Consider the following 112970-nt stretch of genomic DNA (forward strand, 5'->3'; position numbering starts at 1 on the left):
GTCGACGGCGGCACCGATCCCGGGCGCCGGCGCGGTTCCCGCCGCCTCACCGGCATCCCCCGCGTCGGATGCCGTCTCGCGCGCCTGCTGCCGGGCGCGGTAGCGCGCCGCCTGCTCGCGGGGGTCCGTCATGATGCTCCGTTCTGCCGCATCCGGGGTCTTCCAGCGTACGACGGCGCCACCGGAGCGGCTCCGGGTCCCGCGCGGTGTCGGCGGCAGCCCATAGGCTCGGAGGATGGCGACGCGCTCCCTCAACCGAGAGATCCTGCGTCTCGCCGTCCCCGCACTCGGGGCCCTCATCGCCGAGCCCGCGTTCCTCATCGTCGACGCGGCGCTGGTCGGGCACCTCGGCACGACGCCTCTGGCCGGCCTCGGCATCGCCGGCGCCGTGCTGCAGACGATCGTCGGCCTCATGGTGTTCCTCGCCTACTCCACCACCCCCGCCGTCGCGCGCCGTTTCGGGGCCGGGCGCCCCGGCGAAGCGGTGTCGGTGGGTATCAACGGCATGTGGTTGGCTCTCGCCCTCGGCTCCGTGCTCGCGGTGCTCGGCGCGGTGTCGTCGCCGTGGCTGGTGTCGCTGTTCGGTGCGGGCGATGCCGTCGCCGCGCAGGCGAACGACTACCTCGTCATCTCGATGTGGGGTCTTCCCGCCATGCTGATCGTCTTCGCCGCGACCGGCCTGCTGCGCGGCATGCAAGACACGGTGACGCCGCTGTGGATCGCCGGCCTCGGCTTCGGCGCCAACGCTCTGCTGAACGTGCTGTTCATCTACGGTTTCGGCTGGGGCATCGCGGGATCGGCGGCCGGCACCGTCACGGCCCAGTGGGGCATGGTCGGCGCATACGCCCTGGTGGTCCGCCGTCTCGCCACACGGCACAGCGCCTCGCTGCGCGCGCAGCGCGAGGGACTGCGCTCGACCGCGCGATCGGGCGGCTGGCTGTTCCTGCGTACCGTGAGCCTTCGCGTCGCCCTGCTCGCGACCGTCGCGGTCGCCACGGGTGTCGGCACCGCCGAACTCGCGGGGTGGCAGATCGTGTTCACGATCTTCTCGGCGGCGGCCTTCGCGCTCGACGCGCTCGCGATCGCCGCCCAGGCCCTCATCGGCAAGGAGATCGGCGCCGGCGACCCGCAGCAGGTGCGGCGGGTGCTCGCGCGCACCGTGGCGTGGGGCGTCTGGTTCGGCGTACTGGTGGGAGCGGTGATCGCCGCGCTCTCCGGTGTCCTGGGCATCGTGTTCACGGGCGATCCGGAGGTGGCCGCCCTGGTGCAGCCCGCCCTGCTCGTGCTCGCCGTCGGGCAGCCGGTGGCCGGCGTGGTGTTCGTGCTCGACGGGGTGCTGATGGGGGCCGACGACGCCCGCTATCTCGCGATCGCCGGGGGCCTCAACCTCGTGCCGTTCCTCCCCTGTCTCTGGATCATCGCGGCCCTGGGTCTCGACGGCACCGCCGGACTCATCTGGCTCGCGGTGGCGTTCTTCGGGGTCTACCTGCTGGCGCGCCTCGCGACGCTCGGGTGGCGCGTGCGCTCGGGCCGCTGGACCACGCTCGACGCGTGAGCGCGCGCCGCACCACATTCACTCGGCGCGCGTCGCGCCACATTCACTCCGCGTAGCGCCGGCACCACTCGTACATGATCACCGCGGCGGCGGCGCTGGCGTTGATCGATCGCGTCGAGCCGTACTGGGTGATCTCGACATGGGCGGATGCCGCGGCGAGCGCCTCCTCCGACAGCCCCGGCCCTTCCTGACCGAACAGCAGCACGCATCGTTCCGGCAGCTCGGCGCGATTCACCGGGACCGACCCGTCGACGTTGTCGACGGCGACGATCGGCATCCGCTCGCCGGCGGCCCAGGCGGAGAATGCCGCGATGTCCTCGTGGTGCACGACGTGCTGGTACCGGTCGGTGACCATTGCGCCGCGCTTGTTCCACCGTCGACGCCCGATGATGTGCACGGTGTCGGCGAGGAAGGCATTGGCGCTGCGCACGATCGAGCCGATGTTCATGTCGTGCTGCCAGTTCTCGATGGCGACGTGGAACGGATGCCGTCGCGTGTCGAGGTCGGCGACGATCGCCTCCATGCGCCAGTAGCGGTAGCGGTCGATGACGTTGCGCGTGTCTCCGTGTGCGAGCAGTTCGGGGTCGTACTCCTCGCCGTCCGGCCAGTTGGTGGGCCCGCCGGGGAACGGTCCGACACCGTGCGTGGTGCGCTCCGGAGTCTCCTCCGGGGTCTCGGCCGTCGACTGCTCTTCCATCCCGCCAGGCTAGCCGCCTGGTCCACAGCGGGTATTTCGGCGCACCGAAAAGTTGGCTAGGGTTTCGGTGTGCCGAAAAATCCCCGTGTGATCGAGAAGCCCCGCCCGGCGGCCGCGCCGCCGCGCAGCCTCTGGCTGCTCGGGCCCGCACTCGTGGCCGGAGTCGCGTACCTCGATCCCGGCAACGTCGCGAGCAACATGACGGCGGGGGCGCAATACGGCTACCTGCTGGTGTGGGTCGTGGTCGTCGGCAACGTGATGGCGTGGCTGATCCAGTACCTCTCGGCGAAGCTCGGCGTCGTGACCGGTCAGAGCCTCCCCGAGGTGCTCGGGTCCCGACTGCGCAACCGCTGGGCTCGTCGCGCGTACTGGCTGCAGGCCGAGCTGGTGGCGATGGCGACCGATCTCGCCGAGGTCATCGGCGGTGCCGTCGCGTTGAATCTGCTCTTCGACGTGCCGCTGCTGCTCGGCGGGCTCATCACCGGCGCCGTCTCGATGGTCCTCCTCGCGGTGCAGGCGCGCCGCGGCGCCCGACCGTTCGAGTTCGTCATCGTCGGCCTCATGGTCATCATCACGGTCGGCTTCGTCGCCGGCGTCTTCATCGCACCCCCCGACCCCGCGGGGGTGGCGGGCGGCCTGGTACCGCGCTTCGACGACACGGGGTCGGTGCTGCTCGCGGCATCCATCCTCGGCGCGACGATCATGCCTCACGCCATCTACGCGCATTCCGCACTCACCCGCGATCGGTTCGGCGCACGCGGCCGACAGCCGGCGGATGCCGAGGCCGAGACCGCCCGCACCGAGGCCGGCCGCATCCGCCGCCTGCTCGCGGCGACCCGGTGGGACGTGACGATCGCGATGATCATCGCGGGGTCGGTGAACCTCGGCATCCTTCTGCTCGCCGCCGCGAACCTCGCCGGCGTCGCGGGAACCGATTCGCTCGAGGGCGCCCACGCCGCCCTCGCCGCCGGCCTCGGACCGGTCGTGGCGACGTTCTTCGCGGTGGGACTGCTGGCCTCCGGCCTCGCCTCGACCTCCGTCGGGGCCTACGCCGGCGCCGAGATCATGCAGGGCCTCCTGCAGGTGCGCATCCCGCTGCTCGCCCGACGCATCATCACCCTCCTCCCCGCCCTCGCGATCCTCGGATTCGGCGTCGACCCGACCCTCGCGCTCGTGCTCAGCCAGGTGGTGCTGTCGTTCGGCATCCCGTTCGCGTTGATTCCTCTCGTGGCGCTGACCGCCCAAAAGCGCACTTTAGGCGTCTGGGCGAACCGGGGATTCACGACCGCCGCGGGTGTCATCGCCTCGGTGCTGCTCATCGCCCTCAACGCCGCCCTGCTCTGGCTCGTGCTCACCGGCGCGTGACGACGGCCGATCCGTGCGCGGATAGGCTCGACGTCATGTCCGCCGAGTCCGCCGATCACCGCGTCCGCCTCCTCACCTGGTTCGCCCTCGCGACCGGCGCGCTCGGGGCGGTGCTCGTCGCCGTGCCCTCGCTGCTCCCGATCGGCGGCCCGTGGGCGCAGCTCGCCCTCGGCATCGTCACCCTGGTGCTCGCGTTCCGCGCCCGACGCATCGGCATCGCCGAGGTCGAGGACTACGACGGACGCCTGTCGCTGCTCGCCGCGATCCTCGGCTTCATCGTGGTCTTCTTCGCCGGGCAGGTCGCGTTCGGGCTGCTCGTCGCCCTCGCGAACTGACGCCAGGGTCGCGCAGGCCCGCCCGTTTAGACTGGGGCGGTGGCATCTCCGGCGGCAGACGACTATCTGAAGACGGTGTACGCGCACACCGAGTGGCAGGACGCTCCGATCACCCCGTCGGTCCTCGCGGGCAAGCTGGGCATCGCCCCGTCGTCGGTGACCGAGATGGTCAAGAAGCTCGCCGCAGCGGGTCTCGTCTCGCACGTTCCCTACGGGGCCGTGCGCCTCACGGATGCCGGAACCCGGCGCGCGCTGGCCATGGTGCGGCGCCACCGCCTGATCGAGACCTGGCTCGTGCAGGAGTTCGGCTACGGCTGGCACGAGGTGCACGACGAGGCCGAGGTGCTCGAGCACACGATCAGCGATCGCCTGCTGGAGGGCATCGATGCGCGTCTCGGACGACCGCGCTTCGACCCCCACGGCGATGCCATCCCCGACGCCGATGGCAACGTCGAGCGGGTGCCGTTCGTCCTGCTGGCGGATGCTCCGGCAGGCCACGCCGGCACCGTTCTGCGGGTCGACGACCGCGACCCCGAGCTGCTGCGCACCCTGGAGGCACTCGGCGTCGACGTCTCGTCGCGGGTGCGCGTGACGGCATCCGGCCTCGAGGTGGACGGTACCGAAGTGGGGCTGCCCGACGGCGCCGCCCAGGTCGTCTGGCTCACCGCCTGACACCCTCTCACCTGCGGGAAACCCGCTCCCTCTAGGCTGAGCACATGGGACAACACCGCGATGACATCGAATGCTGGCTCACCGACATGGACGGCGTCCTCGTGCACGAGAACACCGCCATCCCCGGGGCATCCGAGCTGCTCGCCGGCTGGGAGCGCAACGACATCCCCTACCTCGTCCTGACGAACAACTCGATCTTCACCGCTCGCGACCTCTCCGCCCGCCTGCGAGCCAGCGGCCTCATCGTGCCCGAGGAGCGCATCTGGACCTCGGCGCTCGCCACGGCCGACTTCCTCGCGCAGCAGCTCCCGGGCGGATCCGCCTTCGTGATCGGTGAGGCGGGCATCCTCACCGCCCTGCACGAGGCCGGCTTCATCATGACCGAGACGGCGCCCGACTTCGTCGTCGTGGGCGAGACCCGCAACTACTCGTTCGAGGCGATCACCAAGGCGATCCGACACATCAACAAGGGTTCGCGCTTCATCGTCACCAACCCCGACGCCACCGGACCGAGCGCCGACGGCGTGCTGCCGGCCACCGGGGCGATCGCCGCGCTCATCACGAAGGCCACGGGCAAGGAACCCTACGTCGTCGGCAAGCCCAACCCGATGATGTTCCGTTCCGCGCTCAACAAGATCGGCGCGCACTCGAAGAAGACCGGTATGATCGGCGACCGCATGGACACCGACATCGTCGCGGGGATCGAGGCCGGCCTGCACACGGTGCTCGTCATGACGGGTATCAGCGACCAGGCCGAGATAGAGAAGTACCCGTTCCGCCCGGACGAGGTCGTCGACTCGGTCGCCGACCTGCTGCCAACCGTCACCGAGTCGATCCCCACGCTCGACGAGGACTGACATGGGCGTGCTCGACGACGGCGAGCGCGTCACGGCCGCGGATGCCGGGGCCTGGCGTGCGTGGCTCGAGGAGAACCACACCCGCCCGCACGGCGTCTGGCTGATGCGTGCTCGCGGAGCCGCGAGCGACGGCATCTCCTACGACGACGCCGTGCGCCAGGCCCTGTGCTTCGGTTGGATCGACGGACCGGTGCGCGTGATCGCCGGTGACAACGCCCAATGGTTCTCGCCCCGTCGGAGGGGGAGCGGCTGGGCGGCGACGAACAAGGCCCGGCTCATCGAGCTCGAGGCGGCCGGGATGCTCGCGCCCGCGGGCATCCGCATGGTCGAGGCCGCGAAGGCCGACGGGTCGTGGACCCTGCTCGACGGCCCCGAGGCCGGGATCGAGCCGCCGGAACTCACCGCGGCCCTCGACGCCGTTCCCGCCGCGCGGACGAACTGGGATGCATTCCCGCCGTCGGTGAAGAAGTTCGGCCTCACGCAGATCGCGACGGCGAGACGACCGGCGACGCGCGAGGCCCGCATCGCGAAGATCGTGGCGGATGCCGCGGAGGGAAGGCGACCATGACCCAGAGCGACATGCTCTTCCTCGTGCTGATCCTGATCGGACTCAGCTCGATCACCCTGTTCATCGTGCAGTTCGTGCGCTCGCGGCGCCGCGGACCCGGAGACGACCGCGGCGGCAACTGGTGGGAGGGCCCGTGGGACGAGGACGGCCGGCGCTAGTTCGACCGGCGCGCTCCCGCCCCCGCTAGGAGCCCGTGGTCAACGTCAGACCCGAGACGGCCTCGACCGGCTCGGGCAGGCGCAGCGGGCCCGCCCCCGGGGTGATGGTGCCGAGGACGCGCGGCGCGCGAGCACCGGTACCGCCCGGAACGATCGCGGGGACGCCGTGCAGTGTGCACCAGCCGATCAGCGCGAAGAGGATCGCCTCCTTGCTGTCGACCGGGGCGCCGAGCTCGTCGGCGAGCACGACGTCGACGTCGGGCAGGGCCGACCGCAGCCCGTCGAGGATCACCGGGTTGTGGCATCCGCCGCCCGAGACCGCGAGGTAGCGGATGCCGGCGGCGCGCACGTCATCCGCCACGGTGCGCACGGTCAGCTCGGTGAGGGTGCGCACGAGGTCGGCGTCGGAGATGTCGCGCCCCGCGGTGTGGGCCCGCACATAGTCGAGGTGGAAGTGCTCCTTGCCCGTGCTCTTCGGCGCGGCGAGGGCGTAGTAGGGGTCGGCGAGGAGCGCGTCGAGGAGCGCGTCGTCGACGGTGCCCGCCCGGGCGATCGCTGCGTCGTCGTCGTACCCCTTGTGGTTCAGCCCCCGGTCGACGACGACGGCGTCGACGAGCGCGTTCGCCGGTCCGATGTCGTAGGCGGTGATCTTCCCGTCGGCCACGACGGTCATGTTGGAGATGCCCCCGAGGTTGAGGGCGGCAGCGGTCCCGCCGCGACCGCGCAGCAGCAGCTCGTCGAGGAACGACACCAGCGGAGCGCCGTGTCCGCCGGCGGTGATGTCGCGGATGCGCACGTCCGAGACCACGGGCACCCCGACGGCCTCGGCGATCCACGCCGGTTGGCCGATCTGCAGGGTGCCGCGGGCGTGGTCGCCCTCGACCCAGTGGAAGACGGTCTGCCCGTGCGAGCAGACCGCGTCGACTCCCCCGACGGCGGAGGCGGCGTTGGCGGCGACCTCGGCGAACGCCTGACCGATGAGCGTGTCGAGCTCGCAAACCTCGGCGAGCGTCGTCTGCGCCGGCGGCAGCGCCGCGATCAGACGCGCGCGCAGGTCGTCGGCGTAGGGCACGCTGTCGTCGTGCAGCACCGCGCCCGTCAGGGCCCCTCCCTCGATAGCGAAGTCGACCACCGCCACGTCGATCCCGTCGTGCGAGGTGCCGGAGATGAGGCCGAGTACGCGCATGGTGCATCCTTCCGTCGTCGTCCTCCGACCCTACGCGGTATTTGTTAGGACTGTGAACGGATGCATCGCTCGCCGAGACGCGATTCGTCGCGAGACACCAGATTCGGCGCGAGACATCACCGCGCACGTGGGGCCTCGCGCGGCGCGTGGTGTCTCGCACACGCCCTCTGGCGTGGAGGCGACTCGTCCTGCACGGCGCCCCAAAAATTCGTGTTCTCCACAGTTCAGCGGCATGTCCGGGCGCGCGCAGCGGCACGCCGGGGCGGCACGTATCGTCCGTCACGGAACCGGAGTTCAGGTCGCACAATAGGAGGATGTTCGTGTCCGCAGAGACTTTCGCCGTCGTGCTCAGTGCCGTCGGGATCGTGCTGAGCCTCGGAACCGCCATGCTCGCCGGATTCGCGTGGTGCGTGCGGCGCATCGACGCGGTCGAGACGAAACTCACCACGCGCATCGACACGGTCGAGACGAAACTCACCACGCGCATCGACACTGTCGACACGAAGCTCACCGCGCGTATCGACGCGGTCGAGACGAAGCTCACCAATCGCATCGACGCGGTCGAGACGAATCTCACCGCCTGCATCGACGCGGTCGCGGAGGATGTAACGGAACTCACGGTCTCCGTCGCCCGCATCGAGGGCCCCGCTCGACACCTGTTCGTGCCGGGTCATTGAACGGCCCGAAGAACTAGCGGAGCACGAGGGCCGCGGCGCCGATGAGCGGCCCCTCGTCACCGAGACCCGACCGCACCACCCGCGCACGACGGGAGTACTCGTGCACGGCGCTCGCCGTGAGAGCCTCCTGCACCAGGTCGATGTAGTCCGACGACACCCGCGAGAAGCCTCCGCCGATCGCCACCATGTCGAGGTCGACCAGGGTCGCGGCATCCGCCAGAGCCTCGCCGACCGCCTTCGCCGATCGCTCGATCGCCGCCCGCGCGGTGACATCGCCCGCAGCGGAGTCCCGAGCCAGGTCCTCACCGGTCGATCCGACCCAGCCCTGCGCCTGCGCCCAGGCGACACTGGCCGGCCCGGAGGCGATCTCCTCGAGGGTGAGCCCACCCTCCCGGCGGATCTGCCCGAGGTGGCCGGCGTTTCCGGATGCTCCGGGGATGTACGCCCCGGCGACCACGAACCCCCCGCCGACGCCGGTCGAGACGACGATCGACAGCGAGGCCCGGGCATCCTGCGTTGCGCCGCGCCAGGCCTCGGCGAGCGCGAGAGCACCGCCGTCGTGACCCAGGACCGCGCTCACCTCGCGCCCGAGCACCGCCGAGGCCTCGCGGCGCACGGCCTCGGCGAGGCCGTATCCGTGCGCTCCGGGCATGTTCACGGGCACGATGCTGCCGGTGCGCCGGTCGACGGGCCCCGCGCTCCCCGCGCCCGCGCCGACGAGCTCGGCCCCGTCGGGCAGCGCCGCGAGAGCGTGACGCACGATCTCGGCGACGGCGGCGTCGAGCGAGGCGGCCGTGGCGTCGCGGCCGGTGGCTTGGCGACTGCGGCTGCCCTCGACGAGGGTGCCGTCTTCGGCCACCAGAGCGGCTTCCATCTTCGTACCGCCGACGTCGACGGCGAGGGCGTAGCGGGTCACTGCGGGTCGAGCCCGAGGTCGTCGAGGTCGAATGCCGCACGCCACTCGAGGCCCTCGGCTTCGATGGCGGCCCGCGCACCGGTCTTGCGGTCGACGATCACCGCGACCGCGACGACCTCTGCGCCTTCCTTGCGCAGCGCTTCGACGGCTTTCAGCGCGGACTGCCCGGTCGTGGAGGTGTCTTCGAGCACCACCACGCGCTTGCCGGCGACGTCTGCGCCCTCGATCTGGCGACCGCGGCCGTGGTCCTTCGGCTCCTTGCGCACCACGAACGCGTCGAGGGGGCGATCGGTCGCGACCGACGCGTGCATGACCGAGTTCGCGATCGGGTCGGCACCCAGGGTGAGACCGCCGACGGCGGCGACGTCGAGGTCGCCGATGAGGTCGAGCATGATGCGGCCGATGGCGGGGGCGGCGCGATGGTCGAGCGTCAGTTTGCGCATGTCGACGTAGTACGTCGCCTTCTTGCCGCTGGAGAGGGTGAAGTCGCCGTGGAACACCGCCTCGTCCGTGATGAGGGCGAGGAGGTTCTGACGGTCTGCGTCGAGTGCGGTCACGGCGTCCAGTGTAGAGCGCTCTTGCTATGACTGCGCTGTCATGCTCGGGTGGGTCGTCGTCGCGGCTACTGTCCGACCCCGCAACTAGGCTGGACGCATGCGCTTGGCCACCTGGAACGTCAACTCCATCCGCACTCGTGTCGCCCGCACCGTCGAGTTCGCGGTTCGCGAAGACATCGATGTGCTCGCCATGCAGGAGATCAAGTGCAAGCCGGAGCAGTTCCCGTACGCGGCCTTCGAAGAGGCCGGGTATCAGGTCGAGGTGCACGGCCTGAATCAGTGGAACGGTGTCGCGATCGCCAGCCGCCTGCCCATGAGCGACGTGCGCACCTCTTTCGACGGCATGCCGGGGTTCGCAAAGGGCCATGAGGGTCCGGATGCGCCGCTCGAGGCGCGCGCGCTCGGAGTCATGGTCGACGGCGTGCGGGTGTGGAGCCTGTACGTGCCCAACGGACGCTCGCTGAACGACCCCCACTACACGTACAAGCTGCACTGGCTCGAAGCCCTCAAGACCTCGACCGCCGCCGAGCTCGCCGCGACGCCCGGTCTTCCCCTCGCGCTCGTCGGCGACTTCAACATCATCCCGTTCGACTCCGACAACGGTGACCCCGACATCGTCGAGGGTGTCTCCACCCACGTCTCGCCCCCCGAGCGTGCGGCGTTCTTCGCGCTCGCCGATGCGGGCGTCACCGATGTCGTGCGCCCCCTGCTGCCCGAGGGGTACACCTACTGGGACTACCAGCGGCTCAAGTTCCCCCGCAACGAGGGCATCCGCATCGACTTCATCCTCGGCTCGTCGTCCTTCGCCGACGCCGTCACGGGTGCATCGATCCACCGCGAGGAGCGCAAGGGCGAGCAGCCCAGCGATCACGTGCCCGTCGTCGCCGAAATCGACCTCGGCGGCGCCGACGACGACGGCGACCTGCCCATGATCTTCTCGTGAGCATCCACCCATGCGGCTGATCGCGACCGACCTCGACGGCACGCTCCTCGATTCGTCCTCGTCGGTGACCCCGCGCACCCGGCGTGCGCTCGACGCCGCGCGTGAACGCGGCGTCCACGTGGTGCCGGTGACCGCCCGGCAGCCGATCGGTCTGCGGGCGATCGCCGCGGAGGCCGATTTCCGCGGTTGGGCGCTGTGCAGCAACGGCGCCTACGCCACCCACCTGGCCGACGGGCGCCTGCTGTTCGCCGAAGAGCTGCCCGCAGAGACCCTGCGCTCGCTGGCGCAGGCCCTGAGCGCGAGCATCCCCGACCTTCTCTTCGCGAGCGTGCGCGACGCCGGCGAGACCTTCGTGGCGCAGCAGGGCTACGCGGCGATCGCCGACCACTCCGACCACAAGCGCGACCCGGAGTCGATGGGCGGTGTGCCGCTCGACGCGGTTCTCGACGCCCCGAGCGTGAAGTTCGTGATCCGGCATCCCGAGCTCGCGCCTCCCGCCGTGTTCGAGGCGCTACGGGCCCTCGAACTCAGCGGTTTCGAGGCCACCCTCTCGGGGGCGCCCTTCGTCGAGGTGATGGCCGAGGGCGTCACGAAGGCGAGCGGTCTCGCCCGATTGTGCGCGCACCTCGACATCGACCGCGCCGACGTCGTCGCGTTCGGTGACGCGTTGAACGATGTCGAGATGCTGCGCTGGGCGGGTCGAGGCGTGGCGATGGGCGGGGCCAACGAGGCCGTGCGCGACGCGGCCGACGAGCAGACCGTGTCGAACGACGACGACGGAGTCGCGCGGGTGATCGAGCGGATGCTCGCCGAGCACTGACCGGCCGGAGTCAGAACCCCGGCGACGTCGACTCGGGCGCGGTCATCGACCCTCGGGGGAAGAGCCGCCGCCGGAAGAGCCGCCGACGGAAGAGCCGCCGACGGATGAAGCCGGAGCTCCGCCGCGCAGACCGAGCGCCGCCCCCACCCCCGCGGCCGCGACGAGAACGGCGACGGCCCCGATCCCGAGCGCCGGTACGGTCGCGGTGGCCACGGCTCCCGCAACCAGCGGGCCGCCGGCGTCGCCGAGCTCGCGCCCGAGTTCCGCGCTGCCCATGGTGCGCCCCATGCGCTCCGGGGGCGTCGTCGCAGCGAGGTGCGAGAAGGCCACGGGCGTCGCGATTCCCACGCCCGCGCCGACGAGCACCGCCGTCACCACGAGCGCCACGGGATGGGGCAGGAGGGCGGCGAGCGCGATGCCGACCGAGATCAGCAGAAGACCGAAGAACATCGCGGCGCGCACCGAGACCCGCCCGCGGTCGTGGGCGGCACCGGTGAGCGGTTGGAGGATGCTCGACACCACCGCGAGCACGGTCACGATCGCCATGCTCCCGACCGTGCCCAGCCCGATCTGCCGCCCCAGCAGAGGGAGGAAGCCGACGGCCACGGCGAGCGCGCCGGTCGTCGCGGCGAGCACCAGCGTCGGGACGAGGAAGCCCGGGGCGGTGAGCTCGCGCCCGAGGTCGGCCAGCGTCACACGCTTGCGGGGAAGGACGGGCACGGCGGGCACGGCGACCGCCACCCACACGGCGGCAGCGAGACCGATCACCGCGAGGGCCCAGAACAGCAGCGGGAGGCCGCCCCACACGACGAGCACGGCGCCGAGCAGGGGTCCCAGCGCGTAACCGAGGCTCTTCCACGAGCCGTACCGGCCGAAGTACCGTCCCCGCGTGCTCTCGTCGGTCAGCCGGGCGACCGCCGCCGAGGAGGCGGGCGAGAAGGCGGATGCGGCGGCACCCTGGCCGAACCGGGCGACGACGAGGCCGACCATGCCGGGGACCGTCGCCCCGACGACCGAGAAGGCGGCGAAGGCGAGCAGCCCGCCGACGACGACGGGGCGCACCCCCACCCGGTCGCTCACCGCGCCGAACAGCGGCTTGAGCAGCACCTCGGCGAGGTCGTACAGCGCCAGAGTCAGGCCGAACGCGAGCAGCGTCCATCCGATGTCCTCGGTCTCGGCGCCGAGCGCCGCGGCGATGCCGTGCGCACCGAAGGCGGTCGTGAAGCCGGCGAGGTACAGGGGGGCGAGGCGAGGGCGCGGCGCTATGGTCACGCTCGATTCTGTCATCCGCCGTGCGGGGGATGCCGCACCGCGCCTCCGCCCCTACGGTGGAATCATGCCCGCCGAGTTCACGCGCACCCCGACCGCGCGCGACCACCGCAACGACCTGCTGCTGGCCGCCGTGCTGTTCGTCGGCGCGGTGCTCAGCGCCGCCCTCTCGTCGATCTCGCAGATCTACGGCGACGAGCAGGCCGAGCTGTGGACCGCGCTGGTCTACGCGGTCGTCGTCACCGCTCCCCTCGCGGTACGCCGCCGGTGGCCTGCCGCCGTCGCGATCGTCGTCTCGGTGGCGTACTTCGTCGCCGTCACGATCCGCGTGCCCGAGATCTATGTGGGCAATATCGCCATGTTCATCGGCCTGTACTCGGTCGGCGCCTGGATGAGCAACCGTCGCGCCGCCCTCCTCGTGCGCGTCGGCATCATCGTGGGCATGTTCGCCTGGCTGATCGTCACCTCGTACCGCGACGCGATCGGTCAGGCCGACGAGGCCGAGGTGGTCGCGGGTGCGATGTCGCCGTACGTGGCGTTCATGCTCATCCAGATCCTCCTCAACATGCTCTACTTCGGTGGCGCGTACTACTTCGGCGACCGCTCCTGGCAGGCGGCGCAGCAGCGCGCGGTGCTCGAGGAGCGCACCCGCGACCTGGAGCGCGAGCGCGAGGTCACCGCCGCGCAGGCCGTGGCCCTCGACCGCGTGCGCATCGCCCGCGAGCTGCACGACGTCGTGGCGCACCACGTGTCGGTGATGGGCGTGCAGGCCGGGGCGGCCCGACTGGTGATCGACCACGACGCGGCCCGCGCCAAAGGCATCCTCGCCGGTATCGAGGGGTCGGCCCGCGACGCGATCGGCGAGCTGCGGCAACTGCTCGAGACCTTGCGCACCCCGGGGGGCGAGACGACCGATGCCGGCTCGACCGTCGGCCTCGACGACGTCGGCGACCTCGTGGAGTCGTCGGTGGAGGCCGGACTCCCGACCACGTTCCAGGTGATCGGCGAGGCGGCGGATGTGCCGCCCCTCGTCGCGGTCAACCTCTACCGCATCGTGCAGGAGTCGCTCACGAACGCCCGCCGGCATGCCGGCCCCGGCGCGACAGCCGACGTGCGCGTGCGCTACGACGACGAGGGCGTCGAGGTCGAGATCGTGAACTCGGGCCGTCGGGTGAGCCAATTGCGCCCCGGTCTCGGGCAGCTCGGCATGCGCGAACGCGCCGTCGCCTCCGGGGGCACGATCGAGGTGGCGCCGCGTCCGCAGGGCGGGGTGCGGGTGCGCGCCCGGGTACCGTTGTCGACGACTCCCACCCCGCAGAGGACCTCCGCATGACCGATGCCCCGATCCGCGTTCTCCTGGTCGACGACCACGCCATGCTGCGCGCCGGGTTCCGCACGATCCTCGAGACGCAGCCCGACATCTCGGTCGTCGGCGAGGCGTCGACCGGGCGCGAGGCGATGGCGCAGGCCGCCGCGCTGCGCCCGGACGTGATCACGATGGACGTGCAGATGCCCGATATGGACGGCATCGAGGCCACCCGCCGGCTGGTCGCCGACCCCGATCTCACCGCCTCCATCGCCATCGTCACCACCTTCGACCGCGACGACTACCTGTATCAGGCGCTCGACGCCGGTGCGAGCGGGTTCCTGCTCAAGAACGCGGGAGCTGACGACCTCATCGCCGCAGTGCGCGCACTGGCCGTCGGCGACGGGATGCTCGCACCGGAGGTGACCCGGCGCGTCCTGGCGCGGTTCGCCGGGGCGGGCGATGGAGGGCGCACGGCGACGACCACCCCCGCCGGCGGCACCGAGCGACCCGCCGATGCCTCCACCGGTGCGGCCGCGGCGATCCCGAGCGCGAACACGTCCGACGAGCCGGCCGCAGGCCCACGCGCGGGCCACACGGCCCCCACCGCCGCCGACGGGTCCGCCGGCATTCCCACGCTCGTCGAGCCATTCACCGATCGCGAGGCCGAGGTGCTCGCCCTGCTCGCCGATGCCCGCAGCAACGCCGAGATCGCGACGGCGCTGTACATCGGCGAGGCGACCGTGAAGACGCACGTGTCGCGCATCCTGCAGAAGCTCGGCGCCCGCGACCGCGTGCAGGCCGTGGTGCTCGCGCACCGGCACGGTCTCGCATGACGTCACCCGACGCTCGACCGGGCATCTCCCGCCCCCTCGTCGCCGGCGTCGTGACGGCGCTGGTCGGCTTCACCAGCTCGTTCGCCGTCGTGCTCACCGGCCTGTCGGCGGTCGGGGCCTCGGCCGCTCAGGCCGCCAGCGGCCTCCTCGCGGCGAGCATCACGATGGGGCTCGCGTGCATCGTGCTCGCGTGGCGGTACCGCATGCCGATCACCGTGGCGTGGTCGACGCCCGGGGCGGCTCTGCTCGCGTCGACCGGCGCGGCATCCGGCGCGATCGAGGGCGGGTGGCCCGCGGCCGTCGGCGCGTTCCTCGTCACGGCGGCGCTGATCCTGCTCGCGGCGCTCTGGCCGGCCCTCGGAGCGGTGATCGCCCGCATCCCGCGCTCGATCGCGCAGGCGATGCTCGCCGGTGTGCTGCTCCCCCTGTGCCTCGCGCCCGTGACCGGGATCGTCGAGAATCCCTGGGGTGTCGTGCCGGTCGTCGTGACCTGGCTGATCGCCGCGCGCTTCGCGCCGCGCTGGGCGGTACCTCTCGCGTTCGTCACCGCGGCCATCGTCGTGGCGGTCGCGCTCGTCCAGGCGGGCGCGCCGATCGATCCGAGCATCCTGCTGCCCCGCGTCGAGCTGACCGCACCGACCTTCACCCTCGGCGCGCTCGTCGGCCTCGCCCTGCCCCTGTTCATCGTGACGATGGCGTCGCAGAACGTTCCGGGCGTCGCGATCATGCGCAGCTTCGGCTACGAGGTGCCGTGGCGGCCGGCGATGCTCGTCACCGGCCTCGGCACGGCGCTCGGCGCCCCGGCGGGCGGGCACGCGATCAACCTCGCCGCGATCAGCGCCGCTCTCGCCGCCTCGCCCGACGCCGACCCCGACCCGCAGCGGCGGTGGATCGCCGGCGTCTCGACCGGGGTGTCGTATCTCGTGCTCGGCGCCGCCTCGGCCGCCTTCGCCGCCCTGGTCGTGCTCGCCCCGGCGGCCGTCATCCCGACCGTCGCGGGACTGGCGTTGTTCGCCGCCTTCGGCGCGGCCGTGCAACAGGCTATCGAGGATGCGGGCGAGCGCCTGCCGGCCGTCGTCACGTTCCTCGTCGCCGCGTCCGGTATCCAGGTGCTCGGTGTGAGTGCGGCTTTCTGGGCTCTCGTCGCCGGTCTGGCCGTGCGCGTCGTGCTGCACCCGCGGCGGTAGGTCCGCCGCGGGGCGGACCCCGATGACGCCCGGCCCGGCGACGGCATCCGCTCGCAATCCCCCGTACGGGGGATGCCCGCGCCCCGCCCTGCTCCCTAGCGTGGAGGCATGACCTCAGGAACGCTCCACCTCCACGGCATCACCAAGAGCTACGGCTCGCGGCGCGTGCTCGACGACGTCACCTTCGACGTCGCACCGGGCCGCCTCACGGGCTTCGTCGGCGGCAACGGCGCCGGCAAGACCACGACCATGCGCATCGTGCTCGGACTCCTCTCGTCGGACTCGGGCACGGTCACCCTCGACAACGCGCCCGTCACCGGCGTCGACCGCCGCACGTTCGGCTACATGCCGGAGGAGCGGGGTCTGTACCCCAAGATGAAGGTGCTCGAGCAGATCGTGTATCTCGCCCGGTTGCATGGCATCGGCAAGGCGGATGCCGTCGACCGCGCGACCGACATCCTCACCGAGCTGGGACTCGGCGAGCGCCTGGGCGACACCATCGAGTCGCTCTCGCTCGGCAACCAGCAGCGCGCGCAGATCGCCGCCGCGCTCGTGCACGACCCGAAGGTCATGATCCTCGACGAGCCTTTCTCGGGACTCGACCCGCTCGCGGTCGACGTGGTCGCCTCGACGCTGCAGGCCACGGCCGCACGCGGCGCGGCGATCCTGTTCTCGTCGCATCAGCTCGATGTGGTCGAGCGGCTGTGCGACGACCTCGTCATCCTCGCCGGCGGCACGATCCGCGCGGCCGGGTCGCGTGACGGGCTGCGCGCCGAGCACGCCGGCAGCCGCTACGAACTCGTCTCGGCCGGCGACGCCGGCTGGCTGCGCACCGAGCCGGGCGTCACGGTGGTCGACTTCGAAGGCGGATACGCCCTGTTCGACGCCGACGACGCCGAGACCGCGCAGCGCGTGCTGCGCACCGCCGTCGACCGCGGCGACGTCGCCAGCTTCGCCCCCAAGCATCCCTCTCTCGCCCAGATCTTCAAGGAGGTCATCCAGTGACCGCGCAGACCCCCGGGGGTTCCCCCCTCCGCAGTTCGAACGGCATCTGGCTCGTCGCCGAGCGCGAGATCGGGTCGAAGCTGCGCAGCAAGGCCTTCCTGATCTCGACGGTCATCCTGATGGTCGTCGCCCTCGCGGGAATCGTCATCGGCGGTTTCGCGAGCAAGAGCGCGGCCGACGACAAGACTCCCGTCGCCGTGACATCCGAGACGTCGGCCGCGGTGTCGGCGCTGCCGGGCGTCGAGGTGACCGAGGTCCCCGACGATGCCGCCGCCGAGGCGCTCGTGCGGGAGGAGAAGGTCGACGCCGCCGTCGTGTCGAGCGACGGCCCGACGGGAGTCACCGTCGTCGCACTGACCGATGCGCCGAGCTCGTTGGTGTCGGCCCTGTCGCAGACCCCCGACGTGCAGATCCTCGAGCCCGCCGGCACGAATCCGCTGCTGCGCTACTTCATCGCCCTCGCGTTCGGCCTGGTCTTCCTCATGGCGGCGTCCACGTTCGGCGGCACGATCGCGCAGAGCGTGGTCGAGGAGAAGCAGACCAGGGTGGTCGAGCTTCTGCTGTCGGCGATGCCCGCCCGCGTGCTGCTCGCCGGCAAGGTGATCGGCAACACCATCCTCGCGATGGCGCAGATCCTCCTGCTGGCGGCGGTCGCCACGGTCGGCCTCATCGCGACCGGGCAGAACGACGTGCTCACCATGCTCGGCTCCCCGATCATCTGGTTCGCCGTGTTCTTCCTCTTCGGGTTCGTGCTGCTGGCGTCGCTGTTCGCCGCCGCGGCGTCGATGGTGTCGCGTCAGGAGGACATCGGCGCGACGACGACGCCCATCACGATGCTCATCATGGCGCCGTACATCCTCGTCATCGTCTTCAACGACAACCCGCTGGTGCTGACGATCATGTCGTACGTGCCGTTCTCGGCCCCGGTCGGCATGCCGATGCGGCTGTTCGTCGGCGAGGCGCAGTGGTGGGAGCCGCTCGTGTCGCTCGTGATCCTGCTGCTCAGCTGCGTGGCCGCGATCCTCGTGGGGGCGAAGATCTACGAGAACTCGCTGCTGCGCATGGGCAGCCGGGTGAAGCTGCGCGAGGCTCTGCGCGGCTGACCCCGCAGGCGACGGAACCCCCGGTGGCGGATGCCCGCACCGGGGGTTCCGTCATGCCTGCGCGGAATATCCATGCGGACACATGCGTTCGCACACGCGTAGGCGGACGACGAGGTCCGATCGGCATCCGTCTGAAAGGCACGACCATGAGCACTCCCACCCTCGACCGCACCGCCCCGACCGAGCATCCGGTGCTCGACGTGCTCGCCGCCCGCTGGAGCCCGCGCGCGTTCGACGCCACCGCCCCCATCGACGAGGCCAAGCTCGCCGCCTCGCTCGAGGCCGCGCGCTGGACGCCGTCGGCCAACAACTCCCAGCCGTGGCGCTTCATCGTCGCCCGCCGCGGCACCGCGCTGCACGCGCAGATCGTCGACTCGCTCGTCGGCTTCAACCAGACCTGGGCCGTGAACGCGGCCGTGCTCGTCGTCGCCATCGCCGAGACCGCGACCGAAGAGGGCACCCCGATCACCCACGCCCTCTACGACCTCGGTCAGGCCGTCGCGCACTTCTCGGTGCAGGCCCACCACGAGGGGCTGCTCGTGCACCAGATGAGCGGCTTCGACCCCGAGGTCGTGCGCGAGTTCGCCGACCTCGACCCCCGCTTCGCGGCCGTGACCGTCTTCGCCGTCGGCGAGTTCGGCGACGTCGAGGCGCTGCCCGAGGTGCTGCAGCAGCGCGAGACCGCACCGCGCGTGCGCCGCCCCGTCTCCGAGTCGGTCATCCTCAGCGCCTGACCCGCTCGTCTTCCTCCGCTCCCGTCGCACTTTCTGTCGCCTGCGCCCGCCCGCAGCGACAGAATGTGCGACGGGAGCGTTCTGATTTGTGAGGGGTACGGCGCGACCACCCCGCCCTACAATCGTCCAATGGCCATTCAGCGCAGGGTGAAGTCCGTCGAGCAGTCGATCGCCGAGACGCACGACGAGAAACGCTCCCTGCGCCGCTCGCTCGCGGTGTGGGACCTCGCCGTCATGGGCGTCGCCGTCGCCGTCGGCGCGGGCATCTTCTCGGTCGGTGCCGAGGCATCCGCCCGCCACGCCGGTCCGGCGGTCATCATCTCGTTCCTCATCGCCGCCGTCGTCTGCGGACTCGCGATCCTCTGCTACGCCGAGTTCGCGTCGTCGATCCCCGTCGCGGGTTCTGCCTACACCTTCACCTACTCGACCCTGGGCGAGTTCCTCGCCTGGATCATCGGATGGGACCTCATCCTCGAGATGCTCATGGCGTCGGCGGTGATCGCGAAGTACTGGGGCGTGTACCTCGGCGACGCGGTCTCGCTGTTCGACCTGCAGATCCCCATGACCCTCCACCTCGGACCGTTGAGCTTCGACTGGGGCCCCGTCGTGATCGTGGCGGTCTTCACCACCCTGCTCGCCCTCGGCACCCGCCTGTCGAGCCGCGTCAACAGCGTGTTCACCATCATCAAGGTGGCGATCGTGCTCTTCGTCATCGTCGTCGGGCTGTTCTTCGTCAACGGCGCCAACTACTCCCCCTTCGTTCCCCCGGCGCAGGAGGGCGTCGCCTCCGAGAGCGCATGGACGCAGTCGCTCTTCTCGTTCCTCACCGGGGCCGACCCGTCGATCTACGGCGTCTTCGGCATCCTCAGCGGCGCCGCGCTGGTCTTCTTCGCGTTCATCGGGTTCGATGTCGTCGCGACCAGCGCCGAGGAGACCAAGGACCCGAAGCGCACCGTCCCCCGGGGCATCCTGCTCGGTCTGGTGATCGTCACCGTGCTCTACGTGCTCGTGGCCGTCGTCATCACGGGCATGGTCTCGTACACCGAACTGGCGAAGCTCGACGAGCCCTCGCTCGCCAGCGCCTTCGAGCTCGTCGGGGCCACCTGGGCCGCGCAGGTCATCGCGATCGGCAGCCTGGTCGGCCTCACCACCGTGGTGATGGTGCTGCTCATGGGCCTGGCGCGGGTGGTCTTCGCGATGAGCCGCGACGGCCTGCTCCCCCGCTCGCTCAGCGTCACCGACGCGAAGCGGGGCACGCCCATCCGCATCCAGCTCATCGTCGGCGTGGTCATCGCGATCATCGCCGGTTTCACCGACGTGCAGGTGCTGGGCGACATGATCAACATCGGCACGCTGTCGGCGTTCGTCCTCGTCAGCATCGGGGTGCCGATCCTGCGCAAGACCCGACCCGACCTCGAGCGCCCCTTCACCGTTCCGCTGTCGCCGTGGCTGCCCTGGATCTCGGCGCTCGCCTGCTTCTGGCTGATGCTGAACCTGAGCACCGAGACGTGGCTGCGCTTCGGCATCTGGCTCGCGCTCGGCATGATCATCTACTTCGGCTACTCGCGCCGTCATTCGCTGATCGGCCAGGGGCTCGAGAAGGACGCGATCGGCGGCCTCCGGCGCCCGCCCCTCTCCTGACCCCGGCGCCGAGCCACGACGCACGAACGCTCCCGTCGCACTTTCTGTCGCCCCGCCGAGGCGGAAACGACAGATAGTGCGACGGGAGCGTTGTCGTGGGGAGGGTCAGACCTCCGGGGACGACGACGTCAGGGCAAGACCCGTGCCGTCGGCAGCGACGTCGACGCGCACCGTGTCGCCGTCGCGCACGCCGCCCGAGAGCAGCGCCGTCGCCAGCTTGTTCTGCACCTCGGTCTGGATGAGGCGGCGCAGCGGCCGGGCACCGAACACCGGGTCGTAGCCGCGCTCGGCCAGCCACGACCGCGCATCCGGGGTGACGGCGAGCGTGAGCCGACGGTCGCGCAACCGCGTGTGCAGTTGGTCGATCGACAGCTCGACGATCTGCGCGAGGTCGTCTTCGCTGAGCGCCTGGAACATCACGATGTCGTCGAGCCGGTTGAGGAACTCCGGCCGGAACGCCTGACGCACGAGCGCCATCACCTGCTCGCGCTTCTCGTCGACCGACAGCACGGGATCGATGAGGATGGGCGAACCGAGGTTGGACGTCAGGATCAGGATGACGTTCGAGAAGTCGACCGTGCGCCCCTGACCGTCGGTCAGCCGACCGTCGTCGAGCACCTGCAGCAGCACGTCGAACACCTCGGGATGCGCCTTCTCGACCTCGTCGAGCAGGATGACGCTGTACGGGCGACGACGCACGGCCTCGGTGAGCTGACCGCCCTGCTCGTAGCCGACGTATCCCGGAGGGGCGCCGACGAGACGCGACACCGAGTGCTTCTCGCCGTACTCCGACATGTCGATGCGCACCATGGCGTGCTCGTCGTCGAAGAGGAACTGCGCGAGCGCCTTCGCGAGCTCCGTCTTGCCGACACCGGTCGAACCCAGGAACAGGAACGATCCGGTGGGGCGACCGGGGTCGCTGATGCCGGCGCGCGAGCGGCGCACCGCATCCGACACGGCCTTCACCGCATCCTTCTGGCCGATCAGGCGCTTGCCCAGCTCCGACTCGAGGTGCAGCAGCTTCTCGGTCTCGCCCTGCAGCAGTCGTCCGACGGGGATGCCCGTCCACGCCGCGATGACGCCGGCGATGTCTTCGTCCGTGACCTGCTCGTTGACCATCCGCCCCTCGTCGCCGTCGGCACCCTCGGAGCGCTCGGCCTCCATGAGCTCGCGCTCCAGGGCGGGGATCTCGGCGTACAGCAGCCGGGACGCGCGTTCGAGGTTGCCTTCGCGCTGCGCCCGCTCGGCGTCGATGCGCGCCGCGTCGAGGCGGGTCTTGAGATCACCGACGCGGTTGAGCGATGCACGCTCCCGCTCCCAGCGGGCCTGCAGTTCGGCGAGCTTCGCCTCTTCGGTGGCGAGGTCGTCGCGCAGCGCGGCCAGCCGCTCCTTCGACGCCGGGTCCTTCTCCTTCTTGAGGGCGAGCTCTTCGAGCTTCAGACGGTCGACGTGCCGGCGCAGCTCGTCGATCTCGACCGGAGCCGAGTCGATCTCCATGCGCAGCCGCGACGCGGCCTCGTCGATGAGGTCGATGGCCTTGTCTGGCAGCTGCCGGGCCGGCAGGTAGCGGTTCGACAGGGATGCGGCGGCGACGAGCGCGCCGTCGGCGATGGCGACCTTGTGGTGAGCCTCGTACCGTTCCTTGAGGCCGCGCAGGATCGCGATCGTGTCTTCGACCGTGGGCTCGCCGACGTACACCTGCTGGAAGCGTCGCTCGAGAGCGGCATCCTTCTCGATGAACTCGCGGTACTCGTTGAGTGTGGTGGCGCCGATGAGCCGCAGCTCGCCCCGGGCGAGCATGGGCTTGAGCATGTTGGATGCCGCGACCGACCCCTCGCCGCCGCCTGCGCCCATGAGCACGTGCAGCTCGTCGATGAACGTGATGACGCGTCCGTCGGACTCGGTGATCTCCTTGAGCACGCTCTTCAGCCGTTCCTCGAACTGGCCGCGGTACATCGCGCCGGCGACGAGGGCCGAGATGTCGAGGGTGACGAGCTCTTTGTCTTTGAGCGACTCGGCGACGTCGCCCGCGACGATGCGCTGCGCGAGGCCCTCGACGACGGCGGTCTTGCCGACGCCGGGCTCGCCGATCAGCACCGGGTTGTTCTTGGTGCGTCGGGTGAGAACCTGGCTCACCCGACGGATCTCGCTGTCGCGCCCGATGACGGGGTCGAGCTTGCCCTGGCGTGCGCGGTCGGTGAGGTTGATGCCGAACTGCTCGAGCGCGGTCTGCTGCTCGTTGGGGGATCCGGTCTGGGGGTTGCTCATCTGTCCCTCCTGGGAGACTCCTTCTGGTCGATGGTCACTCAAACTTGAGTTGGCTTGACTCAAGTTTAGCAGGAGGTGGCGTCGGCGACAACGGGCCGACGGTCAGCGGATGCCGAGCACCGCATTCCAGATCGCGCCTGCGACCTGGCGTTTCGTTCCCGCCGCCTCGGCGACGACCGCTCCGCCCTCGCCGATCACCTCGACGGCGTTGTGCGGCTTCTCGAACCCGTGCTCCGCATCCGCGAGGTTCACCGCGAGCAGATCGACGCCCTTGCGCTCGCGCTTGCCGCGCGCACGCTCTCGGCGATCCTCGGCATCCGGCAGCGTCTCGGCAGCGAATGCGACGATCGTCTGCCCGGCGGGGGCGCGCCCCTCGGAGCGCGCCGCCGCGAGGGCCGCCACCACGTCTTCGTTCTCGACGAGCTCGATGCGTCCGAGCCCGCCCTCGGCCTTCGTGAGCTTGTGATCGGCGGCCTCGCGCGGCCGGTAGTCGGCGACCGCCGCGGCCATCACCACCACGTCGGCCGAGGCGGCGGCATCCTTCATCGCGGCGGACAGTCCGGAGGCCGTGCCGACGTGCACGACGTCGATCGACGGATGCTCCGCCGCATCGAGCACCGCGGCATCGACGTGCGCGGCCACCAGGGTGACGAGGGCGCCGCGGGCCGCAGCCTCCGCCGCGAGCGCGGCGCCCTGTCGGCCGCTCGACCGGTTGCCGAGGAACCGCACGGGATCGATCGGCTCTCGTGTGCCACCGGCCGAGATCGCGACACGGAGGCCGCTGAGGTCGCCGGGGGCGAGGAGCGCCTGCACCGCGGCGAGGATCTCCTCCGGCTCGGACATGCGCCCCGGGCCCGCATCACCACCGGCGAGCTCGCCATCGGCGGGACCGACGAGGTGCACTCCGCGGGAGCGCAGGGTCGCGATGTTCGCCTGCGTCGCCGCGTGCCGCCACATCTCGGCGTGCATCGCGGGGGCGATGAGCACCGGCGCCTCGGTCGCCAGCAGCGTCGTGCCGAGCAGGTCGCCCGCGAGACCGGCCGCCATCGACGCGATCGTGTTCGCGGTGGCCGGAGCGACGACGACGAGGTCGGCATTCTGCCCCAGCGCGACGTGCCGCACGCGCGCGACATCGTCGTGCACGCTGGTCGTCACGGGATGACGGCTGATCGCCTCCCACGTCGGCAGACCGACGAAGCGCAGCGCGCCCTCGGTGGGCACCACCGTGACGTCGTGCCCCTCCTTGATGAGCAGGCGCACGAGGTGCACCGCCTTGTATGCGGCGATGCCGCCGGTGACTCCCACGACGATGTTCACGCCTCCGATTCTGCCCCAGCATCCGTCCGCCCGGGCCGTGCCGGCGACGCGGGGCGCGCCTAGACTCGGAAGGGTGTGCACGGTCGTGATCGATGTCGAGAGCGCAGGCGCGGCGCGGCTGCTGGCCGTGCGCGACGAAGACCCGCAGCGCGAATGGGATGCCCTCGGCCCCTGGTGGCCGGAGCGGTACCCGGGCGTGATCGGCATCCGTGATCGCCGCGCCGGCGGCGCGTGGCTCGCGGTCGACCCGGCACGGGGCCGCCTCGCCGTGCTGCTCAACCGCGCCGACCTGCAGGAGCTGCCCGCTGAGCGCGCGGTGTCCCGCGGCACACTCGCGCTCGAGTCGGTAGCCGGGCACTCCCCCGCAGGCACCCCGCCCATGCACGGGTTCAACCTTCTGGAGGTCGGACCGGAGGGCGCCCGCGTGCTCTCGTGGGACGGCGTCGAGGTGCGCGAGACCCCGGTCGCGCCGGGGACGCACATGATCGCGCACGACGACCTCGACGACCCGGCGACACCGCGCATCGACATGTGGCTCCCCCGCTTCCGCGCCTTGGGTCCGGCCGCGGAGAGCGAAGACTGGGCAGCCGACTGGACCGGGCTGCTCGCCGAATCGGCGGAGCTGTCGCCCGATGACGACCGCGCGATCATCCGCGACAACCGCCCGCACGGCTACCCCACCCAGTCGCTGCTGTACGCGACAGCATCGCTCACCCCGACCGGCGTCGAGGTGCGCGACCACACGCTTCCCACCCCGGCGCACTGGGGCTGACCGCATCGGGCATCCGTCCGGCGCCGCCCGTCCACGCGGCGCATCCACCCCGCGCCACCACCGCACCACGTCGCGCATCCACCCGCCACGCCGGACGACTGCGTAGTCATCGGCCGGCCCCGCCGGTCTAGCATGGAATCCCCGGCACGGAAGAGGAGGGGCCATGCCGTCGAGAACCCGCGGGGTCACGAGCATCGATGTCGCCAAGGCGGCGGGCGTCTCGCAGACCACCGTCTCGCGCATCGTCAACGGTCGCGAAGGCGTCTCCGACGAGATCCGCACCCGGGTCGAGGCCGCCATCGAACGGCTCGGCTACCGCCCGAACCTCAGCGCCCGCAGCCTCGTCACCAGCCGGACACAGACGATCGGCGTCGTGCTGGGCGACCCGCGCAACAGCTACTACGCCGAGCTGCTGCACACCATCAGCGGCGAACTCACCCGCGCCGGCTACCGCACCCTCATCCTCTCGGGCCGCGCCGACACCACGGAAGACCTCGCCCGCACACTGTGGGAGACGAACGTCGACGGCGTCATCCTCACCACCACCCTGCTGTCGGCCGACGACGAGGGTCGCATCGTCTCGCTCGGCGTGCCGGCCGTGACGATGGGCCCGGGCGCCGTGACCGACAACGACTCGATCTCGCCCGACAACCTCGACGGCGGCCGCATCGCCGGCCGTCATCTCACGTCACTCGGGCACCGCCGCATCGGCGTCATCGCCGGTCCGCTCACCACCGCCTCCGTGCGCGAGCGCCACGAGGGCTTCCTCGCCGCACTGGCCGACGCCGGCGTCGAGTTCCACGACGAGCTGTTCGAGTCGGCGAACCTCGACTACACCCGCGCCTTCGACGCCGCGACGCGCCTGCTGCGCCTGCCCGAACCGCCGACGGCGCTGTTCTGCCACAACGACCTCACCGCGTTCGGCGCCCTCAACGCCGCGAAGGCCCTCGGCATCGGCGTTCCCGAGGATGTGTCGATCCTCGGCTTCGACGACGTCGCGATGTCGTCGTGGCAGGCGTTCGACCTCACGACGGTGCGCCAGCCGATCCTCGACATGGCGCATGGCGCGGTCGAGCTGCTGCTCGCCCGCCTCGCGTCGCCCGGGCAGGATGCCGCGCATGTGCTGCTCCCCTGCTCGCTCGTGGAGCGCTCCACCACCCGCGCCCTCTGAGCCCGCTCCCGCACCTCCCCACCCCCGTACCCCGGGCCCCGCCCCTGCTCACCCCGCCCTCGCCCCCCTCTACCCCGGTTGCGGGATCGAAATCGCACGCCCAAGCGCCGGGGAGCGTGCGATTTTGATCCCGCATCGTTGGTGAGGCGGGACGGGGGGCGGGGCGGGGACCGCGGGTCAGGAGGCGAGGGCGGGGGCGGATGCCGGGACCGCGCACGAGAAGCGGGCCCGGTAGGCCGTGGGCGTCGTACCGAGCACGCGGGCGAAGTTCTGCCGCAGCACCGCGGCCGATCCGAAGCCGCACTCCTCAGCGATGCGGTCGAGGGCGAGGTCGGTGCGTTCGAGCATCCGCTGCGCGTGGATGATGCGCTGCCGGGCGAGCCAGGCCGCGGGCGTCGCCCCGTACTCGGCCTTGAACCGCCGCGCGAAGGTGCGCGGCGACATGAGCGCTCGGGCGGCGAGTTGATCGACGCCGAGGTCGTCGCGGAGGTGCTCGACGGCCCAGTCGGCCACGGCCGCGAGCGAGTCGCTCGGCACGACGGGGATGGGGCGATCGATGAACTGCGCCTGGCCGCCGTCGCGCTGCGGCGGCACGACCATGCGGCGGGCGATGCGGTTGGCGAGTTCGGCTCCGAGCTCGACGCGCAGCAGGTGCAGGCAGGCATCGATGCCTGCGGCCGTGCCGGCGCTCGTGATGACCCGGCCGTCCTGCACGAACAGCACATCGGGGTCGATCTCGACCTCGGGGTACATCGCCGCGAGCGTCTCGGAGTACATCCAGTGGGTGGTCGCCCGTCGCCCGTCGAGCACCCCGGCTGCACCGAGGATGAAAGAGCCGCTGCAGATCGTGAGCACCCAGGCCTCGCGCTCGACGGCGTGCCGAGCGACGTCGATCAGCAGCGGGTCGATATTCGTCCAGTACTCGCGCGGGATCGGGCAGAACACCACGAGGTCGGCCTCGTACGCGAATGCGAGATCGTGCTCGACGTTGATCGAGAACCCGAGCTTCGAGGTGACGACCCCCGGATGCGGCGCGACGACGCGGAAGTCGAAGTTGGGCACACCGTCGGCCGACCGATCCAATCCGAACGCCTCGCAGGCGAGCCCGAACTCGAACGGGGCGAAACCGTCTTGGACGATGCAGGCGACGGTCTTCACAGGGCCTCCGAGGCTTGGCAGGATTCCTACGGATACCGTCCGTGCTGCCACTCGTGGCAGTTACGGCGCTTCCGTAGCGTTTCTGCCATGGTACTCCTCCTTCTCCTCCTCGCCTCCGTCACCTGGGCCGGCGTCGCCACGGCCGTCGAACTGCGCCGCGACGGATACCGCCCGACCCCGACCGACTGGAACCGCGTGCCGCCGGGCGACCCCCTGCAGCGCGCCGAGACCGCGCACGGCTACCGCTGACCCGCGGGACTGCGGCGCGGCATCCCGCACGCACCGATGCCCGGAATCCCGGCGCCCGCCCATCGCGCCGAGAACACCCGGGGGTCTACGCTCGGGGCATGAGCGACCCGCAGCAGCCGTCCTTCCCGCCGTCCCCGTCCCCGCACTTCGGCCAGCAGCAGCCCGGCGCGCAGCCCGGTCAGCAGTACGGCCAGCAGCCCGGCCAGCAGCAGTACGGCCAGCAGCAGCCGGGCGCGCACCAGGCCGGCGCCCCGCAGCCCGCCTCGCCGTACGGCCAGCAGCAGGGCCAGCAGCCGTACGGCCAGCAGCCCGGCCAGCAGCAGCCCGGCACGCAGCAGCCGTTCGGACAGGCCGCCCCGCAGCATCCGGGCTCCTACGGCGCCCCGCAGGCCCAGCCCGCATACGGCCAGCAGCCGTACCCGCAGAACGCGGGCGGCACGGGCGGCGGACTCGCGCGTCTGGCGTTCATCCTCGCGCTCGTCGGCTTCGCGATCTCGACCCTCTACTCGCTGATCTACCCGTTCATCTTCCTGGCGCAGCCGATGGACTACGAGGGCCTGGGCGTGCTCGGGTTCGTGGTCAACCTGCTGGGCTTCCTCGCCGCCGCAGCCGCACTCACCCTGGGGCTCATTTCGCTGCGACGCACCGACTCGCGTCTGCTCGCCGGCATCGCGATCGGCGTCGGCGGCGCTCAGGTCGTCGGCGTGCTGGTGGGCTGGGTGAGTTCGCTCTTCTACGCGCTGGGCTGACGACGCGCTCCCGCATGCCGGCCGCGAGACCTCACGTGTGCCCTGAGACACCACGGCACACGTGCGGCCTCACGGCAGAAGTGGTGTCTCACCGCGCGCCGAGCACCCGCTCGTACACCTCGACCATCGCGGCCGTGCGACTCGACTGACGGAACGCCTCGGCGACCTCGGGAGAGGGGGTCGGTGCGCGGCCGTCGGAGATGTCGGATACGGCGATCCGCAGCGTCTCGGCGAGCGCGTCGACGCGGCGCGGCTCGTCGGCTCCGGCATCCGGAACTGCCCAGAACCCGCTGCCCAGCTCGGCGGCAATGTCGGGGTCGCTGATGATCGACGGCGTCCCCAGGGTGGCTGCCTCGAACGGGGTCATGCCCTGCGTCTCGAAGCCGATCGACGTCTGCACGAGAGCATCCGCCGCCGCGATGCGGGCCAGCGTCTCGGGGTAGGTGAGGCGCCCGGCGAAGCGCACGCCGTCGCGACCGGCGACGATGCGCTCGGCGGCCGCGCGCTGCCCTCCGCCGCCGATCACCTCGAGCTCGGCATCGACACCCGAGGCCACCCACGACTCCAGGAACGGCAGCAGGCGCTTCTCGGGACTCATGCGGCCGAGCCACACGAAGCGCGGACGTCCGGGCGGGCGGGTCGACGGAGCATCCGCCAGTGTCTGGGCGCGCACATCGTCGTCGATGCCGTTCCAGACGACGTCGACGTGGTCGAAAACTCCGTGCTGCTCGAGCCGTCGCGCGAAGTGGGTCGACGGGGCGGTGACGGCGGATGCCTCGGCCGCGAGCCCCCGCAGGAACGCCCATCCGTCGCTCCCGCCGACCCGCTCGCCCACGCCGCGCAGGGCGGCTCGACGCCAGGCGTTCAGCACCGCGAGGGCCGGGCGGTGCAGCGGGGTCACCGCGGCCATGCCGACGTCGACGCGGTTGTGCATGGTGTGCACCACGGGGATGCCGTGGCGGTGGGCGTAACGGTGTCCGATGAACGCGCCCCAGAAGTCGGCCTGCACGTGCACCAGGTCGACCGCGGGACGAGCGGCCATCGCCCGGTCGAGCACCCGGTCGGTCGCGCGCCCCGGCCAGCTCATCGCGTACTCGCGGTCGAGTGTGATCGGCATCGAGGGCAGGTCGAGGTTCCCCGGGTGCGGGGCCGTGTGCTGCGCGCGAGCGCCGTGCATGCGCGGTGCCACGACCGTGACCGTGTGCCCGGCGCGTTCGAGGAAATCCCGCTGCAGCCGCATCGACACCTGCGCACCGCCGAGCGAGTCGAGGTGCTGGTCGCCGAAGAACACGACGTGCATCGGCGTCACTCGGGTAGCGGGGCGTCGCGGTACAGCGCCTCGAACGTGTCGAGCGTGCGGTTGATGTCGTGGATGACGACACCGTCGAGCGAGGCCTGCTGCATCCGCTCGTACTCAGCCGGGTCGGCCGTGAGCACGTCGGTGAGACGGGCGGCGAGTTCGTCGGCGTTGCCCGGCTCGAACAGGTAGCCGTTCTCGCCGTCGTGCACGAGGTGCGGCAGGGCGACGGCATCCGCCGCGACGATCGGCAGCGCCGACGCCATCGCCTCCATGGTCGCGATCGACTGCAGTTCGGCGATCGACGCGATCACGAACAGGCTGGCGCGCGAGAGCAGCGCCCGCAGCTCCTCGTCTGTGGTGCGGCCGTGGAACGTGACCCGCTCGGCGAGGCCGAGCTGCGCGGCGAGGTTCTCGAGCTGCTTGCGCTGGTCGCCACCGCCGACGATGTCGAACGTGGTGTCGAGCGCCGGGTCGAGCTTCGTCATCGCCTGCAGGATGACCTCGATCTGCTTCTCGGCGGTGAGGCGTCCGACGAAGACGATGCGGTTCTGCTCGCGCGTGCCCAGCACGGGCGTGTACTGGGTGCGGTCGATGCCGCAGCTCACCGGGATGACGCCCTTCACCGCGACGGTCTTCTCGAGGAAGTCGGCGGCACGGCGGGTGGGCGTCGTCACGGCCCGCGCGAGATCGAACGTGCGCTTGGCGTCGGCCCACGCGTGCCTCAGGATGAACCGGTTGACCGCATCCGGCATCTTCGTGTGCTCGAGGATGTTCTCAGCCATCACATGGTTCGTGGCGACCACCGGGATGCCCCGCTGACGCGCGATGCGCGCGAGACCGCGACCAATCACGATGTGCGACTGGATGTGCACGACATCGGGGTTCACCCGGTCGAGCACCGTGCGGGCGTAGTGCTTCGAGCGCCACGGCCACACGAAACGCAGCCAGTCGTGCGGCGCCCAGCGCACCGAGGGCAGTCGGTGCAGGGTCATGCGCTCGCCCTCGATGATCTCGGTGTGCGGGCGCGCACGGCGATACGCCTGGTTCGGCGCCGAGACGTGCACGTCGTGTCCGCGCTGCACGAGACCGGCGGCGAGCCGCTCGGCGAAGCGGGCGGCTCCGTTGATGTCGGGCGCGAACGTGTCGGCGCCGATCAGGATGCGCAGCGGCCGCTCACCGGCGGATGCGCTCGTCGGGTCGGAGGGAGAATCAGACATGCTGCCTTACGGTAAGCGGTCGAGGAGTGCCCGGCGGGGCGGCCCGTGAGGGCGCTGGCCACTCTACCGGAGGGCCCTGCGCGGGCTGCAGAGGCCCACCGGCATCCTCTCGGGTCGACCGTCTACCGTGGGGTCATGCGACTGATTGCGGATGCCGACCCCGCGCTGTGGATCCCCGTGACCGACTCCCTCGGCTGGAGGGGGCGGCGTCACCGCAAGGCCGCGATCCGCATGCTGCTGGGTCAGGCGAACCAGACGCTGGGCGCGACGGGGCGCCCGGGCTCGAAGCTCGGCGCCTGGGCGATGAACCAGGCGGCGCCGATGCTCATGAAGCGCGCCGACGGCCGAGTGCTCGTGTGGACGTGGAAGGCCGAGCCCGACCTCGTCGTCGCGATGGCGACCGTGCAGCAGCTCACCCCCGAGCTGCGCATCGCGCGGGCGTCGATGCCGATGGAGTACGACGACACGGTGACGTTCCGCACGGCCCTCGGCGCCGGCGAGAAGCTGATCGTGCCGGTGCCGCCGTCGCCGAATGCGCCGCCGTTCGCGACCTACACGTGGGACGCGGGGTCGCACCTCATCACCCTCACCGCGATCTGCAGCGACCGCGAGCGCTTCGGCACGGTCGAGAGCGCACTCGACGACCTCGCGCGGAGCATCCGCATCGCCGACGACCTCACCGGCGGCGAGTCGGGCGACGTGCTCCGCCTCCCTCCCGCCTGACCCGCGCCCTCCTCCCCTCTTCCCCCCGGTCCACATCCGCTCCCGTCGCATTTTCTGTCGCCTGGAGCGTGTAGAAGCGACAGAAAATGCGACGGGAGCGGTGGGGGGTGGGTGTGGGACGGACGGGGTCAGGGGTGCAGGCGCATGCAAACGAGCGAGGGGCGAGCATCCCACGACGGCACGGGGGTGAAGCCGCGCGATTCGTACAGACGGATGGCGTCGGTACGCCACTGCCAGACGGAGAGGCGCACACGACCCCCGGCGGCGACCACGGCGGCGTCGAGGAGCGCGGAGCCCACGCCCCGCCCGCGCACGTCCGGCGCGGCCCACAGCCGCTTGATCTCCCACTCGCCCTCGACCTCGCGCAGCACGACGACGCCGACGACCTCGCCCGCGATCTCGGCGCCCCATACCGAGCAGTCCGCGTAGGCGATCAGCGGGTCGTTGACCTCGGCCGCGTACGCCGCGGGGAGCCCGACGGTGGGAGCGGCGACTCCGCGGGCGACCTTCTCCTTCTCCGTCTGCCGGAGATACTCCGCGACGAGCCGCGCCACCGCCCCCGCATCCGTCCCCGCGAGTTCCGCCCGTCGAATCATCCCCCCAGTCTCCCCCCTCTCCCCCACCTCCTGCTCTCCCCCTCTCCCCTCCCTCCTGCTCCCGTCGCATTTTCTGTCGCCTGGAGTGCGGAGAAGCGACAGAAAATGCGACGGGAGCAGAAGGGGAGGGAGGGAGGGTCAGCCGGCGGTGGCCTTGTCGTAGGCGCGCATCGCGGCCTGCTGGGCGTCGGCCAGAGCATCCTCGGGGCTCTTGTCGCCGAGCAGCGCCGCGGTGATGGCGTTGTTCAGCTCGTTCTGGATCTCCTGCCCCGCGGGCGACGACCCGAACGACTGGCCGTAGTCGACCACGTCGTAGTAGGTCGAGATCACCTGGTCGAAGCCGGCGTTGCCGCTCTCGACCACGTACTCGTCGCGCAGGCGCTGATCGGCCGCGGGCGAGCCGGTGAACAGGCCCGTGTTGATGCCGCCGTCGGCCTTGCGGGTCTCGGCCCGCGCCGCACCGGCCTCGTCCCACGCCTCGTCCGAGGTGAGGTCGAGCATCCAGGCGCACGCGGCGGAGGGGTTCTTCGCCCCGGCCGGGATGACGAACGCGGTGCCGGAGGCGACCGAGAACGGCTCGCCGTCGGCGTCGCGGAACGGCACCGCCTCGAGCTGCACCTGGTCGACGTACGGCGAGAGCACGTTCGGGTACCACTGGGCGTTGACCTGTGCGCCGACCTGACCGGCGACGTACTGGTTGTTGTCGCCGAACGTGTCGAACGAGTCGGTGAAGCTCTTCACCGCGGCGAAGCCGCCCTGGGCATCCGTGATCTGCTTCAGCATCTCGATGCCGGCGACGTTGCTCGGGTCGTCGAGGGTGGGCTTGCCGTCCTCGTCGTTGAGCTGGCCGCCGAGGGCGAGCACCCACAGGCCGCTCTGCCCCGTGGCGACGGGGTCGAAGCCGAGCCGGGTGGGCACGCCGTTCGACTCCTGGTACATCTTCTCGATCGCGGCGAGCAGCACGTCGGGCTTCGACGTGTCGATCTCCTCGGCCGTGACACCCGCCTCGTCGAGCACGGTCTTGTTCAGCAGGATCGCGGGCGGCTGGTAGAACTGCGGCACGCCCCACACGGCGTCGTCGTAGGTGACGTCGTCGACGACGGCCTCGTACCAGTACGAGCGCGGGTCGACGTCGTGCGCGTCGAAGCAGGCGTCGAGCGGCATGATCAGGTCTTGCGCGGCGTAGGTCGTGACGTAGCGGCGGTCCATCTGCACCACATCGGGCACGTCGCCCGAGGCCAGGCGCGTCGTGAACTTCTGCGCATCGAATGCGGTCGCGTCGAGGTCGACCTCGACCCCGTCGAGTTGCGCGGCGGCGTAGTCGAGGCGCGAGGTTCCGACGTCGTCGGCGTTCTCGAAGCCCCAGGCCGAGAGGGTTCCCTCGGGTTCGGCGTCGAAGTCGGCGTCGGCGGCCTGGCCGCCACCTCCCGACCCGCATCCGGCGAGGACCACGACGGATGCCGTGACGAGAGCTGCGGCAGCGGCTGTTCTGCGCATCATGTTCATTTCCTTTCTCGGCGGCGGCGGATGCCGCTCATCCCTTGCGTCCCTGGGTGGCCACGCCCTCGATGAAGTACCGCTGCCCGAAGGCGAACAGCACGAGCATCGGGAGGGTGACCAGCAGGGCCGCGACCATGACGTACTGGTAGTCCCCGTGGCCGCCCGCGGTGGGGCTGTACTTCGTCATCGCGTAGGCGATGCCGAGCGGGGCGGTGAAGTCCTCCGGAGAGCCGGCGTTGAGGTAGATGAGCGCCGACTGCAGGTTGTTCCAGCTCGCCTGGAACTCGAACAGGAAGACGATGACGAATGACGGGATCGACAGGGGCATCGCGATGCGCCAGAACATCTTCCAGTAGCTCGCGCCGTCGAGTCGGGCGGCCTCGAACAGGTCGCGCGGCAGCCCGAGGAAGAACTGCCGCTGCAGGAAGATGTAGAACGCCGACCCGAAGAGGTTCATGCCCCACAGCGGCACCCAGGTGCCGAGCATCCCGGTCTGCTTCCAGATCAGGTAGATCGGGATCATGGTGACCGCGCCGGGGAGCATCATCGTCGCCAGCACGAGGCCGAACAGCAGCCCGCGCCCCGGGAACCGGAAGTACGCGAACCCGAACGCCACGACCGAGCTCGAGATCGACACGGCCGCGGCGGCGAGCAGCGCGATCATGACGCTGTTGAACATCCAGTTCGTCAGCGGCAGCTGGTTCCAGACCTCGACGTAGTTCTCGGGGGTCGGCGTCTTCGGGATGAGCGAGTTGTCGAACACCTCGCCGCGCGGCTTGAGGCTCGCCGCGAGCAGCCACACGAACGGGTACAGGAACAGGGCCGCGAACCCGATGAGCAGCACGAGACGCAGGATGCGCCCCACGACACTGCTCTCGCGGGCGGCGGCGGTGTTGCGTCGGCGCCGGCGCTTCTCGGGAACCGTGACGACCGTGGTCGACGGCTCGCGCGGCGGCTCGACCGACGAGGGCAGGGGGCGGTAGGACGTGGACATCAACGATCCGCCTCGTAGTAGACGAACTTGTTGCTGAACTTCACCTGGATGACCGTGATGATCATGATGATGACGAAGAGCAGCCAGGCCATGGCGGCGGCGAATCCGAAGTCGAACTGGCGGAACGCCTGCTGGAACAGGTAGATCGCGTAGAACAGCGACGCTTCGGGCGACGAGTTGCTCTGGTCGCGCCAGAACAGCACGTAGGCCTGATCGAACACCTGGAAGGCGGCGATCGAGAGCACGATGACGTTGAAGAACATCGCCCCGGAGATCATCGGCAGGGTGATCGAGAAGAACCGGCGCACCGGGCCCGCGCCGTCGAGCGAGGCCACCTCGTAGAGCTCGGTCGGCACGTTCTTGAGGGCCGCGAGGAAGATCACCATGGTGCCCGCCACGGTCCACAGCGTCATGAGCACGATGCTGGGTTTGATCCAGGCGGGGTCGACGAGCCACTGGGGTCCGTCGATGCCGAAGAGCCGCAAGAACTGGTTGACGGCCCCGGAGTTGCCGTTGAGCAGCAGGAAGAACATGGCCGCCGTCGCGACCGCCGGGGTCATCCTGGGCAGGTAGTAGAGGGTGCGGAACACGCCGGAACCCCGACGCACCCCGGCGAGCAGCATGGCGAGCACGAGCGCGACGATGATCTCGAGCGGCACCGCCATCACGGCGTAGAAGAGGGTGTTGCCGAGCGAGACGGCCACGCGCGGATCCTCGAAGAGGTTGGCGTAGTTCGCGAGCCCGATGGGCTTGGCGGAGTTCGTCGCGAGGTTGTACGAGCTGAACGAGATGACGAGGCTGTAGATCATCGCCCCGGCGGTGAAGATGGCGAAGCCGATGATCCAGGGCGAGATGAACAGATATCCCGCGATCGCTTCCCGCCGGTTGTAGGTGACCTTGCCCCGCCGCGCGCGTTCGAGCCGCTTCTCGGCTCGCCGCTCCGTCACGGACTGGTCTGACATGAGCGTGACAGTAGAAGCGCTTCTCCACTTCCGCGCGGGGGTTGCAACTTCTCTGGAGATGTGATTCCGCTGTGAATCGCTTCTCTCCGGCGAAACGACCTGGTAGTGGAGACGGAAGAGGGGGCGGATGCCGCAGCATCCGCCCCCTCTCGACCCTCCGGGCCTCAGACCGCGACGTCTCCGACGAGGTTGACCTTGATGCCCATGCCGTCCAGCATCGCCGCCTTGGCAATGAGGGCCTTGTCGGCCGTCTCGGCGTCGGGCGCGTAGACGAGCTGCGCGTGGTTGGCCTTGTGGCGGGCCATGAACTGGTCGCGCGAGACTCCGTGCAGCACGACGTGAGCGATCGGCCACTCCGGGTTGGTCGCGTCCTTGCGGCGCTGGGTCTCCTCCTCCGGCAGCTCGATCACCGACGCGCGGAAGATGTCGGCCTGCAGGATGCCGTCGGCGATGAACACCCGCGACAGCACGATCTCGCCCGGCTTCGAGACGCCGTTGATCGTGGCGCCGCCCGCCGGGAAGAACACGTGACCCTGGCGCCAGCCCTCGGCGTTCTGCCATCCGCCCAGGTGCGAGGCCGGAACGGAGCCCGAGATCTCGTACACCCACACGAACTGCCCGTCATAGTCCTCGCCCCAGCGCACGTCGTGCAGGGTGTTGTCGGGCACGAGGCCCATCGCCCGCCACACGCGGTCGGTGACGAGCGCGTCGACCGCGACGCCCTCGTCGGCCTCGTTGAAGTGGGGGAAGGCGCGACCCTCGTGCAGCACGCGCGAACCGTCGCGCGAGGTCACCGGCGGACGCTCGGTCGAGTTGAGGATGCCCTCGGCCAGGTCCGAGGCCGGAACCAGGTCCTTCAGGCCCTGCTGGTACTGGATACCGACCGCGTCGAGGCCGAAGTCGTCGGCGATGCGGAGGGCGGCGATGTACATCTTCAGCTGCCACTGCACCTGGTCGCGGGTGAGCTCGGTGGCGGCGTCCTCGCCGTAGCGGAAGGTCATGCCCGCGTCGATCAGCCAGTCGTATGCGGCATCCGCCTCGGCATCGGTGACCTCGAGCATCTCGGCGTACAGCGCCGACTGCGACAGGCGCTCCTTGTAGATGCCGGTGGCGTTGAGCAGCTCGTCGTCGAAGATGGCGTTGTACATGCCCATGCAGCCCTCGTCGAAGACGCCGATGATGGCCTTCTCGGCGAGCAGCTCGGCGGCGAGCGCCTCGCCCAGCTCCTTCTCGGGGCTGTCGGGCAGGGCGGGCAGAGCGCGCACGTGCGAGGCATCGTGCGTGATCGAGCCGGTCTCGGTCCATTCGCGGATGCCGGACTGGAACCACTCGTCGGTGAAGTCGACCGACCAGATCGTGGCGTACGGCTTGTCCATCTTCGTCAGGCCGGCGTTGAGGCCGAGCAGACCGACGAGTCCGGGCCAGTCGCCCGCGAAGTTCGCGACGGTCAGGATCGGGCCCTCGTGCGTGCGGAGACCGGCGAGCACGTGGTGCGAGTACTGCCAGACGGCCTCGGCGACGATGAGCGGAGCATCCGTCGGGATGTTCTTGAACACCTCGAGGCCCATGCGCTGGCTCGAGATGAAGCCGTGACCGGTCTCGGGGTCGACGTCGTTGGCGCGCACGACCGTCCAGCCGAGGTCGTTCAGCACGCCGGTCACGCCGGCTTCGAGCTCGACCTGGGTGGGCCAGCCGGCCGTGTTGGCCGACTCGCGCAGGTCGCCCGAGGCGATGAGGTAGGCGGTCTTGGGGGCGGATGCCGGGCGCGATGCCGGCGTCGGGAGCGTGTAGCTCATGGTTCCTCCGTTGCTGGTGGGCCGGTTCGAGGGTCAGGGGCGGGCGGCGCCGCGCTGGTCGGCGGCGAGTTCGTGCACCACGTCCTTCGTGCCGGCGTAGAGGCGCACGTACCGGTCGAAGAGGGTGTCGTACGTCGCCCGCAGGTCGGCGTTCGGGGTGATCGTCTCGGTCACCGGGTTCCAGTCGGTGATGAGCGGGGCGTCGCCGTCGGGCGCGATGGCGACGGCCGCGAGGAAGGCGGCGCCGTAGCTCGCACCGATCGTGGTCGCGGGCACCTCCTGCACGAGACCGGTGACGTCCGAGACCACCTGCAGCCAGAGGCGACCCTGAGTGCCGCCGCCGACGGCGACGATGCGGCGGATGTCGGCGCCCGCCGCGCGCATGGTCTCGACGTTGTGCCGCACACCGAGGGCGGTGGCCTCGAGAGCCGCACGGTACAGATCGCCGCGGGAGTGCTCCAGGGTGAGGCCGACGATCGCGCCACGGGCATCCGGATCCTGGATCGGGGTGCGCTCACCCGCGAAATACGGCAGCACGAGCAGACCGCGGGCACCGGGCCCGGACGCCTCGGCCTCGGCGAGCAACTGCGGGTAGTCGGCGTCGGTGAGGTCTTTCAACCAGGCGGTGAGCGCGCCCGAGGTCGAGAGGCCGCCGGCGAGGTTGCGGGTGCCGGGGAACGCGCCCGCCGTGGTCCACATCGACGGGGTGCGGAGGGTCGCGTCACCGGTCGCGACGAGGAACATCGTCGTGCCGTACATGAGCATGAGATCGCCGACCTCGTGGGCGCCGACGCTGACGGCCTCGGTCCAGGCGTCGATCGTGCCGGTGATGACGGGGGTGCCGGCGGGGATGCCGGTGAGCGTGGCTGCGGCGGGCGTCACGGTGCCGGCGACATCACCCGCCCAGGCCAGCCGGGGCTGCACGATGGCCGTGGCGTAACGGCCCCAGAACGGCGCGTGCCAGCGCTCGTGCTCGATGTCGTAGAGGGGTGAGACCTGGCTGGCCGACTGGTGGTCGAGCACGTAGGCGCCGGTGAGCTTGCGGGCGAGCCACGACGCCGGCATGAAGAGGCGGCGGGCGCGGGCCCAGGCATCCGGCTCCTCCTCGGCGACCCACGCGATCTTCGGACCGCCGGCCTGCGAGGTGAGCACCGATCCGCCGACGCGCGTGATCTCGTCGACGCCGAGGTCGGCCGTCATGCGCTCGATCTGGGTCGTGGCCCGGGTGTCGACACCGTAGAGGATGGCGGGGCGCACGGGCTCGTCGTTCTCGTCGGCGAGCAGCACGCACGGCCCCATGCCGCTGACGCCGACCGCGGCGATCTCGGCATCGGGATGCGCGGCGAGCAGTTCCTGGGCGAGCGAGACGAACTCGTCCCACCAGATCGCGGCATCCATCTCGACCCAGCCGGTGCGCGGCCGCGACACGTCGTGGCTCCGCGTCGCCGACGCGACGATGGTTCCGTCGTCGGCGACCAGCACACCCTTCGTGCTCGACGTCCCGACATCCACCCCGAGGGTGCAGCGCATGGTGTCCTCCTCGATCATGCTCGGGACGAGCGTAACTGAAATCGATTTCACAGTGCAAGCGGAAAGTCTGGTTGCGTAGTCAGCATGGGGATGTCGACCGCGTCGACCCGTAGCCGAGAACCGTTAGCGGGACGCGCTCGCGCGCTGCACCTCGCCGCGCAGCACCACCGTGCGGGCGGGCTGCGCGTCGCCCGCGATGCGCTCGAGCAGCAGTCGCGCGGCGGTCGTGCCCATGTGCCGCGCGGGCAGTCGCACCATCGTCACCGCGGTCGGCGACAACGTCGTGAAGGGCAGCGAACCCACGACAGCCACCCCGAACGCCGGCGGGGTGAGCCCGCGCTCGGTGAGCACCTGGATCGCACCCACACCGATGAGGTTGTTACCGGCGACCACGGCATCCGGCGGCTCGGGCAGCGCGAGCAGCTCTTCCATCGCGGCGCGCGCCCCCTCCACCCGATACGTACTGAAGCGCTGCAGCGTCTCGATGTCGTCTTGCGTGCCGGCGAGCGCTTCGCGCCAGCCCGCGGCACGGTCGGCCGCGGTGTCGATGTCTTCCGGACCGCCGATGTAGGCGATGCGGCGATACCCGGCCTCGATGAGCGACGAGGTCGCGGCGATCGCCGCCTCGCGGTTGGCCATCACCACTCCGTCGAGGTCGTAGCGGGTGGCGCGGTCGACCGCCACGACGGGACGCCCGGTCGCGAGGATGCCGTCGAGCTCGGTCGTCGGTGAGGCCGTGGCGATGATGACGCCCGCCATGTTCTCGGCGACCGCGATCTGCAGGTAGGTCTGCTCCTTCTCGGGCTGCGAGTCGGAGTTGCACAGCACGACCGAGTACCCCGCCTCGGACGCCACGTCTTCGACGCCGCGCGCCATCTCGGTGAAGTACGGGTTCTCGATGTCGGGGATCACGAGCGCGATCACCTCGGCGCTGCGCCGCCGCAGCGTGCGGGCGGCGCGGTTGGGGGTGAAGTCGAGTTCGGCGGCCGCGCGGCGCACCGCCTCGACCTTCTCGGGCGACACCTTGGTGCCGTTGAAGACCCGCGAGACGGTGGCCGGCGAGACTCCGGCGCGCGACGCGACGTCGTAGATCGTGGTCATGTGCCGCCCTTTACCGATCGGGCCCGTGCCCGGATGCTTCACCCTACCGGCCCTCCCGGCACCGCCCTCCGTCGGATCACCCGAGGCGACGGTCAGGCCGCATCCTCCTCAGCGGTGGTCGCGATGTGCTCCTGCAGCTGCGTGAAGACCTCGTCGAGGCGCGCTCGTCCGGCGTCGTCGAGGCGCGGCAGCGGCGACCGGCACTCCCCCAGCGGCGCCGACAGCTTGCCGCCGAGGTACTTCGCGGCACCGAACACGCCGACCTCGACCATGCCCTCGACCGTGTCGTCGATGCGCACCTGCACGGCGCGCGCACCGGCGAGGTCGCCCGCGGCGAACCGTCGCCGCAACGACCGGAACAGCTCGATCTGCAGGCTCACCGTCGTGCCGATCGCCCCACGCGCGCCGATCGAGAGCGCGGGCAGGTAGAACTCGTCGAAGCCGTTCACCACGGTCTGATGCGGATGCCGTCGCAGGATGCGCTCGGCCCCGTAGAGGTTGCGCGAGGTGTGCTTCACCCCGATCACCTGCGGCAGCGCGAGCAGCTCGTCGAACCCGCCCTCCGAGATGTCGCGCCCGGTGAACTGGGGGATGTTGTAGAGCACGAAGGGCAGGTCGACCTCATCGATCACCGTGCGGAAGTGCCGCACGACGTCGGGCGTCGAATACCCGTAGTACAGCGGCGGGATCATCGAGATCGCGGCGACTCCGGCATCCTTCGCGGCCTGCGCGATGCGTACGGCCTCGCGGGTCGACATCGCGCCGACGTGCGACAGCACGGGCACGCGTCCGGCGACGGCGTCGACCGCGGTCGCCGCGACGGCGATGCGCTCGTCTTCCGAGAGCAGCACGCCCTCGCCCGACGACCCGCACACGTACACGCCCTCGACGCCGCGGCGCACGTCGCTGTCGAGCATGGCGGCGAGCGCCTCGTGGTCGACGCTCTCGTCTGCGCGCATCGGCGTGACCGCGGCGGTGAACAGCCGCTCGCCCAGCACCTCGCTCACCATGCGGTCCACCCGCCGTCGACCACGACGTTCGAGCCGGTCATGTAGGTCGAGGCATCCGATGCGAGGAAGACGAGCGCGCCGTTGAACTCGTTCGCCTCGGCCATGCGCCCGATGGGCATGCGGGCGGTGTAGTTCGCCTGGAACGTCGCATCCTGCGTGTCGCGCCGCACGCCCGACGGCGTGAGCGTGTTGACGCGGATGCCGGCACGGCCCCAGTACGTCGCGCAGTAGCGGGTGAGGTTGTAGAGCCCCGACTTCGCCGCCGAGTACGCGACCGGCTTGATGAACGGCACTCCGGTGAGCTCGGCCTTGTAGGCGTAGATGTCCTGCACCGGCGAGACCATGCCGTAGATCGACCCCACGTTCACGATCGATCCGCCGACCCCGGCATCGCGCATCCGCCGGCCCGCCGCCTGGGTGACGAGGAAGGTGCCGACGAGATTCGTGTCGACCACCTCGCGGAACACCTCGACGGGGAACTCCTCGAACGGCCCCGACACCTCCGGCGGCGCACTGGGCTGCGTGTCGAGGCCCGCGTTGTTGACGACGACGGTGGGCACGCCCCACGCCTCGGCGACCCGGTCGAAACCGGCATCCACACTGGCCTGATCGGTGATGTCCATCGCCACCGCGAGCAGTCGGCCCTCGGGGTCGTCGATGCCGAGGCGCGCGGCGGGGTCGGCCACCTCGCTGCGCGACGTCACCGCCACGCGTGCGCCGCGGCCGTGCAGCTCGCGCACGAACTCCGCGCCGATCTGGCCGAAGCCGCCGGTCACGACGACCACCTTGTCCCGCACCGAGAAGAGCGGGTCCGTTCCTTCAGACATAGATGAGTACTCCAGATCGCAGGGCGGTCAGCCCTTGACGGATCCCGCGGTGAGGCCCGACACGATGCCGCGCTGCGCCCACAGGAAGAAGATGATGGCCGGCAGCGCGAACAGCAGCGCGCACAGCATGACCACGTTCATCGGCGTGTAGAACTGGCCGAGGAACGACGACAGCCCCACGGATGCCGGCCACAGATCGCTCGACGAGATGAAGGTGTTCGCGAACATGAACTCGTTCCAGCCGTCGAAGAACGCGATGACCGCGGCCGCCGCGATGCTCGGCATGATCAGCGGCAGCACGATGGTGGTGAGGATGCGCAGGCGGGAGCATCCGTCGATGCGCGCCGACTCCTCGATCTCGTACGGGATCTTGTCGATGCCGCTCTTGATGATGAACATGCTCACCGGCATGACGAACGCGGTGTCGGCGAGCACCAGGCCCCAGTGGCTGTTGAGCAGCCCGGCTCCCGCGAAGATCGCGTACAGCGGCACGATGATGAGCGCCTCGGGGAGCATCTGCGTGCTGAAGAACACGAACCCCGCGACGCCGCGGCCATGGAAGCGGTAGCGGCTCAGTGCGTAGGCGGCCATCGTCGCCAGCACCAGGCTGAGGATCGTGGTGCCCGCGGCGATCACGAACGAGTTGCCGAGCCAGCGGAGGATCGGGATGTCGGCGAGGAAGCCGCCCCACTGGCCGATGTTCTGCACCTCGGGGAGCAGCGGCTGTCCGTCGCGGTACAGCGACGTCTCGGTGGCGAGCGAGGTCGACAGCATCCAGTAGATCGGGAAGCCGGCGAACACCACGAGGAGGGTGATCAGCACGGCCTTGCCGAGGCTGCCGAACTTGGCACCCACGCCGCGACGACGCGGGAGGTCGGTGGGGATGCGCACGGTGGTCATCGCTGGTTCTCCTGACGCTCCTGCAGCTGCTCCACGACGAAGTAGACGACCGTGACGAGCAGCGAGAGCACGAGGCCGAGGGCGCCGATCGCGGCGGCCCGACCGAGGTTCTGATCCTGGAAGGCGGTGCGGTACACGTTCACGACGAGCGTGTTCGTGACGTCGAGCGGCCCGCCGCCGGTGATGAGGAAGATGATCTCGAAACGCCGGATCGACCAGATCGTCATGAGCAGCGTGATGATGCGGATCGTCGGCATGATGTGCGGCAGCGTCACCGCGCGGAACGACTGGAACCGCGTCGCGCCGTCGACCCACGTCGCCTCGCGCAGCTCGTGCGGCACGCTCTGTAACGCGCTGAGCATGACGAGCATGACGAGCGGGGTGAGCTTCCAGACCGTGGCGAGCGTGACGGCGAAGAGGCCGTACTGCGGGTCGACCAGCCAGCCGTGCTGGCCCATGCCGAGCGCGCTGCTCGTGCGGTTGAGGATGCCCTGCTCGTTGTTGTAGATCCACACGAAGATGAGCGCGGCGGCGACCGTCGGCACGGCCCACGGGATGGTGGCGATGGCACGCACGATGCCACGGCCCTTGAACGCCGTGTTCAGCAGGAGAGCGCCCGCCGTGCCGATGCCGACCGAGAAGATCACCGTGAAGAACGTGTAGAGCAGGGTCGTGATCACCGACGACCAGAAGCGGTCACTCGACAGCAGGTAGTCGTAGTTCTCCAGGCCGACGCCGCGGCCGCCCGCCGGGTTGACCAGCTTCGTGGCCGTGAACGACAGCAGAACCCCGCGGATCAGCGGGAAGACCGTGAACACCGCGAGATACGCGATCGCGGGAAGGAGGAAGAGGTACGCGCCGTAGCGTTCGACGAAACGTCCGACCGCGCCGCCGCCACGCTTCCGGCGCGTCTTCGGGGGCGAGGCGGGAGGAGCCGAACGGGGCGCCTCGAGCGTGGGGATGGCCATGGCCGGGGTCCTTTCGGGAAAGCCGGGGGGGTCGAGGGGCGGGGGATGCGGCATCCGCCCGCCCCTCGCGATGCTCAGCCGAGCTCGGCTTCGAGCGTCTCCTGCACCTCGGCGAGCTTCTGCTTCACGTCGCCGCCGTTGACCCGCAGGTCTTCGACCGCGGTGAGCACCTCGCGCCAGACGACCTTGCTCTCGGTCTCGAAGCCCTCGACGAGCGTCGACTTCGAGGTCTTCGCGGCCTCGAGGAACTGCGTGGCCCACGGGTTGGCCTCGAGGAACGCGGCGTCGGGCTCGACATCGGTCGCCATGGCGGATGCTCCGAGGCCGGCGCGGATCGCGGTCTGCCCCTGTTCGCCGAGCACCCAGCGCACGAAGTCCTTCGCGGCCTCCTTGTTGTCGCTGTTCGCGTTCACGGCGATGATGAGCTGCGAGTTCGAGCCGGGGTTGGCGAGCGGCAGCGGGGCGGCACCGAGCGTCATGCCGTCGACGACGTTGTCGGGGTTGCTCGTGATCGTCGTCGCGACGCCCGAGTTCTCGAACAGCATGCCGACCTGGCCCTGACCGAACTTGGCGCGGAAGGTCGACGCGTCGTCGCCGATCGGGGCGACGCCCGAGGCGAAGGTCTCGAGGAACGCCTCGACGGCCTCGACGTTCTCGGCCTTGTCGATCGTGAGCTTCTCACCGTCACTCAGCTCGCCGCCGAAGCCGTAGATCCAGTTCGCCATCTCGAGGGTCCAGCCGTCGATCTCGGCCGTCTGGTGACGCCCGGCCCAGCCCGCGATGCCCAGCTCGGACTTGATCGTCTGCGCCGTCGTGAGGAACTCGTCGAACGTCGTCGGCACCTCGAGGCCGAGCTGGTCGAAGATCTCCTTGTTGTAGATGACGGTGCTGTACGTCGGGCGCTCCCAGTTGAAGCCGTACTGACCGCCGTCGAACACCCCGGCCTCGTTGGTGTTGTTGAGGTCGTCGCCGAGCTCGTCGGCGATGTCGTCGAGGGGCTCGAGCACGCCGGCATCCACGAGGGAGGCGAACTGGCTGTCCTGCAGCACCATGACGTCGGGGCCGCCCCCGGCGCCGAGCTCGGTGCTGAGCTTGTCGGCGTAGTTCGCGAACGGGATCTCGACCTTGGTGAGCTCGATGTTGTCATCGGGGCCGGTGTAGCCCTTCACGGCATCCCAGATGATCGGGCCCTTGCCGTCTTCGAGGAACTGCCAGTTCGAGAAGGTCAGCTCGCCGCCCGCGCTCCCGCCGCCGCCGTCACCGGCGCCACCCGAGGCGCAGCCGGCGAGGGCGAGGACGGAGACGGCGGCGAGGCCGGTGAGGCGCAGCGCGCGGGGGCGGTGCGACGGGGGTACGGGGGAAGACTTCACTGTTCACTCCTTTGGGCAGCAAGCTCTGTGCGTCATTGCATCCGATCTCGCGGCGGGACGTGAAATCGGTTTCATCACCATAACTTCGCAGTCATGAGGGTGTCAAGGTGCAAATGGTTACGCAACCTTTTTGCGTCGTTCGTGGGCCCCCGCTTCTCGCGTGAAGGGTCACGAAGCGCCGCCTCCCCGGCATCCGACACGGCGTGTCTTGACCCCTCACGCTGTGGAGGACGGGAGGGCGGGGCGGGCGGCATACGCTGGAGGGCGTGCACCGCGTCTTCTCCTACGGCACCCTGCGTCAGCCCGAGGTGCAGCGTGCGCTGTACGGGCGCGAAGTCCCCACCACCGCAGATGCGCTGCCGGGCCATCGCCTCGACTGGGTGACGATCACCGACGCCGCGGTCATCGCGACGAGCGGGTCCGACCGGCATCCGATCCTGCACCCCGGCGAGCCGACGGATGCGGTCGACGGCGCATACCTCGACCTCACCGACGCGGAGCTCGCCGCGACCGACGCGTACGAGGTCGCCGACTACGCGCGCCGCGAGGTCACCCTCGCCTCCGGCGTCACGGCCTGGGTGTATCTCGCCGCCTGATCGCTCACGGCATGGGCGCCACGCGAGGCGAGCCCCCGAGCGCCCGCGCTTCCGCGCGAGGGGTCAGGAAACGCCGGGTGCGGGGGCTGCGATACGGCGTGTCTTGACCCCTCACGCGGGGTAGGCACGGGCTGAGCGGGGGGGTCAGGCGAGCCAGGCGGGGGCGCGGCCGCGCAGCACCCCACGATCGACCGAGAACCGACCCGCACCGGCGAACGCGAGGGCCAGAGCGGCGGCACCGAGCAGGGCGACGAACTCGTAGCCGCCCTCCGCGACCCAGAGACCGGCGGGCAGGTGCACCAGCACGAGCGCCACGACCATGTCGACGGCGAGCAGGATGCCGGCGAGCCGGGTGAAGAGGCCGACCACGAGCATCCCTCCCCCGATCAGCTCGACGAAAGCGACCACGGGAGCGGCGATCTCGGGCAGCGGCACGCCCATGCCCGCGAAGCTCTGCGTGGTGCCGGGCAGGGTGTACTCGAAAATCTTCTGCGCGCCGTGGGCGACGAAGATCGCGCCGACGACGACGCGGAGCACGAGAAGCCCCCAGGAGGTGGCGGCGGACGGGGCGGAGGTCTTCGGCATGAGGGGGCTTCCTTCGTGTCAGGACACGCGCCGGGCGCGGTGGGGGTTCCCACCTTCGACGCTAGGAAGCCCACCTATCCGTTCCCTGTGCGCGCCTCGCCCGCACAACTTCGGAGTGGCGACGCGACACGCCGGCGCATCCGCCTCATCGACGGCGCGTCGGATGCCGACTCCGAAGTTGCGCCGGGCGAACGGCGCGTCGGGGGCCGACTCCGAAGTTGCGCCGGGCGGACGGACGAACGGCGCGCCGAGGGCCGAGTCAGCGGTTCGCGGCCACCACCTGCGCCACGGCCTCGCGCTGCGCGGGCGTCGGCTCGGCGATCGCCATGCGGCAGTAGGCGTCGACCACCTCGAGCACGCGGTACGCCTCTTTCATGCGGGCCATATCGCCGCCGATGAGCGACACCACGTCGTCGACCGCGGTCTGCGCGGCGGCGATCGCCTCGGCATCACCCGAACGGCCGGCATCCGCCAGCGCGCGGAAGGGCTTCGGCGTCACCGACGAGACACCCGAGACCACACCCTGCGCTCCGGCCTCGACGGCGGCGATCAGGTCACGGTCGGCACCGGTGTACAGGTCGAAGTCGGCGGGCACGACCGCGCGGTACGCGGCGATCTCGTCGAGCGACAGTTCGCTGACCTTCGCGCCGACGATGTTCGGCAGCGCGGCCAGGCGCACGAGCAGCTCGGGCGACACCGTGTTGCCGCTGCGGGCGGGGTAGATGTAGACGTACAGGCGCCCGTCGCCGACGGCATCCGACACGGCCTGGAAGTAGTCGAAGATCGCGTCATCGGTCGACTTGAGGTAGTACGGCGTGAGCGCCGCGAACTCGGTCGCCCCCAGGCCGCGGGCGATCTCGACCAGCCGAACGGCCTCGAAGGTGCTGGGCTGTCCGACGTGCACGATCACGCGCATGCGATCGGCGAGCTCGTCGATCGCGGCCGAGACCAGCGCCCGGAACTCGTCGGCGTCGACGGCGGGGAACTCCCCCGTGGTGCCGAGGATGAAGGCGCCCTCGTTGCCCGACTCGCCCACGAACCGGAAGATCGCGCGCGATCCCTCCAGGTCGAGGCTGCCGTCACGGTGGAACGCGGTCGGAACGGCGGTCAGGATGTCGTAGCGGGTCACTTCTCGTTCTCCTCGGAGTTCTTGCGGGCCTTGCGCCGCGCACGGGGGGATGTGTCGACGTTGCGCACGGTCGACGTGAGCAGGTCGGGGGTGGCGGCGAGCTCGTCGTGGGCCTTCGCGATCTGGGCGCGGCTCTCGTCGTCGAGGATGGAGTCCTCGAGCGAGGCGCGCTCGCCCCGCGGCTTACGTGCCGCGCGGATCGCCGGCATGACGATCGACAGCGCCGCGAGGGCGAGCAGCACGATCGCGATCGGGCTGACGACCTCGAAGAACGGCCGGGTCGGCAGGATGGCGAGGGTACGGGCGAGGTTCTCCTCGGCGAGGGGGCCGAGGAGCAGGCCGAGCACGACCGGCCCCGCGGGCACCTGCAGGCGCTTCAGCAGCACGCCCACCACACCGAACACGAGCATGGTGACGACGGTCGACAGGCTGTTCGACGTCGCGTACGTGCCGATGATGCAGAAGATCAGGATGCCGCTCCACAGGTACGGCTGCGGCACGTCGAGCAGCTTCACCATGCCCTTCATGCGCACCAGGCTGAGGATCAGCGACAGGATCGTCGCGATGAGCATGATGCCGACGATCGAGACGACGAGGTCGGGGCGGTTGGTGAAGAGGGTCGGGCCAGGGGTGATGCCCCAGATGATCATCGAGCCGATCATCACCGCCATGACGGAGTCGCCGGGGATGCCGAGCGCCATCGTGGTCGTGAGCGATCCGCCGAGCGTGGCGCTGGAGGCGGTGTCGCTCGCGGCGACTCCCTCGATCGAGCCCTTGCCGAACATCTCGGGCTTCTTCGAGACCTTGCGGGCCCGCTCCCAGCCGATGAGTCCGGCGATGTCGCCGCCCGCCGCGGGGATGAGGCCGACGCCGAGGCCGACCGCACCACCGACTGCGGTCGCGCGTCCGGACTGCTTCAGCTCCGACCGGTTCGGGAACCAGCGGCCGAGGCTCGAGATGGGTCGCACATTCGACTTCCGGTACGTCAGCAGCTGGTCGAACAGTTCGGCGATGCCGAAGAGACCGATGATGACGGCGATGAAGTTGACGCCCTCGACGAGCTCGAGAACGCCGAACGTGAAGCGCTGGTCGGCGGTCGCGGCGTAGGTGCCGACGCTGCCGAGCATGAGACCGAAGAGCCCGGCGAGGATGCCCTTGAGCATCGACTTCGACGAGATGCCGATCATGATGGCGATGCCGAACACGACGAGGGCGAAGAGCTCGGGCGACTTGAAGTAGTCGCGGGCGAAGCTGGCGATCGGCACGGCGGCGACGGCGAACAGCACGAGCGACGCGAGGATGCCGACGGCCGACACGATCGCCGAGATCGTGAGCGCGAGGCCCGCCCTGCCCTGCTTCGCCATGGGGTACCCGTCGAGGGTCGTGGCGATGGAGGCCGGGGTGCCGGGGGTGTTGATGAGGATCGACGGCACCCGGTCGCCGAAGTTCGCGGCGACGTAGATGGTCAGCAGCACGGCGAGGCCCTGCACGGGCTCGAGGGTCATCGTGAACCCGGCGGCGAGCGCGACGGCCATCGTCGCGGTGATGCCGGGGAAGGCGCCGACCATGAAGCCGAGCACGAGGCCGACGAGCATGTACAGCAGGATCGAGATGTCGAGGAGCGAGTTCAGCCCCTCCATGAGTGCGTTCACAGCGGAATCCTCAGGAGCATGCCGAACACGACGTAGACGAACGCCGTGACGAGGACGGAGTAGATGACGAGGCTCAGCCAGCGGCGGTGACCGTAGAGGAGCATGAGGGCGGCCATCAGGAGGGCCGCCGCGATCGGGAACACCTCGATGCGGTACCCGAAGAGGATGACGGTGCCGAGCGACCAGAGTGCGATGAAGGCGCCGGTGATCGCGAGCGTGGCGAGCACGCGCACGTAGCCGCCGGGCTGGATGCGCTCGAGGTCCTCCCGGCCCGGGGCGGGGCGGGTGAGGGCCATGGCGAGGATCGCGATCGCGATCACCACGGCGGTCACGCCGATGACGGTCGGCCAGAACCGGGCGTCGATCTGCCCGGGGGCGGCTTCGCGGCGCAACGGGATCTGCGTGGCGAGGAAGAGGTAGCCGGCCGAGAAGGCGAGGGCGACGACGCCGAAGACGATCTCGAGGGGCCGGGATGCCGGGGCGCCCACGTACTCGTCGGGGGCCGCGGCCTCAGCCGCGATGTCGGGACTCGACATGGTTCTCCTTCGTTGGAGGGGAGCGCTGCGGGGCCGGAACGCGTCCGACCCCGCAGAAAGTGCTCAGCCCAGGAGGTCCTGGAAGAGCGCAAACTGGTCGTCGACGAACGTCGTCCACTCGGCCGAGTCGCGGTAGACGACGAGGTTGCCGGCATCCGCCTGGAACTGCTGGTAGCTGTCGGACTCGACGGCCTCCTTGACGGCCTGCTCCAGGGTCGACTTCACGTCGTCGGGCAGGCCCTTCGGGGCGTAGATGCCACCCCAGCCGCCGAACACGACGTCTTCGCCGATGGCCTCTTCGACCGTCTCGACGTCTTCGGCGTCGGGGTGGCGTTCGTCGTTCATGACGGCGAGGATGCGCACGGCCTCGCCCTGCGCGAGGGCCTCGCCGAGACCCGAGACGGCGGCGACGGTCTCACCGGATGCCGCGGCCGCGACGGCGGTGGCACCGCCGTCGTAGGGCACCGGGGTGAAGTCGGCGTCGGTGGCGTTGCCGAGCCCGATCGTCGCGGCTTCCCAGATGGAGCCGGCGCCCGAGTTGGCGACGGTGACGGCGCCCGACTCGGCCTGGGCGACGAGGTCGTCGAGGGTCTCGATACCGCTGTTCGCACCGACGGTGATGACTCCGGGGGCGAGCATGATCTGGCCGAGGAGGTCGAAGTCGGAGGGCTCCACGTTGGCGCCCTGGGTGGTGTTGAGCATCGCGATCTCGACGGGGGCGAAGCCGATGACGTAGCCGTCGGCGTCCTGCGAGCCGACGTACTCCATGGCGAGCGCGCCGGCGGCACCGGGCATGTTCTCGGGGATGACGCTGACGCCGAGGATCTTCTCGAGCTCGGTCGCGAGGGCGCGCGACGACAGGTCGGATCCGCCGCCGGGGTTGGCCTGGATGATGAGGCGGATGTCCTTCTCGGGGAATGCCGACGCGGCATCCTCGCCCTCCTCGACCTTCGTGCAGGCCGAGACGACGAGGGCGGTCGCTGTGAGGGCGGCGAGTGCGGCGGCCGCCCGGGTGATGCGCTTGCGGGGCATCTTTGCTCCTCTACGTGGGTCGACCGTGTTGTCGACGCTGCGAGAATACCAGTGTTGACTGTTAACAGTCAACACTTTGAGAGGAGGGTGGCGACGGCGAGCACGACCTCGAGGAGACGTGCGCGGGTCCCCATCCGATGGGAGGATGTCTCCGAACCAAATCCGTAGGAGGGACGGCCGTGTTCGACGAACGACAGCGCCAGGACGCTCTGGATGCGCTCGGCATCCTCGACACCCCACGCGATGAGCGGGTCGACCGCGTCGCCCGCCTTGCGAAGGAGATGTTCGGCGTGCCGATGGTGGCCGTCTCGCTCATCGACCGCGACCGTCAGTGGCGCAAGACCGAGATCGGTCTCGGCGGCAACGAGGCCCCGCGGCAGGACTCCTTCTGCGACTACACGGTTCGTCAGGACCGCCCCGTCGTGATCGAGGATGCCGCGCTCACCGACCTCTTCGGCGACAACCCGTTCGTCGTCGGCGATCCCCACCTGCGCTTCTACGCCGGGCATCCGCTGCACGCCCCCGGCGGGGAGCCGATCGGCACCCTCTGCGTGCTCGACACCGAGCCGCACACGCTCGACGACGCCCAGCTCGACCTGCTGCGCGACCTCGCCCTCTGGGTGCAGTCCGAGCTGGCCTACGACGCCGAGCTCGACCAGGCGGCCGTCATCCAGAGCGCCCTGCGCCCACACACGCATCCCGAGGTCGCCGGCTACACGATCGCCGGCGGTTCGGTCTCGCGCGGCGCTCTCGCCGGCGACTTCTACGACCTCGGCATCCAGAACGGATCACTGCGCATCACCCTCGCCGACGCGATGGGCAAGGGCACCGGCCCCGCCCTCGTGGCCGCCAGCGTGCGCGCCTCGCTGCGCACCGCACCCGAGCGCGGACTGACCGAGTCGATCGCCGAGATCGACCGCCTGCTCGAAGAAGACCTCGGCGACACCTCGATGTTCGTCACCGCCGTGCACGCCGAGCTGTCCCCCGAGACGGGCGATCTCGAGATCATCGACGCCGGGCACAGCCTCGCGTTCATCCTGCGGGCGGACGGCTCGTGGGAGCACCTGCGCTCGACGAGCCTGCCCCTCGGCATGGGCATGGGGCTGCAGCCGCCCGAGGTGCGCGAACCGCGCCACGCCCGCCTCGAACGGGGCGACGCCTTCGTCTGCTGCAGCGACGGGCTTCTCGATGTGCTCGACCCCGACGACCCCTACGGGCACGTCTACCGCGTGCTGACCGAACTGGGCCCCGACGGGGCCATCCGCGAGGCCATGGGGCTGGCGACCGCCGAGACGGCCACCGACGACATCACGGTCGTCGTCGTGCGGAGGGACAGATGACCGCCCGGTTCGCCACCATCCGGGTGCTCGCACTGCTGTCGGTGCTGCTGGGCGTGAACTACGTCGCCTGGCGGTGGCTCGAATCGGTGAACTGGTCGGCCTGGTGGATCGCCGTGCCGCTCGTGATCGCCGAGACCTACAGCCTCATCGACACGTTCCTCTTCTGCCTCACCATGTGGCGCGCGAAGGAACGCCCCGGCCCGACCTCGCCGCCGCAGGGCACCGTCGACGTGTTCATCACCACCTACGACGAACCGATCGCGATGGTCATGGAGACCGCTCGCGCTGCGAAGCGCATCGCCTACCCGCACACCACCTGGATCCTCGACGACGGCTCCCGCCCCGACCTCGAGGCCGCGGCCCGCGACGCGGGGGTCGGCTATCTCACCCGTTCCGAGGACTGGACCGGCAAGCCCCGGCACGCGAAGGCCGGCAACCTGAACAGCGCCCTGCTGCAGACCGACGGCGAGTTCCTCCTCATCCTAGACACCGATCAGGTGCCGGACCCGCTCATCCTGCACCGCACCCTCGGCTACTTCGCCGACGACCCCGAGGTCGCGCTCGTGCAGACGCCGCAGTGGTTCATCAACGTCGACGAGGCCGACCCGCTCGGCAGCCAGGCGCCCCTCTTCTACGGCCCCATCCAGCAGGGCAAGGACGGCTGGAACGCGGCGTTCTTCTGCGGCTCCAACGCCGTGCTGCGCCGAGAGGCGCTGATGCGCCTCGGCATCACCGGCTACGTGCGCGAGGTGACCGACTCGGCCGCCCGCGCCCTGCGCACCTCGGAGCAGATGGTCGAGAAGGAGGCGCGGGCCGCCGCCGACCCCGACCTCGCCCGCGAGCTGGGCGCGCTGCAGATCGCGATCCGGCAGGGTCGCCGCGACCTCGGCGACGGCACCGCGGTGGCCGAGGTGGCCGACCGCGTGCGCGCCGCCGTCGACGCCGCCTCCCGCATCATCGTCGCGAAGGACCTCGCCGGCATCCGCGCCGACCTCGACGAGCTCGGCGCACTGCCGATCGCCCACGACTCCGAGCTCGACGCGATCGTCGTCGATGAGGCGGGGCTCGCGGCGCTCGCGGCATCCGACCTCTCCCCCATCACCGCGCTCGACACGGTGCGCGCCCTGCTCGACGCCCTACGGCTCGACCGCGGCGACGAGGCCCAGCCCATCCTGCCGATGGCCACGATCTCCGTCACCGAAGACATGGCGACGGCGATGCAGCTGCACTCGCAGGGATGGCGCAGCGTGTACCACCACGAGATCCTCGCGAAGGGCCTCGCCCCCGAAGACCTGCGCACGATGCTCACCCAGCGGCTGCGCTGGGCCCAGGGCACCATGCAGGTGCTACTGCGCGACAACCCGCTCGCCAAGCGCGGGCTCTCGATCGGGCAGCGCCTCATGTACTTCGCCACCATGTGGAGCTACCTCTCGGGCTTCGCCGCGATCGTGTACCTCACGGCACCCGTCGTCTATCTGGTGTTCGGCATCCTGCCCGTCACCGCCTGGTCGGTCGATTTCTTCGCGCGCTTCCTGCCGTACTTCCTCGTCAACCAGCTGCTGTTCCTGGTGGTCGCGAAGGGCGTCAAGACCTGGCGGGGGCAGCAGTACTCCCTCGCCCTCTTCCCGGTGTGGATCCGCGCGTGCTGGACGGCGTTCGCGAACGTGGCGCTGGGCCGACCGCTGTCGTTCGCCGTGACCCGCAAGGACGGCCGCGATCCGCGCGGGGTGCCGTGGCGTGAGATCTGGCCCCAGCTGACCGCCATGATCGTGCTCACCATCGCGCTCATCATCGGCGTCACGCGCGTCTTCATCGGCACCGCCGACGGAACCGGCACACTGGTGAACACCGCATGGGTGCTCTACGACCTCGTCGTGCTGAGCGTCATCATCCAGGCGGCCCGCTACCGCGGCCCCGCAGCCCGAGTCCTCGAGAAGGAGACCCATGGATCTGAGCACTGACCGGCGCGACGGCTACGCCGTCATCGGCCTCACCGGACGACTCACCGCAACGGGTGCGCCGCTGCTGCGCAACGCCGTGGGCGACCTCATCGCCGCGGGCGAGTCGAACATCGTCATCGATATGTCGGGCTTGCAGTTCGTCGACTCCTCCGGACTCGGCGCCCTCGTGGGCGGGTTGAAGAGCGCACGCGTCGCGGGCGGCGACCTGCGCATCGCGGCGGTCCCCGACGCGGTGCAGACCGTGCTGCACCTCACCAACCTCGACCGCGTGCTGCGCGACCACCCCACGCCGGAATCGGCGTTCGATGGACGCTGAGACCCGCGCGGTGCACGTCGACGGGCCGGCCCGGCTCGAGCTCGTCGACCACGTGCTGGATGCGCTCGACAGCCTGTGGGCGGATGCCTCGCACGTCGCCGACCAGGACCGCACGCTCTTCACCCTCGCGGTGAGCGAGGTGGTGACCAACATGGTGCAGCACGCCGAGAACCCCGACGAGGTGACGCTGACCGTCGACATCCGGGTTTCGGCGGACGACCTCCTCGCGACCCTCACCGACACCGCCCCGCCGGCGGAGATCGATTGGGACGGCGTCGAGATGCCGGATGCCGACAGCGAGAGCGGCCGAGGGCTGGCACTGTCGACCGCCGCGCTCGACGAGCTGCGGCACTACTCCGACACCCGCGGCAACACCTGGCGGCTGCGTCGGATGCTCGGGCAGCCCGCCTAGGGCGTCGCCGATACGCATAGCAGCGCAGGGCGGAGCCGCAAGCCCCTGGCGGCATTCCGCGCGCCCCGGCACGGTGGAACCATGCAGATGCGATCCACCGCCCCCAGCCCCCTGCACGAAGACTCGATCGGCCTGCTCACCCGCGGGTACCGACTCGGCGAACACCTCTGGCGGCGCACCCGACCCGACGCCCGGGCCGTGGGCATGCGCCTGCTCGCGCGCGACGCGCTGTTCGTGCGCGGCGCGGAGGGCGTCGCGCTGTTCTACGACGGTGAGCGCACCGCCCGCCACGGGGCGATGCCCGCCCTGGTGCAGGAGACGCTGTTCGGCCACGGATCGGTGCACAGCCTCGACGGGTCGGCGCACCGGCACCGCAAGGCGACCTTCATCGACGTGGCGTACGAAGACGAGCAGGTCGAACGACTGACCCCGCACTTCGAGCGCGAATGGCGCGCCGAGGTGGATGCCTGGACATCGGGCATCAGCACGCGCACCGCCTACGACGCCGCCGTGCTGGCCTTCGGACGCGCGGTCATGCGCTGGGCGGGTCTGCCCGGCACGGCCAAGGCGAAGAACCGCTGGTCGCGGCGACTCGCGCAGATCGTCGACGGCTTCGGCGCCCCGTACTCCCCCTCGTTCGTGAGCGCGATCCTCAACCGGCGGTGGTCGGACGGGCACGCGGAGAACCTGATCGTGGCCGTCCGGCTCGGCGAGCTGCAGCCGGCCGAGGGCACGGCGCTGTTCGAGTGGGCGTGGCACCGCGACGAGGCCGGGGTGCTGCTCGCGCCCCGCACCGCGGGCATCGAGCTGCAGAACGTCATCCGTCCGATGATCGCCGTGGCGCGGTTCGTGGCGTATGCCGCGAAACAGCTGCACGAGCATCCGGAGTGGCGGGCGCGCATCGCGACCGAGGCCGACGAGCGCGGATCGCTGACCGGCGGACCGCTCGCGACGGCCTTCGCGCAGGAGATCCGCCGCACGTCGCCGTTCGTGCCGATGCTCCCGGCCTGGGCCACGCAGGACGTCGAGCTCGACGGCGAGCGCGTGCCCGCCGGCAGCCGGGTGGTGCTCGACATCCTGGGCACGAACACCGACCCCGAGTCGTGGGATCGCCCCGGCGACTTCGTTCCCGATCGCTTCGTGGGGGTCGACGACTACGAAACGATCGAGGCGTTCGTGCCGCACGGTGGGGCCGACCCCCGCACGGGTCACCGCTGCCCCGGCGAGAAACTGGCGATCGCCGGACTCGCCGCCGCGGTCTCGGCCCTCAGCGATCGCCGCCTGGAGGTGCTCGACGAGGGCCTCGAGGTGAACCTGCGGCGCCTTCCGACCATGCCCGCCTCCGGCGGCAAGGTGCGCAGCTGCCCCTTCCACCGCAAGCCCTGACCCCCTCCCCTACCTTTCCGGTTCCCGTCGCATTTTCTGTCGCCTGGCGCGTGCGCAGGCGACAGAAAATGCGACGGGAGCGGTGGTTGAGGGGGGCGACCGGCGGCGGGTCAGCGGGCGGAGATCTCGCTCAGCATCCGGTCGCGGGCGCCGTCGAGGTGGGCGGCGAGCACCGCGGCGGCCTCGTCGGGAGCACCCGAGCGCATGACCTGCATGAGCGTCACGTGGTCGCCCGACGACTCGTGCAGGTCTTCGTCGTGGTTGATCGTGACCTCGAGCAGCGCCGCGAACGTCGGCAGGTACTGGCTCCACGCGCCCTCGAGGCGCGGGTGGTCGGCGAGGGCGTAGATCTGCGAGTGGAAGTCGAGGTCGGCGGTGACGAACGCGGCATGATCTCCCGCGTCGGCCGCCGCTGCCATGCGTTCGACCGCGGCCTGCATCGCCGCCCACCGCTCGTCGTCGTCGACGCGCATCGCGCGCGAGAGAGCGAGCTGTTCGAGCGCTCCCCGCAGGCTGTACAGCTGGTCGACGTCGTCTTGCGTGAGGCCGACGATGTACACGCCGCGCGGGCGCTGGATCTCGACGAGGTTCTCGAACGACAGCTGGGTGAGTGCATCGCGGATCGGACCGCGGCTCACCTCGAACTCCTCGGCGAGCGCCTCTTCGGTCAGGCGGGTGCCTGGAGCGAGGTCGCCGCGCACGATGCGCTGGCGCAGCACACGGGCGACCTGGGTTCCGAGCGACTCCGCTCGTTTGACGATCTGTGGCACGCCGACCTCCTGTTAACAGTCAACAGAATACACACGGAGATCGGCCTGCGGGAGGGCGACGCGGATGCTCAGCCGCGGTGCTCGCGCGGGTTCCACAGCACGAGCTCGGTGGAACGGCGGATGCGCCGACCCTGCGGCACCGGCACCACACCGGCCGACCCGGCGGCGAACACCCGCACGCCCGGGCGGTTCTCGCGCTCGGCGCGCAGCGCCCCTTCGAGGTCGGCGACCCGGCGGCGGAGCATCCGGTTCTCGTCTTCCAGATCGAGGAGCTTCGCGATGGCCGGAAGACTCATGCCCTCGGAGGAGAGCTGGGCCACCTCGCGCAGCTGCTCGATGTTGCGGTGCGAGTAGCGACGCGAGCCGCCTCGCGTGCGACCCGGCACGACGAGCCCGATGCGGTCGTACTGACGCAGGGTCTGCGGGTGCATGCCGGCCAGCTCGGCGGCGACGGCGATCGCGAAGACCGGGGTGTCAGCATCCATCGCGTTCTCCTTCCGCTGTTGCGACGACGAGCGCGCCCGCCAAGGCGAGCCGGTTCCCGCAGGAACGGCCCGCCCCGGCGGACGCGCGACGGATGCTCGTCATCGCCGAGCCTTCGCCATGAGCTCGGCACGGGGGTTCTCGGTCGGCTCCAACTCCTGGAACCGCTCGAGCGCCTCGCGCGCCGCCTCGTCGAGGTGCGTCGGCACCGCGACCTGCAGCTCGGCGAGGAGGTCGCCGGTGCCCTTCGAGGTCGTGACGCCGCGGCCCTTGACCCGCAGCACCCGCCCGGAGGGAGTGCCCGGCGCGACGCGCAGCTTCACCACGTCGCCGCTCAGCGTCGGGACCTCGATGGTCGCCCCGAGCGTCGCCTCGGTGAAGGTGACCGGCACCACGAGGCGCAGGTTCAGCCCATCGCGCGTGAACACCGGGTGCGGCCGCACCGTGATCTGCACCACGATGTCGCCGCTTTCGCCGCCGTCGGGCGACGGACGCCCCCGGCCGCGCAGACGGATCTTCTGCCCGTCGGCGACCCCGGCCGGGATCTTCACCTTGAACGGCTTGCCGTCGTCACCCTGCAGGGTGATCGTCTCGCCCTGCACCGCCGTGGCGAAGTCGAGGGTCGTCCGCGCGGTCACGTCGGCGCCGCGCTGCGGTCCGCCGAAGCCGCGGAACCCCCCGCTCGGCTGACCGAAGCGCCCACCGCCGAAGCCGCCGCCTCCGCCGCCGCCCTGGTTGAACATGGCGAAGATGTCTTCGAAGTCCGCGGACTGCCCGCGGCCCCCCTGCCCGAAGCGGCTGAAGACGTCTTCGAACCCGCCGGCGCTCGAGCCACCCGCTGTGAAGCGGGCGCCCGAGCCCATGGCGCGGATCTCGTCGTACTCCTTGCGCTGCTCGGCGTCGGAGAGCACCGAGTACGCCTCGCTGATCTCCTTGAACCGCGCCTCGGCCGTGGCATCACCGGCGTTCGAGTCGGGGTGGTACTTCCGCGCCAGCTTGCGATACGCCTTCTTGAGGTCGGCCTCGCTGACGTCCTTCGAGACCCCGAGGGTCTTGTAGAAGTCCTTGTCGAACCAATCCTGGCTAGCCATCCATCACCTACTCTGCGGGAACGGCGACGACGACCTTCGCAGGACGCAGCTCGACGTCACCGAGGCGGTACCCCACCTCGACGACCTCGAGGATCGTGGCCTTGTCGACGCCGGGGGTCGGCTGCTGGAAGATCGCCTCGTGGCGCTGCGGGTCGAACTCCTCGCCCTTCTCGCCGTACGAGACGACGCCGAGGCGCTCCACCACCGCGCGCACCTTTTCGGCGATCACGGCGAACGGCGTGCCGTCGACGAGATCTCCGTGCTGACGGGCGCGGTCGAGGTCGTCGAGCACCGGGATGAGGCCCTTCACGGCCTCGCCCTTCGCGCGCTCGATCTCGATCTGCCGCTGCTCCTCGGTGCGCCGACGGTAGTTGGCGTACTCGGCCTGCAGGCGCTTGAGGTCGCTCAGCAGCGTCGACTCGAGGTCGGCGAGCACAGCATCCTCCGCCGCGGCCTCGCCGGTCTGCGCCGTGCCGAGGATGTCGTCGACCGTGAGGTCGTCGGGGGCGTCGTCGATCGGGGTCTCGTCCGAGCCCTCGGCGGCGGCCGCCTCGCGGGAGTCGGGGTTCTGCGGCGCGGGGCCGGATGCCTGAGCATCCGACCCCTCGCCTGCGACTCCGTTGTTCTCTTCGAAGTCCTTGTCAGCCATGGTTACTTCTTCTCGTCCTCGTCGTCGACGACCTCGGCGTCGATGACGTCCTCCTCGGACGACGCCTCACCCTGGGGCGCGTCGCCCTCGGGGGCGCCGGCCGCGGCATCCGCCTGCGACTGCGCGTAGATCGCCTCACCCAGCTTGGTCTGCGACTCGTTCAGCTTGTCGAACGCGGTCTTCACGGCCTCGTCGTCGTCTCCGGCGAGCGCCGTCTTGAGCGCGTCGACGTCGGCCTGGACCGACTCCTTCACGTCGGCGGGAAGCTTGTCCTCGTTGTCCTTGATGAGCTTGTCGATCGAGTACGCGAGCGTCTCGGCCTGGTTGCGGACCTCGGCGGCCTCACGGCGCTTCTTGTCTTCCGCGGCGTGCTCCTCGGCCTCGCGCACCATGCGGTCGATGTCGTCCTTCGACAGCGACGAACCGCCGGTGATCGTCATCGACTGCTCCTTGCCCGTGCCCTTGTCCTTCGCGGACACGTGCACGATGCCGTTCGCGTCGATGTCGAACGTGACCTCGATCTGCGGGATACCGCGGGGCGCCGGCGCGATGCCGGTGAGCTCGAACGTGCCGAGCGGCTTGTTGTCGCGGGTGAAGTCGCGCTCGCCCTGGAAGACCTGGATCGCGACGGACGGCTGGTTGTCGTCAGCCGTGGTGAAGGTCTCGCTGCGCTTGGTCGGGATGGCCGTGTTGCGCTCGATGAGCTTGGTCATCATGCCGCCCTTGGTCTCGATACCGAGGCTCAGCGGGGTGACGTCGATGAGCAGCACGTCCTTGCGCTCACCCTTGAGGACACCGGCCTGCAGGGCGGCGCCCACGGCGACGACCTCGTCCGGGTTGACGCCCTTGTTCGCTTCCTTGCCGGTCTCGCGCTTGACGAGCTCGGCGACGGCGGGCATACGGGTCGATCCACCCACGAGCACGATGTGCGCGATGTCGGCGACCTTGATGCCGGCCTCGCGGATGACGTCTTCAAAGGGCTTCTTGGTGCGGTCGAGGAGGTCCTTGGTGAGGTCCTCGAACTTCGCACGCGTGAGCGTCTCGCTGAGCGACACGGGGCCCGAGTCGGTGAGCGAGAGGTACGGGAGGTTGATCGAGGTGCTGGTCGAGGACGACAGCTCCTTCTTCGCCTGCTCCGCGGCCTCCTTGAGGCGCTGCAGCGCGATCTTGTCGCCCGAGACGTCGACACCGGTGGTCGACTTGAACTGCGAGATCAGGTAGTCGACGACGCGCTGGTCCCAGTCGTCTCCGCCGAGGCGGTTGTCACCGGCGGTGGCGCGCACCTGGATGGTCGAGAAGTCGTCGTCCTTGCCCACTTCGAGGAGGGAGACGTCGAAGGTTCCGCCACCGAGGTCGAAGACGAGGATGAGCTCGTCTTCCTTGCCCTTGTCGAGGCCGTAGGCGAGGGCGGCGGCGGTGGGCTCGTTGATGATGCGGAGCACGTTGAGGCCCGCGATCTCACCGGCCTCCTTCGTGGCCTGACGCTCGGCGTCGTTGAAGTAGGCGGGAACGGTGATGACGGCGTCGGTCACCGTGTCGCCGAGGTAGGACTCGGCGTCGCGCTTGAGCTTCATGAGGATGCGCGCGGAGATCTCCTGCGGCGTCCACTTCTTGCCGTCGACGTCGAACGTCCAGTCGGTGCCGACGTGGCGCTTGACCGACGCGATGGTGCGGTCGACGTTGGTGACGGCCTGGCGCTTCGCGGTCTCACCGACGAGCACCTCGCCGTCCTTCGTGAAGGCGACCACCGACGGGGTGGTGCGGAAGCCCTCGGCGTTGGCGATGACCTTCGGCTCGCCGCCCTCGAGGACGCTGACGACGGAGTTCGTCGTACCGAGGTCGATTCCCACAGCACGTGCCATGTTGTTCTCCTTTGCTGACGTTGTTTCGGTTCGGAAGTCTGCGGCGGTCAGGAAAACCTGAGTCGCGATGGCTCAAGTGTAACGCGGGCCCCGAGCGCTGTCAAACGAACTTGATATGAGGTGGCTCAACTTTGTCCCTGTCGGCCGCGGCGCGGACAAGTGCGCCCACTTCCCGTGCATATCGATCACGGGCAGGGCTACCCCTGGGTGCGGGGCCCGGGGCTGGCTAGGCTGACGGGCATGTCGAGCATCCGCCTCCCCCGCCTCGCCGCCGTCACCGCGGTCGCCGCGTTCGCCCTGCTTCCGCTCAGTGGGTGCGTCTACGCGCAGATCCCGGCCGAGGCCCCGGGCGCCGACGAACCGTCCGCGACGTCCTCCCCCAGCGAGGCACCCGACACCGACTCCGGCGAGTTGCCGACCACTCTCACCTTCGCCGACGGCGCGGACCTCCCCTCGACCGCGTACATCGAATGGGGAGACGGGCTTCTCTCCGACGACGCGTGGAAGGTCGCTTCCCCCGACGACGGACAGGGCAACTGGAGCTATGCGAAGGTCGACGACTCGTGCACCGTGCACTTCTGGCAGGGGCGCCTCGGCGCCGACATCGTCGTGCCGGGCGACGACGCCGCGACGTCGGATGCGCTGATGGCGACGTTCCTCGGGGGCAGCCCCGCGGACATCACCCCGAACGCGACGACGGGCTCGTTCAGCTACCAGACCTCCGGCAATGACGACGTCGAGACCCGGCAGGTGGTCGGCGAGGGCGAGGGGCGCACCTGGATCATGTCGGCACGCGGTTTCTCGGCCCTCAGTGTCGGGCTCTACACGATCGCCGACTGCTCGACCGGCAACCCCGCCGACGTGCTCGCCGAGGTGAACGACCTCAACGCGATCATCGTCACCCCCTGAGGCGACGCGTCACCCCCTGAGGCGATGCGTCACTTGCCGCCGGGAGGGCCCGCCAGCAGCAGCACCACGTACAGCCCGACGATCGCGACGACCAGCAGGGCGGCGAGCACCCACGGCCGGTTGAGGAACCAGCGCACGAGGCGGTCGAACCACCGGTGGTCGCGCGGGTCGTCGGTAGCGTCGAGCCGCCAGGCGCCGTCGAGGCGGCCGGTGCGGTGCAGCCAGATCTTCATGGGGATCGTCGCGTAGGGCACCACGGCGCTGGCGACCGCGAGCAGGGCGACGCCCACGTGCCAGCGCTGGTTGATCGCCACGAGCAGGGCGGTCGCCCCGTAGGCGAGGAACACGAACCCGTGGATGCCGCCGCCGATCGTGACCACGACACCCGGAGCGCCGAGCGCGCGGGCGATGATCGCCTCGATCAGCAGGGTCCAGGTGATCGCCTCCGCGATCGCGAGAACTCGGTACAGGCGGGCGGGCGCACGGAACACGGGACTCCTCCGGTCGGGATACGTCGAGCGTATCTGCGCTTCCTATGAGCCACCGGCCCCGCCGGAATACCCGTGGACGGCACCGCGTTGCGACCCGTATGGCGACAGTGGATGCGGATGCTCTGGCGCGCGTGCTCGCGACCGTCGACCTCCGTGCGGGCGTCGCGCACCGCGCGCCCCTGTCGACCGGCGAGGTGCTGCCGCTCGCGGCCGGCGCCATGACCCTCGTGTACGTCGCGGACGGCGGGGTGTCGGGGCATCCGCCGATCGCCCCCGGCTGCCGCGTCGACGTCGACGCCGCCCGCTCCGATGTCGCCGTCGCGGCCGATGCCCCCCGTGACCTCCTGCTGCAGGGCGATGCGCTCCTCACCCTCGGCGCCGCGCCCCTCGCGCTCCGCGCCGCCCACCCCTCGACGCTGATCGTGGTGACCCTGGAGCTCGTCGACACGGCATCCCCGCTGGCATCGGTGCTGCCCGACGTCCTCACCGTCACGGGCTTCGACGACCTCGAACCGACGGCCGCGACCCTGGCCGCGGGGCTCGGACTCGTCGACCCCTCGAGCGCACCGGTGCGACGCACCGACCCGGTGATCTGCCGACTGATGGTTTTGACGGTGCTGCTCTCGGTGGTGCGCGCGTGGGCCGAGAACGGCTGCGCCCCATCGGGATGGCCGTCGTTGGCGGGCGACCCGTTCCTCGATCGGGTGATCGACGCGATCCACGACGAGCCCGGGCGCGACTGGACGGTCGAGCGACTCGCGAGCATCGGGGCGATGTCGCGCTCGGCGTTCGCGGAGCGCTTCCGCCAGGCGGTCGGTCGCTCGCCCGCCGACTACGTCACCGAGGTGCGCATCGACCGGGCGAAGCGGATGCTCGACGCCGGGCAGACCGTGTCGGAGGTGTCGCGGGCGCTGGGCTACGCCTCGGACGAGGGCTTCAGCCGCGCGTTCCGCCGGCGCACCGGCATGACGCCGTCGACCTGGCGCCACACCCCCGTGACCGCCTAGCCCGGCCCCCGCCCACCTCCCCCGCCTCCCCCCACGCCTCCCAGGCACAACTTCGGAGTGCGGGGCCGACACGCCGTTCAGCGGCGGCCATCCCCGGCGAGTCGCGCCGCAACTCCGAACTTGTGCGGGAGCGGGGGGGTGGGGGATGCCGGGGCGGGAGCCGGGTCAGGGGCGGGCGCGATTCGAGAGGCCGAACAGCACGGCCCCGACGAGCAGCAGCGCGGCGCCGATGACGTACGAGACCTCCACCCCGACGCCGTCGACCAGCACACCGCCGACTCCGGCGGCGAGCATGATCGCCGCCTGGAAGCCCACGACCACCAGGCTGCCACCGGCCTCCAGACGCGACGGCATCCGATGCCCGACCCAAGTGTTCACGACGATCAACCACGACGCGAAGAAGAACCCCCAGACGAACACCACCACCCCGATGCCGGCGACCGTGCCGGAGAGCAGCAGCATCGACGCGACCGACACCGCGATCACCAGCGGCGCGAGCACAGCGAAGAACCGGAACGTGCGGTCGATGATCAGCCCGATCACGAGATTGCCGATCAGACCGCCGGCGCCGAACAGGGCGAGCAGCACCACGATCGTCCCGGCGTCGACCTCGGGAATGCGCTCCAGCGCCAGCCGCACGTAGGTGTAGGCGAGGAAGTGCCCGAGCACCACGAACACGTGCCCGACGAGACCGAGGCCGATGCCCGGGCTGCGCACGGTGTCGACGAGCAGGCGGATGCTCGACGCCCGCGCCGCGGGAACGGAGGGAAGCAGCGCCCGCAGTGCGATGGCGAGAAGACCCGTCGCGACACCGGCGATCGCGAACACCGCGCGCCAGTCGACGAGTTCGGCGAGCATGACGCCGAGCGGCACGCCCGCCACGGTCGCCAGCGACGTGCCGGCCGCGGTGAACATGACCGCGCGACCGAGCCGCTCGGGGCCCGCGATGCGCGCGGCGACCGTGATCGACATCGACCAGAACGCGCTGATCGCGGCCCCGAGGAAGAACCGGGCCAGCAGCACCACCACGAGGTTCGGGGCGACGGCGACGATGAGGTTCGAGGCGGCTGCGGCGAGCGCCATCCACACGAGCAGCGACCGTCGGTCGAGCCGCGGGAACACGAGGCCGATCGTCGGCGCGACGAGCAGACCGACGAGAGCGGTCACGGTGACCGTCTGCCCGGCCTGCCCGGGGGTCACGCCCAGCCCGTCGGCCATCTCGGTGAGCACCCCGTTGGGGAGGAACTCCGCCGTGACGAGCAGGAAGCTCATGAGCATGACCACGATGAGCCCGCCGTAGCTGAGGGGTCCGGCGGCGGTCTCGGAGGTCGGGGTGGGCGCGGTGATCGTCATGCTCCCAGCCTGACGATCACCGCAGCGGCGTGCCCGACCGCGCGTCCACCCCTCCCGACCGATCGTCCGGGGTGGCTCAACCCTGCGGCCGGTCGAGTCCGAGCATCCACCCACGCCCGAACGCGCCCGCGCGCACGGCGCGCCGTCACCGCCCGTTCACCGCCGACGGCCAGACTGCGAGTCATGAGCGCACCCGATCCCCACCCCGGCGCCCCCGAGCCCGTCGCGACGGCCACGAGCGGCGCGGTCGCCGTCGTCGGCCTCGACCTGCGCGGCGAGACGCCGGCCCCGAAGAAGCAGGTCTTCTCGTGGGCGCTGTGGGACTGGGCGACGCAGCCCTTCAACACCGTCATCCTCACCTTCGTCTTCACGGCGCTGTACCTCGTGGGCGAGGGGTTCCTGCCCGCCGACATCGCCGCGCTCGACCCGTCCGACCCCCGTCGCGTCGCCGCCGACGCCGAGCTCACCTCGGGCCTGGGACTGGGCTCGACGATCGCGGCGTTCGGCATCCTGCTGCTCGCCCCCGTGCTCGGGCAGCGCGCCGACGCCGCCGGCCGCCAGAAGCTGTGGCTCGGCATCGGCACCGGCGCCCTGGTGATGTGCATGCTCGGCCTGTGGTTCGTCGAGCCGACGCCGAGCCTGTTCTGGCTGGGTGTCGCGCTGATCTCGGCGGCCACCGTGTTCCAGGAGATCGCGGCGGTCAACTCGAACGCGATGCTCATCGGCATCGCGACCCCGAAGAACGTCGGCCGCATCTCGGGCCTCGGGTGGGGGTTCGGATACCTGGGCGGCATCATCGCGCTCGCCATCGTCGTCGCGCTGAACGCCGTCGACTGGTTCGGGATGCCGACCGACGACGGCCTCGTGTACCGACTGATCGCGGTGGGATGCGCCGTCTGGGCGATCGTGTTCAGCATCCCGATCTTCCTGTACGTGCCGGAGCCGTCGCTCGGCCGCCCCGAGCGGAAGGTCGGGTTCTTCCGTTCGTACGTGCTGCTCGTGAAGGACGTGGCCGCCCTCTACCGCGACCCCGAGACCCGACCGACGTTCTGGTATCTGCTCTCGAGCGCCGTGTTCCGCGACGGACTCGGCGGGGTGTTCGCCTTCGGAGCGATCATCGGCACGTCGGTGTTCGGGTTCGGCACGCAGCAGATCATCGTGTTCGGCATCGCCGCGAACCTCATCGCCGGCGTATCGACGATCGCCGCCGGGCGCCTCGACGACCGGCTCGGCCCGAAGCGCATCATTCTCGGGTCGATCGGCGCCATGATCGTCGCGGGGCTCGCCGTCTTCGTGCTGCGCGACGGCGGGGCGACGGTGTTCTGGATCGGCGGGTTGCTGCTCTGCGCCTTCGTCGGTCCGGCGCAGGCCGCCGCGCGGTCGTTCCTCGCCCGCGTGACACCCGCCGGACGCGAGGGCGAGATCTTCGGTCTCTACGCCACCACCGGGCGCGCGGCGAGCTGGATGGCCTCGATCGCCTGGACCGTGCTCATCGCTCTGACCTCGCAGACCGCCTTCGGCATCCTGGGCATCGTCGTGGTCCTGCTCATCGGCTTCCTGCTCCTGCTGCCGGTGAAGGCCCCCGCCCGCACCGCCTGAGCGGGCCCGGACGCGCCTCCGCCACCCGGTCTCCCCCGGCCTCTCCCCCGCACAACTTCGGAGGCGCGCGGCGACACCCCGGTGATCGGATGCTTCAGCCGGGGTGTCGCGCCGCAACTCCGAAGCTGTGCCCCGGGGACAGGGTTGGAGGCGCCGCAACTCCGACGTTGTGCGGCGGGGGAGGAGCGGGAGGACGAGGTGAGCCGGCGGGTCAGGTGAGGAGGAGCGGCGACACGGCGGCGGCGAAGCCGGGGAGCGGGAGCGGGGCGTTCGTGGCGAGGTAGGCGACGAGCGCGACCGCTCCGACGAGCAGCACCAGCAGGAAGATGAAGATCGCGGCGGTGATGCCGCCGTACCCGCTCGACGCGGGCGCCTCGGGGGCCGAGAACGCCGGGTCCTGCGGCGGTGCCGGCTCCGGGTCGCTCGCGGGCGGCGGCACGGGCAGGCGCTCCGCCACGGGCCGACGCGACGAGCGCAGAGCGCCCGAGCCGTTCGTCCCGGTGACCGGGCCGTCGAACGTGGGCGGCGGCGGCACGACATCGTCGCCCGTCGACCCCTCGAACACGGGCGGCGGAGGCACGACGTCGTCGTCACTCGCGGCGGCGACCGGCGGCACCGAGCCCGTCATCGGCCCGTCGAACGTGGGCGGGGGCGGCACGACCGCGGCGGCCCGGTCGTCGTCGAACACGGGCGGCGGCGGGACGACGGCATCCGCCCGGGCATCCGCCGACTCCACAGCGGGATCGATGGGCGGCACCGGGGCGACGGCATCCGTCTCGCCCTCCCGGGGGTCGCGGTCGGACGGATGGATGCTGTCGCTGGTCATGTCAGCCTCCGAGGGATCCGACGTCGGTGACTCCGACGTCCGTGCGGTGGAAGTTCTGGAACGAACGCGAAGCGGTGGGCCCGCGCTGCCCCTGGTAGCGGTTGCCGTAGGGGCCCGAACCGTAGGGGTTCTCGGCCGGCGAGGTGAGGCGGAAGAAGCAGAGCTGGCCGATCTTCATTCCCGGCCACAGCTTGATGGGCAGCGTGGCGACGTTCGCGAGCTCGAGTGTCACGTGCCCGGTGAAGCCGGGGTCGATGAAGCCCGCGGTCGAGTGCGTGATGAGGCCCAGGCGTCCGAGCGACGACTTGCCCTCGAGGCGGGCCGCGATGTCGTCGGCGAGCGAGACCTGCTCGAACGTGGCGCCGAGGGCGAACTCACCCGGGTGCAGGATGAACGGCTCGTCGGGGTCGACCTCGATGAGCCGGGTGAGCTCGGGCTGATCGACCGACGGGTCGATGAACGGGTACTTGTGGTTGTCGAAGAGCCGGAAGTAGCGGTCGAGCCGAACGTCGACGCTCGACGGCTGCACCATCGACGGGTCGTGGGGAGCCAGGCCGATACGACCCGAGGCGAGTTCTGCGGTGATGTCGCGGTCGCTGAGAAGCACGGCCCCAGCCTAGTCAGCCGCGCAACGGGACCGCAGAAGTATGCCCGTATCCGACGACCGGATCCGAGCGCTCGCTCGTCTGCACTCATAACGCACTCCCCCGGGTGCGCCATCCATCAATGATGACCGGAGAAGAAACATGTCGATGAAGACGAAGAAGAACCGCTGGGCTGCGATCGCACTGGCTGCACTCGTGGTCGCGGGCGGAACGGTGGCCGTGCCGCAGGCAGCGAGTGCCTCGAGTTCCAACGTGACCTGCAGCAACTGGGCCACCAGCTGCTCTACCTCCGTGACGGCCAGCGGTTCGGTCAAGGTCCGCGCCTCAGCGAACACACCGAACGGGTGGTACCGATTCACCGTGAAGACGAGCAGCGGCCGCACGCTCTGCGACCGAAGCCTGCAGTTGAACCAGAGCTACACGTCGTGCTCGCTGGGTGGCTACTCCGGGCGAGTCAACGTGCGCGTCGACAAGCCGTGGGGGTCCTCGATGCGCCTGTACGCCACGTCGTGATCGAGACGGTACCCACCCGGTGAGCCGCGATCGGCGGGGAACGCGGGCCACCCATCCCCGTGGCCCGCGTTTCCCACCGATCGTCACCGGTCGGGTAGGCTGACTCCACCGGCCTCTGCGGATGCCGGTTCGGGGCTGTAGTTCAATGGCAGAACTTCTGCTTCCCAAGCAGACAGCGCGGGTTCGATTCCCGTCAGCCCCTCCACCTGTCACTTCCACCAGGCCAGGCCAGGCCCGTGACCGGAAGCAATGAATGAAGTTCGTCGAAGTCCCCATGCTCCCGATAGTCATTCCATTGGGGATCGTCACCTTTCTCCTGCTGATCCGTGTGCTTCACTCTCGCGGCGGTGTCACGGTCGCCCGAGCGTCGGTCGCTGCCGCTCTCGCGATCTACGCGGGAGGTGTTCTCGCGAACACGGTGTTTCCGATCTTTCTGCGGGTCGGCACCGGGTTCTACGACGGACCGCGTCCACTCGGAGCACTCATTCCACTCGTCGCCACGCGTCCGAGGTGGTGGAAGGTACTGACCATCGTTGCCGGCGCCAGCCTCGCCATCGAGCTGGTGCAGATGGCTACCGCCCGACTCGCCATGGGCGGGCACCTCGCAGACATCAACGACTGGATGACCAACACCCTGGGCGGCATGATCGGCTACGGCTTGTTCACTCTTCTCACGCGGTCGAAGAAGGTCAACGCGCTGGCCGAGCACTTTCGGCGGCCGCCACGGCAACAGCCCTCGAACGCGGCGCCCCGAGTCGGGAACCCGCCCCCCTCGATCTCTCTTTCAGACCAAGCCTGAACCAGATCGGAACGCTCGCCCGGCGCGCCGAGGGCGCAGGGAGCGCAGGGATACAACGTCGGAGGGATGCGGATACCTCGCGTGGAGGATGCCCGCGCCCCGGCGTGCGGGCACGCTGTGGAGGACTGAAGGAGCTTCATGCCCGATATCCGCTTCACCCTGTCAGCGCTCGAGGTCGTCGTACCTGCCGCCCTCGTCGCTGCGATCATCGTGATCGCTGTGAGCCGGCGCCACCGCGCCGATGCGGCGACGACCGCCTGGCGCGTCGCCGCGGTCGCCTATGTCGCCGCTCTCGTCAGCGCGACCCTGTTCCCGTTCCAGGTTCTCATCGGTCCGTATGCCCCGGTGAGCGGTGACTGGTGGGACTCGATCAACCCGATCCCGCTGGTCGGACTGGACCCTCGCAACTTTCTGCTCAACATCGCGATGACCGTGCCGCTCGGGATCCTGCTGCCGGTGCTCACGCGTCGACGGAGCCTGCGAGCGGTCTTGACGGCAGGCTTGGCGACGAGCCTTGGCATCGAGGTCACGCAGTACATCTGCCTGCGACTGCTGTCGAGCGGACGTTCCAGCGACATCGACGACGTGATCGCCAACGTCATCGGTGTCGCAATCGGCTACGCCGTATACCGGGTCGTCGCCGCCTGGCGACTCAATTCTCAGCGAAGGCCGACGGGCCCCGCGGCTCGCCTGCGTGACTGACCGCGGCAGCGTCAGGAGAAGAGCTGGCGAAGTGCGTCGATGTCGCCGGAGTCGACCACCTTCTGGACGGCGTCGATGGTTTCCGGGTTGGTGAACATGCCCTTCAGCGTGTCGTTCCAGATCGCCCGAACGGTGTCTACGTCGCCGGCGTCGACGGCCGCGCCTGCGGACTCGATGGCCTGCTGGTACGGGATCTGAAGGAACCCGGCAGGAGCGTCCCAAGGGTTGTAATACGGGATCCACGGAATGTCGGGATCGGGCGTGAGCCAGAGCACCTGCCCAGGGTGAATATCCCGTCGATGGTTCATCGATCCGAGACTGGGATATGCGCAGAGCCGCTCAGCGACCACCGCTTCGACGTCGCCCGGTTCGACCGTGTAGGTGACGGGGGTGCCATCGTCATCGACTGTCACCTCGCCTCGCGCGAACTCGCGTGCGCCCAAGTCCTGGAGCGTCCCTTGGCGTTCCCAATACAGACCTGCGTTGTCGCCGATGACCTGAGACATGCCGGCGCAGGTCTGCGGTTCGGGTGATTCCGGGGTCGGGGCCGTTTCGGCCGCTGGCCCGGCGTCGGCCGCGGGAGCGGATGCCTGGGGCGTCTGAGTTACCGCCGGTGCGGGTGCCGTGCACCCGGCCAGCGCGGCCATCGCCAGGGCGAGCACGGCGAGTGCAGGGACGAGCTTGTGCGTGCCGGACATGGCGCCATACTGGCAGATCGGCCACCGGTTCCGCGGCGTCCGGCGCGAACCACGCCCGCGCCTGACGAGGCAGTGGTCCCGCGAGTGCGCCACAGTTCAAGAGGCGGTCCCCACCGCGCTACCACGGCGCCGACCCCGGCACAAGCCTGCGCGTCGTTGCGCCCGTCGTGACACGCTCGGGAGATGTCCACCCTCGCGCCCCCGCCCTCTACCGAGGAGGACGACGTGTGGGCGTCGACGGATGCGCTGCTGGCGCGGGTGGCCGGGGGCGACCAGCTCGCTCTCGCCGAACTGTACGACGCGACCTCGGGTCGGGTGTATGGCCTGTTGTTGCGCGCGGTGAAGAGCCGCGCGCTCGCGGCGACGATGCTGCAGGACGTCTACGTCGACGTATGGTCGCACGCGGCGGAGTTCGACGCCTCCTCGGGAACGGCACTCACCTGGCTGGGAGGGATCGTGCGGCGGCGTCTGCTGCGCGGCTCGTCGGGGTCGATGAGTGAGGGTCCCGCGGTCGCCTGACGAGAGTCAGCGCGCGGGCGACGGTTCGATCCGGGAGCCCGGCACCCGCACCTCCGCCACACCGAACAGTGCGGCGAACGCATCCCATCCCTCCGCGGTCACCGACACCGCACGGGTATGCGCGCGCGGAACGACCCAGCCGTTGCGCGTCGACGCGCGGAGCAGTTCGGCCCCCAGGTGCCCCGAGAGATGCGGGCGGCGCTCCGTCCAATCCAGGCAGGTGCGCACGAGAGGACGGCGACCCCGCTGTTCGAGGGCCGCAGCGCCCGTGACCCGCTCGAAGAGCATCCGCCCGCTCGCCGTCACCTCGAGCGAGTCCGACAAATGCCCTCCGGTTGTCAGCGCATCGAGCAGCGCCACGCCCAGGACGCCTGCGAGGTGGTCGTAGCAGGTGCGGGCGTGCGCGAGATCGTCTCGCTGCGCCGCCGCGTGCAGCGAGGTCACGGGAGCGGGGGTTCCCGCGTAGGCGGTGGCCGCTTCGATGAGATGCGCCGCGTCCGGCGAGGCGAGCGAGATATACGCGTGACGGCCCTGCGAGCGCATCGTGATGAGCCCGACCTCGAGGAGCGTGGTCAGGTGCTCGGATGCCGTCGAGCGCGCCACCCCCGCCGTGCGGGCCAACTCTCCCGCGGTCCAGGCCCGCCCATCCAAGAGTGCGAGGCACATCGCGACGCGGGCCGGATTGCTCAGCGCCGCTCCGAGCCGCGACACCGAGCCGGGCTCGACAATCACGCGACGACGATGGGTTGATCGAGCAGCGGGGCCCGGAAGTTGGCGCCGACGCGCGCGCCCTGCGCGAAGTAGTGCCGGAAGCTGTAGTACAGCGGGTTCCACTTCTCGGTGTCGATGCGATCGGACTCGGTGACTTTGAGGATGCCCTCGAACGCGTGGACGCGAACGACCTCGGCTTCGACGGCGACCGCACTCCCGCCGTCGATATCGACGAGCTGCACCACTCGCGCTTCGATCTGCACGGGGCACTCACCGATACGTGGAGGGAGGACGTCGACCGAGGCGACCTTCGTGAACCCGCCCACGCTCCACTTGTCGGGCTCGTGACGGTATGCGGGCCGCTTCTCCGCGGGAACCGGCGTGCGTCCGGTCGTCGGCGCGATCGCCTCGACTGCCGCCGCGAGGTCAGAGGACGGAAGGTTGATGACGAGTTCGCCGACATGTCGCAGATTCGCGAGCGCCTGCCCCTCGGCACCCAGCCCAAGCATGTAACGATCGCCGAGCGCCCACGCCGACGAGATCGGGCTGATGTTCGACGACCCGTTCGGGTCGACAGTGGTGATCAATGCCACTGGTGTGCCGAAGTACAGGACGGGCAGGTCGACGGACTTCGTTCTCTCCATTCCTCCATTCTCGACGGCGAACCGTTCGGTCTTCACCGAACCGTCTGCGACCGCCGAGTACGCCTCGCCGGACGACGGATGCTCCCTAGAGTGGTGCCATGAGATCGAGCAGCCGCGCCGCGACCATCCTGGCCCTCGGATGCCTGGGCCTGGTTCCCCTGCTTGCGGGGTGCAATGCGTTCATCGATCAGCTGGGCGGATCGTCGCACGACGGGGTCGAGGAGAACATCGAGGCCGCCATCCCCGGGTCGGACGCGACGGTCGGTTCGCACCTGAACGGCTTCTCGTCGGACCTCGACCTCGTCGTTTCGATCCCGAACGCCACCACCGCCACGACCGATGATCTCCGCGCCGTGGTGACAGCACTCTGCGACGCAGAACCGCGAGGGTTCGACTACGTGCGCCTGTTCATGCAGGTCGGAGAGCCGGGATCGCTCGACGAGCGTTCCGTCGACGTCGACACTCTGATGCCGGAGGCCTTCCCCGGAGATTCCGATCTCGGCGAGTACTCGCTGCTCGAGGATCTCTGCGCGGCTCAGCCGTAGAGCTCGCCGACGGGCACCTCGACCGGGAGCACGTTGCCGGCGGGGGCGAGCGGGCAGGCCCAGGCCGGGTCGTACGCGCACGACGGGTTGTAGGCGAAGTTGAAATCGAGCACGATCGTGCCATCCACGGCATCCGAACCGAGATCGGCACCCTTCACGGTGTCGAGCAGGTAGCGTCCGCCGCCGTAGGTGCCGCCCGGCCGCCCGGCCAGGGCATCGCGCACCGGCACGAACAACCCGCCGCCGTACGACGTCAGCCGCCACACGTCCAGCGATCCGGCATCGGGAACCTCGACGCGCCCGATGCGCGTGAACGCGACGACACCGTCGGTACCGGTGGCGAACTCGAAGTCCGCCGGTTCGGCGTCGAGGATCGGCAGCTCGAACCGCCAGGCGGGATCGTAGGCGGCGAGGGGAAGCCCCGCGAACGCCTCACGGTCGGCCGGCAGCAGGGGTGTCGCGGGGTGCGCCGCCATCAGCGCGTCGCGCTCGATGCGCCACAGCTCGTGCGCCTCTTCGGGATCGGGCGCCCGCCGCACGGCGTCGTACAGCGCGAAGACCCGGCGCCTCCAATCGGCGACCTCGAGGGCGGTGCGGGCGGTGGTGGCGACGCTCATGCGGCCACGCTACGGCATATCACCATATACGTGCGCTGTCCCCAGAGGCGCTGCTACCGTCCTCATTCGAGCACGCCTCCGTCATTCGATGCGGAGCTTGCGGTCCGCTCATGAAGGAGAGTGATGTCACGCGTTCAACCCGGTGTGATCGGATACCGATGACGAGGACCCTGCCCGCCCTCGCGGGGCTCGCCCTGATCGGAGCCCTCGTCGTCGGCTGCACGGCCGTGGGGGCGACGACCGCCTCGACGGCCGTGCCCGCGCCCGAGGCGTCGTTCGACGGTGAGGTGCCGGCGTTCGACGGCCCCTGGGCCGACTGGTTCACGACCGTGTACACCTCCGAGAACGCCACCGACGCGCAACGGGCGATCCTGGCGGACGAAGAGATCACCGATGCGGAGTACACCCAGATACGGGGAGACTTCGCCCGCTGCCTCGAAGACCTGGGACTCACCGTGCAGCTCGAACCCGACGGCGGCTTCACCATCGAAGACGACGGCGGTCTCAGCGAATCGCAGATCGCGGGCGACGCCGTCCCGACGTGCGAAGCCCGCTCCGTCGGCTCGGTCGCGATGCTCTACGAGCAGATCCGTCGCAACCCGGAGCAGAAGGACGAGGCGACCATCGTGGTCGATTGCCTGAAGGATGCCGGGATCGTGGGCGCGGCCTACACGGCGGCGGAGTACCGTCGCGACCTCGACGCTTACACGGGCCTGGACTGGGACGCGAGCGAGGTGCGCTCCTGCGTCGACGACCCGCTCGGGCTGCTCGACGACATCGGCGCCACTGCACCGTGAACAGGGCCCCCGCCCGCGAACCCCGTCGGCGGTTCGCGCTCGCTGCGACGGCCGTCGTGATCCTCGCCGCCGCGGCCGCCGGGGGTGCCTGGGCGATCGCTCACGCCGCCGTGCCGCAGGAACTCGCGCAGGCACGACCCGTGGAGTCGCTGAGCATCCCGTACGAGCAGTTCGACGACGCCCGCACGGTCGACCTGACCGCGACCCTGCAGCCCTCCCCCGGTATCGTCGCGCGAACCCAGGGCGTGCTGACGAGGAGCGCCTGCTCCCCCGGTGCCGCCCTGCGCTCCGGGCAGGCGGCATTCCTCGTCGACCGCCTGCCGGTCGTGGCGCTCTCCACCGCGCAACCGTTGACGCGCCCGCTGGCGGCGGGCGACCGCGGCGCCGACGTGCGCGAAGTGCAGCAGGCGTTCGCGGCCCTCGGTTTCACCGGCAGCGTCGACGGGGTGGTCGGCGCCCAGACCATCCGCTTCTACAACGACCTGCGCCGCGCGGCCGTCGCCGACGCGCCCCTCGTCGAGACCCTCGACCCGGCGTCGCTCGTCTGGCTTCCCGCCGCCGAGGTGGCGGTGATCGACTGCCCGACCGCGGTCGGCGAAGACATCGAGCCCGGCACCGTTCTGGCCGCTCTGCCGCCCTCCCTGCTCGCCCTGCGCGTGGGCACGACGCCCGCCGCGCTGCCCGACGCCGCCCGCACCCTCACGGTCGACGGCGTGACCGCATCCGTCGACTCCTCCGGAGCGGTGGATGCCGCCACCTGGGGCGCCCTCATGGCGACCGCGACGTTCCGCGCCTATGCACTCGCCCCGGACGACGTGGTGCTCAGCGGCACTGTCCGCCTGAGCGAGAGCATCCGCGTCGCCCGCATCCCTCCGTCGTTCCTGCGCGACACCGACGACGGGCGCGTGTGCGTCGCGGATCGCGGCACCGTCGTCGTCGGCGATCTGGTGAGCACCGATCTCGGCTCCACGCTCGTGCGCTTCGACGACGAGCCGACGACAACCGACGCTCCCCGCGCCGACGCGAGCGGAGAGCCGTGCGCGTGACGCTCGAGGACGTCGGCCATCGCTTCTCCTCGGAACGCCCGCTGTTCTCCGGCCTCACCACCACCCTGGTCGAGGGTCGCAGTTGCGCGATCGTCGGGCCGTCGGGCGCGGGGAAGAGCACCCTGCTCGGTCTGATCGCGGGCGACGCGCACCCGACCGAGGGACGCATCGAGCGGCCGGCCGATCTGACGATCGCCTGGGTCTTCCAGAATCCGTTCGGGGTGCCACGACGCACCGCGCTCGACCATGCGACCCTCCCCCTGCTCGCCGCCGGGTGGAGTCGGCGCGACGCCGACGAGGAGGCGCGTGCCCTGCTGCGCGACTTCGGACTCGCCGGGGTGGAGAAGGAGCAGTTCCGTCGACTCTCGGGTGGCGAGGCGCAGCGCCTCATGCTCGCGCGGGCCGTGGCCAGCGGCCCCGATCTGCTGCTCGTCGACGAGCCGACCGCGCAACTCGATCGGCGCACCGCCGAGACGGTGAACGGGGTGCTCGCACAGCTGAGAGACCGGGGCTGCATCGTCGTCATCGCGACCCACGATCCGGCCACGCGGGACTCGTGCTCGACCGTGCTCGACCTCGGAGACTTCATGCCGTCGCCGTCGGAGAAGGTCGCGGAGACCGACCGGGAGGCGACGCGGTGATCGTCTCTGAAGCGATGCGCAATCTGCGTTCGGGCACCACCCGCGCGTGGACGTTAGCGCTGATCTGCGGCGTGCTCGCGGCATCGGCGCTCGTCGCGGATGCGCTCGCGATCGACGCCGTGCAGCGCGCCGCTGCGCGCTACCTCGCGTCGGGTGCGGCGACGCTCGTGGTCGAGAGCCCCGGAGGGGTCGACGGGGCACGCTGCGAGGGAATGACCGATGTCCCGAACGTGCGTGCGGCGGGAGCGATGCGGCAGACGGATGCTCCGCTTCTGCCCCTGCGCACCCCCGGGATCGAACTGCCCACCTTCGACGCGACCCCGGGGGCGGTCGCGCTGCTGCGCACGACCGGAGGAACGGACAGCGCGTCGCAGGGCGCACCGCACGAAGGCGCACCACGCGAACGCGAGCCCCACGACGACACCGCGGATGCCGGGAGCGATGGGGTGTTCGTCTCGGCCGAACTCGCCGAGACCCTGTCGCTGACGACCGGGTCGACCCTGCGCACGGGCACCGGAGCGGCGGAGGTGAGCGGCGTCTTCTCCTATCCGGATGACGGGCGCACGGCCGGACTCGGGTACTCCGTCGTCCTGTCGGTGCCGCCACGAGGGGCGTTCGACCAGTGCCGCGTGCTGATCTGGCCGGAGTCCGACGCGGTGCGGGCGATCGTCGCCTCCTCGGTGCTCTCCGCCGGAGCGACCGCCGAGAGTCCGCCGACGATCGGCCAGCTCAACCCGACGCTCGGCGCGCACTTCGATGCCGACGCGCGGTTCCGCGACCGCCCCACGGCCTTCCTCCCCCTCGCCGTCATCGCCGCGGCGGGTGTCGCCGGCTTCGTCGCCGTGCGCCGGCGGCGCCTCGAACTCGCGGCCGCCCGGTCGGTCGGCGTCGCGTTGCGCGCTCAGGTGGCGCAGATCACCCTCGAGACCCTGGCCTGGTCGGCGTGCGCCGCCGTGGGAGCGCTCGTCGTCTCGGCCGTGGGCGTAACGGTGGCGACGCCCTCCGCCGCGCTCGACCCCGCCTCCGCCCTGGTCGTGGCACTCGGCACCCTGCTCGCCGCGCCGACCGGGGCGGCGATCGCGGTCTCGTCGGTCTCGCGCACACGCATGCACGCCTACTTCCGCGATCGCTGAGTCGAGGGCTCGGGTCGGGCCGCCCGCTGCGCGATGGGCGCTGCATCCACTCGGCGATGCGCACCATGTGCCGTGCGCACATGCTGCCCCCGCTCCGGCGTTCCTACTCTGGACGAGGCCCGCGCGGCGGACATCACCGCGCCACGACCTCGACACACAGGAGTGCCATGGACATCGACATCGCCGACGACATCGATCGCCCCGGACTGGACGCCCGCGCGCAACGGCGCCGCGCGGTGATCGGCAGCTCGGTCGGCACGATCATCGAGTGGTACGACTTCACGCTGTACGGTCTCGCATCGGCGCTCGTCTTCGCGCCGCTCTTCTTCCCCGGCGGCGGTGACTTCGCCGGCCTGCTCGGCGCCTTCGCGACGTTCGCGGTGGGCTTCGGCGCGCGCCCGATCGGCGGCCTCGTGTTCGCGCACTTCGGCGACCGCATCGGACGCAAGGGCACGCTGCTCGCAACGCTGCTCATGATGGGCACGGCCACGACCCTGATCGGATTCCTGCCCACCGCCGAGACCATCGGCATCTGGGCGCCCATCCTGCTCATCGTGCTGCGTCTCTTCCAGGGCGCGGGCGCCGGTGCCGAATTCGCCGGCGCGATGACGATGGCGAGCGAATCGTCCGACACGCGCAACCGCGCGTTCGTGGCGGGGTTCCCCGGCGCATCCGTCTACCTCGGCATGGCGCTCGCCACCGCGACGTTCGCCCTCATCAGCCTGCTGCCCGCCGACGCCTTCCGCGCGTGGGGCTGGCGCATCCCGTTCATCGCCAGCATCGTGATCGTCGCCTTCGCGCTCTACTTCCGCCTGCGGGTGAAGGAGACCGCGGCGTTCGAGGCGGCCGAGCGCGAGGGCGAGGTCACCCGCGCACCGCTGGCCGCCGCCGTGCGGTCGCACTGGCGCACCCTGCTCGCCGGCATGGCCCTGTTCGTGTTCGCCCTGCCGTGGGTCTACATCGTGCAGACGTTCTCGATCTCGTACACGACGGGCACCCTCACGGTGAACCCCACGCACGCCCTCATCGGCCTCATCGTCGCCGAGCTGCTCACCATCCCGGCGACCCTCGCCTTCGGCCGCCTGGCCGACCGCATCGGCCGCAAGCCCGTGCTGCTCGGGGCGGCGATCTTCGCGATCGTCTTCGCGTTCCCGATGTTCCTGCTGTTCCAGACCGAGAACTCGGTGCTGGTCGCGCTCGGCCTGATCCTCGGTCTCGCGATCGTGCAGGGCGCGACCATCGGCGTCAGCGCGGCGATGCTCGCCGAGCTGTTCCCGACCCGCATGCGGTGGAGCGGTATCGCGATCTCGCGTGAGATCCCCGCGGCCCTGGTCGGCGGCACGGCCCCCCTGGTCGCGACCGCGCTCGTCCAGGTGGCAGGGGGCACGCCGTGGCTGGTCGCGGCCTACCTCGTGGGACTCAGCATCATCGGACTCATCGGCATCGCCGTGCTTCCCGAGACGCTCCACCGGAAACCGGCGGCGACGGATGCCCGGAAGCCGGAGGAGTCGCGGCTCACGCGTCGCTGACGACGGGCTGACCGCTGACAACAGAGCGCGCACCGACGAGCACAGCGAACCGGGCGGGAGGGGACAGCATCCCCCTCCCGCCCCGTTCGCGCAACCCCCGTGCCAGGTGCGGCGACCTGCCCGTACGACTGAACCCTCGCGAGCAGCGCAACGCTCGCCGCCACGTCGAGGAGGAACCATGTCGAAGACCGCCGCTGAGCGGAGCGGGTCGAAGTCCGCACCGTCGCCCGAGCACGAGGACAAGCCCGACAACCCCACCGACCTGCAGAAGCGATCGTGGAAGTACGTGCTCGTCAAGAGCATCCGCGAGTTCTCCGCCGACCAGTGCATGGACGGCGCCGCCGGCCTCACCTACTACGCGGTGCTGTCGATCTTCCCCGCCCTGATCGCCGTCTTCTCGCTGCTGGGCGTGGTCGGGCAGGGCGGTGCCGCGGCCGACGCCGTGCTGGGCATCATCGGAGACGTCGCCCCGCCCGAGACCGCCGAGGCATTGCGCGGTCCCATCGAGCAGATCTCGAAGGCACCCGGTGCGGGCCTCGCGCTCGTCTCCGGCATCCTGCTGGCGCTGTGGTCGGCCTCCGGCTACGTCGGCGCGTTCAGCCGGGTCATGAACCGCATCTACGAGATCGAGGAAGGGCGTCCGTTCTGGAAGCTGCGCCCCATGCAGCTCGTCGTCACGCTCATCACGGTCGTCTCGCTGACGATCGTCGCCATCGTGCTCGTGCTCTCGGGCGACGTCGTGTCGGCGCTCGGCGACACCCTCGGGGTGGGCGAGGGCCTGCAGATCGCGTGGAGCATCGCCAAGTGGCCGCTGCTGCTGTTCGTCGTCGTGTTCCTGCTGGCGATGCTGTACTACGCCACCCCCAACGCCAAGCAGCCGAAGTTCCGCTGGATCAGCGTCGGCGCGCTCGTGGCCATCGTCGTGCTCGCCATCGCCACCGCGGGCTTCGTGCTCTACGTCGCGAACTTCTCGAACTACGAGCGCACCTACGGCTCGATGGCCGGCATCATCGTGTTCCTGCTCTGGCTGTGGATCGCGAATCTCGCCCTGCTGTTCGGGGCGGAGTTCGACGCCGAACTCGAGCGCGGGCGTCAGCTGCAGTCGGGGATCGCTGCGGAGCGCGACATCCAGCTGCCGCCCCGCGACACGCGGCAGATGGAGAAGCGCGAGGAGAAGGAGCGGAAGGACATCGAGGAGGGTCGCCGCATCCGTATCGAGAACGACGACGACACGCACCCGGATGCGGATGCACGGAACGAGGGGCGCGACAGGCGGTCGTGACGGATCATCCCGTCGGCACGGCGGGTGGAACGGGGGCGGGAGCGGATGCTGCCGCCCCCGTCTCCGCGTCGATCGCCCGGCGGTGGCGCCGCTCGACGGCCTGGCCCGCGAATGCGGCGAGCAGGATCGTCACCGCGCCGACGACGCCGAGCAGGCCGATCGCCTCCCCGGCCACGAGCACCCCGAACGCCAGCGCCCAGACGGGTTCGGTGCCCATCAGGATGCTCGCACGCGAGGCCGAGGTGCGCTGCACCGCCCACAGCTGCACGACGAACGCGAAGACCGAGCAGAGCAGGCCGAGGAACAGGGTGTCGACCCATCCGGCCGCACTCAGGCTGCCGACGGCGGCGGGGAGCTCTGGCCCGGCGACGAGGCACGAGAGCACCGCGCACACCGACAGCTGCACCAGCACGATCCCCCACGGCCCGTCACCGCGACCGCGCGTGAGTCGCGCGCTGGCCGTGACGTGCACCGCCCGGACCACTGCGGCGGCGATCACCAGCAGGTCGCCGAGGGTCGGGGTGCGCAGGCCGCCCTGCGAGACCAGCAGCAGCGTGCCGACCACGGCGGCGACCGCGGCGACGAAGTAGGCCCGCGGCAGCCAGCGCGGGGCTGCGAGCCCGTCGAGAACCGGGGTGAGCACGAGCGACAGGCTGATGAGCACCCCCGCGTTCGTCGCCGAGGTGAGGTGCACACCCGCCGTCTCGAGCCCGATCACGGTCGCCTGCGAGCAGCCGAGCAGGGCGGCGATCGCAAGCCCGCGGCCCCGCGGCAGACGTACGCGGCGAATCAGGCACAGGATGCCGAGCGCCGCCGTGGCGATGAGGAACCGCAGCGCGACCGCCGACGCCACCCCCGTCTCGGCCGCGAGGTCCTTCGCCGCGAGGAAGCTCGCGCCCCACACCGCCGCGACGGCGAGGAGCAGCAGATCGATCGCGCGTTCGCGGTGGTGGAGGGAGGGCACCGTTGTAGTGTGGCGAGACGAACAGATTAGAACAACGGCCACCTTCTCACTCGACGTTTCAGGAGAGCTTCATGGATGCCGCGCGCCTCGCCCTGCTGCGCGAACTCGGCGACCGCGGCAGCGTGACGGCGGTCGCCGCCGCCCTGCACGTGAGCCCGTCTGCGGTGTCGCAACAGCTCGCGGCGCTGCAGGCTCAGGTGGCGGTGCCGCTGACGACCAAGCAGGGCAGGCGACTCGTGCTGACCGCCGCCGGGCAGACGCTCGCCACCGCCTCGGCCCGAGTCGAGCAGGCCCTGGTCGAGGCGCGCGAGGCCGTCTCGACGTTCCTCGACGAGCCGGAGCATCCGGTGAGCGTCGCCGCCTTCCACAGCGCCGGCCTCGCCCTTTTCGGCCCGCTGCTCGCGGAGCTCGACGGGAGTGCCTCCGTGACTCTCGTCGACGCCGACGTCGCGCAGGACCGCTTCCCCGGACTCACCGCCGACCACGACCTGGTGATCGCGCATCGCCTGCCGCACGACCCGGAGTGGCCTCGCGAACGGCACGTGGTCGTGCCCCTGCTCGTGGAGCCGCTGGACATCGCCCTGCCCGCCGCGCACCCCCTCGCCACGCAGCCCTCGATCTCTCCCGATCAGCTGCGCGACGAGCGTTGGGTCTCGGTGCACGAGGGCTTCCCCCTCGCCGGGGTGCTGCAGCACATCGGGGCCCTCGCCGGCCACGCCCCGCGCATCGCGCACCGGATCAACGAGTTCTCGGTCGCCGCCCAGGTGGTGCGCACGGGCGCCGCGATCGCCGTCATGCCCCGCATCACCGCCGCGTCGCTCGCCACCGACGGACTCGTGCTGCGTCCGCTCGACGGCGCACCCCTCGTGCGTCACGTCGACGCGCTCGCACGACCGGAAGCCGTGGCCCGCGCATCCGTCCGGCGGGTGCTCGACGCGCTGCGGGGCGTGGCGCGGCGCGCTGTCGCCGCCACCCCGTAGCCCGCGGAGCGGCACAGCCTGCCGCCACCCCGTAGCCCACTGGGCGGCACCGCCCGCCGCGCCGTCGCTCAATCCGCGCCCGCCACCTCGCGGCCCGTGGAGACGCGCAGCACCTCGTACTCGATCACGTCGGCGGGGGCCGAGCCGACCGCGCGGGTGCTGAGCTCGACGAGGATCACGTGCCACGTCGCCATGTCGACCGCGGCGACGCGCGCGACGGTGTCGGTGTCGGCGCCGGGGAGGAATTCGTTCGTCGCGGCCGGGATGCCGTCGGCCGGGGCGATGCCATCGGGCAGGACGACCGTGCGCATCGTGAGGCTGCGGGCCGCGGCGAAGTCGTGCGGCCCGCGCACGAGTGCGATGCCCGTCCAGTCCTGGATGGGTTGCCGCCCGAAGTCACGCACGATCGCGGAGTACCCGAGCTCACCCCAGCAGAACGCCCGCATGCCGTCGATGTGGTCCCACACGTAGAAGGGCGCGTATTCGTTGCGCGGGGCGCCCTGCGCGACCTCCCGCATCAGGAAGGCCTTGAACGCCAGACCGGGGAATCCATCCATACGGCTCCCCGTCGCGGCGACCCGGTCGCGGATCGTCTGCATGTCGGTCGCGGTCGGGAATCCGACCCGGTACTGCATCGCGTACATCGGTGCTCTCCTCGTTCGTCTGGCGATGACCATCCTCGCGCGGCAGGGGGGGCGGCGACGCGAAGCGCCGTCGCCCCCCCCCCGTTCGAGGCTCGTCAGTCGGTCACACGGCGGCGGACCCGGCCTGCGGCGAGCACCGAGCCGGTCGCGAGCAGCACCGCGGCGGCGAGACCCCACGGCAGCATCGACGAGCCACCCGTGGCGGCCAGCACCTCGGGCCGCGTCGCAGCCGAGCCGCGAGCGACGCCCGCAGCAGCAGCGGTCGGCGGCGCGGGCGCAGCAGCCGGACCGGCGACGGCATCGACCGAGTACGCGAACACGGAGCTGGTGCGGTGGCCGGCGACATCCGTGGCCGTGACCGTCACCTCGTGCGAGCCGGGCGTGGTGGTGTCGAGCAGCCCGCCCGACGCCACGCCGGCCTCGCACGACGTCACCCCGGACGTCGCGTCCGTGCAGTCGTAGTCGAGCACCACAGGGGCGCCCTGCGGCACGGCTGCGCCGGAGGCCAACGGTGCACCCGCCTGATCGGATGCCGCGAGGGCTACCTCGGGCGCCACGGTGTCGCGGCGGACGGTGAGGGTGTGCGGTCCGCTGAGGTTGCCGACGCCGTCGTACCCGTTGTAGATGACATCGAACACGCCGTCTTCGGTGATCGGGACGGTCGTCTGCGGCCCGGGCTCGAGCTGCCAATCGGCTGTTCCGACACGGAAGAGCAGGAGAGACTGCTCGGCGAGTTCGTCGTCGAGCCGAAGCACCACACTGGTGTTCTCGTCGACCGACCACTCCGGAGAACCCAGAGTGCGCCCGACGACGTTCGCGCTGAGGCGCGGCGGGGTGGTGTCGTCGACGACGGTCCAGCGGTATTCGGTGACGCTGCTGTTGCCGGCCTTGTCGAAGCATTCGATGTCGAGCGAGTGCTCGCCGAGGATGCTGTTGTCGAGGTCGCCGTCGGGCGTGAGACCGTCGACCCGGCATCGCCCCGCGAGGCCCGAGAGATCATCGTGCGCGCCGTACGTGAAGTGGGTGCGGATGCCGCCCCGCTGCACGAACCGGTCCTGCGGGCTGGAGAAGCTGTCGACCACGGGCCCCGTCGTGTCGATGAGCACCTGATGGGTCTGCGTCGCCGAGACGTTACCGGCGGCGTCCGTGGCCCACGCGGTGAACGTGCGACGCCCCTCGGCGAACAGCTGCACCACGGCGGTGTCGCCCGGGGTCTCGACGGCGGGGCCGCCGTCGATCCGATACGTGACGGACGCGACGGCGTCGTCGGGGTCGGCAGCGTCGATCGTGAGGTTGACGGGCCCGGTGAACCATCCCGACGCGGGAGCGACCGGTGCGGTGATCGTCACCGTCGGGGCCGCGGCGAGCGCCGCCGGATCGGAAGCGGGAGCGGCCGGGTCGGCGATGGGATCGGCGGCGGCTGCGGATGCCGGAGACGCACCGTGGTCGGCGGTCGGCGCCGCGCCGTCCGGCACGGCGGACCGGGGCGAGTCGGCGGGTGCAGCGGGCAGCTCGCTGGCCGCGGGCGGGGTGACCGGGGCGGGTGGCGCGGGCACGGGGTCGGTCGGTGCCGGTTCCGCGGGTACGGGAGCGGGCGCCGGAGCAGGCGCAGGCGCCGGAGCGGGCGCGGGAGCGGGAGCCGTGGTGGGGTCGGTCGAGGCGGCGGGCGTCGGATCCGCGTCCTGCTCGGCTGCGGTCGCGGTACCGCCGCAGACCAGCGTCGCGAGCAGCAGACCCGCCGCGGCCCCGGCCGCGACGCGGCGGGTGAGGGATGGCATGGGCATGGGAGTCCTTCGTGAGAGATGTGGTGTGGGATCGACATTAGGAAGCGCGGTCGGATGCCGGGCGCCACCCGTTCCCGCTGCAACGTCCGTGCAACGTCGAGCGCGGAGCGGGCCGTCCGGGAGGACGACCCGCTCCGCGGGTTCGGCGATGACCGTGGGGGCGTCAGTCGACGAGGCGGCGACGGGCGACGAGCGCCAGAGCACCCGCACCGACGAGGGTCGCGGCAGCGATGGTCAGCGCCCATGGGGCGGCCCCGCCGGTGCTCGCGAGCCAACCGTCGACCGTGGCCGCAGCGGGACGTGGCGCAGCCGCCGCACCCGAGGGTGCGCCGCCCGAGCCGGACGGGGCCGCCGGGCCACCCGGCTGGGCCGGAGTGCCGGGCTCGGCGGGCGTTTCGGGATCGGTGGGCTCGCCCACCACCTCGACGGTGTATTCGAAGATCGCGCTCGACTCGTTGCCCGCGGCGTCCGACGAGGTCACGAGGATCTCGTGGTACCCGAGGTCGTCGGTCGGCAGCAGCGTTCCGGTGGGGATGTCACCCTCACAGGTCTCGACACCCGACAGCTCGTCGCTGCAGGTGTAGTCCAGCGCGAACTCGGCTCCCTGGGCCACGACGGCGCCGTTCGGCACCTCGTCGGCCGCGAAGATCGGGGCGGCCGCGCCGGCGCTGATGTCGATGACCGGGGCGACCGAGTCGCGGCGCACCGTGATGGTCTGCTCGGCACTGCGATTGCCCTCTGCATCCTCGGCGCTGTAGACGATGTCGAACACGCCGTCGGACGTCACGTCGAACGATGCAGCCGTGCCGGCGACGGAGACCGGCTCCCCGCCGGGCACCTGGTAGTGCAGGATCGTCCCGCCCTCGGCCTCGGCAACGGTCAACGTCACCGTCGCGTCGCCCGCGAACCAACCGTTCGATCCCTGGGCGCCCGAGACGCTCGCCGACACGGTCGGCGGGGTCGCCTCGTCGACCACCGTGTAGCGGTACGAGATCGTCTGCTCGTTGCCGGCCACGTCGGCCGCGCGCACGCGCACCTCTTTCGGCCCCGCGGTGGCGGTGTCGAGGCGCCCGTCGACGCGGTCTTCGTCGGTGCACGAGTCGACGCCCGAGAGGTCGTCGTCGCAGATGTAACCGAGGTCCACCTGCTCGCCGAGATCGAACTGCGCGTCTTGCGGCTGCGAGAACGTTGCGACCCACGGCGCGGCGAGGTCGACGTTCACGTCTCGGGTCAGGGTGCCCGAGCGGTTGCCGGCCGCGTCGACGGCGAACGCCGAGAACACGTGCTCACCGCCGGTGGCGATGGTGGCCGTGGCGGATGCTCCGCTCACGACGGTCGCCGGCCCGCCGTCGACCGACCAGTGGATGGCGGTCACGGGGCCCTCCATGTCGGCGGCGGCGAGCGTGATCGGCACCTCGGCCGTGTACCAACCGCGCGGCGAGGGCTGCGGCAGTTCGACGATCAGCGACGGCGCGCCGGTGTCGGGTGCGGCGAGGGGCGCGGCGTCGTCGGCCGATGCGCTGCCCCCGGCGGCGAGGGTGAACAGGATCGTGCCGGCCGCGGTGAGGGCGGCGAGGGCGCGGGGGCGGGAACGGGGTGTCATGAAGACCTTTCCGGTGGATCGTCGGTAGCGGGGAGTGGGAGTGCGCATCATGCCGCCCAGGCGTCGAACGCGGAGTCGAGCGCGAGGAGCGTCGAGATGAGCGTCTCGGCCTCGTCAGCGCAGTCGTCGGACAGCGCGTCGGCGCATCCGGACTCGGCCCAGGCGGCACCGGCGTCACGGGCGTCCTCGAACGCGAGGCGCACGTTCATGCCCGCGTCGCCGTCGAGTCCGCCGAGTCCGCCGCCGAGCTCGTCGTACGAGGCGGTGAGGTCGGCGCCGTCGAGGATGACCGCGCAGACGAGGTCGTCGGGACTGAGCGCGAGTTCGACGCTGCAGTCGTTGCCGGTCCACTGATCGGCGAGCACGGCGACGCCCGCCCGCTCGATGTCGAGCAGGGCGTCGATGTCGCCCGTCGGCGCGTCGGCCGCGGCGCTGTCGGAGCCGGAGTCGTTCGCGCTGGGAGGCTGGGCAGACGCACTGCCATCGGATGGGGCGCTGGCGCAGCCCGCGAGCACGAGCGCTGCCAGCGTCACGGGCACCCAGGACAGGGTGCGGAGTGGATGTTTCTTCTGAGGCATGGAAGAGACGCTAGGGAGCCGCGTCCGCAGCCGAGACGTGTTCCGCGACACTGCAACGCCGGTGCAACGTGCGGCGCAACGTGGCAGAACGCGCTGTCGCGACGCTCACCCCTACCGTGACGGCGTCAAGACCAGCCGGCCGGATCGACGCAGGACGAACGGTGCGAGCCCCGCGAGCACGGCCGTCAGCCCTGCGACGGCGATCATCGCGGCGCGCAGACCGGCGGCGTCGGCCAGCAGCCCGACGAAGGGCGGTCCGGCGAGGAACCCCGTGTAGGCGACGGTCGTGACGAGCGAGGTCGTGCGTCCGCGGCGGTGCTCGGGAACGGCCCGCGACACGACGCCGAGCAGCGTCGGGAACAGCACGGCGGTGCCCGCGGCGGCGAGCGCCAGGGCCACGAGGGCGACAGGAAGGGTCGGGGCGCCGGCCAACAGCCCGGCCCCGGCGGTGGCGACGAGCGACCCGCAGACCACGACGGCGCGCGCGTGCCGTGCGGGGAGGCCCGAGATCGAGAAGCGGGTCGCGGCGACCACGGCCGCGAACACGGCGGGGCCGAGCGCGCTCACGCCGGGCGCGACCGAGAGTTCGTCTTCGAGGAACGCCGCGCTCCAGGACTGCTGGGCGTTCTCACCGGCGAAGGCCAGGGCCCCGAGCATGCCGAGGCCGAGGAGGACGGCGAGCGACAGCATCCCCCGCCCGGCGAGGGAATCGGAGTCCGGCGGGCGATCCGCGGTCGATGTGACGGCCGACGGGTGCGCAGGAAGCGCCCGCAGGACCACGACCGCGGCGAGCAGCGTCGCGAGCGCCACGACCGCGAAGGGGAGGGCGAAGGGCGAGCCCGCCGCGCCCATCACCCCGGTGCCGAGGCTCCCGACCACGACGAATCCCGAGAGGGTGGCATGAGCGGGCGTGATCACGGGTCGGGCGAGCGCCTGTTCCGCCCGCCCGGCGACCGCATTCATCGCGACATCCGTCGCGCCGCTCGTGGCTCCGACGAGCGCCATGCCGATGCACAGTGCCGCGAACCCCAGGTGCGCCGTCAGGGCCACAGCGCAGCCGGCGAGGCCGAGCGAGAGCAGCAGGGGCGCGGCGAGGCGGAGTCCCCACCGGTCGAGCGCGCGTCCGACGAGCAGCATGGCGGGCAGCGCACCGGCTCCGACGAACAGCAGCGCCACTCCGAGCTGGGCGTCGTCGAGGCCCGCCGCCTCGCGTAGGCGGGGCAGCGAGGCGCCCCACATCCCCCAGAAGGCACCGAAGGCACCGAAGGCCACGAAGGGCGCGAGAGGACGGACGGGGATGGCGGTCGCGAGCATGGTGTAACGCTACACATGTGTGTACCGTTACACATATACTGACCGTATGAGCGATGAGAAGCGACGCATCACCCTCGACGAGGTCGCCGCCGCCGCCGGGGTCTCGCGGATGACGGCGTCGTACGCCTACAACCGTCCTGCGCGCGTCGCCGAAGCGACTCGCGAACGCGTGTACGCCGCCGCCCAACGACTCGGTTTCCGTGGCCCGGACCCGAGCGGTCGGCACTTGCGCCGCGGTGCCCTGCGCACGCTCGGCCTCGTGCTCGGCGAGAGTCTCACCTACGTCTTCGACGACCCCCAGGCGAGCCGGTTCGTGGCCGGTATCGCCGGTGAATGCACGTCGGCCGGCTACGGTCTCACCCTCCTCCCGGTGACCGGCAGCCCCGACGACCCCGACCGCATCGCTGCAGCGGCCGTCGACGCGTTCATCGTCTGGACCACGACCGCCGACGATCCCGTGCTCGACGCCATCCGGGCCACCCATCGTCGCGCGGTGATACACGGCGGCCCCGACACCGACGGCTTCACCCTCGTCGGCATCGAGAACCGCGGCGCCGCGCGTGCCCTCGCGGCCGACGTCTGGGCATCCGCCGCCGCGCCCGCCATCGTCTCGTTCCCCCTCGACCGCACCCACGACGCCGGCCTGCACCACGGCCTCGACCCCGACACCGTGCCGTTCCCCGTCACGCGCGACCGTCTCGCGGGGTTCCGCGACGCGGCCGTCGCGGCCGGTGTCGACTGGGCATCCGTTCCCATCGCGGTCTGCGCGCGCAACACCAGCGCCGACGCCGCGGCTGCCGTGTCCGACCTCCTCGCCGCCGGCCACCGGGTCGACGGCCTCGTCGCCATGAGCGACCAACAGGCCATCGGCGCCCTGCGCGCCCTCGGCGACGCCGGACTCGGCACGCCGAACCAGGTCACCCTCGGCGGTTTCGACGACTCCGCCGAGGCGGCGACGGCCGACCTCACCAGCATCCACCAGTCGCTGTTCGCGCAAGGGGCCAGGGCGGCACGGCTCGCCCTCGGCGCCGACGATCCCGACGCGGGCACCGACCAGTGGCGACTCGTGCGCCGGGCATCCACCGCCCGCCCGGAGGCCGACCGACGCGAGCAGGAGTCATGACCGCACGCTGCGAGGTGCACGCGTTCGGCCCGCTCGACACCCGGGTCGACGGCACGCGCGTCGACCTCAGCGCGGGGCTCTCGAGCGCCATCGTCGCCCGCCTGGCACTCTCTGCGGGAACCCCCGTGCCGGCGGAACGCCTCGTCGAAGCCGTGTGGGACGCCCCGCCGGCGAATGCCGTCGGGTCGCTCCGGGTGTACGTCTCGCGGTTGCGCTCCGGCCCGCTCGGTGCGGCGCTGCACGGGGGTCGCGGCGGGTACGCGCTCGACGTCGCGCCCGACGACGTCGACGTGGTGCGGTTCCGTCGGCTGGTCGACGAAGCGGCGGCGGATGCCTCCACCGACCCCGCCCGGTGGACCGAGGCCCTGTCACTGTGGACCGCCCCTCCCCTCGAAGACCTCGCCGCGTTCCCCTTCGCCGTCCGCGAGCAGCAGGAACTGCGGGCGCGGCTGCACACGCTCTGGGAACACCTGGCGCCGCTCCTCGTCGAGCGCGGCGAGGCCCGTACCGTGGTCGCCCGGCTCGAGCAGACGCTGGCGCACGACCCTTCGCACGAGGGACTCGTCGCCCACCTCGCGCGCGCTTACGCATCGATGGGCCGCACATCCGAAGCCCTCGCCGTGATCGACCGCCTCACCGATCTGCTGGCCGAGAGCGCCGGCCTCGACGCCTCCCCCGCCATCCGCACGCTGCGGCAGGCCATCCTCCGCCAGGATGCGTCGGTGACGGGCGCATCGGGTGAGGCGTCGATCCGCCGGCACCACGTCCCCGTGCCGCTGACCGGTCTCGTGGGTCGGCAGATCGAGCTGCGCCGCATCGAAGAGGCACGGGCATCGCATCGGCTGGTCTCGCTGGTCGGTCCGGGTGGCGCGGGCAAGACCCGCCTGGCCGTCGAGAGCGCACGACGCGCGACGACATCGATCGACGCCGAACAGTGGATGGTGGACCTCGCCGCCGTCCCCGTCGACGGCGATGTGCGGGCAGCGACGGCCGACGCCCTGGGCGCCGCGCAGCACTCGATCGAGAGCATCGCGGCACGCGTCGAGGGACGTCCGTCCCTCGTCATCCTCGACAACGCCGAGCACGTGATCGCTGCGGCGCGCTCCCTCGTGCTCGACCTCCTCACGTCGTGCGCGGGGCTCGCGGTGCTCGTCACCTCGCGCGAGCCGCTCGGAATCGCCGGCGAATACGTCATCCGCATCGGCGGCCTCGTCGGCGATGCGGCCCCGCAGGCCGTGGAGCTGTTCCGCGAACGTGCCACATCGGCCCGCGGCGGCATTGCTCCTTCCTCCGCCGACGACGCCGCGATCCGCCGCGCCTGCCTGCTGCTCGACGGGCTGCCGCTCGCACTCGAGCTGGCAGCCGCCCGCACCGACCTGCTCAGCATCGACGAGCTCGTGTCGGCCCTCGATCGCGGCGAGGGCCTTCCGGGTGCCGGTGCCGACGATCGACGGCATGCGAGCGTCGAGAACACCATTCGGTGGAGCACCGACAGCCTGCCCGCCGACGAGAGCGCGCTGCTCGTCGAGCTCGGAGGGTTCGCGGGGCCGTTCACCCTCGACGCCGTCGAGAGCATCTGCACCGTCGTCGACCGACCGCTGCGGGAGGTGGCGCTGTCGCTCGCACGCAAGTCGCTCGTGGCGGTCGATGAGACCGAAGACGGCCACCGCCGGTATCGCCTGCTCGAGTCGATGAAGGCGCACGTGCGGTCGTCGGTGCAGCCCTCCGGCGACGAGGCGTGGCGGATGCGGCACCGCGCGTATTTCGCGCGACTGATCGACGGACTCGCACCCGCGGTGCACACGCATGCGGCGGTCGCGACGCACACGCTCCTCGACTCGCTGGCGCCCGACTTGCAGCTCGCGACCGAGCGATCGATCGAGGCCGGCGATCGCGACATGGCGTTGCGCCTGGCGGCCGGGCAGTCGTGGCACTGGTTCAAGCGGGGGTGGCTGGCCGACGGCCGCGCCGTGCTCGACAGGGCCCTCGCGCTTCCCGGACCGAGCGACCCGGCTGTCGAGGCCCGCGCGCTGGTCGGCGGCGTCAACTTGGTATACCAGTCAGGCGACGCGGAGGCCGCGTTCGAGTACGTGCGCATCGGTATCGAGCGGGCGACCGAGGGCGGTGACGACCTCTCCCTCGCCCGCCTGCTGGCCTACGCCGCCTACGGTCGGTCACTGTTCGGTCAGCCCGACGAAGCCGAACGGCTCACCGCCCAGGCCATGGCGCTCTCGGAGGGTGCGCCCGACTGGCTCCGCGCCGAACTGCGCATGAGCGAGGGGCAGACGCTGCGGGCCCTGGGCAAGCGGGCGGCCGCGCTCGACAGCCTCGCCGATGCTCAGCGGCTGGCCCGTCGCGCCGGGAACGCGTGGGCGCTCACCTCCAGCGACTACGTCGCCGGCAAGATCCTCCTCGAGGTGCGCCGTCCGATCGACGCGATCGCCCTGCTGGCCCCCGGGGCTCGGGGCGCGGCATGCGGGGGCGACTATCCGAGCGCGCTGGCGCTGCTCCACCTCGTCGGTGGGGCGACCGCCCTCGTCGAGCGGCACGCGATCGGCGCCCGCATCTTCGGGGCCGTCGACGCCATCGGTCGACGCTACTCGTACAGCCCGATCGACGCCGAGGGCGCCGACGCGATCGTGCATCGGCAACGCGTGTCGAGCGGGATGCTGCCGCACGAGTACGACGCCGCATACGACGAGGGCGCTGCCCTGACGCTGGGCGACCTGCTGGCCCTCGTCGACGCGCTCGCGGCGGGACTGCGCCGACCCGCCCCGCGCACCCGGGAGGACGCCTCTCGGTCGTGACGGGTGGACGCTCAGAACACCCGGAGGTGGCGGTCGGCGCCACCGTAGGCGATGCGCCCGCCCAGCGCCTCGCGACGGTCGCGCACGTCGTCGCGACGGCCGCACACGTCTGGCCGCGTATCGCGCCGAGGGGTGACGAACAGCACGCGGATGCTGCGCGCGACGAGCCCTGACGCCCGGGCCGTGCGGACGCGCGTCGCGGGCGCCGCGGTCTGGCGGATGCGGACCGTGCCGGTATCGGTGGTGGGGTGCAGGGCGGTCATGATGAATCTCTCGTGTCGGTTTGAGGGGGACGAGAGCGACGTTACGGAGGAACTTCGGCCCGCGAGCGGGCCCGGACGACGGGCAACGTTGAGCTAACGCGTCGGCTGAGAGAAGTCGCCGCATCACGGGGGAGCGGGCGCACCCATCTGGCGACGGAGCGCGCCGGAGCACCCTCGGCACCGAGGAGGCGCGGGTCCGATCGCCGAGGCACGCGGACCCGCGCCGACCGTCGCTGGGGACGACGGCCCGGTCATCCGGCCACCGCTGGGGACGGTGCCGCCGGCTCGGGCATCCGCGGGGACGGCCGCCCGGTGGACCGTGTCCACGCTATGCCGCGCGCATCGACGCCCGGCGGCGGACGCGCGACCTCTCACGTTGCTCTAACGTGCGCCCCCGCGTCCCCGTGCCGACACCTGCGCTGTGTAGCGATACACAATAGAATGGCGGCGTGCTCGACGATGCCGCCCTCCCCGCGCCTCCGCCCCGCCCACCCGATGTGTCCGACGACTTCCGCAAGGGGCCAGACCCGTCGCTGTGGGTGCCCGGCTACCTGGCGCACTGGACCACGCCCGACCGGGCGGCCGCGCGCTACGACGCCGGAGTGGACGGGCTGCGGCTGCGCATCGACGAGGATCAACTCGACTGGCGGCCGGAGGATGCTCCGTTGCGCGTATCGAACCTGCAGACCGGCTCGTTCAGCGGCCCCGTCGGATCACCCCGTGGCACGCACCGGCATCGGCCCGACGGCCTGGTCGTGCGCACGCCTCAGCCGACCAGGCTGCTGTGGGCTCCCCGGCGCGGGCGCATCGACCTCACCGTCAGCGCGAGCGGAGACGACGGATGCATGCTCGCGGCGTGGCTCGTCGGCACCGAGCACGAGTCCCCGAACGACAGCGGTGAGATCTGCGTCTTCGAAATCGACGCGCCCCGACCGGGCGGGGCATGGACGGCGCGCACCGGCATCAAGGCGCACGGCGATGACCGCCTGCGCGCCGAGATGAGCGAGATTCCGCTCGGGTTCGACCCCCGGCTCCCCCACACCTGGACGGTGCTGTGGGGCGACGGGCACACCACCGTCGGCTGCGAAGGCCGCGTGGTCTTCCACACCGCACAGGCGCCCGACTACCCGCTGTTCCTCATGCTCGACCTGTTCGAGATCGGGTCCCGCGGCGGCCGGTACCCGAAGACCGCCGCGATCCACGGCATGCGCGGCTGGGAGGTCTGAGCCCCAGCCGCGCCGCGCTTCACTTGCCGCGCGAGGCGAGGCGCTTGCGCAGACGGCGCACGGCCCGACCGGCGGTGTCGCGCACGCCGCCACCGGGGTACTCGCGCTGCAGCATGACCGCGCCGTCATCGTCGAGCACGAGCCGGCAGCGGCGACCGGCCAGCAGCGGCGAGCGGCCCACGGCTTCGAGCACCGAGGCATCCGCCGTGAGGGGCGTGTCGAACGACCACCCGGCCCGGCGCACCTGCACGGTCAGTCGCACGGCCGACGCCGTGCTCTCGGCGTCGAACACCCGCAGCGGGTCGATCGAGACCCGCACGGGCGCGAGGTCGCGGGCGGGCTGCTCGGCCAGGCGACGCCGCGCGGGCCCGCCGTCGTCCTGCGCCGACAGCACCACACGGTCGGCATCGAGGTCGCGCGTGGCGTCGAGCACCGCGGGGCCGAGGTCGACGAACGCCTCCGGGGCGCGCCACACCCGGCGGGAGGAGTCGTCCGGCGACGGGCCGAAGACGAGAGCATCCTCGCCGTCGCGCGTCAGGAGCGTGCGGATCGTGAGCTGCAGACCACCGCCGCGGGTCCACGTCGCGCGCGTGAGTTCGGCGCGACAGGTCGTCTCGACCTCGTGACGGGCGAGAGTCAGCAGGTCGTCGCGGCGTCCCGCACGCAGCAGCGCCACCCGCACCCGGTTCGGGAAGGCGAGCCCGGCGTCGACCCCCGGGCCGAACCGGCGTTCGACGAGCGGGGTGACGACGTCGAGCAGCCGCTGACGGTACTCGTCGGGGTACCGGGCCATCTGCCGGGCGGAGAGCCGCTTGAGGATCTTCCCGCGCAGCCAGTGCCGCAGCAGCCGGTCGCGCAGCTTCCCCGGTTCGGTGTGCGCCTCGACGAGATCGAGCACAGCCTCCAGGTGCGGGAAGTAGCTCTCGGGGTCGATGCGCGCCGAGCTCGCGCTCCCCTCGCGCTTCACCCAGCCGTAGCAGGGCACGCTCGCGAGGATCGAGATCGTCTGCGCGGCGAAGTACGCCTCCATCACGAACAGGTGGTCTTCGAGGCGCACCCGACCGGCGGGGAAACGGATGCCGTTCTCGCGCAGGAACTCCGTGCGGAACATCTTGTGCGGCGTCAGCATTTCGAGCAGCGGATGCTTTCCGAGTTTCGCCCGCGGCACGTTGCGCGCGAAGATCGCCTTCGGCAGGTCGCGCCCGATGCCGACCTCGCGGCCGACGATGACGTCGGACCCGTGGCGGTCGGCGTAGTCGCACAGGCTCTGCAGCGCCTTCGGGAAGAGCCGATCGTCTTGGTCGACGAAGTGCAGGTACGTGCCCTCGGCGGTGTCGATGCCGTGATTGCGCGGGGTCCCGGGCCATCCGGAGTGCGGCAGGTTGGTCACGCGGACGTTCGGATGCTCCGCCGCGATGCGCGTCAGCTGCTGCCGGGTGGCCTCGTCGGAGCCGTCGTCGCAGAGCAGCACCTCGAAGTCGGACGCCGGCATCGTCTGCGCGGCGAGCGAGGCGATGAGCTCGTCGAGCGGTTCCCCCGGGTTGTAGACGGGTACGACCACACTCACACGAACAGGCATCCAGAGCTCCTCAGCACGAAAGGACCGAGTGTTCCGGCCCCGAGGTCAGGGGTCAAGCCCCTGGCCCCTCCGTCCCCGCTGACGTAACGTCGCGGGCCAACGGAAGGAGAAGCACATGAGCGATCCCCAGAACCCCCAGGGTACGCCCGGCACCGACGAGGAAGCCGACACGGCCTCGGGTGGCGCGCCCGAGGAGCCCGATCACTCCGAGGACGGCACGGAGGACGCGTCTTCCTGACGCCCGCCGCCGCACGACCCGTGAGGGGTCAGAACACGCCGCGCGCCCCCGGGCGCATACGGCGTGTCCTGACCCCTCACGCGTGAGTGGGCTGCTCAGTCCTCGTGCAGGGCGAGTCGACGACGCCGGGCGACCATCACGCCTCCCGCGGCGAGCAGCACCAGGGCCGCCGCGAGCGACCAGCCCAGGGCCAGGCCCGTGGTCGCGAGGTCGTCTCCATCGCCGGCGCCCGAGCCGTCACCCGCGCTACCCGCGCCTCCGCCCGAACCCGCGCCGCCCGAGCCTCCGCCCGCGCCGCCATCACCGCCGCCGGGGTTCTCACCCGGATCGGTCGGCACTGCGGCGACCTCGCCGGCGAAGGCGCGCGTTGATGCCTCGCCCACGCCGTTGTCGGCGGTGATCGTGAACGCGTACTCCCCGGCCGCGGTCGGCGCACCGCCGAACACGCCCGTCGCCGAGTCGAGCGTCACCCCGTCGGGCAGGGCACCCGCGGTCACGGCGTACGCCGGTGTCGGAGTTCCCTCGGCCGTCACCGCGGCGTCGACCGCCCGCCCGACGACGAGATCGCCGAGCTCACCCGTGATCGCACCCGGCGCCGCATCGTCGACCGCTCCCGGCGCGAGGGCGCGCAACGCCCGCAGACCGGGGTCGCCCGCCATCCACCGCGTCGACAGGGCGACGTACCGCGCGGTCTGGTCGACCGCGACCGCGCCGTGCGTCTCGCCGGCCTCCAGCGTGCCGACGTCGCGGAACGTCACGCCGTCGTCGCTGACCGACACCGTGGCGGCGGGAGCATCCGCTCCGTCCCACAGCGTCATCACCGTGCCGATGTCGCGGGCAGCGCCCAGGTCGGCGACCATCCGCCCGTCGGGGCCAGGCGTCCACGAGGTGGCGTCGTCGCCGTCGACCGCGGCGGCCGGCGACGTCATGCCCTCCGGCAGAACGGATGCCGGGAACGTGAGCGTGCTCAGCGCGAGGTCGGCGACCGGGAACGGCGTCGCGCCACGGAAGGTCGCCGCCCCTGCCACGACCATCCCCCCGACGGGCACCGCGCGGGTCTCGTCGGTCTCGACGTTGGTGACGTCGATCGTCGTGACGGATGCTGCGGCGCGCGCCGCGCCGTCGCTCGGCACCGCGTGCACCGTGCGGGCGTCGAGCACAGAGACCGTCGCCCCGGCGGCGCGAGCCGCCTCGGTCGACACGGTCGCGCGCGGGGCGAACACCGCTGCCGAACCGGCGGGCACCGTGACGGTCAGCGTCGAGGCATCCGCCCCCAGCACCTGGTCGCCGTCGAACAGCGACACCGTGTCGCCCGCGTACGGAACGGTGACCGTCGTCGTCACGTCGGCACCGCTGAGGTTGAACGCCGCGAGGTAGCCGTCGAGCGAGCTGACGAGCAGGCCGTCGGCCGTCGGTTGCGCCACCGCGTCCTGCGCAGCCGTCGCCGCCGCGTCGCCGGGCACCATCGCGACGAGGAAGGGGTCGGCGCCGCCGCCGAGCCGCACGGCGTTGATGCCCGGCTTCTCGGTCGACACGGTGATGGGCGCCTGCCCGCCGCGCACGACGTAACCCGCGGTTCCCTCGACGTTGATCCACGAGCCGTCGGTGGTCGTCACCTGGTCGCCGGTGTAGCGGAAGTGCGCGGCATCCTGCCAGGTCTGACCGTCGGCCGACACCTGGATGCGGTACTCGCGACCGGCCGAGGCCTCCCACCCGAGCTGCACCTGGGCGATCGCGGTGGGCGCGCCCAGGTCGACCTGGATCCACGAGTCGGCACGAGTGCGGTCGGCGCGCGACACCGCCCAGCGCGAGGCCGGATCGTTGTCGGTCACGGTCGACGGCGCACGTCCGGTGTCGGAGCTCGACGCGGTGGCCGGCTTGCCCGCCGCGGCATCCACTCCGGCAGCCGTCAACGCACGCATCGTGTAGAGCGAGTACCCGTAGGCCGGGTCGCCCTGCACTCCCTGCATGCGCACGAAACGCGCCTCGACCGGCGACGGGGCCGCGGCGCCCAGAGGCGTGAGCGCGACCGTGTCGAGGCGGGCGACGTTCGCGTCGACGCCGCCGGAGTACGCGGTCTGCGTCGTCCAGGTCTGCCCGTCGAGCGAGGTCTGCACGAGGTAGCGCTCACCGGCGCTCGCCTCCCACGCGAGGCGCACCGCGCTCACGCGCTTCTCGGCACCGAGGTCGACCTGCACCCACGAGTCGGCGCGCGTGCGGTCCCCGACGGCGACGGCCCAGCGGGTCGTCGGGCTGGTGTCGGTGACGGCGGATGCCGGACGCGTCGGCTCCTCGCTCGATGCGGTCGCGGTGCGCCCGCGGGCGAGGTCGGTGGTCGCCTCGGCATCCGCACCGTACGCGTGCAGCGAGTACAGCGAGTAGCCGTAGCGCGCATTGCCCTGCTGCCCCTGGATGCGCACGAACCGCGCCGTCGTCGCGTCGAACGCGAGGTCGTCGATGCGTGCGGCGCTCGCGTCGGCCGGATCGGCCGGGATGACGACGGGAAGCGTGTCGGTGGCCGAGCCCTCCGCCGTCGTGTACGTGCGTGTGCCGTCGAGGCCGTTGTACCCGCCCATGTCGAGGTTGCGCACCGAGACCGTGCCGTCCTGCCAGCCGGCGCCGGTCGACGCGTAGATCGCCGCCCCCGTCGGCAGGGTCACCTGGCCGGCGTACTCCTGCCCGAGACGAAACACCGACGACGTGCCCTCGAAGCCGTCGCGCGGCGCGGTGTAGGTCTGCGTGCGGCGGTCGTCGACGGTCGCGGCCGTGTTCGGGTACAGGTACGGCGTCGCCCCCGACAGAGCGAACAGCCACGAGTCGTGTCCGGGCACCCACGGGAACTTCACGAACCCCTTCTTGCTCGCGGCGGCCGCCCAGGCATCCGCCGTCTGCTGCACGACGAGGCCGGGGCCCGCACCGAAGTCGCGCACGCCCGCGAGCCGCGCGAAGAACTCGTCCTGCGGGGTGGGGGCGACCGGGCCCTCCTCCGACTCGGCCGCGGCGACGTGCAGCAGGTACGAGATCGCGATCTCGGCCCGCGCCTCGGGCTCGTACTTCGGCTCACCCGAGAACTTCGCGAGGCGGTCGACGGGAGCGTACGACTGGTACGCCTCGAGCGACTCGGCCATGTTCGCCTCGGCGCGCACCGCATCAGGGTCGCGCAGCACCTGGCCGAGGAACGCCATCGGGATCACGTCGCGCCCGTACAGGTACTCTCGGTCGTTGACCATCGGCATGAACGGCTCGCCCTGGTTCGACATGACCATCTGGATGACGTTCCAGAGTTCGGCCGAGTTCGGCTGGTGCCGCAGGTACTCGGGCACCGGCTGGTCGTTCAGCAGGAACTGGATCGCGTTGCGGCCGCCGGAGCGCCAGATGTCGGACTGGTAGTGCGGTCCGAACGACCCGTGGTTCTCGACGAGGTAGGTGTCGTAGATCGTCTGCAGCGTGTTCGTCGATACCGGCTTGCCGGCGACGATCGCGGGGTTGTTGCGGTCGGCGGTCGGCTGCCCCGCGGCGTTGCGCGCCCAGTCGCCGAGCTGCTCGTTCCAGCGCGCGGCGTCGGCGTGATCCGGCGCCCAGGCGAGTCCGGGGGCGAGGGCCTGCGTGTAGACGCCCGCCTCCTCCTGCGCGGTGTCGCCCTCGTACTTGCCGGTGGGCCAGTCGGCGGTCCACGAGCCCGAGAGCGGGTCGTTGCCGTAGTTCAGATCGGAGGTGTAGGCCGACTGCCCGACGGCGATCGTCTCGAGGTTCTTCTGCGTCGTGGCGTCGAGGTCATCCCACAGCACGCGGCCCGCGTCGAGGAAGTACGACTGGAACGTCGAGTCCCAGAAGAGGCGCTTGCCCCACGTGCCGTTCGGGTCGACGAAGCGGTTCTTCGCGGCGTAGTAGCGGATCGTGTCGATCGTGCGCTGCTTCAGCTGCTCCTTCGGGATTCCGGTGACCGTGGCGTCGTACTCGCCGTGCGTGACGATCACGGCGTTGCCGAGCACCACGGCGAAGTTGAAGTCCTTGAACTGGTAGGCGCCGATCGCCGGATCCCACACCGTGTTCACCCAGCGCGTGTGGCGCAGCAGCGCGGCGTAGTAGTCGGCGGCGATGTCGTCGGGGGCGCCATAGGCCGCGGCCTTCACGATCGGGGCGGCGTTCGCGGGGGCGGCCGGTGCGAGGGCGGCGAGCGGCGCGGCGAGGGTCGCGGCGAGGGCGAGGGCGGCGGTGCGCCGGAGCATCCGCGCGAGGGGGTGCGCTCGGCGTGCGGTGCCGTCGGGAGTGGCCGACGCGATGCGATCGCGCGACTTGGACGGGGCGGTGCGCGGACGGCGGAGGCCGGAGCGGGCCATGGGTGTCTCCTCGGGTGAGAGTCTCGGGAACTCTGGGGATGCTCCGGCATCGGGCCTGTCGGGGACACACGACATGACAACGCTGTCAGAACGGTTCGCTCAGCGTATCCCGGGCGCGCTGAGGCGTCAAGAACCGGTTTACCCCGCGCCGCCCCGCGCGCGCGTTCCCGTCGCACGAACGGCTCCTTCCCTCAGCTCCCGTCGCACGAATGGTCGTTCTCAGCCCTCATACCGACCACTCGCGCGACCGGAAGGGCGGCCGCGCCCGGAGGCGGGGCGCGCGAGCGATACAGACCGTGAGGCGTTCGCTGCTCGGACGGATGCTTCGCCCGCTCGCCCGCCTGTCGCTGTTCTTCCAGCTCGCCCAGATCAGCAGCGGGTTGAGTCGCGCGTTCCGCTGACCCGGAGTGAGGGGTGCGTGGGCGGCGCCTGCGTGAGAGGTCAACACACGCCGTATCGGCCGGCCCGGATGCGACCATTCTCGACCCCTCGGGCAGGAAGGGGCACGGGGAAGCGCGCGGGTCAGCGGGTGGGGAGGGCGGGCACCGCGTCGATCAACGAGCGGGTGTACGGATGCTCGGGCGCACGGAGCACCCGCGATGTCGGGCCCTGTTCGCGAACCTCGCCGTTCTGCAGCACCACGACCTCGTCGCATACCTTCTGGATCACGCCGAGGTCGTGCGAGATGAAGAGGTATGCCACGCCGGTCTCGCGTTGCAGCCGCGCGATGAGGTCGAGGATCTGCTTCTGCACCGCGACGTCGAGCGCCGACACCGGTTCGTCGAGCATCACCACGGCGGGTTCGACCGCGAGCGCCCGGGCGATGCCGAGCCGCTGCCGCTGACCGCCCGAGAGCGACGAGGGCCGCCGGTCGGCGAACGACGCGGGCAGGCCGACCCGCTCCAGCCACTCCGCCACGCGCGCACCGCGCCCCGTGCGCGAGAGGGACGGATGCCGCAGCCCCACCGCTTCGTCGAGCAGACGACCGGCGGTCCACCGGGGGTCGAACGACGCCCCCGGGTCTTGATAGACGAACTGCACGTCACGGGGGTCGTCGCTCGCGCGGCGCACGGTGCCGGCATCCGCGCTCTCGAACCCGGCGAGGATGCGGGCGATCGTCGTCTTGCCCGACCCCGACTCGCCCACCACGCCAAGAGACCGGCCCCGGCGCACCGCGACCGACACGCCCCGCACCGCCACCCGCTCGCCGCCGCCCGCGAGCCGGAACGCCTTGACCACGCCGTCCGCCGCGAGCACCACGTCGCCGCTGTGTTCGCCCACCGCCCCTGCATCCGCATCCGCCCCCCTCCCCTGCACAACGTCGGAGGAGGCATCCGCCCCCGCATCCACCCCACTCCCCCGCACAACTTCGGAGTCGCCATCCGACACGCCGGGTGACGGATGCTCGACCCCGGCGTGTCCGTCCACCACTCCGAAGCTGTGCGAGGGCGGGGCCGGGGTAGGAGCCGCAGCAGAGGCAGGGGCAGGGGCCACCTCCGGGCCACCCCCCACCTCGAAGCGCGGAGCGGCGTCGATCAGGGAACGGGTGTACGGATGCTCGGGCGCCGACAGCACAACCTCCGTCTCGCCCGCTTCGACCACCGCTCCGCCCTGCAGCACGACGACGCGGTCGGCGAGCTGCGACACCACGGCGAGGTCGTGGCTGATGAGCAGCAGCGCGATGCCCTGCGCCTTCAGCTCGGCGAACAGCGCGAGGATCTGCTTCTGCACCGACACGTCGAGCGCGGTCGTGGGCTCGTCGGCGATGAGCACCGCGGGGTCTCCGGCGAGCGCGGTGGCGATGAGCGCACGCTGCCGCTGACCTCCCGAGAGCTGCGCGGGGCGCTCGTCGATGCGGGTCTCGGGGTCGGGCACGTGCGTGCGCCGCAGCAGCTCGAGCGCGCGTTCGCGCCCCGCCCGGCCGCCCGGTCCACCGGTCGCCCGGATCGCCTCGCGCACCTCGGCCCCCACCGTGCGGAGGGGATCGAGCGACGACAGCGCATCCTGCAGAATGTAGCCGATCCGTCGCCCGCGGATGCTCCGCCACCGTCGCTCGGTGAACCGCCGCGCGTCGGCGCCGTCGATCTCGAGTGCCGACGCCTCCACGCGCGATCCCGTGCCGACGAGGCCCAGCAGGCTGCGCGCGCTCACCGATTTGCCCGACCCGGACTCTCCCACGAGCGCCACACACTCGCCGGCGGCGAGCTCGAACCCGACGCCCTCGACGACCGCGCGGCCCGCGAACGACACCCGGAGGCCCTCGACCCTGATCAGCGCGGTCATCCTCGTCCCTCCAGACGTGCCTGCAGCCGTCGCCCGAGCACGGTCGTGCTGATGACGAACAGGGTGATGGCGAGCCCCGGGAAGACGGCGGCCCACCACCCGAGCGTCAGGAAGTTGCGGGCGTTCGAGAGCATCGATCCCCACTCTGGCGTGGGCGGAGGGCTGCCGAGCCCGAGGAACGACAACGCGGCACCGGCGAGCGTCGCCCCGCCGAGACCGATCGTCGCGATCACGACGACGGGGCGCACCGCGTTCGGCAGCACGTGCCGAGCGAGCACGCGGGTGCGCGAGAGGCCCATGCCCCGCGACGCCTCGATGTACGTCGACGACCGCACGCGGAGCGCCTCGCCGCGCACCACGCGCACGTAATAGGGGATGCCCGCGATGCCGATAGCCAGGGTCGCCGTCGCTAGCCCGCCGCCGAAGAGGGCGAGGATGAGGATGGCGAGCACGAGCTCGGGGAACGCCGCCCCGATGTCGGTGAGTCGCAGCGTCACCGTGGAGACGGCCCGGTTCGACAGGCCCGCGATCAGCCCGAACACCGTGCCGAACACCAGCGAGATCAGCACCGCGCCGAAGCCCAGCACGAGCGAGCTGCGCGCCCCGAAGACGATGCGGGCGTACACGTCGCGTCCGATCTCATCGGTGCCGAGCGGATGCCCCGCCGACGGCGCCGAAAGGATCAGGGCCCGGTCGGCGGCGAGCGGATCCTGCGCGGTGAGCAGCTGCGGCCACACGGCCGCGACGACGAACAGCACGAGCACGAGGGCGCACAGCACGGTGCCGAGGTCGGCGGCGAGCCGCGTCCACCGTCGCCGGGGCCCGAGCGTGCGGGCGGTGACGGCTTCGGCGACGACTCCGGCGCTCATCGGGAGACCTCCGGGGAATCGACGGCGGATGCTTCCGAGACGGACGCTTCCGAGGCGGATGCTTCCGAGGCGGATGCTTCCAAGGCGGATGCTTCCGGCATCGGAGCAGCGGCGGACGCATTCGAGGCACCGGACACGGACGCGGACGCGTCCGCAGCCAGGGCGGCGGCGGACGCCCTGGCCGGGGCGGCACCGGGCGCAGACGCGGATGCGTCGGCCGGAGCATCCGGCTCCCCGGCGATGCCGGCGGCGACGACGTCGCCCGCGGTCGGCACGCGCTCGGCCTCGCGGACCCGCGGATCGACCAGCCCGTACGACAGGTCGACGAGCGTGTTGACGAGGATGAAGACGGCGGTGGCGACGAGCACCACGCCGATCACGACCGGGATGTCCTGCGCGGCGACCGAGTCGACCAGCAGCCGGCCGAGTCCCGGGCGGCTGAACAGGGTCTCGGTGATCGCGGCTCCGCCGAGGAGCGCGCCGAACGAGAACCCCAGCATCGTGAGATACGGCACTGCGGCATGCCGCAGCGCGTGACCCACGGTGACCGCGAGCGACCCGAGGCCGCGGGCGCGGGCCGAGAGGATGAACGGCTGCTCCAGCGCGTCATCGAGCGACTGCCGCAGCACCTGCAGCAGCAGCGCCGCCGTCGGGAGCGCGAGGGTGAGGGCGGGGAGCACGAGCGAGCGCAGGTCGCCGCTGTCGAGGATCGGCAGTGCCCGCAACCACACGGCGAACACGAGCATCAGCACGAAGCCCAGCCAGAACACCGGGGTCGACGCGAGCACCAGCTCGATGCCCGACGAGATCGCACTCGGCAAGCGACGGCCGGCGGTCAGCACACCACCCACGAGCGAGATCACGACCGCGAGCACGATCGCGGCGAGCGCGAGGGCCACCGTGGGTCCGGCCTGGGCGGCGAGCAGCGGCGCGACCGGCTGCTCCTGCACGTACGACATGCCCAGGTCGCCGCGCACGAGGCGGCCCAGGTAGAGGAGGTACTGCACGATCAGCGGTTCGTCGAGGTGGTACTCGGCCCGCACGACGGCGAGCACCTCCGGGCTGATGTCGACCTGTTGCTGCCCCGCCCCCAGAATGGCGAACGCCGGGTCGACCGGCACGAGCCGCAGCGCGAAGAACGTGAGGGTCGCCGCCCCCCATAGGGTGACGAGGCTCACGCCGAGACGGCGCAGCACCCTCCAGACGGCGAGGCTCATGACGTTCTCCTGCGGGTGGGGCGGGGCGGGGCGGCACAACTTCGGAGTTCCGGGGTCACACGCCGGGCCGATTGCGGTTCGGCCCGGCGTGTCCGGTCAGGACTCCGAAGTTGTGCCGGCGCCGGGGCGGGGGGTCAGTTCTTGTAGGTGTCGAAGAGGTAGGGCTGGGGCCAGGCGTGGTCCCAGGTCACCCCGTGCACGGTCGGCTGCCACGCCACGACCCGCGCCCGCGAGTACAGCGGGATCGACGGGGCGAGCGAGGGCAGCAGCTCCTGCGCCTGACCGTAGAAGTCGGCGCGCGCGGCCGGGTCGGCGCTGGCGCGAGCCTGAGCCAGGATGCCGTCGAGCTCGGCATCCGCCAGGAACGACGCGTTCGAACCGATCGTCGAGCCGTCGGAGACGTTGTCCCCGCCGTACAGACGCCAGAGCTGCATGCCTGTCGCCTCCGACTGGAACGACGGCATGATGCCGTACTCGCCGCTGTAGAGGCGCTGCGAGAAGTCGGCCGCCGGCACCGGCTGCAGCACCAGCTCGAACCCGAGCTCCTTCGCATCGATCTGCACCTGCTCCAGCGTGCGCTGTGCGAGCTGGTCGTTGTCGGCGTAGGGCACCGTCGTGGTCAGGCGCTCCCCGCCCTGGGTGCGGTAGCCCTCGGCATCCGTCCCGGTCCACCCGGCCTCGTCGAGCAGGGCTCCGGCGGCATCCGCGTCGAACTCGATGGTGTTCTCGAGATCCTTCTTGAAGTCGGGCGTCGACGACGCCAGGTACTCCTGCACCGGGTAGGCGCCGAACGTGGCGCTCTCGACGATGGCCTCGCGATCGATGCCGGTGAGCAGCGCCTGCCGCACGCGAACGTCGTCGAACGGCGCCGTGCGCGTGTTGAGGTGCAGCGAGAACCCGACGCCGGGCAGCAGGGCCTCGTCCGACTCGAAGCGTTCGTCGGCCTTCGCCTCGTCGGCGTACTCGGGGGCGATGTAGTCGACGATGTCGGCCTCACCCGTGAGCAGCGCGTTGTAACGCGTCTGGTCTTCGGGCAGGAACCGGTACGTGATCTTATCGAGGTAGGCGGCACCCTCGTGAGTGCCCTCCGGCCCCCAGTCGTAGTCGTCGTTGCGGACGTAGCTGAGGCTCTGCCCCTTGACCCACTCGTCGAACACGAACGGACCGGTGCCCACCACGGTCGAGGCGAGCGACTCGGGGTCGTCCTGCAACTGCACCGGCGAGACGATGCCGAAGTACGGTGCGGCGATGAGCGTGAGGAACGTCGACTCCGGCTGCTCGAGCGTGATCCGCACGGTGTACTCGTCGAGCACCTCGGCGACCGGGCCGAGCTTCGCCACCGAACCGGTGGACTTGTTCGCCGGGTCGGCGACGTAGTCGAAGTTCGCCTTCACGGCCTCGGCGTCGAACGGGGTGCCGTCGTGGAAGGTGACGTCGTCGCGCAGCGTGAAGGTGTACACGCGGGCGTCGTCCGACACCTCCCAGTCGGTGGCGAGCCAGGTGCCGTACGTGCCGTCGCCGTTGTCCCAGACGAGCGAGTCGACGACCGGGCTGAGCACGTGCGCGCCGCCGACCTGGTCGACGAGCGGGTTGAGCTGCGGAGGCTCCGACCGCACCGCGACGACGAGATCGCCACCCTCGACCGGTTCGCCGCTGTCGCCCGATTCGGCGGGGGCCGCAGCGGCGCAGGCGGTCAGGGTCAGAGCGGTGACGACGGCAGCGGCGAGTGCGGCGGCGAGGCGGCGGGGGTGTCCAACGGATGCCACGGGGGGTCCTCTCGGTCGGCGGGCTTCCGACGCTATCCACCGGGTTTCCGCGGCGGAAGCATCCGATACACAGGGAGACACCCGGCGTCAGATTGCGTCACACGGGGGTCGCGAGGCCGCCGTTCCGCTAGGGTCGCCGGGCGTGTCGCGCGTGTCGCCTGCAGAACGGGGGCGCCCCGCGACGGTCGGATGCCTCGAAACCCGCGCGACCTGCAGCGAATGCCGGTCTAGCGGAGGAGGTGCCGGCGCAGCCGCTCCAAGCGCACGGCGGCGTGCAGGCGGAAGCGGAACTCGGCGTCGGCCGGGTCGCCGTCGAGCAGCGTCCAGATGCGATCGAGCCGCTGCTGCACCGTGTTGGTGTGCACCCGCAGCGCGGTCGCCGCCGCCAGTCGGCTCTCGCCGTTGTCGAAGTAGGCGCCGAGCGTGTCGATCAGGGCGGTGCCGCGGCGCTCGTCCCAGTCGCGCACCGGCCCGAGCACCTCGTCGACGAAGCGCGCCGCCGCGTCGGGCTCGCCAGAGGTGAGCACGTGGTACGGGGCGAATGCGTCGGAACGCACGGTCGACCCGCGGACGCCGAGCGGCGCGAGGAACCGCAGATCACGCCCTGCCCGCTCCACCGACGCACGCAGCGACGCCGCATCCGTCACGGCCGGTCCGACCACGGCGGTCACCTCTGGGTCGTCCCACCGTTCGGTCAGCGCCCGCCGCACACGTTCGGTCTGCCACTCGGCGTCGGCGGCCGTCCACGCCACGACGAGTCCCTGCTCCCGCATCGCGACGAGTCCGTCGTCGCCCACGGCATCCGCCGCCGCGACCAAGGCCCCTTCCCGGCCGCGCACGTCGATGACGGCGACGGCGGTGAGGGGGGCCGCACTCTCGACGACCAGGTCGGATGCCGTGGCCGCACCGTCGAGCAGGGCCCCGAGCAGCCGCGCCCGCCGTTCGGCACGGATCGCCGAGACCGCCTCGCGTTGGAACGAGACCAGGGCGGCGACCTGGGCGGCCCGCTCCAGCGTGGGGCGGGCGACGTCATCGGAGGGCTCCGAACCGACCGCAGACGGTTCGTCGGCCACCATCCCGCCGAGCACCCGGTCGGCGCCGAGGATCGCCACGACGAGCCACCCCCGGTCGCCGTCGACGACCTCGACCGCGTGGCCGCTCGCGCGACTCTCGCGCAGGGCATCGGTGAGCAGGCGCCGCCGCGGCAGACCCGCGCGGTCGTCGGCACCCGCGCCGAGCGCTCTGCCCTGATCGTCGACGGCGCGTACCCGTCGGCCCAGCCGGTCCGACACGGTCGTCACCAGGTCGAGCAGGGTGGCGCCCGAGACGACCGCGGCGGTGAGCTCCTCATGGATGCCGCTGACGACCTGCGTCGCCGCGACGTGCCTCTCGAGCGCGGCATAGGCCTGCTCGGCCCGCGATCGGGCGGCCGCGCTCTCGGCGAGCACCCGGGCGCTGTGCAGCACGGCCGCGGCATGGTCGGCGAACGCCGAGAGCAGCAGCACCTGGTCGGGGGTGAAGTCGTGCGCGAAGCGGTTGCACGCGAACAGGGCACCGAGCACCTCGTCGCCGACCGCGAGGGGCACGCCGAGGAACGACACGAGCCCTTCCCGCGCCACTGCGCCGTCGATGGCGGGGTCGTGCGGAGCATCCGCCATGCGCTCGTACTGCCGCACCCAGACCGGTTCGCGGGAGTCGGCGACGAGGCTCGCGAGCCCGAAGCCGGCGGGTACGACGAGGTCGCGGAACTCGGGCGTCACCGTGCCCGCGGAGTACCGCACGCGCAGGTCGCCGCGCGGGTTGTCGACCTCGGACAGGTAGGTGACGTCGGTGCCCATCAGCTCATGCGCCCGCTCGACGAGGCGGCGCAGCACATCGGTCACGTCCTGCAGCCGCACCAGCTCGCGCGCGGTCGAGAACAGGGCCTCGAGCTCGACGGTGCGTCGACGCAGCCGCGCGGTCTGCTGCTGCGACTCGCGCACGGCGGCGAGCACGTCATCGACCTCGGCCGCCGCGACATCGGCCGCCGCGAGCAGCTCGGCGAGGGCGGGCATCCGCTCTCCCGGCTCGGCGCGCACCGCCGCGACGACCTCGCGCACGAGCACCGCCGGACTCTCCCGCTCCTGTTTCACCACCGTCCCACCCTCTCCTCTCCCACGCCCCGTGTCCCCCGCTCCCCGCACGCACCGCTCGCCCTGATCCCCACTCGCCTGTCTCCTCCACGCCCCCAGGCCCCGCTCCCCACCCTTCCGCATGCGGGATCGATATGTCAGCTTCCAGGGCCGTTGAACCCGACATAGTGATCCCGCACGAGGCGGGGGTGGGGCGGGGCGGGGGTGGGGGGCGGGGGGCGGGGACGGGGGATAGCGTGGAGGGATGCAGGACCCTCGCGTCGATGTCTCCGCCCTCTCGTTCCCCGCGACGCTCACCACGCCGCGGCTGCGCCTGGTCGCGCTCGGCCCCGCGTTCCTCGACGATGTGATGCTCGGGCTCGCCGACGCCGAGACCCTGCGCCTGACCGGTACCACCGCAACGTTCACCCGCGAGGCCGTCGCGGCTCATCTTGCCGCGGTCGGTGCGCGTGAGGACCGCGCCGACTGGGCCATCCTCGACGCCGACGCGGGCGACTACCTCGGCGAGATCGTGCTGAACGAACTCGACGACGAGAACGCGGCCATGAACTTCCGCATCGCTCTGCTCCCGGGGCGACCCGGTCGGGGTTACGGCACGGAGGCGACCTCCGCGGTGCTCGATCATGCCTTCACGTCGATCGGGCTGCACCGGGTGTCGCTCGACGTGTTCTCGTTCAATCCGCGTGCCGTGCGCTCGTACGAGAAGGCCGGATTCCGGCACGAGGGGCGCCAGCGCCACACGCTCTTCTGGGACGGCGAGTGGGTCGACTCGCTGCTCATGGGGGTGCTGAGCACCGACGAGCGCCCCACCTCCGAGCCCCCCACGCCCTGACCCAGCCCCCGGCTCCCCCACCCACCCCACCCCTCTCGCCTGCGGGATCGATATGTCAGCTTCCCGGGCCCTGGAACCCGACATATTGATCCCGCTCCGGGGACCGGACGGGAGGGCGGGGACGGGGGACGGGGACGGGGGCGGGAAGGGGACGGGGGCGTCAGGCACGCGACGGGAAGGCGGGGGCGCGGCGTTCGGCGAAGGCGGCGAGTCCCTCGCGGGCGTCGTCGCTCGCGAAGGCCTGCTGGCCGAGCACCGCTTCGAGACGGAAGGCGTCGGGCTCGGGCAGGTCGGCGAGCGCCCGCACCGCGCGCTTCACGGTCGCGAGGGCCGTGGCGCTCTTGGTCAGCAGCTGTTCGGCGACGGCGAGCGCCTCGTCATGCAGGGCGGATGCCTCGACCACGCGGTTCACGAGCCCGTACCGCAGCGCGGTGTCGGCGTCGATGCGGTCGCCGCGCAGCATGAGGTCCATCGCGAAGGCGTAGGGGATCTGCCGGATCAGCCGCACGAGCGTGCCGCCCGCCGGCACCACCCCCACCCCGGTCTCGGGCAGCGCGAACTGCGCATCGGCCGCGGCGAGACGGATGTCGGTCGACAGCATGATCTCGAAGCCCCCGCCCATGCAGAGTCCGTTGATCGCGGCGATCACGGGCTTCTCGAGCGTCGAGTGCTTCTGGTGCGCGGCATCCCACTCGCTGATGTCGAAGCGTTCCTCGGTGAGCGCGGGGATCGACTCGCCCAGGTCGGCGCCGACGCAGAACGCCCGCTCCCCCGCGCCGGTCAGCACGGCCACACCGATGCGCGGATCGTCGCGCACCTCGGCGAAGGCGGCACCCAGCTCGTCGTACATCGCGAGGGTCAGGGCGTTGAGCTTCTCGGGGCGGTCGATCGTGATGACGCCGATGCCGCCGGCGCGGTCGAGACGGATGCCCATCAGATCGTGCCGCCGGCCCGCAGCGCCTCGACCTCGTCGGCCGAATATCCGAGCAGGTCGCCGAGCACCCGGTCGGTGTGCTCGCCCGTGTCGGGGGCGAGGCCGCCGGTGCGCGGCGGCGTGCGGTCGAGCTTCACGGGCGACCCGAAGGTGCGCAGCGACCCGTGGCCGGGGTACTCGGCGTCGACGATCATGCCGCGCGCCGCGATCTGCGGATCCTCGACGACCTCGCCGATGTCCTTCACCGCGCTGAGCGGCACGAGGTCGCCGGCGAGCGCCTCGAGCTCGGCCTTGGTGCGGTCGGCGAACCAGCGCACGACCATCGGCTTGACCCGCTCCTGGTAGACCTCGGCGTCGAATCGGGTGGCCATCGCGTGCAGGTCGGGGTTCTCGTCCCAGTCGGCTTGGCTGCCGAAGGTCTCGCACGAGATGCGCCAGAACTTGTCGGTGTAGCCGCCGAAGAACACGAAGCCGTCGGCGCACGGAAACAGCTCGTAGGGGCGCACGAACGGATGCTGGTTGCCGAGCGGCTTCGGCACGATGCCGTCGACCGTGTACGACACGACGGCGTTCTCGGTGAGGGTGAGCACCGAGTCCTGCTGCGAGATGTCGACGAGCTGCCCCTCGCCGGTCTGCTCGGCGTGGCGGAGCGCCGCAAGCACCCCGATCACGCCGTAGAGGCTGGCGGCGAGGTCGCCGATGATCGTGCCGACGCGGGTGGGCGCGCCGTCGGCGTCGCCGTTCATCGACCACAGCCCACCGGTCGCCTGGGCGCTGTTGTCGTACGCGGGCCGCAGACGATACGGGCCGGACTGTCCGTAGCCGCTGAGCGCCGCGTAGACGAGCTTCGGATTGACGGTGCGCAGGCGCTCGTAGCCGTGACCGAGGCGGTCCATCGTGCCGGGACGGAAGTTCTCGACCAGCACGTCGGCGCGCTCCACGAGCCGGTCGAGCACGTCGGCGGCCCCCGGGCTCTTGAGGTTGAGCGTCACGCCGAGCTTGTTGCGGTTGTACTGTGCGAAGAATCCGCTGAGGGGTTCGGCCCCGTCGCGCGGCAGCATCGGCGGGAAGGTGCGCGTGTAGTCGGGGTCGTCGGGATTCTCGACCTTGATGACGGTCGCGCCGAGGTCGGCGAGGATCATCGAGCAGTACGGACCGGCGACGACGCGCGTCACGTCGAGCACCACCACCCCGGCGAGGGAGCCGGGCGCGGCATTCACCCCTCCGAGGCTGCCGAGCAGGGCGCGGGTGGCGTCGTCGATCATCGGGTGGATCCTTCCGGGACGGATGCCGTCGCCGACGCCGAGGCGCGGGCCGAGCGGCGGGTGAGGCGGTGCAGCAGGGAGACCGACACGAGGGTGACGAGCCCGGCGACCACCATGTAGAGGGCGATGGCCCACGAGCCGCCGAACACGTCGAGCAGCTCGAGGTAGATGATCGGCACGAACGCCGACCCCGCGATCGTGCCGATGCCCAGCGCGAGCGACATGCCCGTGTAGCGGATGCGCACGTCGAAGGCCTGGGCGTACAGCACGCCGAGGGTGCCGTACGTCGCGCAGAACCCGATGGTCGTCGCGATGTACGCGACGTAGGCCGCGGCGAGGCTGCCGGTGTCGATCAGCCAGAACGCGGGGAACGCGAGGAGCACCGAGAGGATCGTTCCCGCCGCGAACACCGTCGCGACGCCGAACCGGTCGGCCAGCCGCCCCGCGAGGGGCAGACCGCCGAGCGCCAACACCGAGCAGATCGTCGCGATCGTCAGCATCTCGGGCTGCGTGTGGCCGACGAACTGGGTTCCGTAGGTGAGGCTGAAGGTGAACAGCATGTAGAAGACCGCGCCGATGACGGCGAAGCTCAGCGCGGCGAGGATGACCTGGCCGGGGTGCGTCTTGAGCGTCTCCCACAGCGGCACGCGTGCGGCCTTGCCCGCATCGCGCATCTTCTCGAACTCGGGCGTCTCGGTGATCTTCAACCGGATGAACAGGCCGACCAGCACGAGCACGGCGCTGATCAGGAACGGCACGCGCCAGCCCCACGTCTGGAACGCGTCACCCGGCAGGGCGACGAGCGGCAGGAACACCAGCGTCGACAGGGTGAGGCCGAGGGCGAGGCCGACCTGCGGGAAGCTGCCGAGGAACGCGCGCCGGCGCGGCTCGGCGTGCTCGACGCCGAGCAGGACCGCACCGCCCCACTCGCCGCCGAGGGCGAAGCCCTGCACGAACCGCAGCACCATGAGCAGGATCGGCGCGGCCACCCCGATCGCGGCGTACGTCGGCAGGAGGCCGATGAGGAAGGTCGCGATACCCATGAGCACGAGCGAGATGACGAGCATCCGCTTGCGCCCGATCCGGTCGCCGAAGTGCCCGAAGACGATGGATCCGAGCGGGCGCCCGAAGTAGCCGACCGCGATTCCGCCGAACGCCAGGATGGTGCCGACGAGCGGGTCGTAGTCGGGGAAGAACAGGCTGTTGAGGATGAGGGCGGCGGCCGTCGAATAGGCGAAGAAGTCGAACCACTCGACGGTGGTGCCGACGACGCTGGAGGCGACGATCGTGCGGATCTGCGACCTCCCGGTCGTAACGTCGTCGCGCGAGGCGGTGGATGCCGAGGTCATGAGTGCGTTCCCTTCCACCGGCATCTCCGCTGACGCCGGGTGCGACCCAGCCTGTCAGCCGGGGGATCGCGGGCCTATGTGTCGGAGAGACACACCTTTGCCCTGTGCATGGCGCGCGGAGCCAGGGTCGCACGGCATATTTTCGCGTCCCGCCACCGAGGCGCCGGGGTCAGCCGCGGGCGAGGCGGCGCCAGGCGAGCTCGGCGAGCACGGATGCCTGCAGCGGAAGCACCTCGTCGTCGAAGATCGCGTGCTCGGAGTGCAGCGGCATCGGACCGGAGTCGGGCGCCGCGCCGACGAACACGAGCGCGCCCGGCACCTCCTGCAGCACGTACGAGAAGTCCTCCGAGGCCATCGACGGGGCGGCGAGACGCGTCACGCGATCCTCGCCCACGAGCTCGTCGAGCACCGCCAGCACCTCGCGCGTCTCGGCGGGGTCGTTGTAGGTGACCGGGTACGAGGCGATGAACTCCGACTCCAACCGGCATCCGTTCGCCTCGGCGATGCCGGCGAGCATGATCGGCAGCTGCTCGCGCACCGTGTCGAGGGTCTGCATCGACAGGGTGCGGATGTTCGCCTCGAGGAACACGGTCGCGGCCAGCACGTTGCTCGCCTCGGAGTCGCTGCTGAGGCGCGTGATCGAGATCACGGCCTGATCGGTCGCCGGGAGGCGACGGGCGGCGAAGGTCTGCACCGCGAGGATCAGCTGCGCGGCGACCGGCACGGGGTCGACGCCGAGCTGCGGGAAGGCGGCGTGCCCGCCCGTGCCGTGCAGCGTGAGGCGCAGCGCGCTGGCGCTCGCCATCATCGCGCCCTCACGGGTGACGAGCTGCCCCCGCGGTGTGGCGCTGTCGACATGCAGGGCGTAGGCGGCGACGGGTCGTGCACCCGCGGCGTCGAGCACGCCCTCCTCGATCATGATGCGCCCGCCGGCCTGGCCCTCCTCGCCGGGCTGGAACATGAACACGACCGTGCCGGGCAGATCGTCGCGACGTGCGGCCAGCAGGCGCACCGCGCCGAGCAGGCCGGCCATGTGCAGATCGTGCCCGCACGCGTGCATCGCGCCCGAGGTCGAAGCGAACGAGAGGCCGGATGCCTCCACGATGGGCAGCCCGTCCATGTCGCCGCGCAGCAGCACGACGGGGCCGGGGCGCCCGCCGCGGAGCACGGCGGTGATCGACGACAGCGAGGTGCCGGTGGTGATCTCGAGCCCGAGCGCCTCGAGTTCGCGCAGCAGGATCGCCTGCGT

General features: G+C 71.1%; 107 protein-coding genes and 1 tRNA gene (2 of these 108 running past the window's edge). 49 read left to right on the forward strand and 59 right to left on the reverse strand.

Features of this window, described 5'->3' with window-relative positions:
- Window positions 1-132: the beginning of a DUF1992 domain-containing protein gene (locus RWS82_RS11250; RefSeq protein ID WP_314650166.1), read on the reverse strand. 450 nt of this gene lie to the left of the window's left edge; 132 of the gene's 582 nt are visible here — the first part of the coding sequence; it begins with the start codon at window positions 130-132; its stop codon lies beyond the left edge, outside the window.
- 103 nt (window positions 133-235) lie between these two features.
- Between RWS82_RS11250 and RWS82_RS11255 the strand changes: the two genes are divergently transcribed.
- The gene (locus RWS82_RS11255; RefSeq protein WP_314650168.1) at window positions 236-1555 is read left to right on the forward strand and encodes an MATE family efflux transporter; all 1320 of its coding nucleotides are present in this window, start codon (window positions 236-238) and stop codon (window positions 1553-1555) included.
- A gap of 43 nt (window positions 1556-1598) precedes the next feature.
- Here RWS82_RS11255 and RWS82_RS11260 read toward each other — a convergent pair whose 3' ends face one another.
- Entirely contained in the window at window positions 1599-2252 is a 654-nt protein-coding gene (locus tag RWS82_RS11260; protein ID WP_314650170.1) for a TrmH family RNA methyltransferase, read from the reverse strand.
- Window positions 2253-2321: 69 nt separating this feature from the next.
- Here RWS82_RS11260 and RWS82_RS11265 point away from each other — a divergent pair, with 69 nt between their 5' ends.
- The 6 genes from RWS82_RS11265 to RWS82_RS11290 are packed head-to-tail and all read left to right on the forward strand — an operon-like array spanning window position 2322 to window position 6207.
- Complete coding sequence (locus RWS82_RS11265) at window positions 2322-3617, forward strand: Nramp family divalent metal transporter (RefSeq protein WP_400190089.1); 1296 nt, start codon at window positions 2322-2324, stop codon at window positions 3615-3617.
- 35 nt (window positions 3618-3652) lie between these two features.
- Window positions 3653-3952 carry a hypothetical protein gene (locus tag RWS82_RS11270; RefSeq protein WP_314650174.1) on the forward strand — a complete coding sequence of 100 codons (300 nt, stop codon included), beginning with the start codon at window positions 3653-3655 and terminating at the stop codon, window positions 3950-3952.
- Window positions 3953-3991: 39 nt separating this feature from the next.
- Window positions 3992-4624 (forward strand): metal-dependent transcriptional regulator, encoded by a 633-nt coding sequence (locus RWS82_RS11275; RefSeq protein ID WP_314650176.1) that lies wholly within the window; start codon window positions 3992-3994, stop codon window positions 4622-4624.
- 44 nt (window positions 4625-4668) lie between these two features.
- A complete protein-coding gene (locus RWS82_RS11280; protein WP_314650178.1) occupies window positions 4669-5481 on the forward strand; it encodes an HAD-IIA family hydrolase in 813 nt (270 codons plus the stop codon).
- A 1-nt stretch (window position 5482) separates the two neighbouring features.
- Complete coding sequence (locus RWS82_RS11285) at window positions 5483-6049, forward strand: YdeI/OmpD-associated family protein (protein ID WP_314650180.1); 567 nt, start codon at window positions 5483-5485, stop codon at window positions 6047-6049.
- Window positions 6046-6207, forward strand: coding sequence for a hypothetical protein (locus RWS82_RS11290; protein WP_314650182.1), 162 nt, complete (start codon window positions 6046-6048; stop codon window positions 6205-6207). Before RWS82_RS11285 ends, RWS82_RS11290 begins: the two co-directional genes overlap by 4 nt.
- A 25-nt stretch (window positions 6208-6232) precedes the next feature.
- Here the strand turns inward: RWS82_RS11290 and RWS82_RS11295 are convergent, their stop codons facing one another.
- On the reverse strand, window positions 6233-7393 hold the full coding sequence (locus RWS82_RS11295; RefSeq protein WP_314650184.1) for an anhydro-N-acetylmuramic acid kinase: 1161 nt from the start codon (window positions 7391-7393) through the stop codon (window positions 6233-6235).
- A 314-nt stretch (window positions 7394-7707) separates the two neighbouring features.
- Here RWS82_RS11295 and RWS82_RS11300 point away from each other — a divergent pair, with 314 nt between their 5' ends.
- Complete coding sequence (locus RWS82_RS11300) at window positions 7708-8070, forward strand: hypothetical protein (protein WP_400190090.1); 363 nt, start codon at window positions 7708-7710, stop codon at window positions 8068-8070.
- A gap of 13 nt (window positions 8071-8083) precedes the next feature.
- Here RWS82_RS11300 and RWS82_RS11305 read toward each other — a convergent pair whose 3' ends face one another.
- Both RWS82_RS11305 and pyrE read right to left on the reverse strand, forming a co-directional pair.
- On the reverse strand, window positions 8084-8986 hold the full coding sequence (locus tag RWS82_RS11305) for an ROK family protein (protein WP_314650188.1): 903 nt from the start codon (window positions 8984-8986) through the stop codon (window positions 8084-8086).
- A complete protein-coding gene (pyrE, locus tag RWS82_RS11310; protein WP_314650189.1) occupies window positions 8983-9543 on the reverse strand; it encodes an orotate phosphoribosyltransferase in 561 nt (186 codons plus the stop codon). Before pyrE ends, RWS82_RS11305 begins: the two co-directional genes overlap by 4 nt.
- Before the next feature lie 97 nt (window positions 9544-9640).
- On the opposite strand from pyrE, the gene RWS82_RS11315 reads away from it, so the two are divergent.
- The gene (locus RWS82_RS11315) at window positions 9641-10486 is read left to right on the forward strand and encodes an exodeoxyribonuclease III (protein ID WP_314650192.1); all 846 of its coding nucleotides are present in this window, start codon (window positions 9641-9643) and stop codon (window positions 10484-10486) included.
- A 10-nt stretch (window positions 10487-10496) separates the two neighbouring features.
- Window positions 10497-11306, forward strand: a complete 810-nt coding sequence (locus RWS82_RS11320; protein ID WP_314650194.1) for a Cof-type HAD-IIB family hydrolase — start codon at window positions 10497-10499, stop codon at window positions 11304-11306.
- Between the two features lie 42 nt (window positions 11307-11348).
- Here RWS82_RS11320 and RWS82_RS11325 read toward each other — a convergent pair whose 3' ends face one another.
- The gene (locus RWS82_RS11325; protein WP_314650196.1) at window positions 11349-12578 is read right to left on the reverse strand and encodes an MFS transporter; all 1230 of its coding nucleotides are present in this window, start codon (window positions 12576-12578) and stop codon (window positions 11349-11351) included.
- Window positions 12579-12642: 64 nt separating this feature from the next.
- Here RWS82_RS11325 and RWS82_RS11330 point away from each other — a divergent pair, with 64 nt between their 5' ends.
- The 7 genes from RWS82_RS11330 to RWS82_RS11360 all read left to right on the forward strand — a co-directional run bounded on the left by RWS82_RS11330 (window position 12643) and on the right by RWS82_RS11360 (window position 20387).
- Window positions 12643-13908: a sensor histidine kinase gene (locus RWS82_RS11330; protein WP_314650197.1), complete on the forward strand. Its 1266-nt coding sequence runs from the start codon at window positions 12643-12645 to the stop codon at window positions 13906-13908.
- Window positions 13905-14717: a response regulator transcription factor gene (locus tag RWS82_RS11335; RefSeq protein ID WP_314650199.1), complete on the forward strand. Its 813-nt coding sequence runs from the start codon at window positions 13905-13907 to the stop codon at window positions 14715-14717. The genes RWS82_RS11330 and RWS82_RS11335 overlap by 4 nt, the downstream gene beginning before the upstream one ends.
- Window positions 14714-15904 (forward strand): benzoate/H(+) symporter BenE family transporter, encoded by a 1191-nt coding sequence (locus tag RWS82_RS11340; RefSeq protein ID WP_314650200.1) that lies wholly within the window; start codon window positions 14714-14716, stop codon window positions 15902-15904. Before RWS82_RS11335 ends, RWS82_RS11340 begins: the two co-directional genes overlap by 4 nt.
- Window positions 15905-16012: 108 nt before the next feature.
- Complete coding sequence (locus RWS82_RS11345) at window positions 16013-16909, forward strand: ATP-binding cassette domain-containing protein (RefSeq protein ID WP_314650202.1); 897 nt, start codon at window positions 16013-16015, stop codon at window positions 16907-16909.
- The gene (locus RWS82_RS11350; protein ID WP_314650204.1) at window positions 16906-18012 is read left to right on the forward strand and encodes an ABC transporter permease; all 1107 of its coding nucleotides are present in this window, start codon (window positions 16906-16908) and stop codon (window positions 18010-18012) included. The genes RWS82_RS11345 and RWS82_RS11350 overlap by 4 nt, the downstream gene beginning before the upstream one ends.
- Before the next feature lie 146 nt (window positions 18013-18158).
- Complete coding sequence (locus RWS82_RS11355; protein WP_314650206.1) at window positions 18159-18746, forward strand: nitroreductase family protein; 588 nt, start codon at window positions 18159-18161, stop codon at window positions 18744-18746.
- Between the two features lie 129 nt (window positions 18747-18875).
- Window positions 18876-20387, forward strand: a complete 1512-nt coding sequence (locus RWS82_RS11360; protein WP_314650207.1) for an amino acid permease — start codon at window positions 18876-18878, stop codon at window positions 20385-20387.
- Between the two features lie 105 nt (window positions 20388-20492).
- Here the strand turns inward: RWS82_RS11360 and RWS82_RS11365 are convergent, their stop codons facing one another.
- Together RWS82_RS11365 and coaBC are read right to left on the reverse strand one after the other, a co-directional pair.
- Window positions 20493-22655: an AAA family ATPase gene (locus RWS82_RS11365; protein WP_314650209.1), complete on the reverse strand. Its 2163-nt coding sequence runs from the start codon at window positions 22653-22655 to the stop codon at window positions 20493-20495.
- A gap of 102 nt (window positions 22656-22757) precedes the next feature.
- Entirely contained in the window at window positions 22758-23972 is a 1215-nt protein-coding gene (coaBC, locus tag RWS82_RS11370; RefSeq protein WP_314650211.1) for a bifunctional phosphopantothenoylcysteine decarboxylase/phosphopantothenate--cysteine ligase CoaBC, read from the reverse strand.
- 73 nt (window positions 23973-24045) lie between these two features.
- Here coaBC and RWS82_RS11375 point away from each other — a divergent pair, with 73 nt between their 5' ends.
- The gene (locus tag RWS82_RS11375; RefSeq protein ID WP_314650213.1) at window positions 24046-24744 is read left to right on the forward strand and encodes an NRDE family protein; all 699 of its coding nucleotides are present in this window, start codon (window positions 24046-24048) and stop codon (window positions 24742-24744) included.
- Between the two features lie 163 nt (window positions 24745-24907).
- Window positions 24908-25915 (forward strand): LacI family DNA-binding transcriptional regulator, encoded by a 1008-nt coding sequence (locus RWS82_RS11380; protein WP_314650215.1) that lies wholly within the window; start codon window positions 24908-24910, stop codon window positions 25913-25915.
- Window positions 25916-26092: 177 nt separating this feature from the next.
- On the opposite strand, the gene RWS82_RS11385 is transcribed toward RWS82_RS11380, so the two are convergent.
- Window positions 26093-27073, reverse strand: a complete 981-nt coding sequence (locus RWS82_RS11385; protein ID WP_314650217.1) for a helix-turn-helix domain-containing protein — start codon at window positions 27071-27073, stop codon at window positions 26093-26095.
- 87 nt (window positions 27074-27160) lie between these two features.
- Between RWS82_RS11385 and RWS82_RS11390 the strand changes: the two genes are divergently transcribed.
- Both RWS82_RS11390 and RWS82_RS11395 read left to right on the forward strand, forming a co-directional pair.
- Window positions 27161-27322 carry a hypothetical protein gene (locus RWS82_RS11390; RefSeq protein WP_314650219.1) on the forward strand — a complete coding sequence of 54 codons (162 nt, stop codon included), beginning with the start codon at window positions 27161-27163 and terminating at the stop codon, window positions 27320-27322.
- Between the two features lie 98 nt (window positions 27323-27420).
- Window positions 27421-28071, forward strand: a complete 651-nt coding sequence (locus RWS82_RS11395; protein ID WP_314650221.1) for a hypothetical protein — start codon at window positions 27421-27423, stop codon at window positions 28069-28071.
- Window positions 28072-28159: 88 nt separating this feature from the next.
- Here the strand turns inward: RWS82_RS11395 and RWS82_RS11400 are convergent, their stop codons facing one another.
- Complete coding sequence (locus tag RWS82_RS11400; protein WP_314650641.1) at window positions 28160-29371, reverse strand: glycosyltransferase; 1212 nt, start codon at window positions 29369-29371, stop codon at window positions 28160-28162.
- Window positions 29372-29376: 5 nt separating this feature from the next.
- Window positions 29377-30588 carry a glycosyltransferase gene (locus RWS82_RS11405; protein ID WP_314650223.1) on the reverse strand — a complete coding sequence of 404 codons (1212 nt, stop codon included), beginning with the start codon at window positions 30586-30588 and terminating at the stop codon, window positions 29377-29379.
- 135 nt (window positions 30589-30723) lie between these two features.
- On the opposite strand from RWS82_RS11405, the gene RWS82_RS11410 reads away from it, so the two are divergent.
- On the forward strand, window positions 30724-31311 hold the full coding sequence (locus RWS82_RS11410; protein WP_314650225.1) for a hypothetical protein: 588 nt from the start codon (window positions 30724-30726) through the stop codon (window positions 31309-31311).
- Window positions 31312-31439: 128 nt separating this feature from the next.
- Here RWS82_RS11410 and RWS82_RS11415 read toward each other — a convergent pair whose 3' ends face one another.
- The 12 genes from RWS82_RS11415 to RWS82_RS11470 form a co-directional block, all read right to left on the reverse strand.
- Window positions 31440-31907 carry a GNAT family N-acetyltransferase gene (locus RWS82_RS11415; protein WP_314650226.1) on the reverse strand — a complete coding sequence of 156 codons (468 nt, stop codon included), beginning with the start codon at window positions 31905-31907 and terminating at the stop codon, window positions 31440-31442.
- 138 nt (window positions 31908-32045) lie between these two features.
- Window positions 32046-33407, reverse strand: a complete 1362-nt coding sequence (locus tag RWS82_RS11420) for a sugar ABC transporter substrate-binding protein (RefSeq protein WP_314650229.1) — start codon at window positions 33405-33407, stop codon at window positions 32046-32048.
- Window positions 33408-33441: 34 nt separating this feature from the next.
- Window positions 33442-34401 (reverse strand): carbohydrate ABC transporter permease, encoded by a 960-nt coding sequence (locus RWS82_RS11425; RefSeq protein ID WP_314650231.1) that lies wholly within the window; start codon window positions 34399-34401, stop codon window positions 33442-33444.
- A complete protein-coding gene (locus RWS82_RS11430) occupies window positions 34401-35363 on the reverse strand; it encodes a sugar ABC transporter permease (protein ID WP_314650232.1) in 963 nt (320 codons plus the stop codon). The genes RWS82_RS11425 and RWS82_RS11430 overlap by 1 nt, the downstream gene beginning before the upstream one ends.
- A 164-nt stretch (window positions 35364-35527) precedes the next feature.
- Window positions 35528-37159 carry a fucose isomerase gene (locus tag RWS82_RS11435; RefSeq protein ID WP_314650233.1) on the reverse strand — a complete coding sequence of 544 codons (1632 nt, stop codon included), beginning with the start codon at window positions 37157-37159 and terminating at the stop codon, window positions 35528-35530.
- 33 nt (window positions 37160-37192) lie between these two features.
- Window positions 37193-38707, reverse strand: coding sequence for an FGGY family carbohydrate kinase (locus RWS82_RS11440; RefSeq protein ID WP_314650234.1), 1515 nt, complete (start codon window positions 38705-38707; stop codon window positions 37193-37195).
- A 105-nt stretch (window positions 38708-38812) separates the two neighbouring features.
- Window positions 38813-39790 carry a LacI family DNA-binding transcriptional regulator gene (locus RWS82_RS11445; RefSeq protein WP_314650236.1) on the reverse strand — a complete coding sequence of 326 codons (978 nt, stop codon included), beginning with the start codon at window positions 39788-39790 and terminating at the stop codon, window positions 38813-38815.
- 92 nt (window positions 39791-39882) lie between these two features.
- The gene (locus RWS82_RS11450; protein ID WP_314650238.1) at window positions 39883-40800 is read right to left on the reverse strand and encodes a dihydrodipicolinate synthase family protein; all 918 of its coding nucleotides are present in this window, start codon (window positions 40798-40800) and stop codon (window positions 39883-39885) included.
- Window positions 40794-41627 carry an SDR family oxidoreductase gene (locus tag RWS82_RS11455; RefSeq protein WP_314650240.1) on the reverse strand — a complete coding sequence of 278 codons (834 nt, stop codon included), beginning with the start codon at window positions 41625-41627 and terminating at the stop codon, window positions 40794-40796. Before RWS82_RS11455 ends, RWS82_RS11450 begins: the two co-directional genes overlap by 7 nt.
- 27 nt (window positions 41628-41654) lie before the next feature.
- Window positions 41655-42527: a carbohydrate ABC transporter permease gene (locus tag RWS82_RS11460; protein ID WP_314650242.1), complete on the reverse strand. Its 873-nt coding sequence runs from the start codon at window positions 42525-42527 to the stop codon at window positions 41655-41657.
- Window positions 42524-43495 (reverse strand): sugar ABC transporter permease, encoded by a 972-nt coding sequence (locus RWS82_RS11465; RefSeq protein ID WP_314650244.1) that lies wholly within the window; start codon window positions 43493-43495, stop codon window positions 42524-42526. Before RWS82_RS11465 ends, RWS82_RS11460 begins: the two co-directional genes overlap by 4 nt.
- Before the next feature lie 74 nt (window positions 43496-43569).
- A complete protein-coding gene (locus RWS82_RS11470) occupies window positions 43570-44865 on the reverse strand; it encodes an extracellular solute-binding protein (RefSeq protein WP_314650246.1) in 1296 nt (431 codons plus the stop codon).
- Window positions 44866-45131: 266 nt separating this feature from the next.
- Here RWS82_RS11470 and RWS82_RS11475 point away from each other — a divergent pair, with 266 nt between their 5' ends.
- Window positions 45132-45461: a gamma-glutamylcyclotransferase family protein gene (locus RWS82_RS11475; RefSeq protein WP_314650247.1), complete on the forward strand. Its 330-nt coding sequence runs from the start codon at window positions 45132-45134 to the stop codon at window positions 45459-45461.
- A 144-nt stretch (window positions 45462-45605) separates the two neighbouring features.
- On the opposite strand, the gene RWS82_RS11480 is transcribed toward RWS82_RS11475, so the two are convergent.
- From RWS82_RS11480 to RWS82_RS11500, 5 genes are all read right to left on the reverse strand, one after another.
- Window positions 45606-46046 carry a DoxX family protein gene (locus RWS82_RS11480; protein ID WP_314650249.1) on the reverse strand — a complete coding sequence of 147 codons (441 nt, stop codon included), beginning with the start codon at window positions 46044-46046 and terminating at the stop codon, window positions 45606-45608.
- Window positions 46047-46305: 259 nt separating this feature from the next.
- Window positions 46306-47175, reverse strand: coding sequence for a dihydrodipicolinate synthase family protein (locus RWS82_RS11485; protein ID WP_314650251.1), 870 nt, complete (start codon window positions 47173-47175; stop codon window positions 46306-46308).
- Window positions 47172-48827: a tripartite tricarboxylate transporter permease gene (locus RWS82_RS11490; protein ID WP_314650253.1), complete on the reverse strand. Its 1656-nt coding sequence runs from the start codon at window positions 48825-48827 to the stop codon at window positions 47172-47174. The genes RWS82_RS11485 and RWS82_RS11490 overlap by 4 nt, the downstream gene beginning before the upstream one ends.
- Entirely contained in the window at window positions 48824-49363 is a 540-nt protein-coding gene (locus RWS82_RS11495; RefSeq protein ID WP_314650255.1) for a tripartite tricarboxylate transporter TctB family protein, read from the reverse strand. Before RWS82_RS11495 ends, RWS82_RS11490 begins: the two co-directional genes overlap by 4 nt.
- A gap of 63 nt (window positions 49364-49426) precedes the next feature.
- Window positions 49427-50395 carry a tripartite tricarboxylate transporter substrate binding protein gene (locus tag RWS82_RS11500; RefSeq protein ID WP_314650257.1) on the reverse strand — a complete coding sequence of 323 codons (969 nt, stop codon included), beginning with the start codon at window positions 50393-50395 and terminating at the stop codon, window positions 49427-49429.
- 179 nt (window positions 50396-50574) lie between these two features.
- On the opposite strand from RWS82_RS11500, the gene RWS82_RS11505 reads away from it, so the two are divergent.
- The 5 genes from RWS82_RS11505 (at window position 50575) to RWS82_RS11525 (ending at window position 55810) form a co-directional block, all read left to right on the forward strand.
- Window positions 50575-51735 carry a GAF domain-containing SpoIIE family protein phosphatase gene (locus RWS82_RS11505; RefSeq protein ID WP_314650259.1) on the forward strand — a complete coding sequence of 387 codons (1161 nt, stop codon included), beginning with the start codon at window positions 50575-50577 and terminating at the stop codon, window positions 51733-51735.
- The gene (locus tag RWS82_RS11510; RefSeq protein ID WP_314650261.1) at window positions 51732-53696 is read left to right on the forward strand and encodes a glycosyltransferase family 2 protein; all 1965 of its coding nucleotides are present in this window, start codon (window positions 51732-51734) and stop codon (window positions 53694-53696) included. The genes RWS82_RS11505 and RWS82_RS11510 overlap by 4 nt, the downstream gene beginning before the upstream one ends.
- Window positions 53680-54012, forward strand: a complete 333-nt coding sequence (locus RWS82_RS11515; protein ID WP_314650263.1) for an STAS domain-containing protein — start codon at window positions 53680-53682, stop codon at window positions 54010-54012. The genes RWS82_RS11510 and RWS82_RS11515 overlap by 17 nt, the downstream gene beginning before the upstream one ends.
- Window positions 54002-54424, forward strand: a complete 423-nt coding sequence (locus tag RWS82_RS11520; protein WP_314650265.1) for an ATP-binding protein — start codon at window positions 54002-54004, stop codon at window positions 54422-54424. The genes RWS82_RS11515 and RWS82_RS11520 overlap by 11 nt, the downstream gene beginning before the upstream one ends.
- Window positions 54425-54505: 81 nt before the next feature.
- Window positions 54506-55810 (forward strand): cytochrome P450, encoded by a 1305-nt coding sequence (locus RWS82_RS11525; RefSeq protein ID WP_314650266.1) that lies wholly within the window; start codon window positions 54506-54508, stop codon window positions 55808-55810.
- 110 nt (window positions 55811-55920) lie between these two features.
- Here the strand turns inward: RWS82_RS11525 and RWS82_RS11530 are convergent, their stop codons facing one another.
- From RWS82_RS11530 to dnaK, 5 genes are all read right to left on the reverse strand, one after another.
- Complete coding sequence (locus tag RWS82_RS11530) at window positions 55921-56580, reverse strand: GntR family transcriptional regulator (RefSeq protein WP_314650268.1); 660 nt, start codon at window positions 56578-56580, stop codon at window positions 55921-55923.
- A 68-nt stretch (window positions 56581-56648) separates the two neighbouring features.
- A complete protein-coding gene (locus RWS82_RS11535; RefSeq protein ID WP_314650271.1) occupies window positions 56649-57065 on the reverse strand; it encodes a heat shock protein transcriptional repressor HspR in 417 nt (138 codons plus the stop codon).
- A gap of 99 nt (window positions 57066-57164) precedes the next feature.
- Window positions 57165-58154 (reverse strand): DnaJ C-terminal domain-containing protein, encoded by a 990-nt coding sequence (locus tag RWS82_RS11540; RefSeq protein WP_314650272.1) that lies wholly within the window; start codon window positions 58152-58154, stop codon window positions 57165-57167.
- A gap of 7 nt (window positions 58155-58161) precedes the next feature.
- A complete protein-coding gene (locus RWS82_RS11545; protein WP_314650274.1) occupies window positions 58162-58803 on the reverse strand; it encodes a nucleotide exchange factor GrpE in 642 nt (213 codons plus the stop codon).
- 2 nt (window positions 58804-58805) lie between these two features.
- Window positions 58806-60665 carry a molecular chaperone DnaK gene (gene dnaK / locus RWS82_RS11550; protein WP_314650276.1) on the reverse strand — a complete coding sequence of 620 codons (1860 nt, stop codon included), beginning with the start codon at window positions 60663-60665 and terminating at the stop codon, window positions 58806-58808.
- A gap of 240 nt (window positions 60666-60905) precedes the next feature.
- Here dnaK and RWS82_RS11555 point away from each other — a divergent pair, with 240 nt between their 5' ends.
- The gene (locus tag RWS82_RS11555) at window positions 60906-61574 is read left to right on the forward strand and encodes a hypothetical protein (protein ID WP_314650278.1); all 669 of its coding nucleotides are present in this window, start codon (window positions 60906-60908) and stop codon (window positions 61572-61574) included.
- Window positions 61575-61603: 29 nt separating this feature from the next.
- Here RWS82_RS11555 and RWS82_RS11560 read toward each other — a convergent pair whose 3' ends face one another.
- Window positions 61604-62065 carry a DUF3817 domain-containing protein gene (locus RWS82_RS11560; protein ID WP_314650279.1) on the reverse strand — a complete coding sequence of 154 codons (462 nt, stop codon included), beginning with the start codon at window positions 62063-62065 and terminating at the stop codon, window positions 61604-61606.
- Window positions 62066-62163: 98 nt separating this feature from the next.
- On the opposite strand from RWS82_RS11560, the gene RWS82_RS11565 reads away from it, so the two are divergent.
- Window positions 62164-63072 (forward strand): AraC family transcriptional regulator, encoded by a 909-nt coding sequence (locus tag RWS82_RS11565; protein WP_314650281.1) that lies wholly within the window; start codon window positions 62164-62166, stop codon window positions 63070-63072.
- Between the two features lie 165 nt (window positions 63073-63237).
- On the opposite strand, the gene RWS82_RS11570 is transcribed toward RWS82_RS11565, so the two are convergent.
- On the reverse strand, window positions 63238-64425 hold the full coding sequence (locus RWS82_RS11570; RefSeq protein ID WP_314650283.1) for an MFS transporter: 1188 nt from the start codon (window positions 64423-64425) through the stop codon (window positions 63238-63240).
- 183 nt (window positions 64426-64608) lie between these two features.
- Between RWS82_RS11570 and RWS82_RS11575 the strand changes: the two genes are divergently transcribed.
- Window positions 64609-66024, forward strand: a complete 1416-nt coding sequence (locus RWS82_RS11575; protein WP_314650285.1) for an MFS transporter — start codon at window positions 64609-64611, stop codon at window positions 66022-66024.
- Window positions 66025-66235: 211 nt separating this feature from the next.
- On the opposite strand, the gene RWS82_RS11580 is transcribed toward RWS82_RS11575, so the two are convergent.
- Both RWS82_RS11580 and dcd read right to left on the reverse strand, forming a co-directional pair.
- On the reverse strand, window positions 66236-66850 hold the full coding sequence (locus RWS82_RS11580) for a hypothetical protein (RefSeq protein ID WP_314650287.1): 615 nt from the start codon (window positions 66848-66850) through the stop codon (window positions 66236-66238).
- 1 nt (window position 66851) lies between these two features.
- The gene (dcd, locus tag RWS82_RS11585) at window positions 66852-67457 is read right to left on the reverse strand and encodes a dCTP deaminase (protein WP_314650289.1); all 606 of its coding nucleotides are present in this window, start codon (window positions 67455-67457) and stop codon (window positions 66852-66854) included.
- Between the two features lie 139 nt (window positions 67458-67596).
- Here dcd and RWS82_RS11590 point away from each other — a divergent pair, with 139 nt between their 5' ends.
- The 4 genes from RWS82_RS11590 (at window position 67597) to RWS82_RS11605 (ending at window position 69469) form a co-directional block, all read left to right on the forward strand.
- Window positions 67597-67968 carry a hypothetical protein gene (locus RWS82_RS11590; RefSeq protein WP_314650291.1) on the forward strand — a complete coding sequence of 124 codons (372 nt, stop codon included), beginning with the start codon at window positions 67597-67599 and terminating at the stop codon, window positions 67966-67968.
- A 131-nt stretch (window positions 67969-68099) separates the two neighbouring features.
- A tRNA-Gly gene (locus tag RWS82_RS11595) sits at window positions 68100-68173 on the forward strand.
- Between the two features lie 48 nt (window positions 68174-68221).
- Complete coding sequence (locus RWS82_RS11600; protein WP_314650292.1) at window positions 68222-68767, forward strand: VanZ family protein; 546 nt, start codon at window positions 68222-68224, stop codon at window positions 68765-68767.
- Window positions 68768-68905: 138 nt separating this feature from the next.
- A complete protein-coding gene (locus RWS82_RS11605) occupies window positions 68906-69469 on the forward strand; it encodes a VanZ family protein (protein WP_314650294.1) in 564 nt (187 codons plus the stop codon).
- An 11-nt stretch (window positions 69470-69480) separates the two neighbouring features.
- Here the strand turns inward: RWS82_RS11605 and RWS82_RS11610 are convergent, their stop codons facing one another.
- The gene (locus RWS82_RS11610; RefSeq protein WP_314650296.1) at window positions 69481-70167 is read right to left on the reverse strand and encodes a hypothetical protein; all 687 of its coding nucleotides are present in this window, start codon (window positions 70165-70167) and stop codon (window positions 69481-69483) included.
- A gap of 183 nt (window positions 70168-70350) precedes the next feature.
- Here RWS82_RS11610 and RWS82_RS11615 point away from each other — a divergent pair, with 183 nt between their 5' ends.
- Window positions 70351-70686 carry a sigma factor gene (locus RWS82_RS11615; RefSeq protein WP_314650297.1) on the forward strand — a complete coding sequence of 112 codons (336 nt, stop codon included), beginning with the start codon at window positions 70351-70353 and terminating at the stop codon, window positions 70684-70686.
- Between the two features lie 6 nt (window positions 70687-70692).
- Here the strand turns inward: RWS82_RS11615 and RWS82_RS11620 are convergent, their stop codons facing one another.
- Window positions 70693-71418, reverse strand: coding sequence for a winged helix-turn-helix domain-containing protein (locus RWS82_RS11620; RefSeq protein ID WP_314650299.1), 726 nt, complete (start codon window positions 71416-71418; stop codon window positions 70693-70695).
- The gene (locus RWS82_RS11625) at window positions 71415-72041 is read right to left on the reverse strand and encodes a flavin reductase family protein (protein WP_314650301.1); all 627 of its coding nucleotides are present in this window, start codon (window positions 72039-72041) and stop codon (window positions 71415-71417) included. The genes RWS82_RS11620 and RWS82_RS11625 overlap by 4 nt, the downstream gene beginning before the upstream one ends.
- Before the next feature lie 98 nt (window positions 72042-72139).
- Here RWS82_RS11625 and RWS82_RS11630 point away from each other — a divergent pair, with 98 nt between their 5' ends.
- Window positions 72140-72586 (forward strand): hypothetical protein, encoded by a 447-nt coding sequence (locus RWS82_RS11630; protein WP_314650303.1) that lies wholly within the window; start codon window positions 72140-72142, stop codon window positions 72584-72586.
- Here RWS82_RS11630 and RWS82_RS11635 read toward each other — a convergent pair.
- Complete coding sequence (locus RWS82_RS11635) at window positions 72577-73203, reverse strand: DUF1684 domain-containing protein (protein ID WP_314650306.1); 627 nt, start codon at window positions 73201-73203, stop codon at window positions 72577-72579. The two genes, RWS82_RS11630 and RWS82_RS11635, sit on opposite strands and share 10 nt — an antisense overlap.
- Before the next feature lie 158 nt (window positions 73204-73361).
- On the opposite strand from RWS82_RS11635, the gene RWS82_RS11640 reads away from it, so the two are divergent.
- From RWS82_RS11640 to RWS82_RS11665, 6 genes are all read left to right on the forward strand, one after another.
- Entirely contained in the window at window positions 73362-74000 is a 639-nt protein-coding gene (locus tag RWS82_RS11640) for a hypothetical protein (protein ID WP_314650308.1), read from the forward strand.
- Window positions 73997-75046: a hypothetical protein gene (locus RWS82_RS11645; RefSeq protein ID WP_314650310.1), complete on the forward strand. Its 1050-nt coding sequence runs from the start codon at window positions 73997-73999 to the stop codon at window positions 75044-75046. The genes RWS82_RS11640 and RWS82_RS11645 overlap by 4 nt, the downstream gene beginning before the upstream one ends.
- The gene (locus RWS82_RS11650) at window positions 75043-75687 is read left to right on the forward strand and encodes an ABC transporter ATP-binding protein (protein ID WP_314650312.1); all 645 of its coding nucleotides are present in this window, start codon (window positions 75043-75045) and stop codon (window positions 75685-75687) included. Before RWS82_RS11645 ends, RWS82_RS11650 begins: the two co-directional genes overlap by 4 nt.
- Complete coding sequence (locus RWS82_RS11655; RefSeq protein ID WP_314650314.1) at window positions 75684-76820, forward strand: hypothetical protein; 1137 nt, start codon at window positions 75684-75686, stop codon at window positions 76818-76820. Before RWS82_RS11650 ends, RWS82_RS11655 begins: the two co-directional genes overlap by 4 nt.
- 167 nt (window positions 76821-76987) lie before the next feature.
- Window positions 76988-78349, forward strand: a complete 1362-nt coding sequence (locus RWS82_RS11660; protein ID WP_314650316.1) for an MFS transporter — start codon at window positions 76988-76990, stop codon at window positions 78347-78349.
- A 178-nt stretch (window positions 78350-78527) separates the two neighbouring features.
- Window positions 78528-79631, forward strand: a complete 1104-nt coding sequence (locus RWS82_RS11665) for a YihY/virulence factor BrkB family protein (protein ID WP_314650318.1) — start codon at window positions 78528-78530, stop codon at window positions 79629-79631.
- A 4-nt stretch (window positions 79632-79635) separates the two neighbouring features.
- Here the strand turns inward: RWS82_RS11665 and RWS82_RS11670 are convergent, their stop codons facing one another.
- Complete coding sequence (locus tag RWS82_RS11670) at window positions 79636-80595, reverse strand: DMT family transporter (RefSeq protein ID WP_314650320.1); 960 nt, start codon at window positions 80593-80595, stop codon at window positions 79636-79638.
- Between the two features lie 71 nt (window positions 80596-80666).
- Here RWS82_RS11670 and RWS82_RS11675 point away from each other — a divergent pair, with 71 nt between their 5' ends.
- Entirely contained in the window at window positions 80667-81575 is a 909-nt protein-coding gene (locus tag RWS82_RS11675) for a LysR family transcriptional regulator (protein ID WP_314650322.1), read from the forward strand.
- Between the two features lie 68 nt (window positions 81576-81643).
- Here the strand turns inward: RWS82_RS11675 and RWS82_RS11680 are convergent, their stop codons facing one another.
- From RWS82_RS11680 to RWS82_RS11700, 5 genes are all read right to left on the reverse strand, one after another.
- Window positions 81644-82219, reverse strand: a complete 576-nt coding sequence (locus RWS82_RS11680; RefSeq protein WP_314650324.1) for a DUF4865 family protein — start codon at window positions 82217-82219, stop codon at window positions 81644-81646.
- 95 nt (window positions 82220-82314) lie between these two features.
- On the reverse strand, window positions 82315-84003 hold the full coding sequence (locus RWS82_RS11685; RefSeq protein ID WP_314650326.1) for an Ig-like domain-containing protein: 1689 nt from the start codon (window positions 84001-84003) through the stop codon (window positions 82315-82317).
- A 163-nt stretch (window positions 84004-84166) separates the two neighbouring features.
- The gene (locus RWS82_RS11690; RefSeq protein ID WP_314650328.1) at window positions 84167-85606 is read right to left on the reverse strand and encodes a hypothetical protein; all 1440 of its coding nucleotides are present in this window, start codon (window positions 85604-85606) and stop codon (window positions 84167-84169) included.
- Window positions 85607-85653: 47 nt separating this feature from the next.
- Window positions 85654-86184, reverse strand: coding sequence for a hypothetical protein (locus RWS82_RS11695; RefSeq protein WP_314650330.1), 531 nt, complete (start codon window positions 86182-86184; stop codon window positions 85654-85656).
- A 111-nt stretch (window positions 86185-86295) separates the two neighbouring features.
- A complete protein-coding gene (locus RWS82_RS11700) occupies window positions 86296-87498 on the reverse strand; it encodes an MFS transporter (RefSeq protein WP_314650332.1) in 1203 nt (400 codons plus the stop codon).
- 46 nt (window positions 87499-87544) lie between these two features.
- Here RWS82_RS11700 and RWS82_RS11705 point away from each other — a divergent pair, with 46 nt between their 5' ends.
- A complete protein-coding gene (locus RWS82_RS11705) occupies window positions 87545-88621 on the forward strand; it encodes a LacI family DNA-binding transcriptional regulator (RefSeq protein ID WP_314650334.1) in 1077 nt (358 codons plus the stop codon).
- Window positions 88618-91428, forward strand: coding sequence for a BTAD domain-containing putative transcriptional regulator (locus RWS82_RS11710; RefSeq protein WP_314650336.1), 2811 nt, complete (start codon window positions 88618-88620; stop codon window positions 91426-91428). Before RWS82_RS11705 ends, RWS82_RS11710 begins: the two co-directional genes overlap by 4 nt.
- An 11-nt stretch (window positions 91429-91439) precedes the next feature.
- On the opposite strand, the gene RWS82_RS11715 is transcribed toward RWS82_RS11710, so the two are convergent.
- Window positions 91440-91691 (reverse strand): hypothetical protein, encoded by a 252-nt coding sequence (locus tag RWS82_RS11715; protein WP_314650338.1) that lies wholly within the window; start codon window positions 91689-91691, stop codon window positions 91440-91442.
- A 449-nt stretch (window positions 91692-92140) separates the two neighbouring features.
- Between RWS82_RS11715 and RWS82_RS11720 the strand changes: the two genes are divergently transcribed.
- Window positions 92141-92917 (forward strand): hypothetical protein, encoded by a 777-nt coding sequence (locus RWS82_RS11720; RefSeq protein ID WP_314650339.1) that lies wholly within the window; start codon window positions 92141-92143, stop codon window positions 92915-92917.
- A gap of 19 nt (window positions 92918-92936) precedes the next feature.
- On the opposite strand, the gene RWS82_RS11725 is transcribed toward RWS82_RS11720, so the two are convergent.
- Window positions 92937-94496 (reverse strand): glycosyltransferase family 2 protein, encoded by a 1560-nt coding sequence (locus RWS82_RS11725; RefSeq protein WP_314650341.1) that lies wholly within the window; start codon window positions 94494-94496, stop codon window positions 92937-92939.
- Window positions 94497-94611: 115 nt separating this feature from the next.
- Here RWS82_RS11725 and RWS82_RS11730 point away from each other — a divergent pair, with 115 nt between their 5' ends.
- Complete coding sequence (locus RWS82_RS11730; protein ID WP_314650343.1) at window positions 94612-94734, forward strand: hypothetical protein; 123 nt, start codon at window positions 94612-94614, stop codon at window positions 94732-94734.
- A gap of 95 nt (window positions 94735-94829) precedes the next feature.
- Here RWS82_RS11730 and RWS82_RS11735 read toward each other — a convergent pair whose 3' ends face one another.
- From RWS82_RS11735 to RWS82_RS11760, 6 genes are all read right to left on the reverse strand, one after another.
- Window positions 94830-99074, reverse strand: a complete 4245-nt coding sequence (locus tag RWS82_RS11735; protein ID WP_314650345.1) for a discoidin domain-containing protein — start codon at window positions 99072-99074, stop codon at window positions 94830-94832.
- A gap of 522 nt (window positions 99075-99596) precedes the next feature.
- Complete coding sequence (locus RWS82_RS11740; RefSeq protein ID WP_314650348.1) at window positions 99597-101357, reverse strand: ABC transporter ATP-binding protein; 1761 nt, start codon at window positions 101355-101357, stop codon at window positions 99597-99599.
- Window positions 101354-102226, reverse strand: coding sequence for an ABC transporter permease (locus tag RWS82_RS11745; protein WP_314650350.1), 873 nt, complete (start codon window positions 102224-102226; stop codon window positions 101354-101356). Before RWS82_RS11745 ends, RWS82_RS11740 begins: the two co-directional genes overlap by 4 nt.
- Entirely contained in the window at window positions 102223-103443 is a 1221-nt protein-coding gene (locus RWS82_RS11750) for an ABC transporter permease (protein ID WP_314650352.1), read from the reverse strand. Before RWS82_RS11750 ends, RWS82_RS11745 begins: the two co-directional genes overlap by 4 nt.
- 134 nt (window positions 103444-103577) lie before the next feature.
- On the reverse strand, window positions 103578-105209 hold the full coding sequence (locus RWS82_RS11755; RefSeq protein WP_314650354.1) for an ABC transporter substrate-binding protein: 1632 nt from the start codon (window positions 105207-105209) through the stop codon (window positions 103578-103580).
- Between the two features lie 227 nt (window positions 105210-105436).
- Window positions 105437-107344: a helix-turn-helix domain-containing protein gene (locus RWS82_RS11760; RefSeq protein ID WP_314650356.1), complete on the reverse strand. Its 1908-nt coding sequence runs from the start codon at window positions 107342-107344 to the stop codon at window positions 105437-105439.
- Between the two features lie 241 nt (window positions 107345-107585).
- On the opposite strand from RWS82_RS11760, the gene RWS82_RS11765 reads away from it, so the two are divergent.
- Window positions 107586-108173 carry a GNAT family protein gene (locus tag RWS82_RS11765; RefSeq protein WP_314650358.1) on the forward strand — a complete coding sequence of 196 codons (588 nt, stop codon included), beginning with the start codon at window positions 107586-107588 and terminating at the stop codon, window positions 108171-108173.
- A 160-nt stretch (window positions 108174-108333) separates the two neighbouring features.
- Here RWS82_RS11765 and RWS82_RS11770 read toward each other — a convergent pair whose 3' ends face one another.
- The 4 genes from RWS82_RS11770 to RWS82_RS11785 all read right to left on the reverse strand — a co-directional run.
- Entirely contained in the window at window positions 108334-109107 is a 774-nt protein-coding gene (locus tag RWS82_RS11770; protein WP_314650359.1) for an enoyl-CoA hydratase/isomerase family protein, read from the reverse strand.
- Window positions 109107-110372 carry a CoA transferase gene (locus RWS82_RS11775; protein WP_314650361.1) on the reverse strand — a complete coding sequence of 422 codons (1266 nt, stop codon included), beginning with the start codon at window positions 110370-110372 and terminating at the stop codon, window positions 109107-109109. Before RWS82_RS11775 ends, RWS82_RS11770 begins: the two co-directional genes overlap by 1 nt.
- Entirely contained in the window at window positions 110369-111721 is a 1353-nt protein-coding gene (locus tag RWS82_RS11780) for an MFS transporter (RefSeq protein WP_314650363.1), read from the reverse strand. The genes RWS82_RS11775 and RWS82_RS11780 overlap by 4 nt, the downstream gene beginning before the upstream one ends.
- A 169-nt stretch (window positions 111722-111890) precedes the next feature.
- A protein-coding gene (locus RWS82_RS11785; RefSeq protein ID WP_314650365.1) for a M20 family metallopeptidase crosses the window boundary here: on the reverse strand, window positions 111891-112970 show its 3' portion. The gene runs 141 nt beyond the window's last position; 1080 of the gene's 1221 nt are visible here — the last part of the coding sequence; its start codon lies beyond the right edge, outside the window; its stop codon occupies window positions 111891-111893.

Source organism: uncultured Microbacterium sp. (genome assembly GCF_963528945.1).
GTDB lineage: Bacteria > Actinomycetota > Actinomycetes > Actinomycetales > Microbacteriaceae > Microbacterium.

Coding starts and splice junctions, on each gene's coding strand:
- RWS82_RS11255 (WP_314650168.1), top strand. CDS start 236: ATGGCGACGCGCTCCCTCAACCGAGAGATCCTGCGTCTCGCCGTCCCC.
- RWS82_RS11260 (WP_314650170.1), bottom strand. CDS start 2,252: ATGGAAGAGCAGTCGACGGCCGAGACCCCGGAGGAGACTCCGGAGCGC.
- RWS82_RS11270 (WP_314650174.1), top strand. CDS start 3,653: ATGTCCGCCGAGTCCGCCGATCACCGCGTCCGCCTCCTCACCTGGTTC.
- RWS82_RS11280 (WP_314650178.1), top strand. CDS start 4,669: ATGGGACAACACCGCGATGACATCGAATGCTGGCTCACCGACATGGAC.
- RWS82_RS11285 (WP_314650180.1), top strand. CDS start 5,483: ATGGGCGTGCTCGACGACGGCGAGCGCGTCACGGCCGCGGATGCCGGG.
- RWS82_RS11290 (WP_314650182.1), top strand. CDS start 6,046: ATGACCCAGAGCGACATGCTCTTCCTCGTGCTGATCCTGATCGGACTC.
- RWS82_RS11295 (WP_314650184.1), bottom strand. CDS start 7,393: ATGCGCGTACTCGGCCTCATCTCCGGCACCTCGCACGACGGGATCGAC.
- RWS82_RS11300 (WP_400190090.1), top strand. CDS start 7,708: ATGTTCGTGTCCGCAGAGACTTTCGCCGTCGTGCTCAGTGCCGTCGGG.
- RWS82_RS11315 (WP_314650192.1), top strand. CDS start 9,641: ATGCGCTTGGCCACCTGGAACGTCAACTCCATCCGCACTCGTGTCGCC.
- RWS82_RS11320 (WP_314650194.1), top strand. CDS start 10,497: ATGCGGCTGATCGCGACCGACCTCGACGGCACGCTCCTCGATTCGTCC.
- RWS82_RS11330 (WP_314650197.1), top strand. CDS start 12,643: ATGCCCGCCGAGTTCACGCGCACCCCGACCGCGCGCGACCACCGCAAC.
- RWS82_RS11335 (WP_314650199.1), top strand. CDS start 13,905: ATGACCGATGCCCCGATCCGCGTTCTCCTGGTCGACGACCACGCCATG.
- RWS82_RS11340 (WP_314650200.1), top strand. CDS start 14,714: ATGACGTCACCCGACGCTCGACCGGGCATCTCCCGCCCCCTCGTCGCC.
- RWS82_RS11345 (WP_314650202.1), top strand. CDS start 16,013: ATGACCTCAGGAACGCTCCACCTCCACGGCATCACCAAGAGCTACGGC.
- RWS82_RS11355 (WP_314650206.1), top strand. CDS start 18,159: ATGAGCACTCCCACCCTCGACCGCACCGCCCCGACCGAGCATCCGGTG.
- RWS82_RS11360 (WP_314650207.1), top strand. CDS start 18,876: ATGGCCATTCAGCGCAGGGTGAAGTCCGTCGAGCAGTCGATCGCCGAG.
- RWS82_RS11365 (WP_314650209.1), bottom strand. CDS start 22,655: ATGAGCAACCCCCAGACCGGATCCCCCAACGAGCAGCAGACCGCGCTC.
- RWS82_RS11380 (WP_314650215.1), top strand. CDS start 24,908: ATGCCGTCGAGAACCCGCGGGGTCACGAGCATCGATGTCGCCAAGGCG.
- RWS82_RS11390 (WP_314650219.1), top strand. CDS start 27,161: ATGGTACTCCTCCTTCTCCTCCTCGCCTCCGTCACCTGGGCCGGCGTC.
- RWS82_RS11395 (WP_314650221.1), top strand. CDS start 27,421: ATGAGCGACCCGCAGCAGCCGTCCTTCCCGCCGTCCCCGTCCCCGCAC.
- RWS82_RS11400 (WP_314650641.1), bottom strand. CDS start 29,371: ATGCACGTCGTGTTCTTCGGCGACCAGCACCTCGACTCGCTCGGCGGT.
- RWS82_RS11405 (WP_314650223.1), bottom strand. CDS start 30,588: ATGTCTGATTCTCCCTCCGACCCGACGAGCGCATCCGCCGGTGAGCGG.
- RWS82_RS11410 (WP_314650225.1), top strand. CDS start 30,724: ATGCGACTGATTGCGGATGCCGACCCCGCGCTGTGGATCCCCGTGACC.
- RWS82_RS11415 (WP_314650226.1), bottom strand. CDS start 31,907: ATGATTCGACGGGCGGAACTCGCGGGGACGGATGCGGGGGCGGTGGCG.
- RWS82_RS11420 (WP_314650229.1), bottom strand. CDS start 33,407: ATGATGCGCAGAACAGCCGCTGCCGCAGCTCTCGTCACGGCATCCGTC.
- RWS82_RS11425 (WP_314650231.1), bottom strand. CDS start 34,401: ATGTCCACGTCCTACCGCCCCCTGCCCTCGTCGGTCGAGCCGCCGCGC.
- RWS82_RS11430 (WP_314650232.1), bottom strand. CDS start 35,363: ATGTCAGACCAGTCCGTGACGGAGCGGCGAGCCGAGAAGCGGCTCGAA.
- RWS82_RS11435 (WP_314650233.1), bottom strand. CDS start 37,159: ATGAGCTACACGCTCCCGACGCCGGCATCGCGCCCGGCATCCGCCCCC.
- RWS82_RS11440 (WP_314650234.1), bottom strand. CDS start 38,707: ATGATCGAGGAGGACACCATGCGCTGCACCCTCGGGGTGGATGTCGGG.
- RWS82_RS11445 (WP_314650236.1), bottom strand. CDS start 39,790: ATGACCACGATCTACGACGTCGCGTCGCGCGCCGGAGTCTCGCCGGCC.
- RWS82_RS11450 (WP_314650238.1), bottom strand. CDS start 40,800: ATGGTGAGCGAGGTGCTGGGCGAGCGGCTGTTCACCGCCGCGGTCACG.
- RWS82_RS11455 (WP_314650240.1), bottom strand. CDS start 41,627: ATGTCTGAAGGAACGGACCCGCTCTTCTCGGTGCGGGACAAGGTGGTC.
- RWS82_RS11460 (WP_314650242.1), bottom strand. CDS start 42,527: ATGACCACCGTGCGCATCCCCACCGACCTCCCGCGTCGTCGCGGCGTG.
- RWS82_RS11465 (WP_314650244.1), bottom strand. CDS start 43,495: ATGGCCATCCCCACGCTCGAGGCGCCCCGTTCGGCTCCTCCCGCCTCG.
- RWS82_RS11480 (WP_314650249.1), bottom strand. CDS start 46,046: ATGCCGAAGACCTCCGCCCCGTCCGCCGCCACCTCCTGGGGGCTTCTC.
- RWS82_RS11495 (WP_314650255.1), bottom strand. CDS start 49,363: ATGTCGAGTCCCGACATCGCGGCTGAGGCCGCGGCCCCCGACGAGTAC.
- RWS82_RS11500 (WP_314650257.1), bottom strand. CDS start 50,395: ATGCCCCGCAAGCGCATCACCCGGGCGGCCGCCGCACTCGCCGCCCTC.
- RWS82_RS11510 (WP_314650261.1), top strand. CDS start 51,732: ATGACCGCCCGGTTCGCCACCATCCGGGTGCTCGCACTGCTGTCGGTG.
- RWS82_RS11515 (WP_314650263.1), top strand. CDS start 53,680: ATGGATCTGAGCACTGACCGGCGCGACGGCTACGCCGTCATCGGCCTC.
- RWS82_RS11520 (WP_314650265.1), top strand. CDS start 54,002: ATGGACGCTGAGACCCGCGCGGTGCACGTCGACGGGCCGGCCCGGCTC.
- RWS82_RS11525 (WP_314650266.1), top strand. CDS start 54,506: ATGCAGATGCGATCCACCGCCCCCAGCCCCCTGCACGAAGACTCGATC.
- RWS82_RS11535 (WP_314650271.1), bottom strand. CDS start 57,065: ATGGATGCTGACACCCCGGTCTTCGCGATCGCCGTCGCCGCCGAGCTG.
- RWS82_RS11540 (WP_314650272.1), bottom strand. CDS start 58,154: ATGGCTAGCCAGGATTGGTTCGACAAGGACTTCTACAAGACCCTCGGG.
- RWS82_RS11545 (WP_314650274.1), bottom strand. CDS start 58,803: ATGGCTGACAAGGACTTCGAAGAGAACAACGGAGTCGCAGGCGAGGGG.
- dnaK (WP_314650276.1), bottom strand. CDS start 60,665: ATGGCACGTGCTGTGGGAATCGACCTCGGTACGACGAACTCCGTCGTC.
- RWS82_RS11555 (WP_314650278.1), top strand. CDS start 60,906: ATGTCGAGCATCCGCCTCCCCCGCCTCGCCGCCGTCACCGCGGTCGCC.
- RWS82_RS11565 (WP_314650281.1), top strand. CDS start 62,164: ATGGCGACAGTGGATGCGGATGCTCTGGCGCGCGTGCTCGCGACCGTC.
- RWS82_RS11570 (WP_314650283.1), bottom strand. CDS start 64,425: ATGACGATCACCGCGCCCACCCCGACCTCCGAGACCGCCGCCGGACCC.
- RWS82_RS11575 (WP_314650285.1), top strand. CDS start 64,609: ATGAGCGCACCCGATCCCCACCCCGGCGCCCCCGAGCCCGTCGCGACG.
- RWS82_RS11580 (WP_314650287.1), bottom strand. CDS start 66,850: ATGACCAGCGACAGCATCCATCCGTCCGACCGCGACCCCCGGGAGGGC.
- RWS82_RS11590 (WP_314650291.1), top strand. CDS start 67,597: ATGTCGATGAAGACGAAGAAGAACCGCTGGGCTGCGATCGCACTGGCT.
- RWS82_RS11600 (WP_314650292.1), top strand. CDS start 68,222: ATGAAGTTCGTCGAAGTCCCCATGCTCCCGATAGTCATTCCATTGGGG.
- RWS82_RS11605 (WP_314650294.1), top strand. CDS start 68,906: ATGCCCGATATCCGCTTCACCCTGTCAGCGCTCGAGGTCGTCGTACCT.
- RWS82_RS11610 (WP_314650296.1), bottom strand. CDS start 70,167: ATGTCCGGCACGCACAAGCTCGTCCCTGCACTCGCCGTGCTCGCCCTG.
- RWS82_RS11615 (WP_314650297.1), top strand. CDS start 70,351: ATGTCCACCCTCGCGCCCCCGCCCTCTACCGAGGAGGACGACGTGTGG.
- RWS82_RS11625 (WP_314650301.1), bottom strand. CDS start 72,041: ATGGAGAGAACGAAGTCCGTCGACCTGCCCGTCCTGTACTTCGGCACA.
- RWS82_RS11630 (WP_314650303.1), top strand. CDS start 72,140: ATGAGATCGAGCAGCCGCGCCGCGACCATCCTGGCCCTCGGATGCCTG.
- RWS82_RS11635 (WP_314650306.1), bottom strand. CDS start 73,203: ATGAGCGTCGCCACCACCGCCCGCACCGCCCTCGAGGTCGCCGATTGG.
- RWS82_RS11640 (WP_314650308.1), top strand. CDS start 73,362: ATGACGAGGACCCTGCCCGCCCTCGCGGGGCTCGCCCTGATCGGAGCC.
- RWS82_RS11660 (WP_314650316.1), top strand. CDS start 76,988: ATGGACATCGACATCGCCGACGACATCGATCGCCCCGGACTGGACGCC.
- RWS82_RS11665 (WP_314650318.1), top strand. CDS start 78,528: ATGTCGAAGACCGCCGCTGAGCGGAGCGGGTCGAAGTCCGCACCGTCG.
- RWS82_RS11675 (WP_314650322.1), top strand. CDS start 80,667: ATGGATGCCGCGCGCCTCGCCCTGCTGCGCGAACTCGGCGACCGCGGC.
- RWS82_RS11680 (WP_314650324.1), bottom strand. CDS start 82,219: ATGTACGCGATGCAGTACCGGGTCGGATTCCCGACCGCGACCGACATG.
- RWS82_RS11685 (WP_314650326.1), bottom strand. CDS start 84,003: ATGCCCATGCCATCCCTCACCCGCCGCGTCGCGGCCGGGGCCGCGGCG.
- RWS82_RS11690 (WP_314650328.1), bottom strand. CDS start 85,606: ATGACACCCCGTTCCCGCCCCCGCGCCCTCGCCGCCCTCACCGCGGCC.
- RWS82_RS11695 (WP_314650330.1), bottom strand. CDS start 86,184: ATGCCTCAGAAGAAACATCCACTCCGCACCCTGTCCTGGGTGCCCGTG.
- RWS82_RS11700 (WP_314650332.1), bottom strand. CDS start 87,498: ATGCTCGCGACCGCCATCCCCGTCCGTCCTCTCGCGCCCTTCGTGGCC.
- RWS82_RS11705 (WP_314650334.1), top strand. CDS start 87,545: ATGAGCGATGAGAAGCGACGCATCACCCTCGACGAGGTCGCCGCCGCC.
- RWS82_RS11710 (WP_314650336.1), top strand. CDS start 88,618: ATGACCGCACGCTGCGAGGTGCACGCGTTCGGCCCGCTCGACACCCGG.
- RWS82_RS11715 (WP_314650338.1), bottom strand. CDS start 91,691: ATGACCGCCCTGCACCCCACCACCGATACCGGCACGGTCCGCATCCGC.
- RWS82_RS11725 (WP_314650341.1), bottom strand. CDS start 94,496: ATGCCTGTTCGTGTGAGTGTGGTCGTACCCGTCTACAACCCGGGGGAA.
- RWS82_RS11730 (WP_314650343.1), top strand. CDS start 94,612: ATGAGCGATCCCCAGAACCCCCAGGGTACGCCCGGCACCGACGAGGAA.
- RWS82_RS11735 (WP_314650345.1), bottom strand. CDS start 99,074: ATGGCCCGCTCCGGCCTCCGCCGTCCGCGCACCGCCCCGTCCAAGTCG.
- RWS82_RS11740 (WP_314650348.1), bottom strand. CDS start 101,357: ATGACCGCGCTGATCAGGGTCGAGGGCCTCCGGGTGTCGTTCGCGGGC.
- RWS82_RS11745 (WP_314650350.1), bottom strand. CDS start 102,226: ATGAGCGCCGGAGTCGTCGCCGAAGCCGTCACCGCCCGCACGCTCGGG.
- RWS82_RS11750 (WP_314650352.1), bottom strand. CDS start 103,443: ATGAGCCTCGCCGTCTGGAGGGTGCTGCGCCGTCTCGGCGTGAGCCTC.
- RWS82_RS11765 (WP_314650358.1), top strand. CDS start 107,586: ATGCAGGACCCTCGCGTCGATGTCTCCGCCCTCTCGTTCCCCGCGACG.
- RWS82_RS11770 (WP_314650359.1), bottom strand. CDS start 109,107: ATGGGCATCCGTCTCGACCGCGCCGGCGGCATCGGCGTCATCACGATC.
- RWS82_RS11775 (WP_314650361.1), bottom strand. CDS start 110,372: ATGATCGACGACGCCACCCGCGCCCTGCTCGGCAGCCTCGGAGGGGTG.
- RWS82_RS11780 (WP_314650363.1), bottom strand. CDS start 111,721: ATGACCTCGGCATCCACCGCCTCGCGCGACGACGTTACGACCGGGAGG.